Here is a 113,822-nt window from a genome sequence, read left to right as displayed (position 1 = left end):
GATGCCATTGCATTGGAAGATGCAGAGGTTTGCGTTATGCCCTTTGACCGGATTGAAGAGCTTTCGCGTGAGGTCACGGCCTTGCAAAGCCATGTCCACAAAATCATGAGCCGTGAGATCGTACGCGAGCACGGAGTGATGTTGTTGCTGGGCAGCATGCGGGCTGAGGAGCGTTTGGCAGCCTTTTTGCTCAATTTGGTACAGCGTCTGCACGCCCGTGGTTTTTCGCAGTCAGAACTGGTGTTGCGCATGACCCGCGAAGAGATTGGTAGCTATTTGGGCCTGAAGTTAGAGACCGTTAGTCGCACTTTCTCCAAGTTTGTGGAAGATGGCATCGTAGAAGTGCGTCAGCGCCATGTGCGCATTCTTAGCACCGATGCGCTCAAACGCATTGTCAATAACCAACAAGCTTGCCATTGAGCACTGCGCCGTATCTGAGGCAGGCTATTGGTTGGGTTTCTGTCATAGTTTGTGGCAAAAAAAGCGCCCCTCCCCTTGGAAAGCCCTTTTTTTCCCAGTAGCATCGCTCCAGCCAGTGGAGAAACTGGTTTTCGCTGGTTCACACTGCCCGTTATTCACAAGGAAACCCAACATGGCAACTCCCAAAAAAGCCCCGGCCAAGGCCGCTCCCGCTGCTGCCGCCAAACCCGAAAAGGTTGTAAAGGCCGGCAAGGCTGCAGCCGCTCCCGCTGCTGAAGCGGCTGCGCCTGCTGCCAAAAAGCGCACTCCCAACGCGGCTTTCATGAAGCCCCTGACCCCCAGCGCCGAACTGGCCGCTGTGGTGGGTGCGGCTCCCCTGCCCCGCACAGAGATCATCAGCAAGCTGTGGGCCTACATCAAAGAGCACAAGCTCCAAGACGAAGCCAACAAGCGCAACATCAACGCCGATGCCAAGCTCAAGAAGGTGTTTGGCAAGCCCCAAGTTTCGATGTTCGAAATGGCTGGTCTGATCGGCAAGCATGTGAAATAAGCGTTCGCACGCTTTGCACACCAGGTCGGCTTTGCCGGCCTTTTTTTTGCCTGAACTTTACTTATGAATGAGAATACTTGTTATTTGATTTAAGATTGACAGTTCGACGATGCACAGCCAATTTTTCTAGCCACTGCTTCGTACCTGTATCGGCACCAATGGTGGTGCCGATGGCAATGACCTATCTACGGAGGCCCAATTGGCAAAGAAACCCGCACCGCATTTGCAAAAAACAACCCCCATGCCCGAGTTGCAGCCCGCTGTGCTGTCGGGCCGTATGGCCGCAGGTTTTGACAAGCCTTTGCTCCCCCTGGGTGCCTTGATGTTGGCGACTTCGATGGGCAGCTGGGCGCAGACCAACGAGGCGCCCAGTGCCACCTTGCCTGCGGTGACAGTGCGTGAAGCGGTGCAAATCCAAAGCAAAGACACTTTGCAGGTCAAAAAGACCACCATTGGTAAAGGCCAGCAAGAACTGCGCGACATTCCGCAAAGCGTCACGGTGTTTACTGAGCGCCTGATGGACGACCGTAACCAAGACGACTTCCGTGAAGTGCTGCGCACCACTTCGGGGGTGACTTTTCAGGCAGGCGAAACCGGCGAAGAAGATGTGCGTTTGCGCGGCTTCTCTTTGGGCCAGGCAGGAGACATCTACATTGATGGCATGAAAGATGCCCCACTGTACGAGCGCGACACTTTCAACAACGACCGGGTAGAAGTGCTCAAAGGCTCTGCTTCCATGTTGTTTGGCAAGGGCTCGACGGGTGGCGTGGTTAACCAAGTCAACAAGGCGCCATTGTTGATGGATCAGCACGAAGCCAGTTACACCATTGGCACGGGCAATGAACACCGCGTGACGGGCGACTTTAACTTCAAGACGGGAGAAAACGCAGCCCTGCGCGTCAATGCCATGGTGCACAACGCCGACAACCACGGTGCTACGCAGAAAAAGCGTGGCATTGCGCCCACCTTCAGTTGGGGTATTGGCACCCGTGATGAGTTCTCAGTCGGGCTGTACTATTTGGACATTCAGGGGCGTCCTTCGTACAACCATCCTTGGTTTTTGGACAACGGCGTGATCGTCCCATCGTTGCCTGCCAAGAATTACTATGGCCTCAACAGTGATTATTTGAACACTTCGGCCAAGTATGTCACGCTGTCGCATATTCACCGTTTTGATGATCGTGGCGAGCTGAACACCCGTTTGCGCCACGGCACCTATGAACGCGATTTGTGGGCCAGTGTGATTCGCTTTGGCACGGGCACCACGCTAGAAAACATCAATAGCAGCACGGTGGTCTCTCGTACCCCTAAGGGTCGGGTGGGCAGTAGCGATTTGACGCAACTGCAAAGTGATTACACCAACACCTTCGACTGGCTGGGTAAGAAGCACGCACTGATTGCCGGGGTAGATGTTTACCACGATGACGCTGATCGCAACCAGAACTTTGCTGGAACTCCCAGTGGCTTGAACACGACGGTAGGCACACCCAACAATGGCGACTGGCGTGCAGACACCCGTGGCGTGCCAGCTTACAACAGCTTCACGGCGCGCAATGTGAGTTTGTACGCACAAGACACGATGAGCCTGACATCTGCGTTCAAGTTGGTGGCAGGTTTGCGTTATGACCACTTCAAGGCGTCGTACCACACCAGTACCGACTTGAGCCACGCCCGTTCCGATGATCTCTGGAGCCCACGCATTGGTGCTTTGTATCAGCCCAATGATCTGGCTTCGTACTATGTGTCGTATGGCACTTCGTACAACACGTCGGGCGACACTTACCAGTTTGGCAACCCGAATGCTGGCACAGAAAAAACAGCCAATACCCCCGCAGAGAAAAGCCGCAATTTTGAAATTGGTGGCAAGTTTGAACTGTTTGAAAAGCGTGCCAGCCTAGGGGTGGCCGCGTTCTACAGCGAGAAATACAACGAACGCAACACCGACCCTGATACCGCATCAACCCAGCAATTGTTGTCGGGCAAGCGCCATGCCACAGGGATGGAGTTCAACTTGGCCGGGCGTGTGACACCGCGTTGGGAAGTGTTTTATAACCACACTTGGATCCCCAGCGCCAAGATTGACGAAAGCAATGTGGTTTTGGCCGCCAACGGTGGGGGTGCCCAGGTCAAGGGCGACCGCCCTGGCCTGACGCCCAAGCACAGCGGCAGCTTCTGGACAACCTACGCCGTGACACCACAGTTGCGTGTGGGGGCTGGCTTGAACTACCGTGGCAAGCAAAATCCGGAAGGCTCGCGTGCAGTGGTGGCCGACAGCTTTGTCACGGCTGATGCGATGGTGGAATACAGCTTCAACGAGAAAACCTCGCTCAAGCTCAACATCACCAACTTGAGCGACGAGTTGTATGCCGATAGCCTGTACCGTGGGTTCTATGCGCCCGGTGCTGCCCGTGCGGTGCAACTGACGCTCAAGACCCGTTTCTAAGCGGTATCTTCTACACAACGCACTGTCTGCCCCGTATGTTTTTGCATCTGAAAAATATCCTGACTCCGCAAGAGGTTCAGACTGCTCGCACTTTGTTGGGCGATGATGCCCCTTGGCGAGACGGGCGCAGCAGTGCGGGGGGACAGGCGCTGGCGCACAAGCGCAACGAACAATTGGCCCAAGACAGCACCCAAGCGCAGCAATTGCGTGCCTTGGTGCTGGCCGCGTTGCAGCGCGATGCCTTGTTCTTTTCAGCGGCCCTGCCCAAGAAGATTTTTAACCCGCTGTTCAATCGTTACAGCGGCGACAGCAACTTTTATGGCAACCATGTGGATGGTGCTGTGTTGCGCTCGCATTACCCTGAGCAATGGGTGCGTAGCGACTTGTCGTGCACGATTTTTCTGGCTGAGCCACAAGAGTATGACGGTGGTGAATTGCTCATTCGTGAGGCCCAAGGAGAGCGGGCCATCAAATTGCCTGCGGGTGATATGGTGCTGTATCCCAGTTCTACCGTACACCAAGTGGCGCCGGTCACACGGGGTGCCCGCATTGCCAGTTTTTTCTGGATTGAGAGTATGGTGCGCTCGCTTGAGCAGCGCCAGTTGTTGTTTGACATGGACATGGACTTGCTGCGCTTGCGCGCTGCGGTGGGCGAAGGCGCGCCTGCTGTAGTGGGCCTGACGGGCACCTACCACAACCTGCTGCGCATGTGGGCTGATGTCTAACGCCCGATGATGCACACCTTGAAACGCCAATCGGTGCCTGCGGGCATTGTCAATTTGGCCGACCACGAGCAATTAGCCCAACAACGCCTTGACGATAACGCTTGGGCCTATTTTGGCGGTGGTGCCGGTGATGAAATCACCTTGCAAGCCAATCGCACAGCGTGGGATGCTTGGAGGCTGCAACCACGTGTGTTGCAGCGTGTGGCAGGTGGGCATACCCGGGTTGCCTTGTTAGGGCGCACGCTGGCCCATCCAATTATGTTGGCCCCAGTGGCTTTTCAGCGGCTGGCCCATGTGGATGGTGAAGTGGCTACCGCCTATGCTGCTGCCGCTTTGGGGGCAGGTATGGTGTTGAGCACCCAAGCCAGCACACCGCTGGAAACGGTGGCCGATGCTTTTCTGGCAGATCCGGGCCGTGGTGCTCTCTGGTTTCAACTGTATTTACAGCATGATCGGGGCTTTACCCGTGCTTTGGTGCAGCGGGCTGAGGCTGCCGGCTATGAAGCCTTGGTATTGACAGTGGATGCCCCCGTCAGTGGTATTCGTGACCGGGAGCGTCGGGCGGGGTTTCAGTTGCCCCCCGGCATTCGTGCTGTCAATTTGGATGGCTTAGCCCCGCGCCCAGCACGGCCCTTGCAGGGCGGACAAAGTGCTTTATTCCATGATCTCTTGCACGATGCCCCTACTTGGGAAGATGTGCAATGGCTGCAATCCATTACCCGTTTGCCGGTACTGCTCAAGGGTGTGCTCCATCCGGAGGATGCCCGACAAGCTGCGGCTATTGGTGTGGCGGGTCTGGTGGTTTCTAACCACGGTGGACGCACGCTAGACACCGCTATCACCACAGCCCAAGCCTTGCCTGCTGTAGTGCAGGCTGTAGAGGGGCGCTTGCCTGTGTTGGTCGATGGTGGCATTCGCCGAGGCACTGACGTGTTCAAGGCGCTGGCGCTGGGGGCCAGTGCGGTGCTGGTGGGGCGGCCGGCCATTCATGGGCTGACCAACGCGGGGGCAGCGGGGGTGGCCCATGTGCTGCGCCTGTTGCGTGATGAGTTGGAAGCCACGATGGCGCTGATGGGTTGCGCTACGTTGGCGGACGTGGCTGCTGTTTCTTTGCCTATGCCTCCTTTGGGCATTCGATGAAATCCCATCTTGATGGCATAGACTTTATTGAATGAGAAAAATTCTCATTTATAATCAGGCTGTCTTTTAACTGCCAGTCTTGATTTGGTGTTTTGCCATGATCGTTTGTGTCTGCCGCCGTGTCTCTGACCGTGAAATCGCCCGCCATGCCCATGCAGGGATGGGCTTTGACGACATCCAGTTCGAGCTGGGTGTGGCTACCCAATGTGGCCGCTGTGAGGGCTGTGCCCGAGAGGTGGTGGCGCAGTGCCATGCCAGTCGACCTGTGGCCGCTTTGCACAATATGTTGGCCGCCCCCCATTCCCATGGGGCTGGGGTGTGATGCGCCATGATGCTGTCCATCTTGGCAGGAAGTGCCCTGTTGGTAGTGGTTTCTGCTTGGTGGATATTTCACCGTTGAGCAGGTGCCACGGGGTTTGAGTTTCATATTGGCTTTGGGTGCTGGCCGTTATTGATGGTTCTATGTCTTCTTCTGATCGTTTTGCTTTTCCTGCCGTTTCTGCGCGCCATGCATTCATTGCTTCTGGCGTGGTGTTGGCCCATGCCGTCGGGTTATGGACTTTAGAGGCCGGGTTATTGCGCAAGGCGGTTCCACAAGACGTGGTGGTGCCTGCGGAAGTGGTGGCCGAGGTGATCGTTGCGGCACCTCCACCAGCACCTCCCCCCCCGGCACCGCCAGCACCAAAAACACCGCCCTTGCCCCGTCCGGCGGTTGTCAAAACACCAGTGCCTCGGCCTGCACCGGCACCTATGCCGTTGCCTGTGGCTCAAGCCCCTGCCACCCCCAATGCCCCTGTGGTGCAGGCCAGTGAGGCCGTGCCAACGCCTGCACCCGCAGCACCTGCACCAGTAGCGCCACCGGCCCCTCCAGCACCGCCTGCTCCACCGGCACCGCCCCGGATTGAATTGCCGTCAAGCCATGCCGCCTATCTGCAAAATCCGGCCCCAGCCTATCCTGCCATCAGCAAGCGCATGGGCGAGCAAGGCAAGGTTGTGCTGCGTGTGCTCATTGGTGCTGATGGTCTGCCACAGAAAGTGGAATTACAGCAATCGAGTGGCTATGACCGATTGGATCGCCAAGCCCAAGAGGCCGTGATGCGCTGGCGCTTTGTGCCAGGCAAGCGCAACGGCGTGCCCGAGACCATGTGGAATCTGGTGCCGATCAATTTTGTTCTCGAATAATCAAATCCATCGTCAGGAGTTTTCATGGAATCGCAATTTGGCTTGGCCCACGTCTGGATGCAGGGTGACTTTGTGACCCGTTTGGTCGCGGTACTGCTGCTGGGCATGTCGCTGGCATCGTGGATTGTCATCATCGTCAAGGCGCTGGACATCATGAAATTCAAGAAACACGCACGGGCTGCCTTGGGTTTTTGGCACAGTGAAGATTTTGCCGCCGGGTTGGAAAAGCTCGGTGCTGATCCAGCCAATCCTTTTCGCCAGTTGGCCATTGAGGGGCGCGAGGCCACTGCCCACCACCGCAATACCAAAGGCCAGTTGCACGACAGCTTGGATGTGAGTGATTGGGTCACGGGCTGCCTGCGCAACAGCATTGATGAGTTCACGGCCCGTCTGCAATCGGGGCTGGCTATTTTGGCCTCGGTGGGTTCTACGGCCCCTTTTATTGGTCTGTTTGGCACGGTTTGGGGCATCTACCATGCCTTGATTGCCATTGGTGCTTCGGGCCAATCTACGATTGACAAAGTGGCTGGCCCTATTGGTGAGGCGCTCATCATGACGGCACTGGGGTTGGCTGTAGCCATTCCAGCCGTGCTGGGCTACAACGCACTGGTGCGAGGAAACAAGTCCATCCTGAATCGTCTGAATAGCTTTGCCCATGACCTCCATGCTTATTGCGTGACGGGTGCGCGCGTTTCTGGCAACACCGAGGCAGCAGGCAATGTCCATGCCTTGAAGAAAGGAGCTTGAGCATGGCGTTTGGAACCCAGGACGACACCGATGAGGTGATGAACGAGATCAACATGACACCGTTGGTGGACGTCATGCTGGTGTTGCTTATCATTTTCATCATCACCGTGCCGGTGATGAAGCATTCGGTGAATGTAGATTTGCCCCGTGCCAGCAATCAGCCCGAACTCATCAAACCCGAAACGGTGCGCCTGAGCGTAGCGGCAGATGGCGCTTATTTTCTCAATGGCGCACCAGTAGAGGATGCGGAGCTGGAGGCGATGTTGAAAACCGAAGCCGCCAAAGAGCCGCAGCCTGACTTGCATATCCGGGGCGATAAAACCGTGCGTTATGAGCGTGTAGCCCAAGCGATGGCTAGCGCCCAACGGGCCGGGGTGCGCAAAATCGGCTTTGTCACAGATCCCCAGTAACCCTTGCTTTGGAGTATGAAGACCATGTACGCCGCCAGTCTGACCAGTGCTTCGCCTTATTTTGCTGTGGCCTTGGGCGCGACCCCCCAAGATTTGCCTACCTCTGCCGCTTTGGAGGGACATGGCGCAGCGCCACAGGATACCTTGGACAGCCGAGACTTATTGCAAGGCCGCAAGACGGTGACTATTGCACACAATGGCAGTGTGTACCGTTTGCAGGCCACCCGTTTGGGTAAATTGATTTTGACCAAGTAGGTTTCATCGTGGGGCGACTCCCGGGTTTGTTGCAAGCCCGTCAGGGTCGTTTTGGCCAGCCAACGGTTTTTTGCCGCGTAGCCAGGCTTTTTTTCCATGGGAACTTTGTGGGATGGGGTGAATCAACTGTATTGATTCTTGCCACGATTTGTGGGGGTATTGACTCTTGCAGGAAAGTCCCCACCTAGAATCCAGACGCCTGCGCTGTGCAGGTCACTCAGGAGCATATCGATGAACGACCGCGTTTCCACCCTCTACTCCTCTGCGGACTATGGCTACGGCATTTCGCAGGAGCAGCGCCACAAGGTGCTGCGCAATACTTATTGGTTGTTGGCCTTGAGCTTGGTGCCCACCGTGTTGGGTGCTTGGGTGGGGGTGGCTACTGGCATTACCTCCATGCTGGGCGGCATGATGGGCATGATTGTGTTCATGGCGGGTGCCTTCGGTTTTATGTTTGCCATCGAAAAAACCAAGCATTCCGCGATGGGCGTTCCCGTGTTGTTGGCTTTTACCTTCTTCATGGGCTTGATGTTGTCACGTCTGATTGGTTCGGTGCTGGGTTTCAAAAATGGCTCCGAACTGATCATGACTGCTTTTGCAGGCACTGCTGGGGTATTTGTCGTGATGGCTAGCTTGGCTAGCGTTATCAAGCGTGATTTGTCTGGTATGGGCAAATGGTTGATGGTGGGCACTTTGGTGTTGATGGCGGGTGCCGTTATCAACGTGTTTGTTGGTTCTAGTGCAGGCATGATGGCTATTTCGGTGGCCGCCATTGGCATTTTCAGTGCCTATATGCTGTATGACCTCAAGCAAATCATTGATGGTGGCGAAACCAACTACATCAGCGCCACCTTGGCACTGTATATGGACATCTTTAATGTATTCCAGAGCTTGTTGGCACTGCTGGGTATCTTTGGTGGTGAGCGCGAATAAAATTTTTCGAAAATTTCCACAAGTCAACCTTTGAGCATGCAATAGGGTTGCACATAGAAAAAGGGCCGGTGTTGAACCGGCCCTTTTTCTTTAGGCATGGGCACCATGCAGCACAGAGTGGTTTAGGTGTAATCTGTGTCCCCATGTTTTCCCTGAATCAGCTTGCCTGCTGAAAGAGACATCATGAGCATGGCAATGTTTTCGTGCATCAGAATGGTGTGCCGATTGCCTGTGTTGACCATTGCTTTGCGCAGTGCCTCACGCACTGCACCCACACCCGTGACATCAATCACGATATCAACCTCTGTACCCAAAGCAAGCAGCTCCATAAAGTCGGTGGTAACACGCACTCCATGTGCTTGTGCCAAGGCTATGCCGGGTTGCTGAGGGTTCAGATCAGCCACCCCCAGCACTTTGACAAAACTTGCACTCAGCAATTGTTGAAGTAATGGGGTGCCAGTTTCACCAGCGCCAATCACCACCACACGAAAATCAGCCATACCATCGCTCCTTTGTTATCCAGTGAGAGATCCATTGTTAGATCCAAGTTTCCATTCCTTCGTCGGCATGGGTCAATGCAATCATGCGGAACTCATCACCCAGCGCAATAAAGGCATCTACAACAACCGGGTCAAAATGGCTACCACTGCCTTCGACAATGATTTCTGTAGCCTTTGTGTGTGAATAGGCTGGTTTGTATACCCGGCGGCTGATCAGTGCATCATAGACATCGGCCACCGCCATAATACGGCCAGGCAGTGGAATTTCGGAGCCTTTGAGCCCTTGCGGATAGCCTTTGCCGTCCCAGCGTTCGTGGTGTCCCAAAATGATTTGACGGGCACATTGCAAAAATACGCTCTCGCTTTGGGTGCCTTCAGCTACTTCCAAAGCTTTGGCCCCATAGATGACATGCTGCTTCATCTCTTCAAATTCTTCGGGGGTCAGGCGTCCTGGCTTGAGCAAAACCACATCCCGGATTGCGACTTTGCCAATATCGTGCAGTGGTGCGCAGCGGTAGAGCATTTCGACACTGACAGGATCTAACAAATGTTGGTAAGGGCCGTGGTGGCTGAGATGCTGCGTGAGCGCACGCACATAATTTTGTGTGCGCTTGATATGTCCCCCAGTTTCGTTATCCCGAAACTCCGCCAGATTGGCCAAGGCTTCAATGGTGATTTGCTGTGTCAAGGCCAACTCGGCTGTGCGAGCGCGCACCAGTTCTTCTAGTTGTTGTTCGTAGCGTTTTAGTACCAAGTGGTTGCGCACCCTGGCTTTGACCAGTACGGGTTCAAATGGTTTGCGAATGTAGTCCACAGCACCCAATTCAAGCCCTAGGGTTTCATGCCCCACTTGGTCGAGCGCACTGATAAAGACAACCGGAATATGCGCCGTGGTGGGGTCATGCTTGAGTTGTCGACAGACTTCGTAACCGTCAATGCCGGGCATCATGATGTCCAGCAGAATGATGTCTGGTTGGGGCAGCTTGCGGGCGATCTCCAGCCCTTTTTCTCCAGAGATGGCTGCGTGGATGGTGTAGTCAGTGCGCAACAACTGACGCAATATCTCGATATTTTCGGGGGTATCATCCACTACTAGAACAATTTGCCGTTTCTCTGGCATGAGCGTACGCTCCCTCTCTTTATTGTGACTCCCGGTTGGGCGCAAGGTCGATCATCCATTCATCCAGCGTATCGCAGGCGCCTTGAAAATCGAACACTCTGGCTTTCTTTTCCAGTTCTTTGAAGTGCTGGTCAGACAGGCCATAGCGGGTTTGTAATTCTTCCATCAAATCAAGAGCCTCTGTATTGCCCGAGGACAATAGTTCGCGCAATGGCAAGAGCAAATGGTGCAATTGCTGGCGGTTGATCTGCGGTGTAGCTTCTGCCACTGCTGGTGGCGATGTCAGATCCGTCAGCCCTTCTATCACGGGTGTGAGCTGTGCAACCACTTCCTGCAAGAATTGTTCCACTTGTGTCAGGGGTTGCTGTTCACGGCAGGCCAGTTCCAGTTCTTTGGCTGCTTCAGACAATGCCTGCGCACCCACCGTGGCAGAGACGCTTTTGAGCGTATGCGCCAAGCGGTTGGCGGTGGGCCAGTCTTGGGTTTGCAGGGCGTTGTGAAATTGGGCTGAAAAGTCTTGTTGACCTTGCTGAAAGAGTACCAGCAGTTTTCTGTAGGTGGCACGGTTGCCATTGGACAGCCGCAGTCCAGCCTCCAAGTCGATACCCGTTAGGCGTGTGGGCAAGGCGTCTGTTGGAGGGGCGGTGGTGGGTGGGGGCGCGGCTGGCACTGGCATTGCCGATGGGAGGGGGCTACGCACATGGGGATGAATCCACTTGGCAATGGTGGTGAACATTTGCACCACATCCAGCGGTTTGCCAATTTGGTCATTGAGGCCGGCGGCCATCGCCTTGTCGCGGTCACCGGCCATGACATTGGCTGTCATGGCGATCACTGGCAGATCGGCCCATTCGGAGCGACGGATGGCCTGTGTGGCCGCATAACCATCCATGACTGGCATTTGCAGATCCATCAGCACACCATCAAATGCTTCTTTGGCGAGCCAGTCTAGGGCTTCTTGCCCGTTGTTGGCAATGCGTGTGGTGATCTGGGCTTCGGCCAGCAGGTCTACTGCCAATTCTTGGTTAAGTTCGTTGTCTTCTGCCAGCAGCAGATGGGCACCGTGCAGGCTCTCCATGAGCGCACGCAACTCCTCATTGCGCAACGTGCGGTGGGTGCGCACTGGCACTGCATGGCCATGCACTCGCAGCAGCGTTTCGAGCAAGGTGGAGGGCGTGACGGGCTTGGCCAAGACTTCTTCAATGCCGGTACGGTCGGGCAGGTCTTCTGGATCGCGTGCCGTGACTATCACCATCTTGGGCCATTGTTCTGGTGGCAATTGGTTGCGCAGCAGACGGACGCATTCCAAACCATCCATTTCTGGCATCATCCAATCCATCAACACCACGGCATAGGGTTGCCCCCTTTGTTGGGCTTGCACGATGTGGGTCAGGGCATTGGCACCGCTGTCTGCCACACTGGCCTCAAAATGTAGGGCCGTGACCATGCGGGCGAGGATTTCACGGGCACTTTCGTTGTCGTCTACCACCAGCACCCGTTGGCCTTGCAGTGGTGGTGTCAGTGGCAGCCGCTCGTCGGTGTGCTTGGCACAACCAATGGTGGGCCAAGTGAAATGGAAGGTGCTGCCTTGGCCCAAGGTGCTTTCGACCCAAATCTGTCCTCCCATCATCTCGACCAGATTTTTGGAAATGGCCAGACCCAGCCCAGTCCCGCCATAGCGGCGGGTGGTGGAGCTGTCTGCTTGGGTGAAGTTGTGAAACAGCCGTTCCTGCTGCTCTTGGCTGATACCAATGCCGGTGTCGCGGATCATGAAATGCAACACCAATGTGGTGCGCTCATCGGTGGTTGCGTGGGCTTGGTGCATGATCCGAACGCCTAGCACGATTTCACCATGCTCAGTGAACTTGACCGCGTTGTAACCAATGTTGGTCAGCACTTGGCCCAGACGCAATGGGTCACCTGTCAATTCACGCGGAAGGTGGGGCGGAATGTCGAACAACAGTTCAAGGCCTTTTTCTTCTGCCCGTAGGCCCACCATCCCGGAGAAATCCTCCAGCACGTCTTGCAAGTTAAAACAGACTTGCTCTAGTGTGAGTTTGCGTGCTTCGATCTTAGAGAAATCCAGAATGTCATTGATCAGGCCCAGCAGTGATTGGGCAGAGCGGTGTACCTTGACCAGGTAATTGCGCTGGCGGTCAGAGAGTTGGGTCTCTAGGGCCAGATGCACCATGCCCGTGATGACGTTCAGTGGAGTGCGGATCTCGTGGCTCATGTTGGCCAGAAAGTCTGATTTGGCACGGTTGGCCGCTTCGGCTTCGCTTTGTGCCTGCTGTAATTGTTGTTCGCTGCGCTTGCGGCTGGTGATGTCGAGCATTGCCCCCAGCATGCGCAATGGTTTGCCCTCGGCATCACACAGCACCTGGGCTACCTGTTGCACATGGCGCTCTTCGCCGGTGACGGCACGCAAGATGCGGTACTCAATTTGCCATGCAGCTCCCGGTGTTTCTTGGGCCGAGAGCAGTGCTTGCTCTACCATCGTCCGGTCTTGGGGATGCACTGCTTGTAAAAACTGGGCGGGAGTGCTGGCAACTTTTGCGGGGGTGTAACCCAAAATCCGGTAGAGCTCATCAGACCAGCGTTGGGTGCCATCGTGCAAGTCCCATACCCAGCTGCCCAAATGCGTCATTTCTTGGGCGCTTTCCAACATGATGCGGCTCTCTACCAGTTGGGCGGTAGTGCTGCTCAATTCGGCTGTGCGGCGTTGCACACGTACTTCGAGTTGGTTCTGAATGGCATGCAATTCGGCGGTGCGCTGCGCAAAACCACGGGCCAGCTCCTCCAATTCGTCGTCAGTGCCCAGTGGTGCATCCAGCGGTGTGTTCACATCCTTGCCGGTGATGCGTTGGTACAAAGTGAGTATGGGGGTGGTGATGGAGTTGCCCATCCAGGCAGCCAGTAGCAGGGCTCCAAGCAGCAAAAACACCCCAATCAGCAAAAAGCCCTCTACCACCGCCCAGACGGCTTGGCGGTGTACGGATTCGGGCAAACCAATTTCCAGACGGAGATTGAGTATCTTGAGCAAAGGCGTGGCTGCCGCCTCCGGCCCCAATATTTGATGGATATAGGTCTGGGTGGAGGTGTGGTTATGCACCAGCAATGTCTCTGTGCCCATGAGCAGGTGGTAGCAGGCTTGTGGATAGCCAGGGGATTGGTTCATGGTCAGGGCGGGCAGGTCAAACTCCACCACCACCGCACCTTGGACGGTTTTGTAGAACGTGATCGGCACCATGACCACCAGGCGCTTATTGGAAGGGCGCACAAAGAGCACCCGACGCCCCATGCTCAAGGCATTGCGTAGTTCTGGTGAGGCGTTGTACTCAATGTGTTCGGTGTGCCACTGGTAGACTGGCTGGGCATCAAAATCGACCAACGAAAACGCTACCACTTCTCGGCCTTGGGCAAAATTGCGGGCCAACTGTGGCAGATAGGTCTCGCGGCCTTGTTGATCCATCAGGCCATTGACCACCAACGGATTGTCGGCCAACCGTTCGGTGTTCTCTACCAGAGCGGTGATGCGGGCCTCCAGCAATACCAGCGAAGAGCGTGCCATGTCGCGCAAGCTATTTTGCATCTGGCGTCCGAGCTGTGCATCCATCATCAGGGCCACTGCTACGGTCAGGAGCAGCATGGTGGCAGACACCAACGCACAGACTTGCAAAATCACCCGCCGTTTGAGACTGCGGCGCATACCGAGCAGCCGCTCTACCCCAGCATTTTGGGTGTTGTGGGGTGCTTTCATGGCGACACCATCAGAATGGCCCCGTCTTCTGCAAAACGGGCCATGTGGTAGTTTTCTGCATCCAGCGCATCATGGCGTGTTGTGCTGAAGGCGGGGGCATAGCGGCGCACGGCCCCCTCCATGGGGGGCAATTTCTCGAGCGCCTGGCGCACTGCCAGCCGGTCGGTGCTGCCTGCCTGAGCAATGGCCCGTGCCAGTAAATGCACCAAATCATAGGTTTGTGCCACTGCCTGTGGGGCTGCGACTTCTCGCAGCGATGCCACTCCATAGCGGTTTTGGTATTTTTCGGCTAACCGTTGGCTTTGTGGACGGGGATTACCGATGAAGGTAAATGTCTGAAAAAACCGCATGTCGATTTTGCTCAGAGCCTCCCGATTGGCTGCCCAGAAATTGCCAGAACTGATGCCCCAATGTGAAATGACTGGCAGTGCAGACGAGCGTTGCGCCAAGGTTTGCACCACCTGTCCCCCTTCGGCCCCAGTCGCCACCAGCACCAATACATCGGCGCCAGACCGCTCGATGCGGCGCAGCACGTCGTTGAAGTCAGTTTGTCCACGGTTGAACGATTCCACCTGTACAAAATCATGGCCAGACTGTTGCAGGTATTCTTGCATCCGCTCTAGGTTAACGCGGCCCCACACCGTGTTTTCTCGCAGGATGGCAGGACGGCGATAACGCTGCTGCAATAAGTGGTTCATGATGAACGGCGCCGCCAGCCGATCGTCGGCAGAGAGCCTGAACACGGGGCCAGGGGGCTGATGGGGTGTGAACAGATCGCCGACCGATGCCCACGCCACCAGCAATGGCAACCCTGTGGTGCTTGCCGGCTCCTTTTCTGCCATAACCACCGCAGACTGCACCCCCCCCAACACAGCCACGACCTCGGGTTGTGCTGCAAAGGCATTGATATTGCTGACCCCCAAACTGGGCAAGCCCTTATGGTCGCGTGCTATCAATTGCAGTGGCCGACCTAGCACCCCACCGGCCGCATTGATTTCGTCAATAGCCAGATGAGCGCCGCGCCGAAAGCCCAGACCGGCTGTGGCTGAATACTGCGACAGGTCGGCATCTAGTCCGATGACAATGCGTTGTGCGGTGCCATACTTGCGGTCGAGCATTTCTTCGGTGCGTGACAGGATGTCTGAGCCGATCACATCTTCAAACAGGGCTGGTATGTTGGCCATAGTGGCCTTGAATTTGGCGCGCTCGGTGGGGCCGAGTTCATGCACTGTCACACCCGCTTGGCGAATGGTTTCTAGCAGGGCGGCCTCTCGGCGGTGGGTTTCTTGCCGCTCCCAGGGGGTCAGTTCTTTGGCGGTATTGACCAATAGCTGCTGCCATTGGGTTGGTAAGTTGTTGAAGCTGCGGGCGCTGATCATCACCACATAGCCCATATAGCCGTGGCTGCTGAGCGTCAGGTGCTTTTGCACCTGATGCAGTCCCATACTGACGATGGCTACCAGAGGGTTTTCTTGTCCATCCACCACCTTATCGGCCAAGGCTTGGCGTGTGGCATGAAAGTCAATTTGGATGGGGTTGGCACCAAGGTTCTTGAATTGCTCCATCAGCAACCGGCTTTTCATGGTGCGCATGTCGAGCCCCTGAAAATCAGTGGGAGCACGCAGGGGTGTGTTGGCCGTGAAATGCTTGAATCCGTTTTCCCAAAATGTCACACCCACCAGATCAATCGACTGTAGGCGCTGCAACAGCATTTGTCCTGGCTCACCATCGAGCATCTCATACAGGTCTTCACGGGTGGGGAAGTAGAACGGAAGGTCGGCATACTGCATGGCCGGAACCGATGTGCTGACTTTGGCTGTAGGGGTCAGAACAATGTCTAATTCGCCAGTGCGGGCCATTTCCAGCATTTGATCGTCGGTACCAAGCTGCTGTGCCGGAAAGACCTCGATTTTGACCTGGTGCTGGCTGCGTTCTGCCACCAATTCTGCCAAGCGCACCGCCGCTTGGTGCAACGCACTGTCTACAGGAATGTTGTGCCCTAACCGTAAGGTGTATGCGGGGCTATTTACTGTTGCGGGTGGTTCTTCAGAAGCTCGGTTTTGTGCCCACCATGCCACCAACCCCAGCAGAAAAAACAGGAAGAAACTGAGGGTGGCTACAAATTTTTTGGGGAACATATTCTGATTCCTTGGGGCATGTGCGGATATAACCACGCGCCACGGCACCAATATAAGCCATTCCCTTGTCTGTTGATGCTACAAGGCTCAACCTGGCCTGCGCTGTGCCGATAATGGAAAACATGTTCCAGAAAGTGTCCCCCATGCTGCTACGCCTTCCTGCCCTTTTTGCATTGCTGTTACTGACTGGCTGCGAGATTCCGGGCTTGGGGCCCAGCCCTGCTGTCCTGAAAAGTGAAGCCGAAGCCAAGGCCATAGGCAGTGCCTGTCGCCATGCCCTGCGTGGTCTGGAAGACTGTTACACCCTTAATCCCAAGTCGCCTAAGGCAGCGGTCTTTGCTGGTTGGAAAGACATGGATGCTTATATGCGCGACAACAAGATAGAGGGCACGCCTTCTGTGCTGGGCAAAGCAGAAAAGCCCGCCAAGCCACCCACAGAGACCATCATTGAGACAGCCCCGCGTGGTGGTGCCGAACGGCGCAGTTGAGTGGCGCGTTATGTGGTGTGGACGCGTTCAAACACGGCCATGCTTTCTACGTGGGCGGTGTGTGGGAACATATTGACCATCCCTGCCGCTACGCAACGATAACCGGCTTGGTGTACCAGCAAGCCCGCGTCGCGGGCCAAAGTGGCCGGATTGCAGCTCACATAAACGATTCGTTGTGGGGGATGCCAGTGTTGTGCTTCTGCGGGCAGGGGGCTGGCACCTTCGGCACCGAGCCGGGCTTGCTCAATGTCGGCCAAGGCTTTGGACAGCGCAAAGGCCCCTTCGCGTGGGGGGTCGATCAGCCATTTTTCTGCCACTCCGTCGGCTACCAGCATCTCTGGGGTCATCTCGAACAGGTTGCGTGCCACAAAGCCAGTAGGAGCCAGCGCCTGTCCAGTGGGTGCATGGCTTTGGTTGAGGGCGTAGTTGGAGCGGGAGCGGGCTACCAGGGCTTCGCTGCCCTCAATGCCCAGCACTTCACGCGCTTGGGTGGCCAGTGGCAGGGTAAAGTTGCCCAAGCCGCAAAACCAGTCAATCACCCGCTCGTGCTTTTGCACATCAAGCAAGCGCAACGCGCGCGATACCAGCACCCGGTTGATATGGGGGTTCACTTGCGTGAAGTCGGTAGGCTTGAAGGGCATGGTGATGCCAAACTCGGGCAGCGCGTACGAGAGTTCTGGGCCTCGCTCATCGAGCAAATGCACGGTGTCTGGCCCTTTGGGTTGTAGCCACCATTGCACGCGGTGCTCTGCGGCAAAGGCACGCAGCTTGTCTGTATCGCTGGCCGATAACGGTTCCAAATGGCGCAGCACCAAGGCGGTGACCTGATCACCACAGGCCAGCTCGATTTGTGGGCAGGTGTCGCGCGCCTCCATGGAGGCAATCAAGGCCCGCATGGGCATGAGCATGGCACTGACATGCGGCGGCAGGATGGGGCACACTTCCATGTCAGCCACATAGCGGCTCTTGCGCTCGTGAAAACCAACCAGTACGGTACCTTTCTTGAGTACATGCCGTACCGATAAGCGGGCACGGTAGCGGTAGCCCCAAGCTGGGCCTTCTATGGGGCGCAGCAAAGTCTCGGGCTTGACCTTGCCCAAATGCCAGAGGTTGTCTTCGAGTACCCGCTGTTTGACGGCCACTTGGGCACCGGCGTGTAAGTGCTGCATTTTGCAGCCGCCACAGGCTCCCGAGTGCAGGCCAAAATGTGGGCAACCAGGGCGTACACGCTGTGATGATTCTTTGTGAATCGCCGTAAGGCTGGCTTGTTCCCAGTTGTTCTTCTTACGATGGGTATTGGCCGTGACCCACTCAGAGGGCAAGGCACCATCAATAAAGATCACTTTGCCATCGGGCTTGCGGGCCACGCCTTGGGCGTCCAGATCCATGGAATGCACCTCCAGCCAATCGGCGGGGTACGCGGGTGGGGTTTCGTTCAAATCGCTCATGGTCTGAATTGTCTCAGGCCCACCAGTGCAGACAAAGGCCAGACGGTAGAAAATCCCCGGTCTATGACGTCGCACATGCCTGTAATTGTCCCTGAGTCGGCGCAGCCCGATCCTCTCGCCAACCGCCCTGCCCCACGCAATGTGGCAGATTTGTTTTGGTCTTTTACTTGGCTGGCCTTGCAGGGGTTTGGTGGTGTGGTGGCGGTGGTGCAGCGGGAATTGGTAGAAAAAAGGCGCTGGCTGACCCGAGAGGAGTTTGTCGAGGAGTGGGCTGTGGCTCAGGTCATGCCTGGCCCCAATGTGGTCAATTTGTCCATCATGATTGGGGATCGTTATTTTGGCTTGCGTGGTGCGGTGGCGGCTTTGCTGGGGATGCTGGCGCTGCCCTTGGTCTTGGTGTTGCTGGCCGCTTTGGCCTATGCACATTGGGCCACGCACCCTGCTGTGGCGGGTGCCTTGCGTGGTATGGGGGCGGTGGCAGCGGGCATGATCGGTGGTATGGGGTTGAAGCTCATGCCTGCTTTGCGCCAACACCCTTTGGGGCCAGTGTTCAGTGGCCTGATTGCGCTGACTGCCTTTGTGTTGGTGGCATGGTGGCGTATTCCTTTGCCGTGGGTGTTGCTGGTGTTGGGGTTGGTGGCTTGTGGTCTGACTTGGCGCAAGGTGGCCCCATGATCGTGTTGAATTTGCAGGTGTCAGATTGGCTGGGGTTGTTGCTGTATTTTTTGTCGATGTCTCTGTTGGCGGTGGGGGGGGCCATTTCTTTGGCCCCAGATATGCACCGTTTTTTGGTGGATCAACAAGGGTGGCTGACCGATTTGCAATTCAATGCCAGTATTGCCATTGCACAGGCGGCCCCTGGGCCTAATTTGTTGTTTATTGCTCTGCTGGGTTGGAATGTGGGCCTGAACGCTGCTGGCGCTGGCACTGGTAGTGCGGGCTGGGCACTGGGCTTACTGGGGGCTGGGTTGACCATGCTGGGTATTTTGCTCCCCAGTGCGACCTTGACTTGGTTGGCTACCCGTTGGGCACAGCGTAACCGCCAGCGGCGCAGCGTGCGTGCCTTCAAACAAGGCATGGCCCCTATCGTGATTGGTTTTATGATGGCCACGGCCTGGGTATTGGGCAGAGGCCAGGGGCAAGTCCAAGCCGACGCAGGTTTATGGATGCTCGGTTTGGTCTGTGCCCTGCTGGTGTGGCGCACCCGCCTGCATTTGCTCTGGCTGTTGGGTGCTGGGGCGCTCTTGGGGGCGTTGGGTTGGGTATAAAAATCAGCCGCCGCGCTGGCGCAGGGCTTCGTACAGACAAATACCGCTGGCTACCGACACGTTCAGGCTTTCTACCGCCCCTTTCATTGGAATGCTGACCAGTGCATCGCAGGTTTTGCGCGTTAGTTGGCGAATACCATCGCCTTCGGCACCCAACACCAATGCCACCGGGCCTTTCAAATCGGCTTGGTAGATGCTTTGTGGGGCATCACCACTGGTGCCAATAATCCAGATATTGCGCTCTTTGAGTTCATTGAGCGTGCGTGCTAAATTGGTCACCATGAAGTAGGGCACGGTTTCGGCAGCACCACTGGCTACTTTGGCGACAGTGGCATTGATGCCCGAGGCGTGGTCTTTGGGTGCAATGACGGCATGGGCCCCCGCGCCGTCGGCCACACGCAAACAAGCACCCAAATTGTGCGGATCGGTCACGCCATCGAGCACCAGCAGCAAGGGCGAGGCGATGCCGCTTTCTTCCAGATTCTCGAGCAGCTCGTCCAACGAAGTAATTTGGGCTACCGGCTCTACCCGTGCCGCCACCCCTTGGTGGCCGTGGCTGCCCGCCAACTTGGCAATGCGTACGCTGTCAGCTTCAATCAATCGGGCACCAGCTTCACGGGCACGGTCCAGAAACTGGCGCATCCGTGCATCGCGCCGTGTGGCCTCGTAGTAGATTTCGATAATGGATTGTGGTGCGGTTTTCAGGCGCACGCCCACGGCATGAAAGCCAAACAGAACTTTGGGGGAAGACATAGGCACAGATTATCCCGCGCTCAGCTAACCACTGGGTTTTTTGCCCCGTCAGTGCCTGATGGCCTCCTTGTTTTTGGGCGTAGTAAAGAACTAACCTATTTCTTTGATTTGTCCCGCATCCATCGTGATGCCTATTTCTTTGATTTGTCCCGCATCCATCGTGATGCAGCGTTCGCATCGGGCTGCCAGCGCCCGATCGTGGGTAACCAGCACCAGTGTGGTGCCTTGCTCGCGGTTCAAGTCCAGCATCAATTGCATGATGGTCTCTCCAGTGGCAAAGTCCAGGCTGCCTGTAGGCTCGTCGGCCAGCAACACGGCGGGCTGCACCACAAAAGCCCGTGCCAGCGCCACGCGTTGCTGTTCGCCACCACTGAGCACTTTGGGGTAATGTTGTAAGCGTTGGCCCAAGCCTACATGGTGCAGCATCTGCGCAGCGCGTTGGCGTGCATCACGTTGCCCAGCCAACTCCAGCGGTAGCATCACGTTTTCTAACGCGGTCAGGTTGCCCATCAGCTGGAAGCTCTGGAAAACGAAACCCATTTTTTGCGCTCGCAGCGCAGCACGGTCATCCTCATTCAAGGCAAAAATATCTTGGCCTTCCAACAGCACTGTGCCCGTGCTGGGCGTGTCTAAGCCCGCCAGAATAGACAGCAGAGTGCTTTTCCCGGAGCCAGAAGCGCCGACAATGGCCACGGTCTCTTTGGCGACCAGTTGAAAATCGATATCCCGCAAAATCTGCAAGCTGCCGCTGGCGTCCATCACCGATTTGGTGACATGCTGCACGGCGATGAGGGGAGGCGCAGAGGGAATGGCAGAGTCGGACATGGAAGGGCTTATCACAGTGAATCAGAAAGTGTATCGGCGCCACTTTATCCGGGCCCATATGGCCGTGATGCTGGGCGGGCTGTTTGGGATGGTGCAAGCACAAGCCAAACCAGCAACTATCTTGGTATTGGGGGACTCTTTAAGTGCCGAATATGGGCTGCCCAGGGGTATGGGCTGGGTGGCTTTGTTGGAGCGGCGACTGCAGTCTGAAAAGCTACCCTTCACGGTGGTCAATGCCAGTATCAGTGGCGATACAACTGCCGGTGGCCGTTCCCGTTTGTCGGCGCTGTTGGCGCAGCACCAGCCAGCGGTGGTGGTGATTGAACTGGGGGGCAACGACGCCTTGCGTGGCTTGCCTTTGTCAAGCACCCGAGAGCATTTGCAGGCCATGACACACGCTGCCCGTGCTACGGGCGCCAAGGTCTTGCTGGCGGGGATGCAGGTGCCACCCAACTATGGCCGCGATTATGCGCAACAGTTTGCAGCGATGTTTGCCACCGTGGCACAAGAAAATCAGGCTGCATTGGTGCCTTTTCTACTCCAAGGCATTGCCGATGGCACCGATCCGCTGGCCCTGTTCCAGTCTGACCGAATCCATCCCCGTGCAGAGGCACATCCCCGCATTCTGGACAACGTCTGGCCCACATTGCGCAAGCTGTTGCGTTAAGACAGGGCCCAAAAGCCACCAATTAGCTGGGTTGTTGTGTGCTGTTGTCGGCAACGGACGCCGCACTGCCCAACGCAACCTCTGTGGCGTTGTCTGGGGCCACGTAAGTGTCGCTGTGGCGCACGACCGTGCCATTGGCCTTGGCCCGCAGCTTGTCCTCTTTTTTCTTTTTCTTGGCCAGTTCGCGCTGGCGTTTTTCGTATCCGTAGTTGGGGGTTGCCAAGGTGGTGGTGCTTTCTATAAAGTGAAAATTTGAAAGCCCACTGTAACAGTTCCACCTCAGGCTGGTATGGCATAGAGTGTTACAGCGGCACAAAAGCCTGCTCTAGCGCCTGTGCCAAGTCTTGCTGCAAGTCTTGCACGCTTTCTAGGCCAATAGAAAAGCGCACCAATTTGCCGTGGCGTAGATGTGGCGTTGGCAAACTACGCATGGCCTGTAGCGCATAAGGCATGACCAAGCTGATGGGCCCACCCCAGCTATAACCAATTTTGAACAGGCGCAGGCTATCGCAAAAGGTATCGACCTGTTGTTGGCTGTAGCGCCCATCCACAATAATGCTGAACAAACCGGCTGCTGCACCATCGCCATGATGGGCTTGGCCGCACATTCTCTGCCAGTGATCATGGCCTGGAGCGCCGGGTAAAGCCGGGTGCAGCACTTGTACCACGGCAGGTTGTTGTTGCAGCCAGCGCGCCAAGTGGCGGGCTGCCAAGTCGTGGGCACGGTAGCGCAGGGCCATACTGGGCAAAGAGCGCAACAGCATTTCTGCATCGTTGCCGCCAATGCCCAAACCCAAGTGCATGTGCAGCAGTTTGATTTTCAGGTGCAGTGCCGGATCGCGGGTGATGATGCTGCCCATTAGCACATCACCGCCCCCACTGGGGTATTTGGTCAGGGCATGGGCCGAAATGTCGACCGCTAGTTGGCCATCCCCTTCAAGGTCGAATGGGGCAAAAGCCAGCCCAGCCCCCCAAGTATTGTCTAGTGCGGTGGTAATGCCCTGCGCTTGGCAGATGCGCAACAGTGCGGGCAGGTCTGGAAACTCCATCGTTACTGAACCAGGCGCTTCCAGCCAGACCAATTGGGTGGCAGGTGTGATTTTGGCTGCCAAATCGGCAGGATTTAAGGGGTCGTACAGTGCGTGTTTAATCCCCAATGGGGCCAGTGTGGCCGCTGCCATTGAGGCATTGGGGCCGTAGGCGTTGTCCGGAATCAACACCTGCTGGCCGCTGCGCAACAGAGCCAGCGACACCGTGGCAATGGCCGCCAATCCACTGGGCACCAGCACGCATTGCAATCCGCCTTCGAGCGTACACAACCGCTCCTCCAGCGTAAAGGTGGTGGGAGTGCCATGCAGGCCGTAGGTGTAACTGCTCTTGTCTTTCCACTCACGGGTGCGCATAGCGGCCACATTGGGAAAAATGACCGTAGACGCTTTGTGTACGGCAGGTGCGGGCGCCATGAAGCCATCGGGAGGGGTGTAGTCGTGGTGGATAAGGCGGGTGGACAGGTGGGGGGCGGTGTCTTGCATGATGGGGTTGATGGTATATCGCCATAGTTACCCTGCAAATTGCCTCTGAATGTATCCACATGCGGATGGATGCCGTTTTTTCTGTATATAATTCGGGTCTTTCCTCAATAGCTCAGTCGGTAGAGCGCCGGACTGTTAATCCGTAGGTCCCTGGTTCGAGCCCAGGTTGAGGAGCCAAAATTTTATTGCCCTGCACAGCGCGGGGTTTGTTTACCGATCATTCCTCAATAGCTCAGTCGGTAGAGCGCCGGACTGTTAATCCGTAGGTCCCTGGTTCGAGCCCAGGTTGAGGAGCCAAAATTTTATTGCCCTGCACAGCGCGGGGTTTGTTTACCGATCATTCCTCAATAGCTCAGTCGGTAGAGCGCCGGACTGTTAATCCGTAGGTCCCTGGTTCGAGCCCAGGTTGAGGAGCCAAACAAAAAAGCCCACCGCCTTGGTGGGCTTTTTTTTGCCTTGCTGTATAAAAATACCTAAGTCTGTCTGTGGCTTGGGTCAGCAGTCCCTGTAAAGTGGTTACAATCCCGGCTGCGGAAGGTTGGCAGAGTGGTCGATTGCACCGGTCTTGTTCAATCGAGCGCCAATGTGGAAACGCATTGGCTGTAAGGAGTCAAATTCGGAGAAGCCCCTGGCCTAGGTCGAGGTAACGCCGAGCGAAGCTGCTGCTTTTATTCAAAGCAGCAGAACGTGTAGAGACTTGACGGCTCCCACCTAACAGCCTTTGATAGGCCACGGTGAAGGCAAAGTCCAGACCCCAAACAAGGCATGTTCAGCATGTTCTTGGTGGTGAAAACCATAGCAGGTAAGGAAAACCGGCAGGGCTTTGCGGCCCTCCAGGGTTCGAATCCCTGACCTTCCGCCAATTTTCATGTCCATAGTGGCTGCTTTCAGAGCAAACTGTTCTTTTTCGGACAGGCCGGCAGCCAAATTTCCGGCGCGGACTCTCCAGAGTCACCCGCAGCCGGTAGAATCGCTTTTTTAACAGCGAACCGTTCCTCCATGTCTGCCTGGGTCTTGCCGGATTACATTGCCGATGTTTTGCCTTGTGAGGCCCGGCATATCGAGGAGCTTCGTCGTGGCTTGCTAGATACTGCGCACAGCTACGGTTATGAATTGGTCATGCCCCCCTTGTTGGAGCACCTAGAGTCTTTGCTCACAGGTACGGGCGAGGCACTGGATCTACAAACTTACAAGCTGGTAGACCAAATTTCTGGGCGCATGATGGGATTGCGGGCCGACACCACGCAGCAAGTGGCCCGTATGGATGCCCATTTGCTCAATCGTCCGGGTGTGACGCGCTTGTGCTATTGCGGCTCGGTGCTGCACACTTGGCCAGACCGTCCCCATGCCACCCGCGAACCATTGCAGTTTGGTGCCGAGATTTATGGTCATGCTGGTTTGCAGGCTGATCTGGAAGCGGTAGAGCTGGCGCTTAGTTGTTTGCAAGTGGCGGGTATTGATCAGGTCAGTGTCGACTTGGCAGATGTTCGCATTGTGCGTAGTTTGCTGGCGGGGGTGCCTGCCGATGCGGTGGTGTTGCGCCAAGTCCACGCTGCTCTGGCGGCCAAAGATGCCAGTGAGCTGCGCGCGTTGACCCAAGGCTTTCCTGCAGCCTCTCGCGATGGCTTACAGGTATTGTTGCAGTTGTATGGTGACAGTTCTGTGCTGGATGTGGCAGAAAAAGCCTTCCGTAACATTCCTGGCGTGCAAGAACCCTTGGCCCATCTGCGTGCAGTGATGGCCCATATCGGCACCGATCGGGTGACGTTTGATTTGGCAGACCTGCGCGGTTATGCCTATTACAGCGGTGTCCGCTTCTCTATGTATGCCCAAGGGGCCAGTGATGCACTGGTGCGTGGGGGGCGCTATGACGAGGTGGGTGCGGTATTTGGCCGCAACCGACCCGCCGCAGGCTTTAGCCTAGATATTAAGCAACTGGTGCAGGCTCTGCCAGAGTCTGCAACGCAGGGGGCCATTTGTGCTCCTTGGAGCAGTGACCCCCAGGTCAGCAGTGTGGTGGCCGACTTGCGCCGCCAGGGCGAAATCGTCGTTTGCGTCCTTCCGGGGCAAACGTATGAGGCGGATGCGTTCCGCTGTGACCGCGAACTGGTGTGCGTTGAAGGCCGCTGGATCGTGCAAGCCATTGAGTGAATTTGACAATTGATCGGGTTTGAGATGAAAACTACCAAAGGTCGTAATGTGGTCGTGGTCGGCACCCAATGGGGTGACGAGGGTAAAGGCAAACTGGTTGATTGGTTGACCGAAAGTGCCCAAGGCGTCGTGCGTTTTCAAGGTGGGCACAATGCAGGCCATACCCTGGTGATCAACGGCATTAAAACGGCATTGCACTTGATCCCTAGCGGCATCATGCGTCCCGGCGTTAAGTGCTATATCGGCAACGGCGTGGTGCTGTCTGCAGCCAAGCTGTTTGATGAAATCGCGGGTTTGGAAAAAGCTGGTGTAGAAGTGCGCTCACGCCTGCGTGTGAGCGAGGCTTGCCCGCTGATTTTGCCTTTCCATGTCGCACTCGATGTGGCTCGTGAAGCAGCCCGCGAGCAAGGCGGCACCGAGAAAATTGGCACCACCGGACGTGGTATTGGCCCGGCCTACGAAGACAAAATTGCCCGCCGCGCCTTGCGTGTGCAAGACCTTAAATACCCCGAGCGTTTTGCCAGCAAACTGCGGGAGTTGCTCAGTTTGCACAACCATGTGTTGCGCACCTTCTTGGGCTCAGAAAAGTTCGATTTTGGCCCCGGCTTGGCACCTTATATGCAAGATGGCCAAGTGCAATTTGAGGCAGTTTATGCTGAGGCCATGCACCACGCCGAACTGCTCAAGCCCATGATGGCGGATGTGTCGCGTGAACTCAACGATGCCCATGCCCAAGGCAGCAATTTGCTGTTTGAAGGCGCCCAAGGCACATTGTTGGACGTCGATCATGGCACTTACCCCTACGTGACCTCCAGCAACTGTGTCGCGGGCAATGCCGCCGCCGGTGCTGGCGTGGGGCCAGGGCTGTTGCACTATATCTTGGGCATCACCAAAGCCTATTGCACCCGTGTGGGTGGTGGCCCTTTCCCTACCGAGTTGGAATGGGAAAAGCCTGGTACCCCCGGCTACCACATGAGCACCGTGGGAGCCGAAAAAGGCGTGACCACAGGCCGCAGCCGCCGCTGTGGCTGGTTTGATGCAGCCTTGCTCAAGCGCAGTGCGCAAGTCAATGGATTGACTGGCCTGTGCATCACCAAGCTGGATGTGCTCGATGGCCTGACCGAGTTGCAACTGTGCGTGGGCTATCAACTCGATGGCGAACGTATTGATTTGCTGCCCATGGGTGCCGATGACATTGCCCGTTGCGAGCCCATTTACGAAATCCTGCCCGGCTGGAGTGAAACCACCGTAGGTGTGACGCAATACGATGCGCTGCCCGAGAATGCACGCCGTTATCTGCAACGCATTGAGGATGTGACTGGGGTGCCTATTGCCGTGATCTCTACCAGTCCAGACCGGGATCACACTATTTTGCTGCGCCATCCCTATTTGGCCGACTGAATGACCCAGCATTGCCAGCACCGAGCTGGCGGCGGGTGCCAATCAAACTTGAAGGAGGCGTCATGTTGACGGAAGATGGCAAGCATCTCTATGTGAGTTACGATGAGTACCACAACCTCATTGAGAAACTGGCACTTAAGGTACATCAGTCGGGATGGCAGTTTGACACCATCTTGTGTTTAGCCCGTGGCGGATTGCGTCCGGGCGATATGCTGAGTCGTATCTTTAATAAGCCGCTGGCGATCATGTCCACCAGTTCTTACCGTGCCGAGGCTGGCACGGTACAGGGCTATCTCGACATTGCACGTTTTATTACGACACCCCAAGGTGAAATTGCGGGCCGGGTCTTGCTGGTGGATGACTTGGCGGACTCGGGCAAAACGCTGAATGCAGTGATTCAAATGCTGCGCAGTAACTACCCACCCATCACCGACTTGCGCAGTGCTGTGATCTGGACTAAGGGTGTTTCTACCTTTACCCCAGATTATTCGGTGGAGTTTTTGCCCAGTAACCCTTGGATTCACCAGCCATTTGAGGTGTACGACAGTATGCCGCCACAAAAATTGTTGGAGAAATGGCGTCTGTAGCAGGCAAACGCCAGACCCAAGAGAATCAGGCCTGATGGAGCTTGTGGAGCAGTTGCTCAACCAGTTCCAGTGCGCTTTTAAAATTCAGCCGCTCCATTGCCGTGGCGAGTGCCGGCAGTTCCTCCATTTCTAGCCCCGCCGCTTTTTGTTGTAGCTCCTCATGCAGTTTGCGGGCGCGTAGTTGGCGTTTGCCCAAGGGCTCGCGCAGTGCCAGCAGCAGTGTGCGCAGGTCTTGGGTATCCACAGCGTTGTGTTGCGTCACGATAGGGGGCGTGGTGGTGCTAGGGTGTAGTTGGTCGGCCAACCCTTCTAGCGTGGCCAGTTCGGCCTGCAACGGTGCCTCTAATAGTGCCAGAAGGGGTTGAATTTCTGAGGTGCTGGGGCAGTCTTGCAGTGCTGCTTCGGCTTGGGCTACCTGATCCGCCAGCGTTTGTGCTCCCAGGGTTGCCAACAGCCCTTTCAGGGTGTGCAGGGTGCGTAGTGCGGCCTCACGATCACCGCTGTGCCAGCATTGGGCGGTACGGTGGAGAGCATCGCTTTGTTCTTGTGCACAATGGCGAGCCATCTTGGCATAGAGTGTGCGGTTGTTACCTACCCGCGCCAGCGCCTGAGCCAGATGGATGTTGGGTGGGCAGGGTGGTAGATTGCCAGCTGGTTCTGTGCTCAGTGCGGTGCTGGTGGTTTGGTCGGCATCCAAGCCACAATGGTGGCGCAAGGTGGCAATCAGGTGCTGGATGTCAAATGGCTTGCCGATATGGTCATTCATACCACAGGCCAGACAGGCATCGCGGTCACTGGCCATCGCATTGGCGGTCATTGCGATGATGGGCAGTGTCAGTTGCAGATCTTGGCGCAGAACGCGGGTGGTTTGGTAGCCATCCAAGCCTGGCATGTGAATGTCCATCAGGATGATGTCGCAGGCATCGGTTTGCCCTTGCAACAAGTCAATGGCAGCTTGGCCGTGGTTTGCCACCCGCACCTGTGCTCCAGCATGCAACAGCAATTCACGGGCGACCTGTTGGTTTAAGGGGTTGTCTTCTACCAACAAGATGCGCAAGTTTTTCAGTGGTTGATCATTGCCAGCAGTATCTGCTGGTGCCAGTGTGCGGGCAGAGCGGCCACTGGTGGCCTCTATCGCGGCATCGAACAAGGCAGATGGCGTAAATGGTTTGACTACATAGCCATCCAGCAGCTCCACTTGGGTGTTTTGGCGTTGTTCCAGCCACTCGCGGCTGTGGGCGCTGACCATCAGTACCTTGGCTGCATTGCCTACGGTGTCGATGGAGCGCAGTTGCTCTAGTGTAGACCAGCCATCCATGCCGGGCATCATCCAGTCCAACAAGACCAAGTCAAACGGGTCTGTCTGGGCCGCATGGGCGCGTTCAAGAGCTTGGCTGCCGCTGGCAACCGCTTCTGCCCGCCAGCCAAAAGATTGGGTTAGGCTCAATAGCACTTCGCGGGTTGTAGGGTGGTCGTCTACGATCAGTACGTGCAGGCCCGAAGTCCGTGCTGGTGGGTTGTCTTGCTGACGTATCTTGGCTTCCATCGCTTCGGTGGTGGCATCGCGTGAAAAATCGATACAAAAGCCAAAACAGCTGCCTTGGCCCAGAGTGCTTTGTACGGTCAGTCGTCCCCCCATCGCTTCTACCAGCGATTGGCAGATGGCTAAGCCTAAACCTGTGCCGCCGTAGCGGCGGCTGGTGGAGTTTTCAGCCTGGGTGAAGCTTTCGAAGATGGCCTGTTGACGCTCTGGTGCAATACCGATACCCGTATCGCGCACGGCAAATGCAATGCGGGCATGGTCTGCATCGGCAGCCAGTACCCGAAGTTGGAGCACGATTTCGCCTTGCTCCGTAAACTTGATGGCATTGCTGCTCAGGTTCAGCAGAATCTGTTGCAGTCGTGGCCCATCGCCACGCAACACGGTGGGCAGGTGCTGATCGATATCGAACACCATTTCAATGTTTTTTTGCTGCAAAGCAGCCGAGACAATGACTGAAAGGTTGCGCAGCACCTCGTCAATGCGGAAGGGTGCTTGTTCCAATACCAGCTTGCCTGCTTCGACTTTGGAGTAGTCCAGGATATCGTTGATGATACCCAGCAGCGAGCGGGCCGCTTCTTGGGCTTTTTGGGTGTAGTCGCGCTGACTGGCATCTAGCGGAGTGCGCAGAAGCAATTGCAACATACCCAACACGGCATTCATGGGGGTACGAATCTCGTGGCTCATATTGGCCACAAAGCTACTCTTGGCTTGGCTCGCAGCTTCGGCAGCTTCTTTGGCTTGGCGTAGGTTGGCTTCGTATTGCTTTTGCTCCGTGTGGTCAATAAAAGTGACCAGAAGGTTGTCACCAAACACAATGCCACCCACCTGTACGGTGCGTTCTTCACCGTGGGCGGTGTGGAATACAAATTCCTGCGGTGCAATCTCACTGCCTTCGCGCATGGCTTCTTGGACGGCAGCAGACCAAGCTTGATGGGCTTGGGCGCGGTACTGGGCATCGGGGTGTACCAGTGTGCGCAGGGCTTGTAAGGTGGGGGTTTCGGTGTCGTTGTAACCGAACAGCTCAGTAAAACGGCGATTGCGGAAGTAGATTTGGTCTTGGGCGTTGATTTGGCATAGTCCAACCGGCATATCGTGCATCAGGTGGCGCAGCAGGCGCTCAGCGCCTTGTAGCGCCACCCGTTTGGCTTTGGCCTCGGTGATATCGTGGATATATCCGTGCCACAGTATGCAGCCGTCATTGCAAAGTTGTGGCGTGGCCTGACCACTGACCCAGCGTTCGCCCAGTGTGGGATGCAAAGTGCGGTATTCGTCATGCCAAGGCGTGAGGTGCTGCCCAGATTGTTGAATGTTGGCTAGCACCCGTGCATGGTCGTCGGGATGGATGTGGTCAAACACCTTGCGGGCATCTTCCAGTACGCTCTCTGGTGGTATGCCATAAATGCCAACGATGCCTGCACTGGCATACGGAAAGCTGCTACTGCCATCTGCGCAGAGGTGATATTGGTAGAGAAAACCAGGCACGTTCTCGGCCAGCCGTTGCAGCCGTTCTTGTTGCTCGCGTTGTTCAGTGACATCGGTGCACGAGCCCACTGCACGCACAGGCTTGTTGGCTGCGTTGCGCTCAATGACACAGCCACGATCAAAAATCCATTTGTAGCTGCCATCCTTGCAGCGTAAACGGTGTGTGCTCTCGTAAAACGGGGTGTGTCCGTCTAAGTGTTGTTGCAGGTTGGCATAGACTTTATCCCTATCCTCAGGGTGCAGGCGCGAATCCCATTCACTCAATTGGTTGCCAACTTCATGGGCGGCATAACCGAGCATGGTCTTCCAGACGGTGGACAGAAAAACCTGGTTGGTTTGTGTGTTCCAGTCCCATACTCCCTGATTGGTGGCATTGAGCACGGCTTGCCAGCGCATTTCTAGGGAGGCGGTTTGTGCGTCCAGTTCGGCTTGGGCAGCCAAGCTGGCCGCCCAAGCCCGCCGTTGCCGGATTTGCAACAGCCATAAACCCGAAATGCTCGTCAGTGCCAACAGCCCAAACAGCATCAGCATGGAGGTGGCACGGGACTCCCAACCTGCATACAGTGCACTCAGGTCACGCCCCACGGCCACGACCAGTGGATGGTTCATGTGCAGTGGTGTTGGCTGTATGGTGTGCATCGCCAGCATCCGCAGCTCTCCGGTGGCATAGACTTGGCCTGTCAGCACGTTGCTGGGTTGGCCACTGCTCAGGTGGCGCGAGAAAAAAGAGCCAGGTTGGGCCAAATTCTTGCCCGCTTGATCAGGGTGTTCGGGCACCATCATGAATTGAACACCGCTGCCGTGGGCCAGTGCCGACCACATATCGGGGGCATAGAGCACCGAGTCGAGCAGCACCCGGAATTCTTCTGGATCTAGGGTGGCACTCACAAGGCCCTGAAATTCACCTTGAGGGCCGGGTACCATGCGCACCAAGTTGATGGCCCAAACCCCTAGGCTGGTGGTGAAAGGGGGGCTGACATAGAGGGTGTTGAGGTCTGGATTTTGGCGTACTGCCTGAAAATATGGACGCTGGCTAAAGTTTTGGCCCAAGACTTCTGGGCGGTTGGAGGCCTCGACCACGCCCTGTGCGTTCATGAGCAGCATGGTACGCACCCCCGTCATGGCATCGTTCAGAGAGCGCAGACGACGGTTGGCCTCAGCCAGACCTTCCGGAGAGGAGCGCCATGTTACGGCATCATCGCGCGCACCCAACAGGGCCAGGTTGATGGCTTCTAGCTGGCGCTCCATGTTTTGATGCACCACACGGGCTTGGGTACTCAGGCGCTCGTGCTCGCGGATGGCAATGTCGTTGCGCTCGTTCCAGAGTGACCAGCCAATGAAGCCCCCCAAGAGCAGCAAGCCCGCCACGAGAAACAACCATTCCTTGATGAACTGATTTTTGGTGGGTGGCACGGATGCTGCGATCATGGTAATGAGGGCGTTTGCAGGAGAAAGTCTGGCGGCGTGGGCAGGGCACCTGTGGCCCTGCCGCCTAACCACAGGGGCTTTTAGGCCAGTTAGGCCAGTTCTGCACTGTCGCGGCTGATACCGGCAGTTTGGCTAAAGCCACCATCAACGTAGGTGATTTCTGCGGTAACGCCACCGGCCAAGTCCGACAGCAGAAAGGCTGCGACATTGCCTACATCTTCGATAGTGATATTGCGTCGCAGTGGTGAGGCATTGGCTACAGTGCCCAATAGCTTGCCAAAATCCTTGATGCCGCTTGCCGCCAATGTCTTGATGGGGCCAGCACTGATACCATTAACCCGCATGCCTCGTGGCCCCAACGATTCAGCCAAGAAGCGCACGCTGGCCTCCAAGCTGGCTTTGGCTAGCCCCATGGTGTTGTAGTTGGGAATGGCGCGCAGTGCCCCCAAGTAGGACAGTGTCAGCAGCGCAGACTTGTCATTCAGGTAAGGCAGGGCCGCTTTGGCCATGGCTGGAAAGCTATAGGCACTGATGTCGTGGGCAATGCGAAAATTTTCGCGGTTGAGACCATCCAAAAAGTCTCCGGCAATAGCCTCGCGTGGGGCAAAGCCAATGCTGTGGACAAAACCGTCAAACTTACCCCAGGCAGCACCCAGGTCAGCAAAAAGTTGGTCGATTTGTGCGTCATCGGCCACATCGCAATCCAAGACGAGGTTAGACCCAAATTCGGCGGCAAACTCCGTAATCCGGCCTTTGAAGCGTTCACCTACATAGCTAAAGGCCAGTTCGGCACCTTGAGCATGGCAAGCCTTGGCAATGCCATAGGCAATGGAGCGGTTGGACAATACGCCAGTGATGAGCAGCTTTTTACCCGTCAAAAAACCCATGATGGTTCTCCTGTGAAAAGAAGGAAGTGAGTGTTGGAGGAAAGTAGAAGAAGGCCGCAGCCAAGGTGTGCGGGCCATGCAGTAAAAGGGCGCGCAAAAGCAACCCTGACAACGTGGTGCAGAATTGTCTCATGCGCTGTTTGTTTCTTTCTCTGCTCTGTGTGACCTTCCCCGCTTGGTCGGCGCATGGTTATGCGCTCTGGGGCAGTCCCCAATACCCAGCGGGTTTTAGCCACTTTAACTATGTGAATCCACAAGCGCCCAAAGGCGGCGAGTTGCGCTTGGTGAGTAATTCACGGGCATCCACATTTGACAAATACAACCCTTTTACCATCAAGGGCAGTGCGCCAGCCTATTTGTCACAGTTGTTGTTTGACTCTTTGCTGGCTGGTTCACTCGATGAAACTGCGACTGCCTATGGTCTGCTGGCCGAAGATGTGCATGTGGCTCCTGATGGCCTGAGTGCTACTTTTCGTTTGCGGTCCGAAGCGCGGTTTCACCACGGCAAGCCGGTGCTGGCGCTGGATGTGAAGCACAGCTTTGATACCCTTACTGGCCCACACACCTCGCCCGCTTACAAAACCATGCTGATGGACGTGTTGGGGGTAGATGTGTTGGACGAGCGCACAGTGCGTTATCGCTTCAAAAAGCCCAACCGAGAGTTGCCCTTGACGGTAGGCGGACTGCCGGTGTTTAGCCGTGATTGGGGGCTCGACAATGGCAAGCCCACACCGTTTGACCAAGTCGTGACGCAAGAGCCGCTGGGCAGTGGCCCGTACAAAATTGGCCCAGTGCGCTTTGGCAAAGACATCACCTACGTGCGCGATCCCCACTATTGGGCCAAAGATTTGAACGTGCGCCGGGGCACTGCCAACTTTGACCGTATTACCGTCAAAATCTACAAAGACGCTACCGCACGGCTAGAAGCATTGAAGGCGGGCGAGTTCGACTTGATGCGCTTTTTCAGTGCCGGAGATTGGGCCCGGCGCGTCAATGGCAAACGCTTTGCAACCGGAGAACTGGTGAAGGGCGAGTTTCGCCACCAGCTGCCCTCGGGTTTTCAGAGTTATGTGCTCAATACGCGCCGTCCGTTGTTGCAAGATGTCCGCGTGCGTGAGGCACTGGGGCTGGCGGTCGATTTCGAGTGGATGAACCGGCAGATGTTTTATAGCTCCTATGCCCGTGTCAATGGCTTGTTTGGCAATACCGCTTGCGCTACCGAGGGTCAGCCCTCAGTGGCCGAGCTGGCCTTGATGGCACCTTGGCGTGCGCAGTTGCCTGCCGCTGCTTTTGGCCCGATGACACTGCCACCGCGCACCGACGCACCACAGTCTTTGCGTGGTAACTTGCGTCGTGCCCAACAACTGCTCCAAGATGCAGGATGGCAAGTGCGCGATGGCGCCTTGCGCAACGCCCAAGGGCAGGCACTGGTGCTCGAATACATGGACAGTAACGAAGGGGGAATGCGCACAGTAGCGCCGTGGATGCGCAATTTAGAAAAATTGGGGATTACGCTGCGTTTTCGCTCAGTAGATTTTGCGCTGTACCAACAGCGGTTGCAAAAATTTGACTTTGACATCACCAGCATTGCCTATGGGGGCACGCACAATCCAGGTCAGGAATTTGCCGATCTGTTTGGCAGTCAAGCCGCTGACACCGAGGATTCGGGCAACTTTGCTGGCATCAAGAACCCAGCGGTAGATGCTTTTATTGCCGCCATGACAGCGGCCAAAACCGAAGCTGAATTGTTGCCTGCCTGCCATGCACTAGAGCGGGCTATTGCCCACAGCCATGTTCTGATTCCGCAGTGGACGGCCCCCACCCACCGCATGGCCTACAACGCTTGGCGGCTGGATCGCCCTGCCACCGTGCCTCCCTACACCAGTGGCGAGGGGTGGGTGATGGACACTTGGTGGGCCAAACCTGCGCCCACACAGAAGAGGCCTTAAACCGTGTTTGCCTATATCCTGAAACGTATTTTGCTGATGCTGCCCACCTTGTTGGGTGTGCTGCTGCTTACTTTTGTGGTGCTGCAATTTGTGCCGGGTGGCCCGGTGGAGCAGTATTTGGCCGAGGCAAAAGCTGGAGCCAGTGGTGGTGGCGCTGAAGGTGGGGGCTTATCGTACCGGGGGGCGCAGGGCGTTGATCCCAAGCGTTTAGAGCAAATCAAGGCACTGTATGGGTTTGACAAACCAGCACATGAACGATTTGTGCAAATGCTGGGCCAGTTTGCACGCTTTGATTTAGGACGCAGCTTCTTTCAAAATAAAGAGGTTTGGCAGTTAATTCTAGAAAAGTTGCCTGTTTCTATCAGTTTGGGGTTGTGGACTTTTTTTATCAGCTATCTGGTGGCCGTGCCATTGGGTGTTGCCAAGGCTGTGCGAGCCGGTTCGCGTTTCGATTTTGTCACCAGTTTGTTGATTTTGATTGGCTATGCCATTCCGGGTTTTGTGCTTGGGGTGGCACTGTTGGTGGTTTTTGGTGGGCAGTTACAATGGTTCCCGCTGCGTGGGCTCACCTCTGCCCACTGGGAAGAATTGTCTTGGGGGGCGCGTATCGTTGATTATATTTGGCATATTACTTTGCCTATTACTGCAATGGTGCTAGGAAGTTTTGCTGTCACAGCCATGCTAACCAAAAATGCTTTCTTGGAAGAAATTCGAAAGCAGTATGTGCTTACGGCACGCGCCAAAGGGTTATCAGAACGACAAGTATTGTATAAACATGTCTTTCGCAATGCATTGATTCCGATTGTGACTGGGTTTCCAGCAGCATTTATTGGGGCTTTTTTTACCGGATCTTTGTTGATAGAAACACTGTTCTCACTCGACGGATTAGGATTGTTAAGTTTTGAAAGTGTCATCCGACGTGATTATCCAGTGGTGCTTGGAACTTTATATCTGTTCACGCTGATTGGATTGGTAACCAAGTTGATCAGTGATCTCTGTTATGTTTGGGTAGATCCGCGTGTCAAGTTTGATTAATTCTGAAGTGCATTCGGTGTCTTTGTCCCCATCGCGGCGGGCTTGGCGTCGTTTTCAGCGCCAGCGCCTGGGCTATTGGAGCCTGATCATTTTTTGCACGTTGGTGTTGATGAGCCTATGTGCTGAGATCATTAGCAATGATCGGCCTTTGCTTGTGCGTTACCAAGGCCAGACCTACTGGCCAATGCTGCAAGACTATCCAGAAACCACCTTTGGTGGTGATTTTGCTACGCCCACTGATTATTTAGATCCTTTCATCAAAGAACGCATTACCCAAGGTGATAACTGGGCCATTTATACCATCAATCCCTATGGCCCCAATACTCTGAATTATTTTGCTGAGAGCCCCAATCCTGCAGCGCCGTCAAACTTCAATTGGTTAGGCACTGATGACCGAGGGCGCGATTTATTGGCACAATTGCTCTACGGATTTCGTGTGAGTGTATTGTTTGCACTGGCTTTGACTTTGACGGGAGTCGTGTTAGGAGTCGTGGCAGGGGCGATTCAAGGGTTCTTTGGAGGAAAAACAGATTTGATTGCCCAGCGTTTGATTGAGATTTGGGGCTCCATGCCGGAATTGTATCTGCTGATTATTTTCAGTGCTGTGCTATCGCCCAGTGTGGGTTTGCTGTTGCTGTTGTTAAGTTTATTTGGTTGGATGGGGTTGTCGGATTATGTGCGAGCGGAGTTTTTGCGTAATCGACAGCTTGATTATGTGAAGGCGGCCAGGGCACTGGGGGTTAGTAACTGGCAAATTATCTGGCGGCACATTTTGCCTAATAGTTTGACGCCGGTGGTTACATTTTTGCCATTTCGCATGAGTGCGGCTATTTTGGCGCTGACCTCACTAGACTTTCTGGGTCTGGGGGTACCACCCGGCACCCCTTCGCTTGGAGAACTACTTAGCCAAGGCAAAAATAATATTGATGCTTGGTGGATTTCGTTGTCTACCTTTGCTGTGCTGGTGGTTACTTTGCTGTTGCTCACCTTCATGGGGGATGCTTTGCGCGATGCGCTAGATCCACGCAAAGCCGATTGAGCTTGTTGCATTGAATGTTACTTACATGATTTTTAGATATGAAAGAAAATAACATTCAAAACCAAGAAAAATTCCATCAGAAAAACGAGGCGTCAGCAGTCTTGTTAGACGTGCGTGATCTGTCGGTGCGATTTGACCAAAAAACGGTGGTTGATCGGGTCTGTTTTAGCATTGGTGCGGGAGAAAAGTTGGCACTGGTGGGCGAATCTGGATCTGGCAAAACCATCACCGCATTGAGCTTGCTGCAATTGGCCGGAGAGGCCACCATGAGTGGTCAAGCCTTGTTTCAGGGGCAAAACTTGCTCACGCTACCTGCACCTGCTATCCGTGCTGTGCGTGGAGGCCAAATTGCCATGGTGTTTCAAGAACCCATGACCGCGCTGAACCCGTTAATTCCTATCGGCCAACAAGTTGCCGAAGTATTGGAGTTGAAGCAGGCACTCAGCCGTGCGCAGGCTTGGCATGCTGCGGTAGAAATGTTGGCACATACTGGTATCCCAGAGCCAGATCGACGAGCCAATGCGTTTGCCCACCAACTCAGTGGCGGCCAGCGCCAGCGGGCCATGATTGCAATGGCTTTGGCCAGCAAGCCCTTGCTGTTGTTGGCTGACGAACCCACCACGGCGCTGGACGTCACATTGCGTGGTCAGATGCTTGATTTGCTGTCAGATTTACAGCGTCAAACCGGCATGGCCGTCCTCTTGATCACCCATGACTTGAATTTGGTGCGCCGATTTGCAGATCGGGTAGCAGTGATGGAACATGGCGTGTTGGTGGAGCAGGGGGAAGTAGCCTCGGTGTTTGCAGCACCTGAACACAGCTATACCCGTCGTTTGATGGCAAGTCAGCCCCGCCGTGATGTCGTGGAGGCCCACGCCACGACGACACACACACCACCTGTACTAAAAACCCAGAATTTGCGGGTCGCCTATTCTGTACCCTTGCCAGGGTTGCGAGGCTGGTTCCAAAGTGGCGAATTCATTGCAGTGCAGAGTGTGACCCAGCAATTGTTACCCGGCCAGACACTGGGCGTGGTCGGAGAGTCTGGTTCGGGCAAATCAACCTTGGCACAGGCTATCTTGGGTCTGTTACCGTACCAGGGGGCTCTGGAGTTAGCGGGCCAAACATGGCAATTGCCCGCCAACCACAATACCCCTGCCAACCAACGGCTGCGCCAACAGGTACAAGTGGTGTTTCAAGACCCGTTCTCCTCTTTGTCTCCTCGGTTGACGGTGGAGGAGATTGTCGGTGAGGGTTTGCGGGTACATGCCCCCACGCTGACCGCGGCACAGCGGCGCGCCCAAGTGCAGCAAATGCTGGCTGAAGTGGGGTTGGATGAATATCAGTTTCCTGGGCTATTGGCACGGTACCCACACGAGTTCTCTGGCGGCCAGCGCCAACGGCTGGCCATTGCTCGGGCGCTGATCGTGCAACCCCGCATTTTGGTGCTAGATGAACCTACCAGTGCCCTGGATGTCACTATCCAGCAACAAGTGCTCAGCCTGCTGCAACGCTTGCAGCGCGAAAAAGGCCTGAGTTATTTGCTCATCACGCATGACATAGCCGTGATCCGTGCCATGGCACACCAGATCATTGTGATGAAAGATGGTGCCGTGTTAGAAAGTGGCCCACTAGAGCAGGTACTGAACCGGCCCCAACACGCCTACACCCAGCAATTGATTGCAGCGGCAGAGGTGCTGGAAGTGCCACCCACCACCTCTGCCACACAGACAGACCTTATCTCTCCACACCTGAAAGCGTCACCACATGAAGCTCTATAACTTTTTTCGCAGTGGCACATCCCACCGTTTGCGTATTGCGCTGCAGCTCAAGGGACTGCAAGCACAATATATTCCGGTAGATCTGCGGGCGGAACAACATTTGCAAGATGAGTTCAAGGCCATTAATCCACAAATGCTGGTGCCAGCACTGGCTACTGAAGACGGTCAGGTGCTGATCCAATCGCCCGCCATCATCGAGTGGCTAGAAGAGACCCATCCTACCCCAGCTTTGTTGCCTACCAATGCCAACGAGCGTGCCCATGTGCGGGCTTTGGCCGCCATCGTAGGCTGCGATATCCACCCTATCAATAACCGCCGCATCCTAGAATACTTGCGCAAGCAGTTTGGGGCCAATGAAGACACCATTAATACTTGGTGTGGCACTTGGATCAGTGCGGGCTTTGATGCCTACGAGGCTTTGTTGGCACAAGATCAGCGCCGAGGCCGTTTCAGCTTTGGCCATACACCCACTATGGCGGATGTCTATCTGGTGCCCCAGGTAGAGAGCGCCCGCCGCTTCAAGGTCGACCTATCGCGCTGGCCGCTGATTGCCGCCATTGACAAAGCTTGTGCCGAGTTAGACGCCTTCCAACAGGCGGCGCCTGCCCGACAACCCGATGCGGGCTGAGGCATGGTGCCAAGCTACACGCAGTAGATTGTGGGCAAAGCAACAAGCAAGGCATGGAAATTGCATTTCAGATGAAAGAGTTCTCGGTCAGAATTCCTCCTTTTGAGAGTTCCATCTTCCATTTGTATGCGCCGCGCCAGCCTGCTGTCTACTGAAACCGTCAATCGCTCGCGTGTCTTGGATACGCTGGTCAACAATCTCGAAGGGATGGCCTATCGTTGTCTGAACGATGCACATTGGACGATGGTTTTTGTCAGCCGTGGCTGTGAAGCACTGACTGGCTACGCCCCTGTGCAGTTGCTTCGCAACCATGCGATCTCTTGGGAGCAGATTACCCATCCCGAAGATCGGGATCGGGTGCGCCAAGTGATTCAGCAGGCCGTAGAAGGGGGACAGCGTTTTTCTGCCCAGTACCGTATCACTACCCTGTCAGGAGAGCTGAGGCATGTTTCTGAGCGGGGCATTGGTGTCTTGGATGAACAAGGCGTTTTGGTGGTGGAAGGCTTCATTGAAGACATCACTGAGCGCCAAGCCACGCTGGATGCCCTCAAGCACGCCGAATTGCGCTATCGCCATATTTTTGAGCATGCCAGCGAAGGCATTTTCCAAACCACCCGCGATGGGCACTATCTGGCAGCCAACCCGGCACTGGCGCATATCTATGGTTACGATTCGCCCAATGCGTTGATGGCCGACCTCTCCGACATTGATCGGCGTTTGTATGTCAAGCCAGGGCGGTATGTCAAGCCAGGGCGTCGTGAGGTTTTTCACCGCCTGATGCAGGCGCAAGGGCAGGTACTGAACTTTGAGTCCGAAGTTTATCGGCGCGATGGCACCCGCATCTGGATTTCTGAAAACGCCCATGTGGTGCTCGGCCCCAAAGGCGAGTTCATCTGTTACGAAGGAACGGTGCAAGATATTTCCGAGCGCCGCCACTACCAAGAGCAACTTGAGCGCCAGGCCAACCACGATTTGCTCACCGGATTGCCCAACCGAGTGCTCCTCGGAGACCGCATTGATCAGGGCATTGCCCGTGCCACTCGCTTGGGTTACTACTTGGCACTGGTGTTTATTGATCTAGACAATTTCAAGTTTATCAACGACAGCCTAGGCCATGCGGCAGGTGACGAGCTGCTCAAAGAGGTGGCCGCTCGGTTGGCCAGTTGTCTGCGCAGCCCCGACACCGTGGCCCGACTGGGTGGGGACGAGTTTGTGCTCGTTATAAATGACCACTACCGTACCAACAGTGTGATTTCGTTGTTAGAGCGTATTTTGCAGGAGATAGGTCGCCCCATCATGCTGTCGGGGCGTGAGTTCCATGTGGGAGCCAGTTTGGGCGTCGCTATGTATCCCAATGATGGCGATGATGCACAAATCCTGCTCAAACATGCCGATGTGGCTATGTATGCTGCCAAAGACCGAGGCCGGAACAATTTCCAATTCTTCACCAGAGAACTCAATCGCGTTGCCGATGAGCGCCTGAATTTAGAAGCGGCCATGCGTGCTGCACTGGAGAGTCAGAGCTTTGTTGTCCACTACCAACCCAAAGTAGATCATCGGCGGCGTATTGTGGGAGTGGAAGCCTTGGCCCGTTGGGTTCATCCGCAATTGGGTGCGGTAGCACCAGACCGTTTTATTCCAGTGGCGGAAGAGACGGGCCTGATCCTGCCACTGACACGAATCATTTTGCGTCAGGCTTTTGCCGCTGCTCGGCGTTGGAATCTTCAACGCGAGAAACCTTTGTGCATTGCGGTCAATCTGTCGCCTCAATTGTTCTTGAGTGACGATATCGTCGCTCAGGTGGCTGGTTTGCTGCGTGAGGCAGATTTACCGCCCTGTCAGGTAGAGCTGGAAATCACAGAATCGGTCTTTATGGGAGACAGTGAGCGGGCCGTGGCAGTGCTCAGTGATTTCAAGGCGCTGGGGGTAAGTTTGGCAATGGATGACTTTGGCACAGGCTACTCTTCCTTGAGTTATCTGCGCCGTTTTCCTTTGGACATTATCAAGATTGATCGCTCGCTCGTGACGGGCATTGAACACGAGGAAGAAGTGGCGATGATTGCCCGTGCTGCCATTTCTTTGGGCAAGAGCCTGCGCAAAACAGTGGTGGCTGAAGGGGTAGAGAACCAGGCACAGTTTGATTTTCTACGCTATCAGGGCTGCGACGAGTTTCAGGGCTACTTGCTCTCGCGCCCAGTGAACGAAGAAGATTTTGGGCGCTTGCTGGCGCAGGCGGGCGGCATCATACCGCCTGTGCCCATGTAGCCTAGCGGTTATTCGATGTCAATGCAGTGGATGCCAAACTGACCACCACCACGGCGGTCGGCAAAATAACGCAGCAGGGTTTCGCGCACAGTGCGAAACGACAACTCGTCCCAAGGGATTTCTTCCTCAGTAAACAGACGTGCTTCCATGGTTTCTTCACCTGGGGCAAAGGCATCGCTGAGCAGCGTGGCATGGTAGAACAAATGGACTTGACCCACGCGACGCACATTGAGCAGACTGAACAGGGTGCCAATCTCAAACTCGGCGCCAGCCTCTTCTTGGGTTTCGCGGGCGGCCCCTTGGGCCGTAGTTTCATCAAGTTCCATAAAGCCTGCGGGCAATGTCCATTTGCCTTTGCGTGGCTCAATATTGCGCTTGCACAACAGCACGCGGTCTCCTAGCACCGGCACTGTGCCCACCACATTGAGCGGGTTTTCGTAATGTACGGTTTGACAGGTGGTGCAGATGGCCCGTTCTCGGGTGTCACCATCGTCTGGGAGGCGGTAGATCACGGGGGCGCCGCATTGACGGCAGTGCCGAATTGGAGGATGAAAGCTCATAGCGTCAGACTCAAACCACATGCAGGCGCAGTGTGCCCAGCCCATCAATGCCCCCTTCGAGCGTATCACCGCGCACCACCGCACCCACTCCTTCAGGGGTGCCGGTATAAATCAGATCGCCGGGTTGCAACTCCCATGCCGCAGAGAGATGTTCAATGGTTTCGGCAATATTCCAAATCAAACGCGAAACTTGGCTGCGCTGGCGGTCAGTGCCATTGACCTGCAACCAGATGGCTGCCCGCTCTATCTCACTGGCCTGATCCACAGGGGTGATGGGGCCAATGGGGGCGCTATGCTCAAACGCCTTGCCAATGCACCAAGGACGGCCTTGTTTTTTCATGTCGTTTTGCAGATCGCGGCGGGTCATGTCCAGTCCCACGGCATAACCAAAGATGTGCTTTGGTGCATCACTGGCGGCAATATGGCTGCCCCCTTTGCCAATAGCCACTACCAGTTCTATCTCGTGGTGCAGATTGCCCGTTAGGCTGGGATAGGGCAAATGGCCTGTACTGCCTGCGTCTACCACTACCAAAGCATCTGCGGGTTTCAGAAAAAAGAACGGTGGTTCACGGCCCGTAAAGCCCATCTCTTTGGCATGTTCCTCGTAATTGCGTCCGACACAGTAAATGCGATGTACCGGAAAACGATCATGGCTGCCCTGCACGGGCACACTGGTGACTGGGGCAGGAGGAAAGACATAGCTCATGGCAACAGAGATGGAGTGAAAGAGGGGGATGTGTTGGGTTGGTAGAGTGTGCCATGCTTGGTCGGTACACTGGCACTATGCCATCTTCTTCTGCTCTTTCTGCCTTTCATCCTGATTGGATATGCCCTGACTGGCCCGCACCTGCCCATGTGCAGGCACTGTGTACCAGCCGTGCTGGGGGGGTGAGTGCAGCACCTTACGATAGCCTGAACTTAGGCGATCATGTGGGGGATTTGCCAGAAGATGTGCACACCAATCGCAAGCGGTTGCAAACGGCATTGCAAGCCCATTTGCCAGCAGCGCAGGCGGTGTTCTTGCGCCAAGTGCATGGTACGCACACCGTTGATTTGGATGCCGGGCTATCCGATGGCATCTGTGCGGATGCCTGTGTGGCCACCATGCCCGCAAAAGTATGCACCATCATGGTGGCCGATTGCCTGCCGGTGCTATTGACCGATTTGCAAGGCCGTGCTGTAGCAGCAGCCCATGCAGGGTGGCGGGGGCTGGCCGATGGGGTGCTTGAATCAGTGTTTGATGCCTTTTGCACCCGTTTGCTGCATGAGACCACGCCTGCCAACCGATGGGCGCTGGCGCAATCCACCTTGGCTTGGTTGGGGCCGTGCATTGGGCCATTGGCCTTTGAAGTAGGGGAGGAGGTGCGAGCAGCCTTTTGTGCCCATGACAGCAGGGCCGCCTTGCATTTTCAGCCCCAGACAGACAGGCCAGGGAAGTATCTGGCTGATTTAGCCGCGTTGGCCCGCCAGCGTCTGCAAGCCTTGGGGATTCGGCAAATCAGTGGCAACGACAGCACCAGCACTTGGTGTACGGTGGGCAACCCATCAAGGTTCTTTTCTCATCGCCGTGATGCCATCGCCCTCGGCGGTAGCGGGCGCATGGCTGTGTGCGTTTGGCGCCACGGTGGTGTCTGATGCAGCAGCCCGTGCCGCAGCTTCCTGTGCCCGCTCGGCTATTTCTTTGGCATGGATGGCCCGGCGTCGCCCCGGTGTGCCTAGGATGTAAACCACAATCGACAAAGGCAGCAAACCATACAGCACAAAAGTGATGATGGCCCCCAATACCGAGCCCGTGCTACTGGTGGCTTCGGCCACGGCCATCATGACGGTGACATAAAGCCATGCGATAACTACAAGATACATCTGTGCTCCAAGACAGAAACAGTGAAAAGGGGCGTTACCATAACCATGTGGTCAGCAACAATCGGGGCGAAAGTCGCTGCGTGCGAGTGATCCGCAATTTCAGGAGAAAAAATGAGTTCTGAATCATCCTGGGGACAGAATACCCAGCAATTTCAGCAGATTTTCGGCGACAACCTGGCACAGGTGCTGCGATCCCTGCAGCAAATCGGTTCTGTAGGTACCCCTGGGCCAGCAGTACCCTTAAAAATCGCTCCAGAAAAACTCCAGCAACTGCAACAGCAGTACCTTGAAGAGGCACGGGCTTTGTGGAACCAGGGTTTGCAAGCCCCAACCGAGGCCGTAGGCCAAGATCGTCGCTTTAGTGGCGAAAGTTGGAAAGCCAACCCGATGGCGGCATTCTCAGCAGCCATGTACCTGCTCAATGCACGCACCCTGATGGAGCTGGCCGAAGCCGTAGAGGCCGATGAGAAAACCCACAACCGCGTGCGCTTTGCGGTGGAGCAATGGGTGGCCGCAATGGCCCCCAGCAACTACTTGGCCTTGAATGCAGAGGCACAACAAAAAGCCGTGGAAACCAAAGGGGAGAGTCTGACCAAAGGTATCCAGAACCTGCTCAACGATCTGCGCCAAGGCCATGTCTCCATGACAGATGAGAGCCAGTTCGAGGTGGGGCGCAATGTAGCCACCACAGAGGGTGCCGTGGTGTTTGAGAACGAGCTGTTCCAGCTCATCGAATACAAACCGCTCACCGCCCATGTGTACGAACGGCCTTTTTTGCTGGTGCCCCCGTGCATCAACAAGTTTTACATTCTAGATTTGCAGCCGGCCAATTCCTTGGTGCGCTACGCAGTAGAGCAGGGCCACCATACCTTCTTGGTCAGCTGGCGCAACCCCGATGCCGAACTGGCGCAAAAAACCTGGAATGATTACGTTGAAGACGGTGCTATTGAAGCGATCAGCACTGTGCAGCAAATCACAGGGGCAGAGCAAATCAACGCCTTGGGCTTTTGCGTAGGCGGCACTATTTTGAGCACCGCCTTGGCTGTGTTGGCCGCACGCGGGCGCGATCCAGTGGCCAGCCTGACCTTGCTGACCACCTTTTTGGATTTCAGTGACACGGGGATTCTGGACGTGTTCATTGACGAAAATTTCGTCAAATTCCGCGAAATGCAAATGGGCAAGGGCGGTCTGCTCAAAGGGCAGGAGTTGGCATCTACCTTCAGCTTTTTGCGTCCCAATGACTTGGTATGGAACTACGTTGTAGGCAATTACCTGAAAGGTGAAACCCCTCCGGCCTTTGATCTGCTCTACTGGAACAGTGACAGCACAAACTTGCCAGGGCCGTTCTTTGCGTGGTATCTGCGCAATACATACCTAGAGAACAACCTCAAAAAACCCGGCATGCTGACTGTGTGCGGAGAGAAGGTGGATTTGGGGGCAATTGATATCCCGGTGTACCTTTATGGCTCCCGTGAAGACCATATTGTGCCTATCGGGGCAGCTTATGCCAGCACGCAAATCCTCTCTGGCCCCAAACGCTTTGTCATGGGGGCATCTGGGCACATTGCTGGTGTGATCAACCCGCCAGCCAAGAAAAAACGCAGCTATTGGACGCGAGAAGACGATCAATTGCCCACCGCATTTGACGATTGGCTCCAAGGCGCACAAGAACATCCTGGCAGTTGGTGGACCGATTGGAGCACCTGGCTGCAAGGGCACGCGGGAGCGCAGATTGCAGCCCCCAAAGGCTACGGCAAGGGGTCTAAGTTCAAGGTCATTGAACCTGCCCCAGGCCGCTATGTAAAGCAAAAAGCCTGATCCTAGGCTCCTTTCCTCTCTGACAACAAGGACAAAACCATGGAAGACATCGTTATCGTTTCCGCTGCCCGTACTGCGGTGGGCAAGTTTGGTGGCTCGCTGGCCAAGGTGGCTGCTACCGAGTTGGGCAGCATCGTTATCAAGGAAGCTCTGGCCCGCGCCAAGGTTGTACCCGATCAGGTGGGTGAAGTCATCATGGGTCAGGTGCTGACCGCTGGTTTGGGTCAGAACCCTGCCCGTCAAGCACTGATGAAGGCGGGTGTTGCCAAGGAAACCCCAGCCCTGACCATCAATGCTGTATGTGGCTCTGGCTTGAAGTCGGTGATTTTGGCCGCCCAAGCCATTGCCCATGGTGACAGTGACATCATCGTCGCTGGTGGCCAAGAAAACATGAGCGCCAGCCCCCATGTGCTCAACGGCTCGCGCGATGGTCAGCGCATGGGCGACTGGAAGATGCAGGACTCGATGATTGTCGATGGCCTGTGGGACGTCTACAACCAGTACCACATGGGCATCACTGCTGAGAATGTGGCTAAGCAGTACGGTATCACCCGCGAAATGCAAGATGCCCTGGCCTTGGCCAGCCAGCAAAAAGCCGCCGCCGCACAAGATGCAGGCAAGTTCGCTGATGAAATCGTGGGCGTGAGCATTCCTCAGCGCAAAGGCGATCCCTTGGTCTTTAATGTGGATGAGTACCTGAACCGCAAGACCAGTGCCGAAGTGCTCGCTGGTTTGCGCCCTGCTTTCGACAAAGCAGGCACTGTGACCGCTGGCAATGCCTCCGGTATCAATGATGGTGCCTCTGCCGTGGTGGTGATGAGTGCCAAACGGGCTGCGGCATTGGGCCTGACACCCTTGGCACGCATTGCCGCATATGGCACCAGCGGGCTAGACCCGGCCATCATGGGTATGGGCCCAGTTTATGCCACCCGTAAGGCACTCGAGCGTGCGGGTTGGAGCGCCGCCGATGTGGACTTGTTCGAGTTGAATGAGGCTTTTGCTGCCCAAGCTGCTGCCGTGAACAAGGAACTGGGCATTGACCCAACCAAGGTCAATGTGAACGGTGGTGCTATCGCGATTGGCCATCCTATTGGCGCGTCCGGCAACCGCATCTTGGTGACGCTGTTGCACGAAATGCAGCGTAGCAATGCCAAGAAGGGTATTGCTTCGCTGTGTATTGGCGGTGGTATGGGCGTAGCCCTGGCACTAGAACGCTAATGCTGGCGCATGGGCCTGCTTAACAGGCCCATTCCATTGCCAAGCCGCGACCTGTTCGCGGCTTTTTTGTTCTGTTGCAATTTTTGCCCTCGAATCCCTGTAATGTCTGCCACAGGAGCGTACACTGGACTTTGTATGAATCAGACTGTCTTTGCACAACCGTTTGTGCCAGTGGGTTGCGCAGCTTGTCAGGACAAAAGCTTGCTGCCTTTCGATTTCACGATGGCCTTTCAACCCATCATGGATTTGGAGTTGGAGCGGCCTTTTGCGTATGAGGCACTGGTGCGTGGCATGAATGGAGAATCGGCGGCCACTGTGTTGTCGTGGGTCGATGACACCAATCGCTACCGTTTCGATCAAGCTTGTCGTGTCAAGGCCATCCAATTGGCGGCCAGTTTAGGTGTGGCCCGATTGCCTGATTGCCGCTTGAGTATCAACTTTTTACCCAATGCGGTTTATCGTGCAGAAACATGCATTCGTGCCACCATGCAGGCTGCTGCCGAGTTCAATTTTCCGCATGATCGCTTGATGTTCGAAGTCACTGAGGGGGAGCCACTGAGCAATGGTGCCCACCTGAAGTCTATTTTTGATGAGTACCGTCGTCAGGGGCTGATCACGGCCATCGATGATTTTGGTGCTGGGTATGCGGGTTTGAACATGTTGGTGCATTTTCAGCCCCATGTCTTAAAACTAGACATGGAACTGATTCGCAATATTGATCAAGACCCTGTGCGGCAAGCCATTGTGTGTGGCATTGCTGGGGTTTGTGCCCGCTTGCAGATTGATATGGTGGCCGAAGGCATAGAAACAGCCCAAGAATCGGAGTACCTTTGTTCTGTGGGGGTGCGTTACCAGCAGGGGTATTGGTTTGCCCGACCAGGGTGGGAAACCTTGCCGTTGGCCGCTATTCCTGTTTGAGGTGCAAAAAATATCCCATTACAGTGTTTTCCTTCACTGCACCGTCGTAAATATTCGGTAGAGTGGAGGCGAGACCCCTGTTCACTATTATTCACAAGGAGCATGAAAACATGAGTCAAAAAGTAGCATACGTCACTGGTGGCATGGGTGGCATCGGAACCGCGATCTGTCAGCGTCTGCACAAAGACGGTTTCAAAGTGATCGCAGGCTGCGGCCCTACCCGTGACCATGCCAAATGGCTGGCCGAGCAAAAAGAACTGGGTTTTACCTTTTACGCCTCGGTGGGCAATGTAGGTGACTGGGATTCCACAGTGGAAGCCTTTACCAAGGCCAAGGCTGAACATGGCAGCATTGATGTGTTGGTCAATAACGCTGGTATTACCCGTGACCGCATGTTCTTGAAGATGACCCGCGAAGACTGGGATGCGGTGATCGAAACCAACCTGAACAGCATGTTCAACGTCACCAAACAAGTGGTGGCTGACATGGTAGAAAAGGGCTGGGGCCGTATCATCAATATTTCGTCGGTCAACGGTGAAAAGGGCCAGTCTGGTCAGACCAACTACTCGGCAGCCAAAGCCGGTATGCATGGTTTCTCGATGGCCTTGGCCCAAGAAATGGCTACCAAGGGCGTGACCGTGAACACCGTCAGCCCCGGTTATATCGGCACGGACATGGTCAAGGCCATTCGTCCCGATGTGCTAGAAAAGATTGTGGCTACTGTGCCCGTCAAGCGTCTGGGTGAACCTAGCGAGATTGCCTCTATTATTGCTTGGCTGGCCTCGGAAGAAGGCGGCTACGCTACAGGTGCAGAGTTCTCGGTCAACGGTGGTTTGCACATGAGCTGATAGGCCTTAGGCACTTGGCTACAAAAAACCCCGCAACGCGGGGTTTTTTTATGGGCAGCTTTTGCAGGAGGCTCAACCACCCTGCCACACCAGATCCGTACTTCAGAGACGGCTGGGAGCACGCTTGCGATCGCGTTCGTCTTCAGGCCAAACGGTCAAAACAGTGAAGGAGGTCATGGTGTTTACTCTGCAAAAGTGTCTGTGATGCGTATTCAACGTTGTGGTTGTCTCGGGCGTTGACAACATCCATCAAAAAAATTGCCATTGAATACCACCTCTTTTCGTCTGTTCAGGCCTGTGCTTCCATCTGCTCAGACAATTCCAACCAGCGTTCTTCTAAACGCTCTATTTCATCGTTGCAGTTTTTAAGGCAGCGACCTGCTTCAGCAATGTCTGTGGGGGCCAGAGGCTGGCTAAGACGTGCTTCTAGCGCAGTGCGCTCGGTGCCTAACGCAGCCATGCGCTGCTCTACCTGTTCCAATTCACGTTTGAAAGGACGCAGCTTCTGGGCAAGTTGTTGTCGAGCCTGGGCTTCTTGTTTGCGTTGTTCGCGTGGATCGGTGGCTTTTTTATTGTCGGGATCTGTATTGGTGGTGGCAATGGTGGGAATGTGCTCTTGCTTCGCCAGTTCACGTTGGCGCTTGGCCTCATCCAAGAGATAACGCTGGTAATCGTCCAAGTCGCCATCGAACGGCCCTACCGCGCCTCGGCCGACCATCCAGAATTCATCACACACCGACCGTAACAAAGCCCGGTCATGGCTGACCAACATGACAGTGCCTTCAAATTCATTGAGTGCTATCGACAATGCCTCGCGTGTGGCCAAATCCAAATGATTGGTGGGCTCATCGAGCAGCAGCAAATTGGGACGTTGCCAAACAATCATTGCCAGCACCAATCGGGCTTTTTCACCGCCGCTCATGCTGCCTACGCTCTGCTTCACCATATCACCGGTGAAGTTGAAGGTGCCCAGAAAATTGCGCAGGTCTTGTTCGCGGCTGGATTCTTGGCTTTGGGCTCCTAGCTCCTTTGCCAGCCGGATCATGTGTTCTAGTGGATTCTCATGAGAGCGCAGCACATCCAGCTCTTGCTGGGCGAAGTAACCTATGGACAGACCTTTGCCCTCCGTCACCGTGCCTGTGAGAGGCCGCATGGTGCGAGCAATGGTTTTTACCAAGGTGGACTTACCCTGCCCGTTGGCCCCCAAGATACCGATACGTTGGCCTGCCAGCACACTGCGGTTGACATGGTGCAGGATGGTGGTTGCCAGTTCATCCTCGGTGCGATAGCCAAACGAGGCATCGGTGATGGCCAGCATGGGGTTGGGTAGATTGAGTGGCTCCTTAAATTCAAAGGTGAAGTCGGCTTCTGCCAGCACGGGCGCAATTTTTTCCATGCGTTCCAGTGCTTTTACTCGGCTTTGGGCCTGTTTGGCTTTGGTGGCTTTGGCCTTGAAACGGGTGATAAATTTTTGTAAATGCGCAATTTTTTCTTGTTGGCGAGAGTAGCTGGCCTGTTGCAACTCCAGTTGCTGGGCACGCAATTCTTCAAACTTGCTGTAATTGCCACCATAGCGTGTGAGTTGCGCACTGTCGATGTGCAGCGTGACATTGGTGACAGCATCCAAAAATTCGCGGTCATGGCTGATGACGATCATGGTGCCTTCATACCGCTTGAGCCACGCTTCTAGCCAGACCAAGGCATCTAGATCCAAGTGATTGGTTGGCTCATCCAGCAGTAGCAAATCGGAAGGGCACATCAGGGCTCGGGCCAGTTGCAGACGCATCCGCCAGCCCCCAGAAAAGCTATTGACGGGATGGTTTAATTCTGAAACCTTGAAGCCCAAACCCAAAATCAATGCTTGTGCGCGTGATACAGCATCATGGGCACCTGCATCGTGTAGATCGGTGTAGGCATGGGCAATTGCCATGCCATCACCCGATATTTCAGCCTCGGCCAGCTTGGATTGGGCTTCGGCCAGACGGGTATCGCCAGCAACGACAAAAGCGGTGGCCGATTCTTCTGTTTCTGGCATATTTTGTGCCACCTGGGCCATGCGCCAGTGTGGTGGAATACTAAAATCTCCTCCATCTTCGTGCAAAGAACCGTTGAGCAGTGCAAATAGGCTGGATTTTCCTGCACCATTACGGCCCACTAAACCGACATGCTCTCCGGGATTGATAGTAGCATGAACACCGTTTAGTAGAACTTTGGTACTGCGACGTAGAGTGACGTTTTTAAAGAGAATCATAAAGTTTTATGTTTTGATCAGAAAATAGACAATTGATAGTGTTGTATCAATGTGATTCCTGTAACATAGACTGAGTATAAGATGTAAATACCAAAGAGTTTTTTTGAAACATAATGGCTAAGAACTGACGATTTGTCAGTAGTTGGAATCCAAAGAGCACAGCAGGCAACGAAAATAGGCAATATAAAATAACGACCTTGAATACCTTGTATTGTATCTGCTGGATAACTTGTCCATGTGATCGCAAGTGCTGCAAATGTAATTATTATGGATGATAGAGATATAATAATCAAAAGAACTCTTGCCTTGAAGAATTCAAATCTTGTATTCTTTGATAAATACAAAGAAATGAAAAACAATGCTACCAACCCAAGGGTCAGAAATTTCAGGTGTTGGCTATCAATAGGGGCGTCAAGCCATCCCAGCTTCCCAATGAATGATTGGAAATAAAAGTTTTGAAGATCTTGATTGCTCAAGGTTCGATAAAGCAGATGAATAAATTCAATGGGTTGATTGATATAAATGCGTACTATTTCTATAGTTGAGTAGGATCTATTTATTCTCGTGTCAATTGTAGATGTGACAGCAAAAATAATCCACCCAAGACTGAAAATTGTATTTTCTATTGAAAGCAATAGGGTTTTCTTTGAATGATGGTGCCATGCCAAATAAAATTGTAATGCCAGCATGGGAAGCATGTGTATTCGCGTGGTCGATATGATAAAAATAGATATCGCCAAAATAACTTGTCGTTGGGATGATGGTTGTGCAGATTTTAATTCTGCCAAAAATATGCTGATAGCATACAAAGTAAGTCCCATCGTGAGGCCATCAATGGTTGGAGATATCCATTGAAATAATGCCATAGGCGTAAATAAAATACCTACGGCGATGGGTGGCAGTGTGAGTAATTGCGCTGATAAAATAATGAGTGTGATGCAGATGGTTGCAACTGTGATGCGCACTAAATCATAACTAGCCATCAATGACAACCCCATGTTTTTTCCTAGCCATAGAGCGGCAGCATGTGGTATATAAATAACAGGAAAATAGTATCCAGTTCCTGAAGCTGGTGAGAATAATTGCTGATCTGACCAATAAGTTTTTTGGCCCATTGAGCGTAAATCTTCAAATGAGTTTAAGTTTTGCAATTTCAATGGTTCTGCCAGTCGTGCTGGAGCTGGATTTTCCGGAAAATTAAGGTGCAGCGATTGTAAAATAAATAAAAATAAATTTTTATCTATTTCTCCTCCTGATCCGCCTGCTTCAATGGGTATATTTTTGGGCGCGGGTTCTAACAGAATTTTTCCATGTACCAACATGTCTGCACGCGCAATGTGAACATTTTCATCTGGAGACATAAATGGTGGCACGAGTCGCATCAACACCAAAGCTGGAATCATCAATAGAAAAAATAAAGAACATAATTTTATGTAATTATTTTTTGCTTTTAATGACATGTTGCTTGGCTTATTATTGATGAGTAGAAAGCTAAATGGCAATTAATTAATTGCCTGAGATTTATTGAAAAATGATCAAATATCAGGGGCTATTGGTTTTTATATCAAACCAATTCCAGCCCCGATAGTTTATTATTTTTTTAAGTGCAGGATGTGTGTGTAAAGCTGTGATTGTTTCTGGAGCAGCAACCAGTTGCGCACCAGTTTTTTCAAAATTAAAGTTTTTCACATCTATTGTTACATGCACCGCATCAAGCTGAGTAGATTTTATATGATGACCATCATTGTTAGGCACATCGCCTAGCGAGAAGGAAAGGTGTTGGTATCGATTGATGGTTTTTTGAATAATTTCTGGTTCAGAAGAAAGTTGTTCCCAAAATTTGAATTGCGGATAATAAAAAACACCACCAACCACAGGAACCCCAGCAGCCAATAAAGCCATTGATTCGGTAGCTCCCGGATTTATGATTAAAACTCTTTTCAATGATTTTTTATCTTCTGAAGAGTATTGAGTAATATTTTGAATTTCTGGGTTTAGTGATATTTGATTGGGTGCTACTGACAACGGATTGAAGTTCCATGTTGCGATAAGATAGATGATGACATTCAGTGCAATTGCCTCTGATATTCTTCTTTGCAATATGCAGTAAGATATAAATAATGAGGCAAATATTATTGCAATAAATAAAATTGGCGATAATGTTGAATAAAAAGATGCAGGTGTAGCCAATAGGCTAATAATTATTGGAGTGACGCTAAAGACCGCTAATCCTATGAGTGCAATAGAATTGTAGATATTAAAATTTGAGCCAGAGATTTCTGTGTCTCTTGACGGAATCAATGCTAATCCAATAATGCAAGCCAATCCGAGTGCCAAGTCTAGCCTTAGAGAAGGAACCATATGCCAAAAGATTAATTTTGCAAACCAGGAGGAAACACCAGTGCAGTAAAAAATTAACAAGAATGAGGTGAAAACTATCCAGCCTAACCAAATTTTATGATGGTTATTTTTTTTGAATAGATAATAAGAAGCTAAAGCAAAAAGAGGAATAAGCGGAAATGTGTAGGAACTAAATTCACTTTCATTCCAAGCACTGTTTCTCAATTCTGTAAGGGTTTCTAAATTTGTATAGCCTCGAAAGATAAGGTGCCAAGGCAATTCACCACCTTGTAATGCTGCGCGTTGTCCTGGGTAAACTGTGGCACGCATTAATGATATTGTATCGTGCGCATCTAACCACCAAGCCAGTAGTATTCCGCTACAGATAAGTATTGCTATGCTAATGCCTGCAAAAACATGTTTATTGAAGTATAAAGTTTTTCGATACTGAAAGATATATGCTATTAAAAATATAGCATAAAAGGATGCAATAGTAATTTGCCATGGTGGGTATAAAACTAATGCAAAGCCTGTCGCCAATAATCCAAGAAAAACACTATGGATATATATGTAAGAATTAGAATTAGTCTTGAGTATTTTTATAAATAGAAAGGTTGCTGCCGTAGGAAAAAAAACGACATAAAGCGGCCAATGTGACCAGCCTGCGGCATAAGGTGCCAAGCAAAATAAAATCGAAAGACCAAGATTACGACCAGATCTTTCTGGAGCAACCGTATTTAATAAAAACCATAGGGCCAGAAGACAACTTATGACAGGAAAAAACCAATACCAACTCAATGCTTGGCGTAGTGGTAAGAAAAAGAAGCCCCACGTAGCAGGACGTCCCAACGCAGATACATGCCAAACAGGAACGCCTGTCATTCCTACAATCAGCATGTTTTGACCTTCAATCCCAAGATTTTTATTCACAATTGGGAAGGAAGGATGATGGTTAACTTGTGCCAGTGCATTGGCGGTCACAACCATCCATTCGTCTGAACGTATAGGCCGCGGCGCAAAAAGCAGATTTTTTGTGCCATCATGAGCTGAAATAAATGGGTGTTCAGATCTTTTGCTATCTCCTATCAAAAGTTGCACAGAAGATCCGCTGATTCCAAAGGCAACTAACAAAAGAAAAAAGGCAATGGAGTAGAAAATGATCGATTTTTTCTTTTTATTAACCCATGTGTTTAAATTTTCAAAAACATTGAATTTTGTATAAAAAAGAAAAATAACTATAGAAATGAGAAAAATAGCAAGAATGAACCAGTGTCGCTTGGGTATCTCTGGGCTAGAAATAAGAATGGAGTCTGATTTCCCAGCAATAATTGGTAAATTAAATGCTGATGTTGATGGAAATGTTGCCGTAACTTTAACTTGATGATGCGCTGAAAATAAATTGATGGGTGCTCGGGCAACGATATTAAAACCTGCATGGCTTGCTTTTGTTGTACCAAAATATTTTGGTAAATCATCGCGTACTACAGAAGTAGATGAAATAATTTCTACTTGTTGGTCATCAATTGTGATTTGAAACTTATCAGGGACTTGTTCTGTACTAGAGTCAAAACTCCAACCTGTAATATGTACAGAATGGTTTGCAAGTTGGTGTTCAATGGTTTCAATGTAACCATAAATTCCAGCCGGAATTTTTTCTTCTGCTTGGGCTAAAGTAATTGGAATGAAGATTGCAAAGAAAATTGCAATTAATAAATTCCAGAAGGTTGATCGATCATTCAACATGCTCGTCGCCACTCTTGAAGTCAGCGAGATGCCATGACTGTGACTGCAATTCCAGAAACAATCAGTGCTGTTCCTACAAAATACATTGGAGCAAAACGTTCCCCAAAGAAAAAGCGACTAGCCAAAGGAACGATAATAAATGCTAATGCCATGAAAGGGTATACTTTGCCTAACTCTGCTTTGCGCAAAATAAGTACCCAACCTATGGATGTAATTCCATAAAGAGCCATTGTTGAGAAGAATATAGCCAATGTTTTAATGTCAAAAAAACTCCCTGATTCATTAATGGCGCTTGCGCTGAATTTAAAAAGAATCTGCCCAGCAGCAATTCCTATCACACATAAAATGGTTAGCAGATAGATGTACATGGTATTTTTATAATTTAATTTTTCGATGCAATACTTTATGTATGGGTCGAGTCGGAGTAGATTCCACATCATGGCCAATAAAAGCCAGTAAAAGCTGTAGCCCTGTGATAATGGGCAGAGCTGCCAGCATCACGGTGCCCGCAGATGAGTATGATTGTAGTGATGTAGATTGAATCCAATGGCTGATACCAAACCATGCACCAAAAAGCAACATTAAAATTCCGGCAGGCAATTCAATTGAAGCCAGTGACATATCCCTTAAATAATAATTATAGAAAATACGCTTGCTAAAGTTAATAGTATGCTTGGCTAAAAACTCAGGAAGAATTTTGCCAATTTTCAGGTTGCTTTCCTCATCTGCGTAATGTGCATCCATAGGGACGTCTACCACCACAGCTTTGAGCGTATTCAGCCGGAACAGCATATCTGTTTCAAAAAAATACCTGCGGCTAATTTTGGAGAAGGGGAGGTGGCTGGCAATTTTGGCGTGAATGGCCGTATATCCATTGGTGGGATCAAAAATATTCCAATACCCAGAGGATATTTTGGTTAGAAATGACAGACCTGCATTGCCAAGCAATCGCAGTCGTGGCATTTGATGAATTTCTTCTAAATCAAAAAAACGATTGCCTTTGGTGTAGTCAGCCTCACCATTAACAATGGGGGAGATGAATGCTGGCAAAAGCTTGGGGTCCATCTGACCGTCACCATCAATTTTGACAATGATGTCATATCCATCATGGATAGCGGCTTGATATCCTGCCATGACCGCCCCGCCTACACCTTGATTTTGTGCATTAAATAGAACGGTTACCCGTGGGTCTTGGCAATGTTGTTGGATAAAAAATCCGGATTTTTCTGGGCAGCAGTCATCGACCGCAAAAATGCCATCTACTTCATGGCCGATGCGTGCGATCACATCAAGAACGTGGTTTGTTACACGATAGCAAGGAATGACAACGGCAACACGAAAGGGCGGTGAACTCATAAATTGGATAAAGCTTGACGGGTGAGTAACAATACTTGGTCTTCTCCAGCACTGGTCTCTAACCAGAATACAGGCAGTTGCGGGAATGCTGCCTCAAAAAAGGCGCGCTCATTGCCAATTTCTAGCACCAGAACCGCGTTTTCCGTCATGTGAGAGGGAGCATCACGCAGCAACTGGCGGATAAAATCCATACCATCCTCACCCCCGGCCAATGCCAGCACCGGCTCAGCCTGATATTCTTTGGGCAGGCGGGCCATGCTGTCGCTATTGACATACGGAGGGTTACACAAAATCAAATCCCAGGGGCCGGGCAATTGCGCCAGTCCGTCAGAGAGTTGCAACGAAATACGCTCTTGCAGCCCATGTCGATGGACATTGATCTGTGCCACTGCCAAGGCATCAGGAGAGATATCGGCACCTGTGACGGCAATGTCGGGCCATGCCATAGCGGCCAATATCGCCAAGCTGCCATTGCCTGTACATAAATCGAGTACCGCATGGGTCTGTTCGCCCAGCCAGTCGTCAAAACCGCCATTGGCGATCAACTCCGCAATGAAGCTGCGCGGCACAATGGCCCGCTCGTCAATATAAAACGGTACGCCTTGTAGCCAAGCCTCTTGGGTGAGGTAAGCGGCGGGTTTACGACTGCGGATGCGTTCGGCAAACAGGGCTGCCACCAGTGCTTGCTGTTCAGCCGTGACAGGTTGATGCTGCACGGCATTGGGTTCGTTGCCATCCAAGGGGGTGTCTAGTGGCAAGCCCAGACGCCACAACACCAGCCAAGCGGCTTCATCTTGGGCATTGGTCGTGCCATGCCCAAACGACACCCCGGCAGTTTGCAAACTGTGGGCGCCAGAGGCCACTAAGGCACCAATGGTGCTTCCTGCAACAGGGGGCAGGGCCAAAACTTGCGCGCTCATGCGAGCGCCGCCACTGCTTGCGCTTGCAGGTTGTGGAGGGTGCGGCAATAGATGTTTTTTAACGGTTCAATGTCAGCCAAGGCGATGTGTTCGTCAATTTTGTGGATACTGGCATTGGGCGGGCCCAATTCAATGACCTGAGGGCAAATGGTGGCAATGAAGCGGCCATCGCTGGTACCACCGGTGGTGGACAGTTCAGTGGCCAGCCCGGTTTCTGTGTGGATGGCTTGTTGGACGGCCTGCACCAGTTCGCCAGGGGTGGTGAGAAAAGGTTGTCCACCGAGTGTCCATTGCAATTCGTATTCGAGGTCATGGCGATCGAGTACGGCATGGACACGCTTTTTGAGGCCTTCGGCAGTGGACTCTGTGCAGAAGCGGAAATTAAAGTCGATGACCACTGCGCCAGGAATGATGTTGCTGGCTCCCGTGCCACCGTGGATGTTGCTCATTTGCCAGCTGGTAGGCTGAAAAAAAGCATTGCCTTCGTCCCAACGCATGGCGGCCAGTTCGGTCAGGGCGGGCACGGCTTCGTGGATGGGGTTGCGGGCCAGATGTGGATAGGCAATATGGCCTTGGATGCCACGCACAGTGAGTTTGCCGCTGAGGGTGCCCCGACGGCCATTTTTGATCATGTCGCCAGTGCGCTTGACGGAAGTGGGCTCGCCAACGATGCAATAGTCCAACCGTTCGCTTCGGGTTTTGAGCTGCTCTACGACAACTTTGGTGCCATCGATCGAGGGGCCTTCTTCGTCGCTAGTGAGCAAAAAAGCCAGGTGGATCAGTGGCTCTGGGGTGGCGGCCAAAAACTCCTCCACGGCGACGACAAAAGCGGCGATGGATGTTTTCATGTCGCTGGCACCCCGTCCATAGAGTTTGCCATCGCGCTGCGTGGGGATGAATGGATCGCTCTTCCATTGCGTTAGCGGGCCAGTGGGCACAACGTCGGTATGGCCGGCAAAAACCACGGTTTTGGCATGGGGCGTTGTTGCGGCCCGTTTGGCCCACAGGTTTTGCACGCGAAAATTGGCGGGGCCGCTGTCCATAGCTTCGCAGACAAAGCCCAGAGGGGTTAGGCGTTCGGTCAAGAGTTGCAGACAACCTGCATCTTCGGGGGTGACAGATGGGCGCGAAATCAGCGCCTCGGCCAGAGACAAGGTCAGGGACATGGATAAAGTTCAGAAGGATGCAGCCACGGTCACTTAAGTGCCCGGTGTGACATCCAGGGTGATTTCGGTGAATGAGGGAACATCATCTTCCCCCTTGGCTTCTTGGGCGGCCTTGTTGGCCTGGGCGGCTTTGGCAGCCAGAGAAAAGTCGTTTTGCAAACGCCACATCAGGTTGGTAGGAGAGTCGGCATAGGCCAGACCTTCCTTACGGTCGATGCGGCCTTCCATAATCAGGCGGGCCAAATCTTCTTCAAAGGTTTGCGAGCCTTCGGCCATTGATTTTTCCATGGCCTCTTTGACGCCAGAAAAATCGGCCTTTTCGATCAGTTCCGAGACCAATTTGGTGTTGAGCATGACTTCGACGGCAGGCACACGAGCGCCAGCAGCAGTGCGCACCAACCGTTGCGTGACCACCGCCTTGAGTGCCGAGGATAAATCGCTGAGCATGGTGGCGCGCACCTCGACCGGATAAAAACTCAAAATCCGGTTGAGTGCATGGTAGCTGTTGTTGCCGTGTAGCGTAGCCAGGCACAGGTGGCCGGACTGGGCGTAGGCAATGGCCGCCGACATAGATTCACGATCTCGGATTTCGCCGATCAGAATCACATCCGGGGCTTGGCGCAGGGCGTTTTTCAGTGCAATCTGCATGGATTGCGTGTCGCTGCCTACTTCACGCTGGTTGACGATGGATTTCTTGTTGCGGAACTGAAATTCCACAGGGTCTTCAATCGTCAGAATGTGGCCAGTTTGCAAACTGTTGCGTTTGTCAATCATGGCGGCCAGCGTGGTGCTTTTGCCAGAGCCTGTGGCCCCGACGACCAGCACCAGCCCGCGCTTTTCCATGATCAAGTCGCCCAGCACGGGTGGCAAGTTCAGATCTTGCAGGTTGGGTACTTCTTGGGCAATAAAACGCACTACTACGGCATAGCTGCCACGTTGGCGCATGGCACTGACCCGAAAACGCCCCACCCCCGAGATGGGCACGCCCATGTTCAGTTCGCCGGTCTCTTGCAACTCTTCAATGCGCTCAGGTGCCACCACTTCCGACAGCAGATTGCGCGGTGCGTCAGGCGGCAAAATCTGGTTGTTGATGGGGATGCACTCGCCATTGATTTTGATCAGTGCCGGTGCATTGGCTGAGAGATAGACATCGGAAGCCTTCTTCTCGGCCATCAGGCGCAAGATGCGCTCCATCGTGCTCATGTGCAGTCCCCAAAAGGTAGTGGTGTGGGTGTGCAGGCGGCTGCGGCGGCGGTATCAGTCGCGCAGCAGGTCGTTCAGGCTGGTTTTGGCGCGGGTTTGGGCATCGACACGCTTGACGATGATGGCTGCATACAGGCTGTAGCGGCCATCGTCTTTGGGCAAGCTGCCAGAAATAACCACAGAACCAGCAGGCACGCGACCATAACTGATCTCTCCGGTGGCGCGGTCGTAGATGGGGGTGCTTTGGCCGATATAGACGCCCATGCTGATGACGGAGTTTTCTTCGACGATCACGCCCTCGACCACTTCGGAGCGAGCGCCAATAAAGCAGTTGTCTTCAATGATGGTGGGGTTGGCTTGCAGTGGCTCCAATACGCCACCCAGACCAACACCACCGGACAGGTGAACGTTTTTGCCGACTTGGGCACAAGAGCCTACGGTGGCCCAAGTATCGACCATAGTGCCCTCATCGACATAAGCACCGATGTTGACGTAGGAGGGCATCAGAATGGCGCCTTTGGCAATGAAACTGCCACGGCGGGCCACAGCCGGGGGCACTACGCGCACGCCGGTAGCGGCGATGTCGGCTTCGCTCATACCTTCGTATTTGGTGGGCACTTTGTCAAAAAAGTTGAGCGCGCCCGATTGCATGAGTACGTTGTCTTTGAGGCGGAAGGACAGCAGCACTGCCTTCTTAATCCACTGGTGTACTGTCCATTGGCCTACGCCTTCGCGTGTGGCGACGCGCAATTGACCGTCGTTGAGTTGGGCAATGACATGTTCGACGGCATCGCGTACCTCGGCTGGTGCTACCGCTGGCGACAAGTTGGCGCGGTTGTCCCAAGCGGCTTCGATGATGCTTTGCAGTTGTTGGCTCATGGTAAAAATCAGGGGTTGGATTGGATAAATTGCACGATGCGTTGGGCGGCTTCTAGGCATTCGGCGGTTTCGGCCACCAAGGCCATACGGATACGCCCTTGACCGGGGTTGAAGCCTTGGGCCTCGCGGGCCAAGTAGCTGCCGGGCAAAACCGTGACATTGTATTGAGCCAGCAGCTCTCGGGCGAAGTCGGTGTCGCTGCCATTCCAGCGATGTGGCACAGCAGCCCAGAGGTAAAAACCAGCATCGGGCAGGGCTACATCCATCACACTGGCCAGTAATGGTGTGACTTGGGCAAACTTGGCGCGGTATTGGGCGCGGTTGTCAATGACGTGTTGTTCGTCGTTCCAAGCGGCGATGCTGGCGGTTTGCACTACTGGACTCATGGCGCTGCCGTGGTAGGTGCGGTAGAGCAAGAATTGTTGCAGGATGGCGGCATCACCCGCAACAAAGCCGCTGCGCAGGCCGGGTACGTTGCTGCGCTTGGACAGACTGGTAAAGGCCACCAAACGTTCAAAGCCGGTACGGCCCAATTGGATGGCTGCTTCTAAACCGCCCAATGGCGGTTCGTCACGGAAATATATCTCGCTGTAGCATTCGTCTGAGGCAATGACAAAGCCGTAGCGATCGCTCAGGGCGAACAGCTTGCGCCATTCGTCCAGTGGCATCACGGCTCCGGTGGGGTTGCCAGGGGAGCAAACGTAAAGCAGTTGGGTGCGTTGCCAAACCTCTGGGGGTACGCTGTCCCAATCGACGGCAAAGTTGCGCGCTGGGTTGCTGGGCGCATAGTAAGGAGTGGCCCCTGCCAACAGGGCTGCGCCTTCGTAGATTTGGTAGAACGGATTGGGGCAGACGACCGTGGCACCTTCGCGCGTGGGGTCAATCACGGTTTGGGCAAAGGCAAACAGTGCTTCGCGCGTACCATTGACTGACAGTACCTGTGTGCTCGGATCAACCTCGACACCATAGCGGCGTTGTAGCCAGTTGGCACAGGCCTGGCGCAGGGCGGGGGTGCCAGTGGTGGCAGGGTAGCCTGATAAGCCGGTGCCCAACGCTGCCGTGAGGGCTTGCTTGACCAGCTCAGGGGCGGCATGTTTGGGTTCACCAATCCCTAAGCTGATGGCGCGATAGGCTGGGTTGGGGGTGATGGGGGAAAAGAGTTCGCGCAACCGCTCGAAGGGGTAGGGCTGCAAACGCGAGAGCAAGGGATTCATACCCTTGATTATCGGGGATGTCAGTGGTGCGCAAGCAACTGTCATGACCATGCCGGCTTGCTTGGCTGTGGCTCTCGGGCGCCACGGTCAAGGTGGCATCGCTTAAAAATACCTATTGGAGACAAGCCCCATGTCTGGATTTTCACTGTTGCACCCAGGGGTGTGGCTGATGCGGCGTTTGCGTCTGCCCGGAAAAATGCTGTTGTTGGGCGGCACTTTTGTGTTGGGCTGGTTGGTGCTGGGCTTAGGGGTGATGTGGGGAGGTAGCAGCATCACCCTCGGTGCCATTGCTCTCTTGACGCTGCTGTGGCTCTTGTATGCTCTTTTTGCCTTTCATGCCAGTTTGGCAGCAGATTTGCGTGGCTTGGCCCAAGCGATGGAGCAGGCGATTGCTGGAAATCTGTGCGTGCAGGTGCCCGTGCATGGCCGCGATGAGTTGGCGGGGCTGGCGCGTTTGTTTGATCGGTTGCTGCTGACGCTGTCGTCGATGGTGGCCGATATTCGCAGCAATGCGGCGCTGGTGGCAACAGCGGGTCAAGCATTGGCCGCCGATAACCGTGCCTTAGAAGCACGCACGGAACAACAGGCGGCCAATTTGGCACAAACGGCAGCCAGTGTGGAGCAAATGTCGGCCTCGGTGCAAAGCAGTGCCCAAGCGGCGCGCATGGCCGATGAGCATGCCAGCGAGGTGAGCCATGCCACTGGCAAGGGCACAGAGGGTATGGCATTGGCGGTGCGGTCGGTACAAACCATTGAACAAGATGCACGCCGGATGAACGAAATCATTGGCGTGATTGATGGTATTGCGTTTCAGACCAATATTTTGGCGCTCAATGCCGCTGTAGAAGCAGCCCGCGCTGGAGAAGCTGGGCGTGGCTTTGCGGTGGTGGCTTCTGAGGTGCGGATGCTGGCTGGGCGCTCCAGTGCTGCTGCGCGTGAAATTCGCAGCCTGATCCAAACGACCGTGCAGCAGGTGGTAGCCAGTGCCGACACTATTCGTGCCGCTGGAACGGGCATTGGCCTGATGGCAGAGGGCATCCAAGGGGTGGCGGCGGGGATGTCTGATATTTCAGCCTCCACGGCGCAACAAAGCACCGGGCTGCAAGAAATAAGCCAGGCGGTGCGCCAACTCGACCAGATCACACAAGAAAATGCCCAAATGGTAGCGTTGGCGGTGCAACAGGCCAATACCTTAGAAGATCGAGCCAGCACCCTGACGGAGGCGGTGGCCCGGTTCCGCTTGCAACAGGGTACGGCCGATGAGGCCGTGGCCTTAGTGCAACGGGCATTGACTTTGCGTCAGCGGCTATCGGGAGATGCTTTTTTGCGCACCCTGAGCGATCCTACCCAGCCTTACCATGACCGGGATATGTATGTCTTTGTCTTGGATTCCGATGGCGTCTACCATGCTTTTGGCGGCAACCCGCAGCGGGTGGGCACCAGGGTGCAGGATGTGCCCGGTATTGCTGGGGATGCCTTGGTGTATGACATTGTGGCGCAGGGCGATCGTGGGCCGGGTTGGGTGGAGTACGATTTTCGCAACCCAGTGACGGGTGCTGTACAGGCCAAAATGTCGTATGTTCAACGCGTGGACGACAACCGATATTTGGGCTGTGGTGTTTACAAAGGTTTGGTGCAACGCTGAGCGTGCTGGCTCACTGCGGCTGGAGCGGTGTGTATCTTTGGTGCTTTACCAGCGCAGCAGCAGGGCATCGACGGCCTCTGTGTAATCGGCAGCGGCGCGGCTTTTGGGCGCGTAGTAACGTAGCGGTTGCCCAGCCGCAAAGGCTTCAGCCACCCGAATATCATTTCGGATTCCAGGCAACATGCGGTTGCGGCCAAATTGTTGCCCTAGCCCTTCTTGTACCTGGCGGTGCAAATTGATGCGGGTGTCTAACATCACCGGCAGGAAGCCCAATACACGCAAATCCTCATTGCTGCCGCGGCTGGCTATTTTGAACAATACCCGTGCCAATTGCCGTACACCCTCACCAGCCAGAAAATGGGGTACGAAAGGAATCAATACCCTATCGGCAGCGCACAGGGCGTTGAGCAGCAAAGCATCCAAGGATGGTGGGGTGTCTAGCACAATGGTGTCGTAAGCCTGTGCCAGCCCTGTGTGGTGCAGGGCGTTGCGCAACAGCAATTCACCCACTTGCCCAGAGCCATGTTCAAACAACGGATCTCCGGGGATCAAATCTAACCCCGCCCACCCGGTGTGCAGTACGGCATCTTGCAAGGAATGGCGCCCAGCCATAAAACCATGCAGGGTTGGGGTGTCTCGGCCTATGCTGAGACCAACACCATAGGCGCAATGGGCTTGGGTATCCATGTCGATCAACAGCACACGCTGCCCCCTGGCATGGAGCTCTGCGGCGATGTTGACGGCGCTGGAGGACTTGCCGGTGCCGCCCTTGCGGTTGCTCACAATCAGGGTGCGTGCCATATCTGTTGCTGGTGTCAGAAGAGTTCGATTTTGGGGCGCTCGTCTGCTGCCCCAGCTTGGGCGGTGGTGGCGCCGGTGATTGCTTGGTGGGTGTCGCGCTGGCTTTGCATGACGTAGTTTTGTATCTGTGCCTCTAGCCGCTCTTTGAGCGTGGTCATGGTTTCTTGATCCCAAGGATGATCCAGCAATTGATCGGCAAGGTTTTGTAAATGCTGATCAAGCTCGGCCATCGCTGATTGCACATGTTCGACCCGCTGGCGCATCACATCATGGAATTGCATCTGCCCCATCGCATCGGTCAGGGAGCCAGAGAGTACCTGTTGGCCTTGGGCCACTCCGGCAATGATTTCTTCCATGTGCTGTTCAGCTTTGGCAAACCGATCCTGCATTTCTTCGATATCTGCCAAGACCCGGCGCATGTTGCCAGTGGAGGCGTGGCGCTGGCTGGTATCCAGGGCTTGGGCCAACTCGCTGTCGATGCCATCGGTGGCTCCGGAAATTTTGCTGGCAATTTCTTTGGCTGCCGCGGCGGTGCGAGTGGAAAGGGCACGAATTTCTGCAGCCACCACTGCAAAGCCTTTGCCACTGGGGCCAGCCCGGGCTGCTTCAATGGCCGCATTGATGGCAAGAAAGTTGGTTTGTTGCGCTACGCTTGCAATCACATTGACCAAGTCGGACAGTTTCTTGACTTCTTGCAGGCGCCGGATGCGTACCACATTGCTGTTTTCATCGGCTTCCATTTTGTCGACAAACATCTTCAAGATGGCACCCAGTTGTCGGTCGATCAGCACCTTGTCACGGAAGATTTGCGTGACTTCAACCCCTTTTTCTTGGGAAGCTGTGATACGGTTGACTTGTGCTGTGGAGTTGCTATGCATCTGGTGGAGTGTGCTGATCAGACCAACCACCCCTTCCTCGGTTTGTTGCAGGGCACCTTGGAGCTGTTCACGCATGACCCCCAGATAGGGCACCACCTGTCGCAGTTCATCTACCGCCACATCGACGGGCATGTGCTCTTGGTGCTGGTGGTGGGTGGGACGGCGTTTTTGGAGTCGCAACAGCAGGTAGTACAAGAGGGAACTGATGAGTGCGGTTCCCCCGGCAGATACCCATGCCAAGACCCAAGGGCTAGGCTGCCAAGGCAGCCACAGCACTACACAGGCGACAGCGGTAGCCGTGAGCGCAGAGACCAGCAGAAGACGCCAGAAGTCGGTGGATGGACGAGTTCCCATAGTGCCCCCCTTCCTGCCAGTGCTCAGGCACCAGGCAGCACCTTCTTGACGATCTTGACCAGATCGGGGCCAGACACTGGTTTGACCAGCCAACCCGTAGCACCAAGCCGTTTGCTCTCATCGCGTTTTTTGGGATCGCTCTCAGTCGTCAGGGTCAGGATGGGGGTAAAGCGCAGGCCAGGCAGCCCTTTGACTTGGCGAATCAGCTCCATGCCATCCATGCGTGGCATGTTGATGTCGGTGATGATCAAGTCGGGTTTGAAGCCGCCTTTGAGTTTGGTCAATGCTTGGAGGCCATCGCTGGCAGTCTCGACCTTGAAGCCATTGAGTTCCAGATTGGACTTGAGACTCATGGTCATGGTCAGGGAGTCGTCAACGATAAAAATAGTTTTAGGCATGAAAACAAGGTGCTTCAGGCACCACTTGGAACAAGAATAGATTGCAGAAACTGTGTCAGCACCGGATCGGTGGGCCAGGCATCGATACGGGTGTTGGCCGCCAGCAGGACTTGTAGATTGGCAGGGTGCAGGTGTTCGCAGCCAGAGAGGTCGGCGGTGGCAGCCGGTTTTTTCTGTAGCCATTCGAGCAGGGTTTCGGCTTCTTCAACGCCAATCACCCCCTGCAACAGCACTTGCTTTTTGCGAAATTCAAACGGCATCAGAGCATCTCCTTGACGTTGAGCACCATGAGTACCGAACCATCACCCATCAAGGCCGAACCGGCATACAGACCGATGTTGGACAGCACGCCCTCCAAGGGTTTGAGGATGATGTCGGCAGTTTCGCAGAAATCATCCACCAGCACTGCATATTCATCGCTGTCATTGGTGAGCGGAGGGGGGGCCAGACTCAGCAATCGGTTGAGCGATTTGAGTGGCACAACCCGCCCGCGCAACACGGTGACCATCCCCTGTTTGATCTGGCGGGTGTTGCTACGTGGTACGCGCACGGTTTCGACCACCACATCCATCGGAATGCCAAAAACTTGGCCGTCGGCCTCGATGGTCATGACATTGGTGACGGCCATTGACAATGGCAGAGACAACCGGACGCGGGTGCCTTGGCCCAGCCAGCTCTCTAGTGCAATGCTACCGTTAACCCGGTCGATGGCGGTGCGAACCACATCCATGCCCACACCCCGGCCCGATAGTTCTGAAACCGATTCAGCGGTGGAAAAACCGGGCAAGAAAGTCAGGTTGATGGCCTCTTGGTCGCTGATGCGCTCGAGTGTGGTTTCATCGATCAGGCCTTTCTCGTAGGCTTTGCGCTTGATGAGTTGTGGGTCAATGCCTTTGCCATCGTCACTTACCTCGATCACGACCCGGTCGGCTTCTTGGCGCGCACTGATGCGCAGGGTGCCTTGGGCAGGTTTACCCGCGGCCAAACGCACCTCGGGCTGCTCGATGCCGTGGTCCATGCTGTTGCGCACCATGTGAACCAGTGGATCGCCCATGGCTTCAATGATGTTTTTGTCGGCGGCGGTGTCTTGGCCCTCCATCACCAGCTCTATTTCTTTGCCAAGGCGCCGTGCCGTGTCACGCACCAATCGGGGAAAACGCTGGAATACAAAAGACACGGGCAACATGCGCACCTGCATGATGGCGTCTTGCATTTCTTCGGAAATGCGATTGATCACTGCATATTGGGCTTTGATCTCGCGCGACAGTTCGCGCATGCCGTATTGCGTTTCGGCACGGTTAGCCAGATAGGGAATGGCGTTTTTAGCCACCACCATTTCGCCGATCAGGTTCATCAGCCGATCAATTTTGACTTGATCGACCTTCAGGCTCTTGGCGCTGAGGTGGTCATCGCTGCGGCGGCCCATTTTCATATCACCATCGCCGCTCTCAGGGGGCGGGGCGGTGTTGCCAGGTGCTGTGTCTGGGGCTGCGGGGGGGCGGGTAGATGCCAGCTCTACCGGCGGGCCTGGCGGTGCGGGGGTGGCGACCAACGTTGCTTCTGTGGCAGGCATTGCCACTGATGCCACCGGCTCCAAGGGCGCTGGAAAAGCGTCTTCTAGCCAAATAGCCAGTGGTGCCGAGGTGGTTTGTTGCAGTGCGTCTTGTAGGGCTGCTTGCAACTGAGGCAGCTCTGCACTGCGCCCGGCAGCCCGCAAGCAAGGAGCCAATGAGGCAAAGACCCCCTTGAGCCGACCAGCTAGCCAGGGATCGTTGTCGGGCAGGGCCAATACTTCGCGTTGCACGGCCAGCAACTCGTGCAGGGTGTGCTGGTTGATATCCAGAGGGGCAGGGGTTGCTGCAACTGGGGCAACGGGGGGTGGGGCCACCGTTGGCACGCCGCACAGGATGGGGTTCCAGTCGGGTGCTTGCTGTTCGCGCAGCGACACCACCAACGTTTCGATTGTGTGCGGATCGGGGTTGGGGCTTTGCAACAGTATCTGCATCCATCGCAGCGCGGAGGCCAGCCACAAGTTGCTGTTGGACAGCTCCAGCATTAACCGAACGGTGCGTTCCAATCCGGCCAAGTCATGTCGGCGTACAAAGTCTAGTGCATCGGTCACAAAGTCTTCATACACTGGGCCACCGTTGAGCTCTCCGCTAGGCAGCACCAAGGCGAGTGCGGGCAGGGGCAGAATCTCGATCTGCTCAGGCACATAGCGGAAATGGGTTTCAATCTCACTGCGCAGTGCCACGGTCAGCACGGCAAAGTCGAGCTGGCAGTTGTAGGCGTCGAGCGTGATCAGCGGGGGCCAAGATTGTCGGGCGCTGATGCCGCCCCACAGCAAGCCCGGTGTCAATCGGGCTTGGTGCAAAGGGTCTTCACCTTGAAAGAAGCAACCTGCATCAGGGCCATAACGCACCCACAGCAGGGGTTCGCCAGCTTGGGCACGTTGCCATGCTTGTTGGCGCACTTCTTCAGGTACACGCAGCAGCTCTGCGGGGCTGGGCAGGGTGGGGGCTGCTGGTTTGGTGGCAGGGCTGGAGACCGTGTGGCTGTTATCGCTGTCTGGTGGTGGCAACACGATCAGCGCACGCAGTGCCGCAGCGAGTTGTGCTGCTTGCGTGGCGGTGGCAGGGTCGGAGGGATGTTCTTTTTCGATCTCATCGCATAGCCGCCCGACAAAATCCATGGCGTCCAGCAACCGATCGGCCAAATCGGGAGAGTAGGCCACCTGACCGTGGCGCACGGCGTCCATCAGATCTTCGCCAGCGTGCAGCACCCGGGTCATCTCTGGGAAGTCAAACAGGCCACTGTTGCCCTTGAGGGTATGCACTAACCGAAAGAGCTGGGTCATCAGTTCCGCATCATCGGGGGCATGCTCCAACTGCATCAGCTTATCGCCAATGCCTTCGAGGGCATCGCGGGCCTCGGGCAAAAACTGTTCCAGCAGGCTGTTCATTCTTCGGCCTCCCCTAGCAACAGGGCAATGGGTGCCACCAATTGCTCGGGGCGAGTGGGTTTGACCAGATAGAGGTTGGCCCCAGCGGCATAGGCACGTTTGCGGTCTTCGGCGCTGGCTTGGGTTGAGATCATGATGGCAGGCATTTGTGCGATGTCTTGGCGGCGCAGTTCCCGCAGGAAGCCATAGCCATCAAGCTTGGGCATGTTGACATCGACCAGATACAGGTCAAATGGTGTCAGCAGTACCTTTTCTAAGGCTTCCAGGCCATTGATGGCCTCTTCCACCTCGTAGCCTGCCGCCTCCAGAATGCCCCGGTGGTACATACGTACAGTAGCGGCATCGTCAATGATCAAAATGCGTTTCACGGCTTACTCCATCGGTTTCTGGTAGACGATGGCCTCAGGAAATTTACGTACACGGTAAAGCGAGGAGATGCGGCTCATCGATTCAGAATGGCCCAGACAGATAAAACCACCCGGCCTGAGCGCGTCATAAAAGGTTTCTGCGGCGGCCTTGCGTGAAACATCGTCAAAATAGATCAGCAGGTTGCGGCAAAAGACGATGTCAAAGTCGCGGTAGGGGCGGGTGTCGGCACGGTTAGATAGGTTGACCCGCGTGAACTCCACCGCCGAGCGCACATCATCACAGAGCTGGTAGTTGTGGCCGCTGCGCCGAAAATACTTTTGCAAGTAGGTGATGGGCATTTGTGCCACCGATCGCTCTGAAAACAACCCAGCTCGGGCCAAGTTCAGAATGTCGGTATCGATGTCAGAGGCGATGATCTCTACATCGTGGTGTTCCAATCCGGCCCAGCGTTCGAGTAGACAGATGGCAATCGAATAGGGCTCCTCGCCTGAGGATGAAGGAATGACCTAGATGCGCAGTGGCCCATCATGCTGCTTGCGTGTCAATAAATCAGGCAGTATGGAGTTGACGAGGCAACGAAACTGGTACTCCTCGCGAAAGAAATAGGTTTCGTTGACGGTCATCAGGTTGGTGAGGTTTTGTAGTTCTTCGCCCGATGCCTGAAAACGCAGCATCGTAAAGTAATGGCGAAATGAGGCGTTGCCAGTGGCGGCCATGCGCTCTAGCAGGCGCTTATCCACAAAATAGCGTTTGCTCAGATCAAACTGGATGCCAGTCTTGCGGTAGAAGAATTCACGAAACTTTCCAAAATCTTCATCACTGAGGGTGGGCGTGGTCATGGGGCCTCACTCTTGCAGAATGCGCTTGATAGCCAGATCCGCGGCAAACTGGATATAGGGCTCTGCGGCAAAGCGGGTTTTGAGCTGGCGCAGGGGCTCTAGTGCGGCGCTGGAGCCCACCTCGCCAAGCAAATCCACAGCGGTGGCGCAAACGTTGACGTGGGGATCGTGGGTAATGACGGTGATGAGCCAGTTTTCTACCTCAGGGTGGCGCAGCGATTCGAGCACATTGACGGCAAAGATGCGCATGTCACTGTTGTCGTCGCTGAGCAGTTGACGCATGATGGGCGCCACGGCTTGGGGCAGTTGTTTGAGCGCCTCAATCGACTCGTTGCGCAGGGCCGCGTCTTGGCTGCGCAGGCATTGCACCAGCCCTGCAACGGCGGTGGCGTCTCCCACACGCACCAGGGTGGTAAGCATTACTTCGCGCACCGAATGATCGGTTTCTTGTAGCAGCCCGGCCACGATAGCGCCGCTGCTGCTAGGACAGTCCAGCAGATCGCGCGCAGCCCACCGCCGAGCCTCTGGACGCGGGTCGTTTAACTGGGCCAGCAACAATGGACAATCGCGTTCGGGCCGCTCTGGCAGATGCAGTTGTGCGGGAGCAATAGCCGGTGTTGGCGGTTTAATGAGGGCCATGGTCTGTCCTTGTGGAGCGGGTAGCCCAAGCGTTGAGCTGGTTGGCGATTTTGTCCAGTGGCAGCACGATAGAGGCACCGCCTTGTTGTATCAGGGCGGCGGGCATGCCAAAAACCACAGCAGTGCTGTCGGATTCGGCAATGGTGCGCCCACCATGTTGGTAAATTTGGCTGAAGGCCTGCGCACCATCATCGCCCATGCCTGTCAGCAGCACTGCAATCAGGTGCTTGGCGTTCACATGTTGCAAGGCACTGCGCCCCAGCATTTCTACCGATGGGTGCCATAAATATTCAGCAGAGGCGGGCTTAGGCAACACCATCAGGGTGCCCGCCCGGCGGGCCAGCACCATGTCAGCAGAACCCTTGGCAATGTAGATGCGTCCGGTGGACACAGGCATGGGGCTGGTGACTTCTACCACTTCTAGCGGACAGACAGTATTGAGGCGGTGGGCAAACGGCCCGGTGAAGGTGGCAGGCATGTGTTGTGCTACCAGTACCGGCCAAGGAAAGTCGGCGGGCAAGGCAGGCAGCAACTCTTCCAAGGCACGGGGGCCGCCGGTAGAGACACCGATCAACAGCAGGTCTTCGCAGATCAGTCCAGATTGGTGGGCCAAGGCGCTGGCTCGGCGCTGGTGTTCGTCGCGCAGGCGTTGGCTCAAACCTTGCACCGCCCCGCCGCTGCGGCGGCGAGCGGTGGCCGCAGTGGGGCGGGATTTGGCTGCGGCGCGTACCTTAGCCACCAAATCGGCCTGTATTTCTTGGATGGACAGCGAGATCGTGCCATCCGGTTTGGCCACATAGTCTATGGCCCCTAAGTTCATCGCTTCCAGCGTGACCAAGGCACCTTTTTCGGTCAGTGATGAGACCATGATGACCGGCACGGGGCGCTCGGCCATCATGAGTGACAGCGCCGTGATGCCGTCCATCTCTGGCATATTGATGTCCAGCGTGACCACATCGGGTAAAAAGCTGCGGTTTTGCTCCACGGCTTCGGCTCCGTTGTGGGCTTGGCGGATCTCGAAATCACCCTCTGCTTGGAATAGCGCCGGGAGTTGACGGCGCATGAGCGCGGAGTCATCCACAATCAACAGTTTGATCATCTATCGTCATCTCTCCCCTGGAGTGCTAGGTAGCGATAGTGGCCATAGAGGACAGTTCGGCGGCGGCGAGCAGGTGGTTGGGGTCGAGCAATTGCAGCATCCGCTTTTGCTTTTCTAGGTTGGCCATGCGTGCTAACAGCGTTGCCTGTTCCTGAGACAGATGGGGCGCTGGCTCAATGGCTTGGCGGGGTACTTTGAGCACTTCAGCCACGGCATCGACAATAAAGCCAGTGCGTACATTCTGGATCAAAAACACCATGATGCGCTGCCCATCGTTGCGCGCTACTGTGGGCAGCCCCAAACGGCGGCGCAGGTCAATCACTGGCAGTACGGCACCACGCAGATTGATGACCCCTTCTACCGCAGCAGGAGCTTTGGGCACATGGGTCAGGACTTCGGGCACCCGCACAATTTCTTGCACGCTGTCAATGGGTACGCCAAACTCTTCGGTGCCCAGTCGGAACACCACCACCTGTTCATCGTCGCCAGATTGGCTGTGGTTGGTGTCGCTGGTGCGCAAAGTAGGGTCATGGCTGTTCACGGTGCTCAGAGCCTCCTTGATGGCCGAATGGCGAAAAAGGTTGTCGGTAGAAATGATGGATACCAAGCGTTTGCCATCGCTAAGGCGGCAGATGTCGGTAATGTCGGCCATATCACTGTCGCGGGCCAGCAAACTCGGCATGGATTCCACATTGCGCCGAGGTACACGCAGCACCTCGTTGACGTTGTCCACCACAATGCCCACGGAAGCCCCTCGGATAGAGACGACCACAATGCGACTTTGCTCGTTGGCCGATTGGTTGGCCAAACCAAACATGCGTCGCAACGAAACCAGTGGCAGCAGGCGTTGGCGCAGCGTCATGACCCCCAACACATGGGACTGGGAATGAGGTACCTGCACGATTTGCTCGGGCACCTGCACAATTTCTTGCACATCTTCAATGGCAATCGCGTATTCCTGCCCTGCAACGGCAAAACTGACCAAATGCAGCTCTTCTTCGCTGGCGCGGCTTTGTTCGTCGCTATTGGCAGAGGCCAACAGCCCGCCTTGGCGGTTGCCTCCCAGGTGGGCAAACTCTTGGGCAATCAGTTTCTGGAAGTTGAGCACCATCACCATAGCGTGCCCCCCCACATCTTTGATCAGACCCGAGAGCAGTTCGGTATTGACCGTGCCTTGGATGCCTGCCACGTCTTCAATTTGGTTGGCATCGACACCCACCACGCTGGCTACGCGATCGACGACAAAGCCCATCGGTTGCCCTAAGTTGATGACCACGGCCCGCGAGGTGTCGTCGGCTGTGCGGTCGGCAAAACCCAACGCCCGGCGCAACGAGACAATGGGCAGCACCTTACCCCGCAGGTTGGCTAAACCTTCCAGAGTGGGTGGAGACAGGGGAACACGCACCACATCAGGCACGCGAATGATTTCTTGTACCGGTGCCATTTCGACAGCAAACACCTCATCCCCGGTCATGAAGGTGACGTATTGGCGGGTATCTGAGGACTGGAGGATGGTATGGCTCTCTGCCGATGCGCAGGAGGTATCGGGGTCGGCGTAGGTTTCGCTGCTCATGTGTCGCCCCAATGTCAGGCGCTTTGCAGCTCATCGGCCAGCGAGGCCACTTCTTCAATGGCAGCCGCTAGCTCTTCTGCTCCTTGGGCCTGTTGACGGGCAGCGGCGGCAGCTTCGTCTGCAGCCTTGGAAGCCTCTTGGGCCGCCGAGGCGATTTGATCAACACCACGCTTGACCTGAACGATGGCCGAGCCGATTTCGTTGGCGGCATTCAGGATTTCGGTGGTGCTGCGTTCCAGTTCGGCGGTGTCGTTTTCGATGGATACCAGACTGGTCGAGGTGGCTTTGGCCTTTTCCACTTCGGTGATCGTGGCGGCGATGATTTCGTCCAAATCGCGCCCGACCACGCCAATTTGGTCTTGCACGGCTTTGACCAAGTCTTTGATGCGGTCGGCATTTTCGGCGGAGTCTTGGGCCAGATTGCGGATATCGGTAGCGACGACAACAAAGCCCTTGCCAAATTCACCGGCGCGGGCCGCCTCAATCGAGCCATTGACCGCCAACATGTTGGTTTGGATGGATACGGTGGCGATGGCATCAACGATTTTGTCGATACGCCGCGACACCAGCTCCAGCTCTTTGACCTGCTTGATACTGACCCGTGAGGCTTCTGCCGAGGCCTGAATATTGGCAATCAGGCTGTTGACCATCGATTGGTTGGTGGCTAACAGCTTGCGCATGGCGGCCACTTTGTTGGCATTGGCGGTGCTGCGTTCTGTAGCCAATTGGGCGCTGCGTTCAATTTGGTTCACGGCGGTAGCGGAGGCTTCGGCGCCGGCCGATTGCACGTCGGCACCTTTGCGAATCTGTTCAATCGCCGCCATGATCTGCCCACCCGAGCGGCTGATTTCTTGCACAGCAGTGGAAAGCTCTTCAGCGGCCGAGGCAACCTCTTCGGCACTCTTGGCTACATCGGTAGACCGCTTGAGTTCTTCAGCCAATTCAGACAGGCCAGCGGCAGCTTGTTCGCTCTCGTTGAGGGCTTGGGTTTGTTCGGCCACGGTTTTGGCCGCTTCTTCGCTAGCGGCAGTCTGTTGCTCTGCAGCAGCAGCGATGTCTTCTGAGCCCTTGACCGCTTGGCGCGTGGCCGTGGCAGCCTGTGCCGCACCGCTGGCGATGTCGGTGATGCCTTGCACCAGCTCGGCCATGGTGTGACGAACTTCGTCCAGCTGCTGGGTGATGGTCTTGCCCTTTTCGACTTCGCCCTCTACGGTTTTGGCCGATTGGCCAATGCCATCAGCAATCACCTTGACTTCCTGCTGAATTTGGCCGACCAGCCCCTGAATTTGCTTGGCGCTTTTTTCTGAGGTTTCGGCCAAGGTGCGCACTTCATCGGCCACCACGGCAAAGCCCTTGCCATGCTGGCCTGCCCGAGCAGCTTCGATAGCGGCATTGAGGGCCAACAGGTTGGTCTGGTCGGCAATCCGGGCCACGGCCTTGACGATATCGCCAATGTTGGCAGCCTGTTTTTCCAGTTCAGCCACCTGGGTGACGGATGCCCCTTGGCGCTGGGCCGAAATGCTGACATTGTTGGTCAGAGGTGGTGCAGGGCGCACCAGGAGGGGAAAAACGGTGTTGGTGTGCCATGCATGGCCTTATCCCTGCTGGGCAGGCGTATGACCACTGCCCAGCAGTTGCTTGATCAGTTGCAATAACTCCACCGGCCCAAACGGTTTATTGAGATAGGCTTTGGCACCGGCGGCCAGTCCGGCATCGCGGTCGGTGGCGCTGTCTAGCGCGGTGATCATCACTACGGGTATATGGCGCAACAGGCGATCGGCTTGCAGGATGCGATTGACTTCCAGCCCATCCATACCCGGCATCATGATGTCTAGCAAGATCAAATCGGGCTGGTGTTGGCGTACCAGTCGCAGACCTTCCTCGCCTTGGCAGGCCTCTATGACGGTGTGACCATCAAACTCCAGGGTCATGCGAATCAACCGCCGGATGTCGGCTTGGTCTTCTATGGTAAGAATGGTGTTCGGCATATCCTGCAACAACTGTTTGACCTTGGCTATGCAACAAGGCGGGGTGATTGTTTGCGTATTCTGTACGAATTCATCCCCATGAAAACACAAGAATGACGAAAAGTGCCGTACATGTGCCCATGATCAGAGGCGGGGTTCAGGGTGTGTGATGGCGTGCATGTTGGCAGTGGCACCGTGATGCCACTTGGCGCAGTTGAATACCGTCCAGCGGTGGGCACGCCTGTCGAAATCGGCGTCCTTGGGGACGGGGAAGATGTCCAATGAACGGCAATAGTGGGGTCACTATCCTGCGCTACCATCGCCAGTCACCAATGGGCCTGCCGGGCCGACATCAGAGATGCTGCACATCGCTTCCCCTACAAATACCGAGAAACACTCACCGTGGCGCATGAGCGTGGCGCCCATGCTGGACTGGACGGATAGACATTGCCGGTTTTTTCACCGTTTGCTGACCAAGAACACGCTGCTGTATACCGAGATGGTCAACGCGGGGGCTATTGTTCATGGAGGCACGGAGCGCCATTTGCGTTTTAATGCCGAGGAGCACCCGGTGGCGCTGCAACTAGGGGGCAGTGATCGTGCTTTGTTGGCACAAAGCGCCCAACTGGGTGCCCAATGGGGCTATGACGAGATCAATCTGAACTGCGGTTGCCCAAGTGAGCGTGTACAGCGGGGGGCGTTTGGTGCCTGTCTGATGCAAGAGCCTACCTTGGTGGCCGATTGCGTCAAGGCCATGCTGGATGTGGTGGACGTGCCGGTCACTGTAAAGCACCGCATTGGGATTGATCAGAACGAGGAGTACGGCTTTGTCCGCGACTTTGTGGGTACGGTGGCAGGGGCTGGCTGCCGGGTTTTTATCGTTCATGCACGCAATGCCTGGCTCAAAGGCTTGTCACCCAAAGAAAACCGCGAGGTGCCTCCGCTGCGTTATGGTGTTGCTGCCAAACTAAAACAGGATTTTCCCCACTTGACGATCGCTATCAATGGCGGTTTCACTACCGATGCCGCTGTGCAGGAGCAGTTGGCCTTGGTTGATGGCGTGATGGTGGGTCGTGAGGCCTACCACAACCCTTGGTGGCTAGTTCGATGGGATGAAGTCTTTTATGGCGCCACCCCACAGCATCTGTCACGCGAGGCGGTGGAGGCCACGATGGTGGACTACATGGCCCGCGAGGCAGCCCAACACGGCACCCATTGGTATGCGATTGCTCGCCACATGCTGGGGCTGCGTCACGGTTTGCGTGGAGCCAGGCATTGGCGGCAGGTGTGGAGCAATCACCGCCTCAAGGATCTGCCTGCCCATGAAGTGATGGCTCTGGCCCATCAGCCGCCTGCGGTGTTGGGCTGAATTAGTGTCTTGGGTGCAACGCTGTTTCTCGCTGTTTCATTTTAATCATTAGTCTGCTATCCATTAACAAAATCTATCAGCTTGCCATATTGCAGTGCAGCATTTATATTGCAGTGCAACAAAACAGGACGCCACCATGCTCTACCAGATCTATGAAAACCAACGCTCTTTAATGGAGCCGTTCTCCGACTTTGCGCAAGCTTCGTCTAAGTTGTTTAGCAATCCCGGTTCTCCCCTGAGCCAGTTGCCTGTGGCGCAACGGGTGGCCGCCGCCTATGATTTGTTCTACCGCTTGGGTAAGGACTACGAAAAACCAGCCTTTGACATCAAAACCGTGAAGGTCGAAGGCGTGGAGGTGGCTATCCATGAGCGTGTGGCGCTAGACAAGCCGTTTTGTGAGTTGCGCCGTTTCAAGCGGTTTTCTGATGATCCGGCCACACTGAACAAGCTGAAAAAGCAGCCAGTGGTGCTGATCGTAGCCCCCCTGTCTGGTCATTACGCTACGCTGCTGCGCGACACAGTGCGCACCATGCTGCAAGACCACAAGGTTTTTATCACCGATTGGAAGAACGCTCGTTTGGTGCCCCTGTCGCAGGGCGAGTTTCACTTGGACGATTATGTGAACTATGTGCAGGAATTTATCCAGCACTTGCAAGCCAACTATGGCAATTGCCACATCATCAGTGTGTGTCAACCCACAGTGCCGGTGCTGGCCGCCGTGTCGCTCATGGCCAGCCGAGGCGAGAAGACACCTCTGTCCATGACCATGATGGGTGGGCCTATTGATGCCCGCCACTCGCCCACTGCGGTGAACGATTTGGCTGCCAAGCGCAGCTATGAATGGTTTGAGAACAACGTCATCTACCGGGTGCCTGACAGCTTTCCGGGGGCGGGCCGCCGCGTCTATCCTGGCTTTTTGCAATACACCGGCTTTGTGGCCATGAACCCCGACCGCCACATGGTCAGCCATTACGATTATTTCAAAGACCTGATCAAGGGGGATGGGGCCAGTGCTGAAGCGCACCGCAAGTTCTACGATGAGTACAACGCGGTGCTGGATATGGATGCGCACTACTACTTGGAGACGATTCGTACCGTGTTCCAAGAATATAAGTTGGTCAATGGCACCTGGGATGTGCGCTCCAACAGTGGTGCCTTGGAGCGTGTGCGGCCCCAAGACATTCATCACACCCGTCTGCTGACAGTGGAAGGGGAGTTGGATGATATTTCTGGCACGGGTCAGACCCGTGCGGCCCATGATCTGTGTAGCGGTATTGCGGCCACCAACAAAGAGCATTTCGAGGCCAAAGGGGCAGGCCACTATGGTATTTTTAGTGGTCGGCGCTGGCGTGAAATGGTGTATCCGCAGGTGCGGGCCTTTATCTACCACAGCCAAGGTGATGTGGCTTCCACGTCTGTGCCCAGTGCGCCCGTGACCACAGCAGCCGAGGCGGCACCAGCGCCTGCCAATGTGCCTACAGGGGCTGCCGAACACATGCACCAAGCAGACCCAGAAAATAGCTTGCAAATGGCGGTCACTGCCAGCCCCCGCAAGGCACCAGCAAAATACAACCGCCGTACGCGCAAGGGTTGAGCCGGGGTGTCTGCAGCGGATGAAAATTGGCAGGTGCTGGCGCTGCACATAGAGGCAGCATTGCCCCAGACGCAATGCACCCGCTGCGGCTATCCCGACTGTGCGGGCTATGCCCGTGCCATTGCCCAAGGGCAGGCGGCCATTAACCAATGCCCACCTGGGGGCGAGGAGGGTGTGCGGCGGCTCGCTGCCTTGACGGGGCAGCCGCCCCTGTCACTCAACCCTGAGCATGGGAGTGAAGGCCCACGCAGCGTGGCTGTGATTGATGAGGCTTGGTGCATTGGTTGCACCTTGTGCCTTGCGCCTTGTCCTACCGATGCAATCTTGGGTGCCAACAAGCAGTTGCACACCGTCATGGGTGAGCATTGCACCGGCTGTGGTTTGTGTGTTCCGGTTTGCCCTGTTGATTGCATTCAGTTGCAGACAGTGAGTGGAACGGCCACCGGTTGGCAAGCTTGGTCAACCGCTCAAGCACAACAGGCACAGGCCCGTTATCGGCAACATCAGCAGCGTTGGGGTGGGGGGGCGGCTCCTACACCAGAAGCCTCTGCGTTGCCAAAAACGGCTGTTTTGCCAGCAGCCAATCCACCATTGGATAAAAAAGCAGCCATTGCTGCTGCTTTGGCTAAGGCACGCGCTCGTCGTACAGGCTGAGTAGCAATCCGCATTGACCTCGGCTGGATTTCGTGTTTTAAAGATCCGCAGGAAGAACTGACAAGAAAACGTCACAGCCAACGGGCATAGTGGCGCCACACCCTGCACTTTGGGTGTGTTGATTTTCTGAATGGTCTTTCAATGCAATTCTTTTCACACACTTCTGAGATGTCACGCAGCAGCTTGGGGCGCCGTCTGCTGTCGGCTTTCCTGTTGGTGTTGTTGTTGGGCCTGGTGGGGGCCATGATGGGGATTTGGTCGTTGAGCCGCATCAACGACGCTACCAAAGGCATGGTGCAGCACAGCATGGCTGCTGAACGCTTAGTGGCAGACGCCTATCGCGCCCAGGCCATCAATTCTGAGCGGTATAAGGCCGTGGCCTTGAGTTCGGAGCCAGAGGTGGGAGAGATACTGGGGAGCGATATTGCCAAAACCCAGGAAAATTATGATCGCCTCATGGCCGAGCTGGACCAACAGCTGCAACAACCTGCCGAGCGCGAATTGTTGGCACGCATTCAGGCCGCAGCCAAGGACTTTATGCTGGCGCGCACAGAACTGGTGGCCGCCCGCGACTCGGGTCTGACAGCCCGCATCCATTTGGTTTATAGCAACCGTTTCTTGCCCGCCACCAACACGTTGCAGACCTCTCTGGGGGCTTTGACCCAGTGGCAGCGCAATGCCATTGATGCGCGTGACCGCGAGATTGCCCAGTGGAGCGACCGGGCCAGATTGGCGTTGTTGGGTTTTAGTGCCCTGGCTTTGGTGTTGGGTGGTGGTTTGGCTTGGTGGTTGATGCGCAGTATTACCCGACCCATCGCCACGGCCAGTGCCACGGCCAACCGGGTGGCTAACTTGGATCTGCGCCATGAAATTCAAGGCCATGAGCGTGATGAGGCAGGGCGTATGTTGATGTCGCTGGCCGTGATGCAGGAGGCCTTGCGCACCTTGGTGGCACAGGTGCGGGCATCGGCACACAGTATTCGCACTGCGACCAGTGAGATCGCGATGGGAAATGCGGATTTGTCGGCACGCACCGAAGAGACCGCGTCCAAATTGCAAGAGACAGCGGCTTCGTTGGAGCATATTACTGGGCGGGTGGTGGCATCGGCAGCCGCTGCCCGTCGGGCAGAGAGCCTCGCCAGCACGGCAGCGGCAGTGGCACAAGAGGGCGGCACTGCTATGGGTCAGGTGCAAAGCACGATGCGGGGCATTGAGCAATCTTCAGACAGGATTGTGGACATCATTGATGTGATTGATGGCATTGCCTTTCAGACCAATATTTTGGCGCTCAATGCCGCCATTGAGGCAGCGCGTGCCGGAGAGCAGGGGCGCGGGTTTGCAGTGGTGGCCAGTGAGGTGCGGATGCTGGCTATCCGCTCGGCAGAGGCTGCGCAGCAGATCAAATCCCTGATTCAAGATTCGGTGGCCCAAGTGCAGGCAGGAGCCAAGATGGTCAATGATGCGGGCGACACCATTGCGCGCACGGTCTCATCTATTCGGCAGGCTTCTTATGCCATGACAGAAATCAGTGCAGCCACTTTGGCACAAAAAGAAGGGATTGGTCAGATCAATGTGGCGGTGGCCCGGATTGATCAGGTGACACAGCAAAACTCGGCTTTGGTGGAGGAGTCGGCTGCTGCTTCTGAGAGTTTGCAACAACAGGCCCAAGAGTTGGCCCGCTTGATCAGCCGGTTTGTCTTGCCAGAAGCAACGCCAGAGCCCGAAGTGCTCCAGTGTGCCACGCCTCTGGAGCTGGGCATGTCGCCCCGCTGAGGGGGGCTTCCCATGTGGCCGCCTATGGGGGCGCGGGTTGCAATGGCATTGATTTTGCTTGAATGGGGGCTGGTTCTTACTCCTTTTCAAAATGTCCTGGCAAGCCCGACTCGATCTTCAGTACCACCGCCATCTTTCAGGACAGACGCTATTGCGCCACCAGCACACTGGGCCATTGCGCATCTTTAAGAGCCTGTATCCAGAAGGTGCTGGTATTTGCCACAACGTGATCGTGCACCCCCCCGGTGGCTTGGTGCAAGGCGATAGCCTAGAGATTGAAGTGGCAGTGGCGCAAGGTGCCCATGCCTTGATTTCTACGCCGGGTGCCACACGCTTTTACCGCAGCACCAGTGGTGAGTTGGCACGGCAGCAGGTGCGTTTGCAACTGGAGGCCGGGAGCCGACTAGAGTGGCTGCCATTGGAGACAATTGCTTACGATGGCTGCCAAGCACAGAACCAAGTGCAAGTGGAGTTGGCACCGGGGGCAGAATTGCTGGCTTGGGATGTGGTCAGTTTGGGCCTACCCGCCGCTGCGCTGCCATTTGCCAGCGGTTGCCTGACCCAACATTGGGAATGGCCTGGCATCTGGCTGGAGCGGGCCTGTATTGCTGCCGAGGACAAGCGCCTGTTGTGCAGCCCATTGGGTTTGGCAGGTCAGACGGCCTTGGGCACCTTGGTGCTGGCTTGTGGCACACCCTTGACACGGCTACGACGTGAGGCGCTGTTGGAGGCCTGCCGTGGCCTGATAGAGGCCCATCCGTTGGCATCACGTTGTGGCGCCACTTGCCCCAATGATTACATGCTGGTGGTACGGGCACTGGCCTCGCAGGTGGAGCCATTGATGCAGTTGTGGCAATCCCTGTGGGCGTTGCTGCGGCGAGAAGCTTGGTTACTGGCAGACCAACCGCCCCGCATCTGGAGCGTGTAGCGGGCAAGATACGCCCGCTTGTACGCCATCTGGCGTACAGACGAAAACAGGGGCCGTTCCTACCATCACTACATCTGCTCCACACAAGGCCACCACAGGGTGGCAGTGCAGCAGAAACCGTAGTCCCCATTACCCTTTAGGAACGGAAAACCGCCATGACCAGCTCCTCCTCGCGTCGTCTGACCCTCAAGACCCTGTCGGCTGCCGCCGCTGTAGCCTCTATCGGCCTGTTGGGTCTGCCTGCCCAGGCGGCAGACACCATCAAGGTGGGTGTGCTGCACAGCCTGTCGGGCACGATGGCTATTTCTGAAACGGTACTCAAAGACACCGTGCTGATGGCGATTGATGAAATCAATGCCAAAGGTGGCGTGCTGGGAAAGAAGCTCGAACCCGTGGTGGTCGACCCAGCCTCTAACTGGCCGCTGTTTGCCGAAAAAGCCAAACAACTGATTGACCAAGACAAGGTGGCGGTGGTGTTTGGCTGTTGGACTTCGGTCAGCCGCAAGTCGGTGTTGCCGGTGTTCGAAGAAAAGAATTCGCTGCTGTTTTACCCCGTGCAGTATGAGGGCGAGGAGTTGAGCAAGAACGTGTTCTACACCGGTGCAGCCCCCAACCAACAGGCTATTCCGGCAGTGGAGTATCTGATGAGCAAAGACGGTGGTGAAGCCAAACGTTTTGTGCTGTTGGGCACGGATTATGTGTACCCCCGCACCACCAACAAGATTTTGCGTGCTTTCCTGAAGTCCAAGGGTGTGGCCGAGGCCGACATCATGGAGGAGTACACCCCTTTTGGTCATTCAGATTACCAGACCATCATTGCCAAGATCAAAAAGTTCTCCGCAGAGGGTAAGAAAACGGCAGTGATTTCTACCATCAATGGTGACTCCAATGTGCCCTTCTATAAAGAGTTGGGCAATGCAGGCTTAAAGGCCAAGGACGTGCCTGTGGTGGCCTTCTCCGTGGGTGAAGAGGAGTTGCGCGGTGTAGATACCAAACCATTGGTGGGCCATCTTGCTGCGTGGAATTACTTCATGAGTGTGAAGAGCCCAGCCAACACCGATTTTGTGAAGAAATGGAGTGACTACGCCAAGGCCAAGAGCATTCCAGGCCACAAAGACAAGCCGTTGACCAACGACCCGATGGAGGCCACCTATATCGGCATCAACATGTGGGCGCAGGCCGTGGCCAAGGCCGGCTCTACCGATACCGACAAAGTGATTGCAGCGATGGCAGGCCAGACCTTCCAAGCCCCCGGTGGTTTTGTCTCCACGATGGACAAAGAGAACCACCATCTGCACAAGCCGGTGTTTATTGGTGAAGTGAAGGCCGATGGGCAGTTCAAGGTGGTGTGGAAGACCAAAGGCCCGGTAGTGGCCGATCCGTGGAGTGACTACATCGCCGAAAACAAGGGTAAGGCCAACGTACCCGCCAAGAAGTAAGGCCGTGGGCCGGGTGCCCCCGTGGCACCTGTGGATGGAACGGGCCGCCCTTTGCGGCCCGCAGTTTTATCGGGAAGTCAAAGATGCGACACACCATGATGAGCGTACTGCGGCGCACCGTGCTAGGGCTGGGCCTGGCCTGTGGTGCCCTGCTGCCACTATCGGCTTCGGCACTGACCGCCGATCAGGCCTTGCAATTGGTTGAAGGCGAGGCTGATGAGCGTGTAGCCCAACTATTGCAACTGGCCGCTAGCGACGATCCGCGCGCCCATGCACTGATTCGGGCCTTGTCGGAGGAGAGCGTGCAGGTGCAGGAAGGCCGCGTGCTGATCGTGCAGGGCACGCAGGCGTTAGACGCGGTGAGTGGCGTGGCTGTGCCATTGGGCGATTTGGCAGAGGAAGCGGTGGTCAACAACCGTTTGCGCGGTGCCTTGGACAGCGCACTGGCGGGCATGGATCTGTTGGAAGGCGACAGCACACGCCAAGCACAAGCGGCAGCCATTTTGCAGCGCGGCGCTTTTGATGACCCTAATCCGGCACAACTGCTGTTGGTCGAGCGTGCGCTCTCGGCTGAATTTGCCAACAAGCTCGACCCTGCCGCGCGGGAGTCGTTGCTGCTGGCACAGGCTGCACTGCATTTGGCCAGTGCCGACCCAACCCAGCGCATAGCTGCGGCACAAAAGCTGGCCCACACAGGCCAACCGATTGTGAAGGCGCTGTTAGCACAGCGCCTGAGTGCCGAGGCCAACCCCACCGTGAAAGCTGCGCTGAGCCAAGCCCTGCGCACGGTAGAGAACCAACTGGACACAGCCGCAGCATTGGGGCAGATGTTTACTGGCATCAGCCTAGGTTCCATCTTGCTGCTGGCGGCACTGGGGTTGGCGATTACTTATGGCCTGATGGGGGTCATTAACATGGCGCATGGCGAACTCATCATGATTGGTGCCTATGCCACCTATCTGGTGCAGGTGGCTTTTCGCCAGTATTTGCCCAATGCCTTTGACTGGTATTTGTTGGCAGCGTTGCCGCTCTCGTTTCTGGCTGCAGCCTTGGTGGGTGCGGCGATGGAGCGCAGTGTGATCCGTTTTTTATATGGTCGTCCACTGGAAACGTTGCTGGCCACTTGGGGCATTAGTCTGGTGTTGATGCAGGGGGTGCGTAGCCTCTTTGGCGCCCAAAACGTGGGGGTAGAAAACCCAGCGTGGATGAGCGGCGGCATCACGCTATTGGGCAGCCTGACCCTGCCCTGGAACCGCATCGTCATTGTGGCTTTTGCCTTAGCGGTGCTGCTGGCGGTGGCACTGTTGATTGGCAAAACGCGCTTGGGCCTGTTTGTGCGTGCTGTCACACAGAACCGCCCTATTGCCTCTTGCATGGGGGTCAATACGGCGCGCATCGATACCTATGCCTTTGCACTGGGCTCTGGTATTGCGGGGCTGGCGGGCTGTGCCTTGAGCCAAGTAGGCAATGTGGGGCCAGACTTGGGCCAGAACTACATCGTCGATTCTTTCATGGTGGTGGTGTTGGGAGGCGTAGGGCAGTTGGCAGGCACGGTGTATGCCGCGCTGGGGCTGGGCCTGTTAAACAAGCTGCTGGAAGGCTGGGTGGGGGCTGTGCTGGCAAAGATTGCTGTGCTGGTGTTCATCATTGTCTTTATCCAAAAGCGTCCGCAAGGCATTTTTGCCCTCAAGGGCCGTCAAGCCTGAAACCGGAGGTCTTATGAAAACCACCCTTTCCCTTTCTGTGACGGCCAGCCCGTCAGCCATCGCATTGCCTGCCAAAGGCCCATTGATGGCCCGCAGCGGTTGGCGTGCCCTGTGGCTGGTCTTGTTGGTGATTTGTGCGGTCGCTCCGGCGCTCAATCTGTGGGTGCCAGCGGGCAGCGTTTTTCACTTGAGCGACTATATGGTCGGCTTGCTCGGCAAGATGATGTGCTATGCCATTTGTGCGTTGGCGATGGACTTGATCTGGGGCTATACCGGCATCTTGAGTTTGGGCCACGGCTTGTTTTTTGCCTTGGGCGGCTATGTGATGGGCATGTACCTGATGCGCCAAATTGGCCGTGAGGGCAGCTACCAAAGTGATTTGCCCGATTTCATGGTGTTTTTGGACTGGAAGGAGCTGCCTTGGCACTGGGCTTTGAGCGACAGTTTTGCCGCCACTGTGTTGCTGGTGCTGTTGGTGCCGGGGCTGGTCGCCTTTGTCTTTGGCTACTTTGCCTTTCGCTCGCGCATCAAAGGGGTGTATTTCTCCATCATTACGCAGGCACTGACTTTTGCTGCCATGCTGCTGTTCTTTCGCAATGAGACCGGCTTGGGCGGCAACAACGGCTTTACCGATTTCAAACGCATTCTGGGCCAGCCCTTGGCTACGCAAGAGATGCGCATGACGCTGTTTGTGCTGACGGGCCTGACGCTGGTGGGCTGCTACTTGTTGGCGCGTTGGCTGGTGCAAAGCAAGTTTGGCCGCGTGTTGCAAGCCATCCGAGATGCTGAAAGTCGGGTGATGTTCTGTGGCTACGACCCACTGCCCTACAAGCTGACCATTTGGGTGATTTCTGCCGTGATGTGTGGCGTGGCGGGGGCGCTTTATGTGCCCCAGGTGGGCATTATCAACCCCGGCGAAATGAGTGCGGCCAACAGCATTGAGATTGCTGTATGGGCGGCAGTGGGTGGGCGGGCATCACTGATTGGCCCGATTGTGGGTGCTTTCTTGGTCAATGGAGCCAAGAGCTGGCTGACGGTGACTTTTCCAGAGTTTTGGTTGTATTGCCTTGGGGCATTGTTCATTGTCGTAACGCTGTACCTGCCGCAGGGCGTGGTGGGCTTGGTGCAAAAACTGCGTTGGAAGAAAACCCAAGGAGGCAAAGCATGACCCCCGATTTGATGGATCAAGGCGCCGAACGTTATGCGCGCGCTCAAGCCAGAATAGCGCAACAACAAGGAAAAACCGCCTCAGGAGGCAGGGCGGCGGGATTTTCGCGCCCGGTGGTGCCTGGTGAAGTAGACGTGACCCACGGGCGCATTCTGTATTTGGAAGATGTGCATGTCAGTTTTGATGGCTTCAAGGCCATCAATGGCCTGAACTTGGACATTGCCCCTGGTGAGCTGCGCTGCATCATCGGCCCCAACGGTGCAGGCAAGACCACGATGATGGACATCATCACCGGCAAAACCCGGCCTGATATGGGCACGGTGTTTTTTGGCTCCACCATCGATCTGCTGCGCTACAAAGAGCCAGAGATTGCCGCTTTGGGTATAGGGCGCAAGTTTCAAAAACCAACGGTGTTTGAAGAACTGAGCGTCTTTCAAAACTTAGAACTGGCCTTGGCTACACACAAGGGCGTGTGGCCAAGCATGAAGTTTGGCCTCAATGGCGAACAAAAAGACCGGCTGGCCGAAGTGCTAGAAACCATCCACTTGCAAGATGCTGTGCTGCGCCGCTCGGGTGATTTGAGCCACGGCCAAAAGCAATGGCTAGAAATTGGCATGTTGCTGATGCAAGAACCCAAATTGCTGCTGCTCGATGAGCCGGTGGCAGGCATGACCGATGAAGAAACGATGCGCACTGCCGAGCTGTTTTTGCGTCTCAAGGGCAAGCATTCGTTGATGGTGGTGGAGCACGACATGAGCTTTATCCGCGCCATCAGCGAAAAGGTAACGGTGCTGTGCGATGGCTCTGTGCTGGCCGAAGGCACCCTAGACCAGGTGCAGGCCGATGAGCGCGTGATTGAGGTCTATCTGGGCCGCTGAAGGAACACAACATGCTACAGATCGAACAATTGCACCAGTATTACGGCGGCTCACATATTTTGCGCGGCGTTGATTTGCAAGCCAAGGCTGGTGAAATCACCGTGGTGCTGGGGCGCAATGGTGTTGGCAAGACCACCTTGCTCAAATCATTGATGGGACTGGTGCCAGTGCGTTCGGGCAAAGTGGTTTTTAATGGTCAATCGATCGAAAAAACCACCCCCTACGAACGGGCCAGAGCAGGTATTGGCTTTGTGCCCCAAGGGCGTGAAATTTTTGGCCGGCTGACGGTACACGAAAACCTGCTGATGGGGTTGGCTACCCAAAAAGCTGGCACGCCTATTCCTACGCAGCTTTATGAGCTGTTTCCGGTGCTCAAACAGATGTTGGGGCGGCGCGGGGGTGACCTCTCCGGCGGGCAACAACAGCAACTGGCGATTGCCCGCGCTCTGGCCCCGGCACCCAAACTGTTGGTGTTGGACGAACCCACCGAAGGCATCCAGCCCAACATCATCAAAGACATTGGTCGGGTGCTCAAGCAACTGGCCCAGCAAGGGCTGAACGGCCAGCCGATGGCTATTGTGCTGGTAGAGCAGTATTACGATTTTGCTGAAGAACTGGCCGACCGCTATCTGGTGATGGAGCGTGGCGAGGTAATTGCCAGTGGGCCGGGTGCCGAAATGCCGGATAAGGGCATTCGGCAACTGGTGGCTATTTGAACCCCCCATCTTCAGTGTGCGCCGGGGTGTTGCACAGAGCGCACCCGGTTGACGGCCATGGCGGCAGCAGCGGTGCGGGTCTCTACCCCTAGTTTGGCATGAATGCGCTCAAGGTGCTTTTTGACTGTGGCCGGGCTGGCGCCCAAAATCTCTGCAATGTCGCGGTTGATTTTTCCTTGCGCTACCCAGTGCAGCACCTCTGCTTCGCGCTGGGTCAGGCCAAAACTGCTGGCTAGCAGCTCCACCGTGCTGGCCTCGGAGGTTTCTTCCATCACAATCAGCCACTCGCCCTCGGGGCTATCGTCTGATCGTTCAGACTCGCCCAAAGCGCGGTGCAGCCGGAAGGTGAGCGCGCTGGCCTCTTGTGTGAGGGTCAGGCGGGGAGGCTCGAGCTGGCGCTGGGCTTCGGACAGGTGGCGGCGCAACCAGTGCAACACATCGGCAGGGGTGGCAGGCGCTTCGGTGCCACAGTAGCGTAGCAACAGCTGCCGCGCCAGTGGCGTTTGCCACATTAGGCGGCCATCACGCGCGCGCACGGTGATGGTGGCATAGCCAAAGGCATCTAATGCGCTACGTGCCTGCTGTCGTTCCAAGGCACCTTGTCGGGCCTGACGGGCCGATTGCAGATGTACGCCCATGCGGGCCATCACTTCCAGCGGTTTAACCGGCTTGGTCACATAGTCACAGCCGCCTACACCCAGTGCCTTGACCAGATGCTCCGTCTCGGTCAAGCCGGTCATGAACAAAATGGGGATAGCTGCCAGCATGGGGTCGGCCTTGAGGCGTTGTGCCACCTCAAAGCCATCCATGCCTGGCATCAGGGCGTCTAGCAAGATCACATCGGGCCGGGCTTGCGCTGCACGCTCCAGTGCCGAGGCACCATCCAGTGCCACAAGCACGGTGTAGCCGGCATCGTCCAAGGCATCGTGCAGTGGGGCGATGTTGTCGGGCATATCGTCCACCAGTAGCACCACGGCGCCATCGGTGGGGAGATTGGGTAGGGTCATGAGGAGGCTCCGGTGGCAGGCACAGACTGCAACTTTTGCACAATGGCATCAAAGCGAAATTCGCGCGCCTGCGCATACAGTGGTGCAGCCCAAGCTGCACATTCGGGGTATTGGGCTTGCAGGGCATCGAGCCGTTTGACAAAGCCACGGTAGTAGCCCAACTGGGCCAGTTCTATCAAGCTGTCGATGGCCGGTGCCGGAAGATTTGGGGTGGGGGCCATGCTACTGATCATTGGCACCTTGGTGGGGGCAGGCGTGGGCGGTGCAAACTGCCATTGCAAAGGCAGTTTGCCTTGTAACCATTGCAGTACATCGCGGTGGCGCACGGGTTTGACCAAGAAATCTTCGGGTGGCAGGCCAATGGTGTTGTCCAGCCCTTTGTCAAAAGCGTTGGCCGATACCACCGCCAATATCGGGGGCGGCTCCAAAGCCATGGCCTGAATATGCCGCAGGGTCTCCCAACCATCTATGCCGGGCATGGCCAAATCCATAAACACCACATCGGGGCGCAAGCCCGCCCGCAATTGTTGTAAGGCGTCTTCACCTTGGGTTGCCAGGCTGACAACAAAGCCCAGCGGCTCCAACCAACGGGCCAGCAATTGGCGGTCTGCCTCTTCGTTGTCTACGACCAGCAGTTGGCGGCGGTGGCCCGCATAGCCCACAGGCATTTGGTGGGTGGGCAGGGTGGCAGAGGCGGGCGCTTGGTGCAACTCGGGCAAAAACAGCCGTAGCAAAAAGCGTGTGCCCACGCCAGGTTGGCTGTGGGCGCTGAGTTCCCCCCCCATCAGTTCAGTCAGCATTTTGGCAATGGTCAGGCCCAAACCTGAGCCAGGCGTTTGTGCTGTGGCCGCACTGGCAGCACGGGCAAAAGGCTCGAATATCTGCGCCAGTTCTGCTGCCGTCATGCCGGGGCCGGTGTCGCTGATCTCGATATGGGCCATCTGCCGGGCGTAGCGCAGCGCCAGCCGTACTTCACCTTGGGCCGTAAACTTGACGGCATTGCCCAACAGGTTAATCAAAATCTGGCGCAGGCGCTTTTCGTCAGCCCGCACAGCGGTAGGCCATTGGGACGGCCCCTCAAAAACAAAGCGCAGCCCTTTGTCGCTGGCTTGCAACTCAAACAGATGGGCCATTTCTTGCATGAGCGCACGCAAATCCAGTGGGACTGGTTGCAAGGCCACTTTGCCCGACTCAATCCGGGCCACGTCTAACGTGCCCTCAATCAGCGACAGCAGATGCTCACCACCACGCAAAATCACACGGATCGCATGGGCATGTTGCGTCCCTAGTGCGCCGTCTTGTTGTAGCAATTGTGCATAGCCCAGAATGCTGTTGAGTGGTGTGCGCAGCTCATGGCTGATATTGCTGATGTAGCGTGTCTTGGCCTGATTGGCTTGATCGGCCAGAGCGCGGGCCTTTTCTGCCTGCTGTTTGGCTTGTTGCAATTGTTGGTCGGTGCGCCGGTGCGAGTCGATCTCGCGCAGCAGCAGCCCCGTTTGGCGGTTGGATTCTTGCTGCGCCACCTCGCGGCTCTTGTGCGCTAGCACCAGCCACCACGCTACGATGGCAAACACCAGCAGCAGCACCACATACACTTTGGCATAACCCATGCGCAGTGCTTGGCCCACTGTGGCCTGCACATCTGGTGGGGCAGACAATTGGCCCAGACTCTGCCACTCTTGCCGGTACACCAGCCCCAGCACCGCTGCCAGCACCAACCCTGTCACCAATAACAGCAAAATGAAATGGGCCAGCCCGCCATCCAGATAGGGCCACAGTTTGCGCGGAGTGAGGCTGCGCAGCACTTGGCTCCATTGGGCCGATAGCCGTGCCTGCGGTTTGCAGTGGTCAGCACAGCGGGCATCCAGCGTGCAGCACAGTGAGCAAATTTGTCCCCGGTAGGCTGGGCAATGGGCGGTGTCTGGGGCTTCATAGTCGCCCCCACACACTACACAACGGCGCAGCTCGGTCGCACTGGTAGGTGCTTGGGGCTGGCGGGCCAGATAGTAGCGCCCGCGCGTAGCCCAAGCAATCAGCGGGGAGGTAATCAAGGCCGTGACCATTGCCACCAACGCCGAAAATGCCTGCAACAAGCTGCCAAAAACCCCCAGATGTGCCATGATGGACAGCACCGAAGCCAACACCATCGCGCCCACCCCCACGGGATTGATGTCAAACAGATAGGCACGGCGAAACTCGATGCCCGCTGGCGACCAGCCCAGCGGTTTGTTGATCACCAGATCGGCCACCACGGCCATGATCCAAGCAATCGCCAGATTGGCATATAGCCCCAAAACATCACCCAGTGCCTGAAACAAGTTCATTTCCATCAGGAGCAGGGCAATGGCGGTGTTAAACACCACCCAAACCACCCGCCCCGGATGGCTGTGCGTTAGGCGCGAGAAAAAATTACTCCAAGCCAACGACCCGGCATAGGCATTGGTCACATTGATTTTGAGTTGTGACACCACCACAAACAGTGCCGTCACCCACACCGCCCAGCCATAGGGCAAAAAGGTTTCGAAGGCGGCCAGATACATCTGATTGGGATCTACCGCCTGCTGCGCTGGCACCATTTGCGACAGCACCAGCCAAGCCAACAGGGCGCCACCCAGCATTTTGAGCATACCCATCAACACCCACCCCGGCCCTCCCACCAGCACAGCCAGCCACCACTGCCGTGTTGACTTTGGCTCTGGGGCAGGCATAAAGCGCAGGTAATCAGCCTGCTCCCCCATTTGGGTCATAAGTGCCATGCCCACCGTCAGAGCTGCACCAAAGAGGTGCCACTGGAAAGTGCCTCCTTGACCAGATGTGCCAGCATAGTGCGTGAGCTGGGACAACACCTGCGGCTCTAACAACAGCACAGCACCATAGGGAAGCACCATCAACGCCAGCCAGAGGGGCTGCGTCCACACTTGAAAGCGGCTGATGGCAGCAATGCCATGTGTGACCAGCGGAATCACGGCCAAAGCGCAAATCAGGTAGCCCCAGACTGGCGCAATACCCAAAGTCAACTCCAGTGCATAGGCCATCACGGCGGCTTCTAGTGCAAAGAAGATGAACGTAAAAGAGGCGTAGATCAGCGAAGTCAGGGTCGAGCCGATATAGCCAAAACCAGCCCCGCGCGTCAGCAAGTCCATATCTACCCCGTAGCGGGCAGCGTAGATGCTGATGGGCCAGCCAGCCAGAAAAATAATCAGCCCCGTGGCCAAAATAGCCCAGAAGGCATTGTCAAAACCATATTTCAGCAGCAGTGTGGCCCCCACGGCCTCCAGCACCAAAAAAGACGCTACACCAAAGGCCGTATTGGCAACCCGCCACGGCGACCATTGTCGGGCCCGTTGGGGGGCATAGCGCAGAGCATAGTCTTCCAGGGTTTCGCTGGCTACCCAACGGTTGTAGTCGCGCCGCACCTTGACAATGCGTTGCACGGCTTGGTTGCCTGGGACAGAAGGTTGGGAAAAATCGGGGTCGTGCACACGCCATCTGAGGCAGTTTTCATGCCATTGCCATCGTCCTGATAGGTAGGCATGGCTTTTGCTGATCCTTTGCTATGGATCTGACACCCCGCGAAAAAGACAAGCTGCTGATCTTTACCGCAGCATTGCTGGCTGAGCGCCGCCGCGCGCGTGGCCTCAAACTCAACTACCCCGAGGCGGTGGCACTCATCAGTGCTGCTGTGATGGAGGGCGCCCGCGATGGCAAAACCGTGGCCGAGCTGATGAGCGCAGGCCGCGAAGTGCTCACGCGTGATGATGTGATGGACGGCATCCCCGAGCTGATTGCCGACATTCAAGTCGAGGCCACCTTTCCTGATGGCACCAAGCTGGTCACCGTCCACCAGCCTATCGCCTGAACCCCCTTACAGGAGATTTTTTCCATGACACAGACACAGCCTACCTCTCCTATGCGCGCTCTGCGCACTGTGGCCCCGGCCCTGCTGGCCCTTGGCTCTAGTGCGGCACTGGCCCATGCTGGTGTGGATGCCGGAGAGCACCACGGTTTTCTCAGTGGTTTGCTGCACCCTATGAGCGGGTTAGACCACTTGGGCGCTATGTTGGCCGTGGGCTTATGGAGCGCCACCACAACAGCCCGGCCTGGGGTAGCACCGCTATCGTTTGCTTTGACGCTGTTGGCCGGTGCCCTGTTGGCACAGTCGGGCTTGAGTTGGGCAGGGGTCGAGCCAATGATTGTGGCCTCCTTGCTGGTGGTGGGGCTGTTACTGGCTGCACAAACCCGGTTGCCACTCGCAGTAGGTGGGGCACTAGTGGGGGCTTTTGCGTTGTTTCACGGCATGGCACATGGTCAGGAGTTGAATGGTGGCCCTGCTCTGTTGGGCATGGTGGTAGGCACAGCCCTGCTGCATGGCGTGGGCTTGGCGGCAGGGTTGGTGTTGCGCCAGCGTCACCGTTGGGTATCTCGTGCTGCTGGAGTGGCAGTGGCTGCCAGTGGTGTGGTGTTGGGCTGGCCTTTGCTCATGGCCTGAGTGGCACAGGAGTTATTGATGATTCCAGGCGAATACCTGATTGCCGAAGGCGAGCATCTGCTCAACCCTGGCCGCCCTACACATACGTTGGTGGTGCGCAACACAGCAGACCGGCCCATTCAGGTCGGCTCTCACTACCATTTTGCCGAAACCAATGGCGCGTTGGATTTTGACCGCACCGCAGCCCAAGGTATGCGCTTGAACATTGCGTCTGGCACCGCGGTGCGTTTTGAGCCAGGCCAGCAACGCACGGTCGAGTTGGTGGCCTACGCTGGTGATCGCATCGTGATCGGTTTTCGTGGCCTGACCAATGGAGCCTTGTCATGAGCAGCACAATTTCCCGCCGTGCTTACGCTGAAATGTTTGGCCCCACCGTGGGCGACCGGGTGCGACTGGCCGATACAGATTTGCTCATTGAAGTTGAGCGCGACTACACCCTGCAAGCGGGTGGCGGCCTGCGTGATGCCCAAGGTCAACCCTTGGGCTATGGCGAAGAAGTCAAATTTGGCGGCGGCAAAACCGTGCGCGACGGCATGGGCCAGGGCCAGCGCAGCCGTGCCCAAGGGGCTGTCGATTTGGTCATTACCAATGCACTGATTGTCGATCACTGGGGTATCGTCAAAGCCGATATTGGTGTAAAGAGTGGCCGTATTTGCGCTATTGGCAAGGCAGGCAACCCCGACATTCAACCCGGTGTAGACATCATCATTGGCCCCGGCACAGAGGCATTGGCCGGTGAGGGCATGATCGTAACGGCAGGCGGGCACGACAGCCATATCCACTTTATCTGCCCTCAGCAGATTGAAGAAGCGTTGATGTCCGGCATCACCACCATGACAGGTGGTGGCACTGGCCCAGCCACCGGCACCAACGCCACCACTTGCACCCCCGGCCCTTGGTACATGGAGCGCATGTTGCAGGCGGCGGAGGCCTTTCCGATGAACATCGGCTTCTTGGGCAAGGGCAATGCCAGCCAGCCACAAGGCCTGCTAGAGCAGATTGAGGCCGGTGCCATTGGTCTGAAGCTGCATGAAGATTGGGGCACCACGCCTGCCGCCATCGACAACTGCCTGAGCGTTGCCGAAGCCACCGACACCCAAGTAGCTATCCACACCGATACCCTGAACGAATCGGGCTTTGTTGAAGACACCCTGGCCGCCTTCAAGGGCCGCACCATCCATACCTTTCACTGCGAAGGTGCAGGCGGCGGTCATGCCCCCGACATCCTGAAAGTAGTGGGCGAGGCCAATGTATTGCCCTCCTCCACCAACCCGACCCGCCCCTACACCGTCAACACCCTCGACGAGCATGTCGATATGCTGATGGTCTGTCACCACCTTGACCCAGCCATCCCTGAAGACTTGGCTTTTGCCGAGAGCCGGATTCGGCGTGAGACCATCGCTGCCGAAGACATCCTGCACGACTTGGGCGCCATCAGCATTTTCAGCTCTGACAGCCAAGCCATGGGCCGCATTGGCGAAACCATTACCCGTTGCTGGCAAACCGCCCACAAGATGAAGCAACAACGTGGCTGGCTGGCCCCCACGCCGGGCCGCTCTGACCAGGCAGAGGCCCACAGCCGCAACGACAACTTTCGCGTCAAGCGTTATATTGCCAAATACACCATCAACCCAGCCATCGCCCACGGCATAGCCCACGAGATTGGTTCGGTAGAAGTGGGCAAATGGGCCGATCTGGTGCTGTGGAAGCCCGCTTTCTTCGGTGTCAAACCTGCGCTGATTCTCAAGGGTGGCATGATCGCGGCAGCACAGATGGGCGACCCCAACGCCTCTATTCCAACGCCACAACCCGTGCATTACCGGCCCATGTTTGGAGCCTATGGCGGAGCCATCGCCCAAACCTCTTTGACCTTTGTTTCACAGGCGGGTTTGGCCGCAGGCATTGGCGAACGATTTGGCCTGCAAAAACGGCTGGTAGCTGCCAAAGGATGCCGTGTGGCGAACAAGTCCTCAATGGTGCTCAACGATTACGCCCCGCAGATGGATATCGATGCCCAAACCTACGCCGTACGTGCAGACGGTCTGCTCCTGACCTGTGAGCCAGCCCAAACCTTGCCCATGGCACAACGCTATTTTCTGTTCTAAGATGCTGCAAGCCTCCAAACGCATTCCCCAAGGTCAGGGGTTGGCCTCGGTATTGATTCGCCGTGCCGCCACCGTCACGTTGGACTGGGATTTGCGCCAAAAAAGCCGTTTTGACTGTACCGACAGCCAAGACCGGCATGTAGGTGTTTTTCTGCCACGCGGCACACTTTTGCGCGGTGGCGATGTGTTGTTGACCGTTGAAGGCGACCTGCTGCTCGTGGTTGCAGCACCGCAGTCGGTGCTGCGCATCACGCATTGTCCTGAACATGGCAGCCCCTTTGATCTGTTGCGCGCTGCCTACCATCTTGGCAACCGCCATGTGCCGATAGAACTTCAGCCCGACCACCTCAAAATTGAGCCAGACCATGTGCTGGCAGACATGTTGTGCCAAATGCACCTGACGGTGGCTGAAGCCTATGAAGCTTTTGAGCCAGAGGCCGGCGCTTATGGAGAACATGCCACGATGGGGCATTCACACCACAGTGGCAGCCATGCGCATCACCACCCCCACGTTACAGCAGAGCACCACCATGACCCTGTGCATTGAAGCAGGCAGGCAGGCCGCACCTGTATCTGCACCTTCCCAGCCCTTGGCCGGCACAGTCACGCCAGCTCTACTGCCCCTGTTGTGGTTGGCTTCGCCAGCTTTGCCGATAGGTGGATTTTCGTACTCTGAAGGACTGGAGGCAGCTGTAGAGGCCGGACTGGTGCATGACGAAGCCAGCACGGCCCAATGGCTCACCGACCAACTTCACTTGGGCCAGTCGCGTTCTGATTTGGCTGTATTGGCCCAAGCGGTACATGCTTGGCGTTTGCGCGACTGGCCCACTTTGCTGCGTTTAGACCAATGGGTGCGCAACACCCGAGAGACAGCAGAGCTGCGTTTACAAAGCGAGCAAATGGGCCGCTCGTTAATAGAGTGGCTTAAATCGCTGCAACGGCCTGAGTTTTTGTTGGCGCTGTTACCTACAGCCCTACAGGCACCCAGTTACCCTGTGGCCTATGCGTTGGCATTGGCAGTGCATTTGCCACCAGAGCAACCACCGGCCTCTGGCCTGTATGCCTATGCCTTTGGTTGGGCAGAAAACATGGTGCAAGCGGCCATCAAGGCCGTGCCATTGGGCCAAAGCGCAGGCCAGCGTATTTTGGCGCGGCTCAGTCGGCAAATTCCAGCGGCAGTGACCCATGCCATGTCCCTGCCCGAAGAGGATCGGCAGGCGTTTAGTCCCATGTTGGCCATTTTGTCGGCCCGGCATGAAACCCAATATTCCCGTCTATTTCGTTCATGAGCCTGCACCATATTCCTCACCGTACTAAAAAACTTCCACCCTTGCGCGTGGGCATTGGTGGCCCCGTTGGCTCTGGCAAAACCACATTGCTAGAAATGCTGTGCAAGGCGATGCGCCAACGCTATGACCTGATTGCCATTACTAACGATATCTACACCAAAGAAGATCAGCGCCTGCTAACCCTCAGTGGTGCATTACCACCTGAACGCATCATGGGGGTAGAGACAGGGGGGTGCCCACATACCGCTATCCGCGAGGATGCCTCCATCAACCTAGAAGCCATTGACAGGATGCTGGGCCAGTTTCCACAGGCGGATATTGTTTTTATCGAGTCTGGTGGCGACAATCTGGCAGCCACATTCAGCCCTGAACTGTCGGACTTGACCATTTATGTGATTGACGTGGCCGCGGGCGAGAAAATCCCCCGAAAGGGTGGCCCTGGCATCACCAAGAGCGATCTGTTTGTGATCAATAAAACCGATCTGGCGCCCCATGTGGGTGCCAATCTGGAGGTGATGCGACAAGATACTGCCCGCATGCGTCCAGATGCTCAACGCCGCCCATGGGTGATGACCAATCTCAAAACGCTGGATGGCTTAGAGCAAGTGGTGCAATTTATTGAACAACGTGGCATGTTGACGGCCTGATCGCGTTTGAATGGGCAGACCATCACCAGAGAGAGCACTCTGGGGCCGCCAATGCTAAAATGTGCTCTGGCGCCACCGTTATTTTGAGTTATTTTTCCATCCGGCAGTCGGTGCCTAAAACTCTCCGCCATTCACATAGCGTCAAAACCTGTCTATAGCTGGCGGTGCCGTTTTCGACTGCCAGACTCCACGGCTTGCTTTTCAAACAGCCGTCTCTGTGCCATGTCCCAAGGAAAACCGATTCCCATTACCACGCCCCTGAGCCATTTCACCGACCGCCTGCCCGTGATTGCGCAATTCATTGCCCGCGAAGGCCATGCCCACATTCCCCTGCAACAACAAGAGGATGGGCATCCCATAGGTTATTGGTGTAGCAATTGGCGCTTTCGGATCGAGACAGCCATCGACACCATCCCCCATGAGCAATTGGAAGCCTTGCGCCGCATTGGTTTTCTCGAGCCAGCAGGCCCAGTGCCCCCTGCACCATCCGATACACCCGTTACAAACGATGAAGACTGCATCGGTATCCCCGCCGAATGGATGCAGTCGCCACAGAAGCCACAGGAGCCTACGTGGCTGCTGCCCGTTGGTAGCTTGCGCCCTACCAGCCCTCTGCCTGCCAACCCTATGCCTCTACAGCCCAAAATCGAGGTCAAAAAGAAGCGCCAGCTGCAAATCTATCGTTGAGAAGGCGTGCTGGCGCGGCATAAGCACGCCAGCTTCAATCTAGAATGCCCTTTTTCCGGAAGGGATTTATTCATGGTGAAACGCATTCCAGTGGCCTTGGCCACCGCATTGCTTGCAGTGTGTGCCTTGCAGCCAGTGGCTGCACAGCCATCCAGGGCACGGGCCACCGCCGATGTGGATCTAAGTGCCCGTTTGAAAGAAGTGCAAGCCAATCCGGCGTTAGAAGAAAACCTGTTCAAACTGGGCCGCAAAGTGGCTGCCGTCTGCGTCCACTGCCACGGCGATGGTGGTAACAGCCTGAATCCCGACATTCCGAATCTGGCAGGACAAAATCCTGCTTACCTGTTGGAGCAATTGCGCCTGTTTGCCACGGGGCAGCGGCGCAATGAGTTCATGGAGGGCATGATCAAATCCATGAACAGCGACGAAAAAGTGGGCATGGTACTGTTTTATTCGGCGCAAACCGTCAACCACAAACCCAGCACCACACCTGCACTGGCGGATAAAGGCAAGGTGGTGTACCAGAAGCAGTGTTTGGCCTGCCACGGTGCCAATGGTTTGGGTAATGAGCAAATCGCCCGCATTGCGGGGCAGCAGCCGGGTTATTTGCGCAAAATGCTAGACCGCTACCGCACGGCCCAATCGGGGCCATTGGCCAAATCCATCATGACCCCCACCATGCGCAGCATGAGCGATGCAGACATTCAGGCCGTGGTGGCCTTTGTCACGGCCATGCCCTAAGGTGTAGCGGCCTCTAGGCCTTGGGCAAAATGCGTTTGCATGGCTTGGGCCGCAGCAGCGGCATCGCGGGCCGTGAGCGCCGTCAAAATAGCCCGGTGTTCGCGCAAAGAGTCCGCCATCCGGCCCTGCTTGAACAGCGAGTTGTGCCGGTTGAGCTTCATCACTTTGCGCAAATCCGTCACCACTTGGCTGCGCCAGCGGTTGTCTGCCAGCTCCAGCAATTGCATGTGAAATTGCTCGTTCAGGGCAAAAAAGCGTTCGCGTTCATGCACGGCACTTTCGAGTTCGGCGTGTAGCTCTTGCAGTGCCTGTAACTGTGCTGCGCTGGCCTGTGCCGCCACGACCCCCGCAGCATCGCTTTCCAGCAGACTGAGCAGGTGGTAGACATCGCGCAGGTCTTTTTCAGACATTTCGGTCACGTAAGCGCCACGGCGCACCTTCATCGTGACCAGCCCTTCGGCAGCCAAGACTTTCAATGCTTCGCGCAGCGGCGTGCGGCTGATGCCAAATTCTTCGGCAATCTTGAGTTCATCAATCCAGCAGCCGGGTTCCAACTCGCGGCGGAAAATGCGCTGGCGCAGTTGTTCGGCCACTTCTTCGTACAGTGCACGGGGGGTCAGGGTGACGGCAGACATGGGCGCAATGGTACCGAAAAAAACTATAAATTAATAATTACGGATGCGGTACACTCGCCACCGTCGTGCGGGCCTGCGAAGCATTGCGAGCGAGCCAGCCACTCTCTTAGCGACCGGAGACCATGCCCATGAGCAGCCCTAACGAAAATTCTTTCAAAACAGCCTCTCTTGAGGACTGGCAACGTGCCGCCGCCAAATCGGCCCCCGGTGGCAATGTCGATGCCCTGAACTGGACGACCCCTGACGGTATCGTCGTCAAGCCACTCTATACCGCCGAAGACACGGCTGATTTGCGCCACACCAACACCCTGCCCGGTTTTGAGCCCTATCTGCGCGGCCCGCAAGCCACCATGTATGCGGTGCGCCCTTGGACAATTCGCCAATACGCCGGTTTTTCTACCGCTGAAGAATCCAATGCTTTTTACCGCAAGGCGCTGGCCGCTGGCGGCCAAGGCGTGTCGGTGGCGTTTGACTTGGCAACCCACCGGGGTTACGACTCTGACCATCCCCGCGTCACGGGCGATGTGGGCAAGGCCGGTGTCGCCATTGACTCGGTAGAAGACATGAAAATTTTGTTCAACGAGATTCCGTTGGACAAAGTGTCGGTGTCCATGACCATGAACGGTGCGGTGCTGCCGGTGCTGGCGGGTTATGTGGTGGCGGCAGAAGAACAAGGCGTGAGCCAAGACAAGCTCTCTGGAACTATTCAGAACGACATTCTGAAAGAGTTCATGGTGCGCAACACCTATATCTACCCGCCCAAGCCATCGATGAAAATCATTGGCGACATCATCGAGTACACGGCGCAGAACATGCCCAAGTTCAACTCGATTTCGATTTCGGGCTACCACATGCAAGAAGCTGGCGCTAATCAGGCGCTGGAGTTGGCCTTTACACTGGCCGATGGCAAAGAATACGTCAAAACCGCCATTGCCAAGGGTATGGACGTGGACGCTTTTGCCGGTCGTCTGTCGTTCTTCTGGGCGATTGGCATGAACTTCTACTTGGAAGTCGCCAAGATGCGTGCTGCCCGCCTGTTGTGGTGCCGCATCATGAAGGGTTTTGATGCCAAAAACCCCAAGAGCCTGATGCTGCGCACACACTGCCAAACCTCGGGGTGGAGCCTGACCGAGCAAGACCCGTACAACAACGTGGTGCGTACCACCATTGAGGCCATGGCGGCTGTGTTTGGTGGCACACAAAGCCTGCACACCAACGCATTGGACGAAGCTATCGCCCTGCCCACCGAGTTCTCGGCCCGTATTGCCCGCAATACCCAGCTCATCATCCAAGAAGAAACCCACATCACCAACGTGATTGACCCTTGGGCTGGCAGCTACATGATGGAAAAGCTGACCCAAGACATGATGGACGCGGCTTGGAAAATCATTGAAGAAGTCGAAGCAATGGGCGGTATGACCCAAGCGGTCGATTCGGGCTGGGCCAAGCTGAAAATTGAAGCCGCTGCGGCTGAAAAGCAAGCGCGTATTGACTCCGGCAAAGACGTGATCGTCGGCGTGAACAAATACAAGCTGGCGAAAGAAGACCCGGTCGATATCCTGCAAATTGACAACGTCAAGGTGCGCGAGGGCCAAGTGCAGCGCCTGAACCAGATCAAGGCCAGCCGCGACAATGCTGCCGTGCAAGCCGCTTTGGATGCCCTGACCGCTGCCGCCGAATCCGGCCAAGGCAATTTGCTCGATTTAAGCATCAAGGCTATCCGTCTGCGCGCTACCGTGGGTGAAGTGTCGGATGCGTTGGAAAAAGTGTATGGCCGCCATCGTGCCGACACACAAAAGGTGACGGGTGTGTACGCTGCTGCTTACGATTCTGCCGAGGGTTGGGACAAGCTGAAAGAAGAAATCAACGCCTTTGCCGAGGCCCAAGGCCGCCGTCCGCGCGTCATGATTGCCAAGCTGGGCCAAGACGGCCACGACCGGGGCGCTAAAGTGGTAGCCACCGCCTTTGCCGATTTGGGCTTTGACGTGGACATGGGGCCGCTGTTCCAAACCCCCGAAGAATGTGCGCGCCAAGCAATTGAAAACGACGTGCATGCCGTGGGTGTCAGTACCTTGGCTGCTGGGCACAAAACGTTGGTGCCTGCCATCATCCAAGCCCTGAAAGACCAAGGCGCAGACGACATCATCGTGTTTGTGGGTGGCGTGATTCCGGTACAAGACTACGAGCACCTGTACGAAGCCGGTGTGAAGGGCATTTACGGCCCCGGTACCCCGATTCCGGCCAGCGCAAAAGACGTGCTGGAACAAATCCGCAAGGCCCAAGCGGCGTGAGCATGGCCGTGCTGGCGCTGCAAGAAGCCCTGTTGCACGGCAATGCAGTGCAACAGCGGCGGGCGATGGCCAAGGCCATCACCCTGCTGGAGTCCACCCGGGCTGACCACCGCGCACAGGGCGATGAGCTGCTGACGGCCCTGTTGCCACACACCGGCAAAGCCTTGCGCTTGGGCATCAGCGGTGTGCCGGGGGTGGGCAAATCCACCTTTATCGAAACGCTGGGCCTGTATCTGATCGGCCAAGGACATCGGGTGGCAGTGCTGGCGATTGACCCGTCCAGTAGCGTCTCGGGTGGCTCCATTTTGGGTGACAAAACCCGCATGGAGCAGCTTTCGGTGCAAGAGCGGGCCTATATCCGCCCCAGCCCCAGCAGTGGCACGTTGGGCGGCGTGGCCGAAAAAACCCGCGAAGCCATGCTGGTCTGCGAAGCGGCTGGCTACGACATTGTGATTGTAGAAACCGTGGGTGTGGGCCAATCTGAAACCGCAGTCGCCAACATGACCGATATGTTTGTGCTGCTGCAATTGCCCAATGCCGGTGATGATTTGCAGGCGATTAAAAAAGGCGTGATGGAATTGGCCGATTTGGTCGTCATCAACAAGGCCGACATCGACAAAAACGCAGCCACGCGCGCCGAAGCGCAAATCACCTCCAGCCTGCGTTTGCTGGGCCAGCATGGCAACCCAGAACATGCCCACCACAATGAGGCGCTCTGGCATCCCAAGGTGGTGCAAATCAGCGCCCTGTTGGGCCAAGGTGTGGATGGCTTTTGGGCAGCGGTGTCGGAGTTCCGGCAACTGCAAACCACCAATGGCCGTTTGGCCGTCCGGCGCGAAAAACAAGCCCTGAGCTGGATGTGGGAACGCATTGATGCCGGGCTGAAGCTGGCTTTTCGTCAGCACCCGCAAGTACAGGCACTGCTACCGCACACGCTGGCGGATGTGGCGGCGGGCCGTTTGGCCCCCTCCACCGCTGCAAGAAATCTGCTTCTGGCCCATAGCCGCTAAACACCAGAAGCGCCCTTACCTCTCCCCCCTACACAACCAAAGGAACGACATGCACGAAATCCTAGAAAAACTGGAGCACAAGCGCGAACTCGCCCGCTTGGGCGGCGGTCAGCGCCGTATTGACGCACAACACGCCAAAGGCAAACTCACCGCCCGCGAGCGCATCGAGTTGCTGCTGGACGAAGGTACGTTTGAAGAATGGGATATGTTTGTCGAGCACCGTTGTGCCGACTTTGGCATGGCCGAGAACAAAATCCCCGGCGATGGTGTGGTCACTGGCTACGGCATGATCAATGGCCGTTTGGTGTTTGTGTTCAGCCAAGACTTCACTGTGTTTGGTGGTGCGCTGTCCGAAGCCCATGCAGAAAAAATCTGCAAGGTGATGGATCAAGCCATGAAGGTGGGCGCTCCGGTGATCGGCCTGAACGATTCGGGCGGTGCGCGTATTCAAGAAGGCGTAGCCAGCTTGGGCGGTTATGCCGATGTGTTCCAGCGCAACGTGTTGGCCTCGGGCGTGATTCCACAAATCAGCATGATCATGGGCCCCTGCGCTGGTGGCGCGGTCTATTCGCCCGCCATGACCGACTTTATCTGCATGGTCAAGGACAGCAGCTACATGTTCGTGACTGGCCCCGAAGTGGTCAAAACCGTGACGCACGAAGACGTAACGGCCGAAGAACTCGGCGGCGCGATTGCCCACAGCACCAAGAGCGGTGTGGCCGATTTGGCCTTTGAGAACGATGTCGAAGCATTGCTAATGCTGCGCCGCCTCTACAACTACCTGCCGCTGAACAACCGCGAAAAGCCCCCGGTGCGCCCCAGCAACGATCCGGCAGACCGCGCCGATATGTCGTTGGATACGCTGGTACCAGACAATCCAAACAAGCCCTACGACATGAAGGAGCTGATTGTCAAAACGGTGGACGATGGCGATTTCTTTGAGTTGCAGCCCGACTACGCCAAAAATATCGTGATTGGTTTTGGCCGCATGGAAGGCCAAACTGTGGGCATCGTAGCTAACCAGCCGCTGGTGCTGGCCGGTTGCTTGGACATCAAGAGCAGCATCAAGGCGGCCCGTTTTGTGCGCTTCTGCGATGCCTTCAACATCCCCGTGATTACCTTTGTCGATGTGCCCGGCTTTATGCCCGGTACCGCGCAAGAATACGGCGGCATCATCAAGCACGGCGCTAAGCTGCTGTACGCCTATGCGGAATGCACCGTGCCCAAGATCACCATCATCACGCGCAAAGCCTACGGCGGCGCTTATGACGTGATGAGCTCCAAGCACCTGCGCGGCGACGTGAACCTGTCGTGGCCCAATGCCGAAATTGCCGTGATGGGCGCTAAGGGTGCGGTAGAAATCATCTTCCGCGAAGACAAAAACGACCCGGTCAAGCTCGCTGCCCGCGAAGCCGAATACAAAGAACGCTTTGCCAACCCCTTCGTGGCCGGTGCGCGTGGCTTTATCGACGATGTGATTTTGCCGCACGAAACCCGCAAGCGCATTTGCCGCAGTTTGGTCATGCTGCGCGATAAGAAGCTCGACAACCCCTGGCGCAAGCACGGGAACATTCCGCTGTAAGTCTGCGCCATCCAGGAGAACGAGAACATGTTTACCAAAATTCTGATTGCCAACCGTGGCGAAATCGCCTGCCGCGTCATCGCTACCGCCCGCAAAATGGGCATTAAAACGGTCGCCGTGTATTCCGATGCCGACCGCGAAGCGCGCCACGTCAAGCTGGCCGACGAAGCCATCAACATTGGTGCTGCCCCCAGCCGCGAAAGCTACTTGCTGGCCGACAAAATCATTGCCGCTGCCAAGCAAACCGGCGCACAGGCCATCCACCCCGGCTATGGCTTCTTGAGTGAGAACGAAGCCTTCGCCCAGCGTTGCGAAGACGAAGGCATTGCCTTTATCGGCCCCAAGGCGCACTCGATTGCCGCTATGGGCGACAAAATCGCTTCCAAGAAGCTGGCCAATGCCGCCAAGGTCAACACCATTCCCGGCTACAACGATGCCATCTCTGGCCCCGAGCAAGCCGTGGAAATTGCCAAGGGCATTGGCTACCCTGTCATGATCAAGGCATCGGCCGGTGGTGGTGGCAAGGGTTTGCGCGTCGCTTTTAACGACAAGGAAGCCTTTGAAGGCTTTGCCAGCTGCCAAAACGAAGCCCGCAACAGCTTTGGCGATGACCGCATCTTTATCGAAAAATTCGTGCAAGAGCCGCGCCACATCGAAATCCAGATTTTGGGCGACAGCCACGGCAACGTCATTTACCTGAATGAGCGTGAATGCTCGATTCAGCGCCGCCACCAAAAGGTGATTGAAGAGGCGCCTAGCCCCTTCATCTCGGATGCCACGCGCAAAGCGATGGGCGAGCAAGCGGTGCAATTGGCCAAGGCCGTGAAGTACCAATCGGCTGGCACGGTCGAATTTGTGGTGGGCAAAGACCAAGACTTCTACTTCTTGGAAATGAACACCCGCTTGCAGGTAGAGCACCCGGTGACCGAGTGCATCACCGGCTTGGATTTGGTCGAGCTGATGATTCGCGTCGCCGCCGGTGAGTCCTTGCCCCTGACGCAAGAAGAAGTGAAGCGTGACGGCTGGGCAATTGAGTGCCGTATCAACGCCGAAGACCCCTTCCGCAACTTCCTGCCTTCGACTGGCCGTCTGGTGCGCTTCCAGCCGCCCGAAGAAAGCATGTTCCAGTCCGACACCAGCAAAAAGCATGGTGTGCGTGTGGATACCGGTGTGTACGAGGGTGGTGAAATCCCGATGTACTACGACTCGATGATTGCCAAACTCATCGTGCACGGTACTGATCGCAACGATGCCATCGCCAAAATGCGTGCTGCGCTGAATGGCTTTGTCATTCGCGGCATCAGCAGCAACATTCCGTTCCAAGCGGCACTGTTGGCCCATCCCAAGTTTGTCACCGGCCAATTCAACACCGGTTTTATCGCCGAGCACTACAGCCAAGGCTTCCATGCAGCCGATGTGCCGCACGAAGACCCGCTGTTCTTGGTGGCTTTGGCCGCTTACATGAATCGCCGTTACCGCGCTCGCGCCTCGGGCATCAGCGGTCAGTTGGCTGGGCACGAAGTCAAAGTGGGCGAGAAATTCACTGTGGCCGTGTTGGGTGTGGGTGGCCACAACGAATACCACCAAGTCTCGGTGAGTGATTTTGAAGTAGCAGGCCACGCCCGCTCCAGCGCCGTGCTGGTAGATGGCAAAACCTACCAAATCAGCAGCACCGCTACGCTGGGCCAAATTCGCGTGCAGGGCCAATGCAATGGCATGGGCTTTACTGCCCAAGTCGAGCGCGGCACGGCCAAAAACCCGCTGGCCCTGCGTATCAGCCACAACGGCACGCAAATCGAAGCGATGGTGTTGTCGCCCCGTGGGGCTGAGCTGCATGCGCTCATGCCCTACAAGGCACCGCCAGATTTGTCCAAGTTCTTGCTCTCGCCCATGCCCGGCCTGCTGGTGGATGTGGCGGTGCAGCCCGGCCAAACCGTGCAAGCGGGTGAAAAGCTGGCCGTGATTGAGGCCATGAAGATGGAGAATGTGCTGTTTGCGGCCCAAGATGGCGTGGTTGGCAAAATTGTGGCCGCCAAGGGCGAATCGCTCAGCGTGGACCAAGTGATTATTGAATTTGCCTAAAACGCAGCTTCAAACCACTCCAAGGGGCCTTGTGCCCCTTTTTTATCGCAAAATCGGAGGCATTCTTATGAGCACCACTCCCCGTCCGTTCAAAGTGCTGGGCATCCAGCAAGTCGCCATTGGTGGCACCGACAAGCAACGCATGAAAACCCTGTGGGTCGATATGCTGGGCTTAGAGCAAACCGGCACTTTCCAAAGTGAGCGTGAAAACGTGGATGAAGACATCCTCGCCATGGGCCAAGGCGCATTCAAGGTCGAAGTAGACATCATGCAGCCACTGGACATCGAGAAAAAACCCGCCGTCCACACCACGCCGCTCAACCACATTGGCCTGTGGATTGACAACCTGCCCGTGGCTGTGGAATGGCTCACCGCCCAAGGGGTGCGCTTTGCCCCCGGTGGTATCCGCAAAGGCGCTGCGGGTTACGACATCACCTTTTTGCACCCCAAGAGCAACGAGCAGTTCCCTATTGCCGGTGAAGGCGTGCTGATTGAGTTGGTGCAAGCCCCCCCCGAAGTGATTGCGGCCTTGGGTTGATGCTGCCCCTGCGCCACCTGCTGATTTACAAAGCCGCGGGCTGGAGCGGCTTTTTTGTCATGGGCGTAGAGCTGTTGGGCGGGCGCTTGCTGGCCCCGTTTTTTGGCAACAGCATCTTTGTCTGGGGTGGCGTGATTGCCGTGTTCATGGCCTGCCTGTCGGTGGGCTATTTGCTGGGCGGGCGCTTATCGTTACAGCAGCCCTCTTTGACCAAACTGGGACTGTTGCTGCTGGGCGAGGCCGTACTGGCCCTGCCCATTATTGTGCTGGGCGATACCGTGCTAGAGGCTTTATCCGAGGCCATCCCTGACCCACGCTATGGCTCTTTATTCGGCTCGTTGTTGCTGTTTGGTGCGCCCACGGTGTTCTCGGGCATGATTTCGCCTTATGCCGTGCGCTTGCTGATTGTGGCACTCGACAGCTCTGGCTTGTCAGCCGGGCGTTTGTATTTTGTCTCGACCTTGGGGTCTGCGGCAGGCACACTGATCACATCGTTCTATTTGGTGCTTTACCTAGAAATCCACACCATCTTGCTGTGCTTGATGGCTGTTTCAGCCAGTATAGGGCTGGCCTTGATGGTGCTAGACCGGCTGCCGTTGGCTAAACTGCCCCGATGATGCTGCGCCACCATCAGCTCGCCACCATCCCTGTGCTGGCATCGGCCTTGTTGGCTACACCAGCCTATGCCATGCAGGAAGACAAGTTTCAACTGCTACACACCATTTACCAAGAAAAATCCCTGTACCGCAACATTTTGGTGGTGGAAAGCGAAGACGGTAGCTACCGCTGCATGAAGTTTGGCCGCCTGCATGCGCGGCAAACTTGTATCCACCTCATGCAACCGCAACGCTTGGTACTCAATTACACCAAGGGCTTATTGGCGGCACTGTACATGGCCCCCGCTCCGCGCAAGGTACTGATTATTGGGCTGGGTGGCGGTGTTTTGCCGATGGCGCTGCACACGCTCGATGCACAGTTAGAAATTGACACCGTGGAGTTAGACCCGGCGGTGGTCAAAGTGGCACGCTCGCATTTTCGCTACCAAGAAAATGCCCATGTGCGCACCCATGTGCAAGATGCCCGCGTATTTGTGCGCCAGCAGCAGCGGCGCGCAGCACAATACGATGTGGTGCTGGTCGATGCGTTTGACCGCGATTACATTCCAGAGCATCTGCTTACGCGCGAGTTTTTGCAGCAGTTGCATAGCCTGCTCACCCCCAACGGTGTGCTGGCGGCCAACACTTTTGCCGCCGGTGCGCTGGCTCGCCATGAGGCCGCTACTTACCAAGCCGTTTTTGGGCAACTCTACCAAGTGGAGTTGCATGGCGGCAACCGTATTTTGTTTGCCCGCCGCGATGGTCTGCCTCCGTTGTCGGCAGTGCAACACCATGCACAGGCATGGGAACAGCGGCTGGCCCTGTTCGGCCTGTCTTCTGCCGATTTGCTGCCTCGCTTTAGCCTTCAGCCCCAAGCTGTGGGGGTCAAGGTGCTCACAGACCAGTATTCACCCTCCAACTTGCTGCTGCCATAGATACAGATGCACTCCACCCCAACCACCGGGCTATCAAGCATTTTGACCCCACTGTATCCATTGCTTTTTGTCGCTTTGTGGAGCACTGGGTTTATTGGAGCCAAGTTTGGGCTGCCAGATGCAGAGCCTTTAACCTTTCTGTGTTGGCGCTATCTGTGTGTGCTGGTGCTGATGGGTATGGCCGCTTGGCTGATGCGTGCGCCTTGGCCGCGCACCGCAAGGCAATGGCTGCATATTGGTGTCTCTGGGTTGTTGGTGCATGGGGTCTACCTCAGTGGTGTGTTTGTGGCTATCAGCCATGGCTTGCCTGCCGGGGTAACGGCCTTGGTGGTGGGCTTGCAACCTTTATTGACCGCTTTGGGGGCAGGGGTGTTCTTGGGCGAACGTGTCCGCACAACCCAATGGATGGGTTTGGGACTAGGGTTTGTTGGCGTCGGTTTGGTGGTAGCGCACAAGGTGGTGGCCGATACCAGTGGCACCGCTTTGCTGACGATGTTGTTGCCCGCTGTTTTTGCCTTGCTGGGCATTACCGCTGGCACCTTGTACCAAAAGCGGTTTTGTCCAGCCTTTGATTTGCGCAGTGGTTCGGTGATTCAGTTTTTACCTTGTCTGCTCCTGACCGCACTGGTAGCCTATCAAACAGAAACCATGACCGTGCATTGGAGCAGTGACTTTGTTTTTGCCTTGGGCTGGTTGGTTCTGGTGCTGTCTGTTGGGGCTATTAGTTTGCTCAACACGCTTATCCGTCGGGGCAGTGCTGTCAATGTAGCCAGCTTGTTTTACCTCACGCCCCCCACTACTGCATTGATGGCATGGGCGTTGTTTGGCGAGACCTTGACCGGCTTGGCGCTGATAGGTATGGGCCTGACCGCCTTGGGGGTCTGGTTGGCTCGTAAGTGAAATCTGCGATATTGTCTGGAAGATGAACCATAAAACCAGCCCACACAGCCCACCGTTGTTGACCGAGCAAGAGCTGGGCGCCCTACTGCAACGCAAAGCAGCTATCCAAGCCAACCTCAAAACAGGCTCAACAGTGGCAGGGGCGTGCAGCACGTCTTCGCCCGCAGCGGCTTGTCCAGGTTGCGGCTGCGGTCAGGGGGCCGAACACCCATCCGCAGGAATAAACCGCCTGTTCAAGCCCATACTGGCCGCTGTGGTCATAGCAGTGGTGGCCGCCTTGGTGTTTTGGCAAACATAAAGCGATAGCCCCCAGTGCTATCTCGGTTCAGGGTTTGTTGAGAGGGCAGGTATTGATGCCCAGCAGGGTGTAAGCAGGGCAAAAACGAAACACCCCTGTCAGCAGCGGCACCACACCGATCCAGCCCCACCAGCCCACAGTACCTGTGGCGGCCAAAGCGATCAGCACCAACCCGACAGCAATACGCAAAATACGGTCAATTCCACCAATATTGGTTTTCATGTTTTTTCCTGGGTGTTTTTAGTCAAACGAGGGTTGTTCTGGTTTGGCAATGGGTTTGGCAGCAGCAGTCCAAGCATCAAAGCCACCAGCAATGGATTGCACATTCAAATAGCCCATCTCTTGCATGGCCCGAGCCGCCAAGGCCGCTCGGCCACTGGTCTTGCAATACAGCACGATCTTGAGGTCTCGGGGTTCCATCGCTGGGGTGCTGCTCAATCGAAACTCCAACAAGCCCCGCGGCACCAGAATGGCTCCAGGCAAGTGACCTGCGGCAAACTCATCGGCCTCGCGCACATCCAGCAGCAGGTCGGCATCGCGGATGGCTTGTTCTGCATCGTCGAGCGATACCTCGCGGATGCCGCTTTTGGCTTGGACGACCAAATCATGGGCTGTTTTCATCAGGGTGTCCTTGTGTAAGAGAGAGATTCCGGCGGAATAAGGGCACGGGTACGGTGTGTTCTCAAAGGCGTTGGACTGCGCGGCCCAGTTGCAAAGCGACCGTGCTAACACCACCGCCGTTGATGGCTTGGGCGTATCCGGTTTGCTGTAACCATTGCACGGCCATGCCCGAACGGGCACCAGACAGGCAATAGACCAGCAAGGGCCGGTTCTTGTCAGGTAAGGTATGGGCTGCTTCTTGGGTCAGTCGGTCTAGGGGTACATTGATGGCCCCAGCAACATGGCCTGCCGCGAACTCGCCGGGCGAGCGCACATCCACCAACAGACAATTTTCTACATCGATCCGATTTTGCACAGCGGTTTCCTTCTGGCACTCAGCAGCCGGGTTGCACACCAAATTTGCGCAATAGGGTTTCCATCAGGCACCAGCGGGTCACGGCACTCTGCAACAAATTGGCACCCACAAAAGCCGTAAAGGCCAGCCACCATTGGCTCATGAAGATGGGGCTGCCCGGAACACCCAGTGCCAACGATAAAAGAATGAACATGCCTGCTACCAAGCGCACGATTTGCCAAGAGGTCATGACCTTGCTCCTTCATATCAAAAACCGAATAACTTAATGATTATTTAACTAATCATCTAATTAGTCAAATGGAGTAACATTCGTTCCATCCAGCAGCATGGATGTGTCGATGTGGCCTCACTGTCTGTTCTTTCCTTTTCCATGAAGAATCTCCCTCCAGAAGCCCTGCAACAAGTAGCCAGTTACTTCCATGTGTTGGCGGAGCCAACGCGTCTGCGCATCCTGAATTTTTTGCGTCAGGAAGAGCACAACGTTGGTGAGTTAGCGCAGTTGTGTGGCTACACCGCCGCTAATATTTCGCGGCATTTGTCATTGATGATGCAGCAGGGGTTGGTCGCCCGTGAGAGTCGGGGCACCTGTGTCTACTACCGCATTGCCGATCCTTCGGTGTATGCCCTGTGCGATTTGGTCTGCGACAGCATCGCCCGCCAGTTTGAGCGTGCCAGCGAAAACCGCCAGGCGCTGCTCAGTCGCACAGCAGCCTGAGTTGCACCCTCCCTACACCGCGCCTTGTGTCAGGTAGGAAACACCAAAGTAAAACGTGTGATGCCGTGGGCAGAACTCACGCTGGTGTGGCCTCCGTGTGCCTCCACGATGGCTTTGGTGATGGCCAAACCCAACCCAGCACCCTCAGAAGTGGGATGTGTGCGTGCGGGGTCAGCGCGGTAAAAACGCTCAAACAGGCGTGGCAACGCGGATGGATCAATGTCTTGACCTGTATTTTCAACAGAGACTTGGGTGCCAGTGGGCAAAGTGACCACGGTCAGCCTGACGTTACCGCCTGCCGGGGTATGGCGCAGCGCATTCGATAGCAGGTTGCTCAGCGCCCGGCGGAACATCAGTCTATCCCCCTCAATGCTGCCATTGCCTTGCAAGGTGAGCTGAATGTCTTTGTCCTCCGCTACGGCCTCGTAAAAGTCCAGCAGAGTCTGCGCTTCATCGGCAGCCATGAAGCGTTCTTTGTGGGGCAGATCCACACCACGCTCTGTCTTAGTGAGCAGCAACATGTCCGACACCATGCGGGCCAGGCGTTGCATTTCTTCGGCGTTGGAGGCCAGTATGTCGCGATACGCTACGTTGTCTCTGGGGGCAGCCAAAGTCACTTGTGTTTGGGTGAGCAAATTGCTGATGGGGGTGCGTAGCTCGTGGGCCAGATCTGAAGAAAACTCCGATAGCCGTCGGAAATCGTCTTGCAGCCGCTCTAGCATCTGGTTGAGGGTCTGGGCCAGATCGGCCATTTCAATGGGCACGGCCTGCACCGGCATACATGCTTGCAGGCGTTGAGCGGTGACTGCTGCTGCGTGGGTTTTGATGGCCCGTAGCGGAGCCAAACCGTAGTAAATAGCCAGCCAACCCAGCAGACCACTTACCAGTATGGCCACCAGCGCATACAACCCCAGTGTTTGCAGCAGGTCATCCAAAAAATGCTGGTGATGGACGGTGTCCATAGCCAAGGTAATCTCTAATTGGGTGATGGGTTGGTACTGCGTCTGGGCTTTGAACTGTTGGGTGCGAAATTGCCTGTGCTGGTGGTGCCACCACCCAAGCAGGGCATGCAGAGATGCTTCTTGTTCGGGAGGCAACAAGCGGTCTGTTGGTGGAAAGCCATCGGTCTGAAACAGTGACTTTCCTTCTGCGCTGACGACACGTACAAACAGCCCATGATGGTGGTTGAGTGTTTCAGACAGGCGCTGGTGTATGTCTTGGGCAGAATGGGCGCTGGTCAGAATATCTTCGATAAGGTGCTGCTTGTCTTGCAGAGAGCTGCGATCGAGTTCAATAAAGTGACGGTCTGCCGCCAGCATAAAGAGCCCGCCTAATCCCAGCACTACGCTGGCAGCAACCAAAGTAAAAAACAAGGTCAGGCGGCCACTCAGAGACAGACGGTGCAGCATTCAAGGCTCTTGTGGCATTTCTAGTACATAGCCCATGCCACGCACGGTTTGGATCAACTTGACGGGCTGCCCATCGTCAATTTTTAGCCGCAATCGACGCATTGCTACTTCGATCACATTGGTGTCGGAATCGAAGTTCATGTCCCACACCTGCGATGCGATCAGCGAACGCGGCAAAATCTCGCCTTGGCGCCGCATCAGCAACTCCAACAAGCCAAATTCTTTGGCCGTCAGATCAATGCGCCGTCCACCTCGGGTGATACGGCGGCGCAGCAAATCGAGTTCCAAATCGGCCACACGCAAGGTGTCGCTGTTCATGCCATTGCCACGTCCGCGCCGCAGTATGGTTCGCACGCGGGCCAACAATTCGGCAAAAGAGAAGGGTTTGACCAGATAGTCGTCAGCCCCCAACTCTAGCCCCTTGACGCGGTCTTCTACCTGATCGCGTGCGGTCAAAAACAGCACAGGCATTTCCAACCCACGCTGTCGCAGCGATGCCAACACCTGCCAGCCGTTCAGTGTGGGCAGCATCACATCCAAAATGACCAGATCGTATTCACCGTGCAGGGCCAAGTGCAGCCCATCGCTGCCGTTTGGTGCCAGATCGGCCACAAACCCAGCCTCATTCAGGCCTTGGCACAGGTATTCACCGGTTTTGGGTTCATCTTCAATAATCAATATTTTCACCGGCCCGCTCCACGTATCGTTGCCTATCAGTCTGCCAGCAAATGGCCCGTCTGCCCGCAAGATGACATGAATGTCATTTTCGGCTCATGTTTTTGACAGAGAGGCGGCGGCAAAATCTTGCCATCCGTGTCAATGCCTTGAGAGGAGCCCACAGTGAGCCCCCCCCCTTCGCCCCTGTTCAAATGCTTGCTTCTGTGGTCTGGTTGGCTGATCGCTGGGGCTGCGCTGGCGGCACCGCCAGAGAAAGGCAGCGCCAATTCAGCACCCATCACATTGCAATACACCTCGGCCATTGCCAGTTATCGGCCATATACGGATCAGGCCGTGCAATCTTGGTACAACGCCAACGACCGCGTAGGCCAGATCGGTGGCTGGCGCGCGTATGCCAAGGAAGCAGCAATGGGGGCTGCTGCGCCAGTCCCTGTCGATCCCCATGCCGGTCATCATGGGGAGGCCCAGCGATGAATTGGTCGAGCACCGCCCACTGGGGAAAATGGGTTTGGGCATTTGTTGCTGTGGGAGGCTTGTCTGGTTGCGCCAGTGTCAGCCTTGAACAAAACCTTGGCCGTATCCAAGCTAATGTGGCAGGGTTGACTGAAGGCCAACTGGTCTTGGCCCAAAGCAGCCAAGAGCATCAACAGTATGCCCAACGGGCCAACCAACTGCTGAGCCGCCCC

The 113,822-nt window shown here is 55.7% G+C and carries 106 protein-coding genes, 3 tRNA genes and 1 pseudogene (2 of these 110 only partly in view); 64 read left to right on the top strand and 46 right to left on the bottom strand.

Translation table 11 applies throughout. The features are described 5' to 3' along the window. The 11 genes from fnr to ACYVB2_RS06990 all read left to right on the top strand — a co-directional run. Window positions 1-420, top strand: the 3' portion of a protein-coding gene (gene fnr / locus ACYVB2_RS07040) for a fumarate/nitrate reduction transcriptional regulator Fnr (protein ID WP_382430131.1). Its footprint begins 303 nt before the window's first position; 420 of the gene's 723 nt are visible here — the last part of the coding sequence; the start codon falls outside the window, past its left edge; it ends in the stop codon at window positions 418-420. A 172-nt stretch (window positions 421-592) separates the two neighbouring features. After that, window positions 593-970, top strand: coding sequence for an SWIB/MDM2 domain-containing protein (locus ACYVB2_RS07035; RefSeq protein ID WP_460535860.1), 378 nt, complete (start codon window positions 593-595; stop codon window positions 968-970). Between the two features lie 277 nt (window positions 971-1,247). Beyond that, on the top strand, window positions 1,248-3,413 hold the full coding sequence (locus ACYVB2_RS07030) for a TonB-dependent receptor (RefSeq protein ID WP_382430506.1): 2,166 nt from the start codon (window positions 1,248-1,250) through the stop codon (window positions 3,411-3,413). 35 nt (window positions 3,414-3,448) lie between these two features. Beyond that, complete coding sequence (locus tag ACYVB2_RS07025; protein ID WP_382430135.1) at window positions 3,449-4,138, top strand: Fe2+-dependent dioxygenase; 690 nt, start codon at window positions 3,449-3,451, stop codon at window positions 4,136-4,138. 9 nt (window positions 4,139-4,147) lie between these two features. Next, on the top strand, window positions 4,148-5,278 hold the full coding sequence (locus tag ACYVB2_RS07020) for an alpha-hydroxy acid oxidase (RefSeq protein WP_460535857.1): 1,131 nt from the start codon (window positions 4,148-4,150) through the stop codon (window positions 5,276-5,278). A 97-nt stretch (window positions 5,279-5,375) separates the two neighbouring features. Then, complete coding sequence (locus ACYVB2_RS07015) at window positions 5,376-5,600, top strand: (2Fe-2S)-binding protein (RefSeq protein ID WP_382430139.1); 225 nt, start codon at window positions 5,376-5,378, stop codon at window positions 5,598-5,600. Window positions 5,601-5,740: 140 nt separating this feature from the next. After that, window positions 5,741-6,460, top strand: a complete 720-nt coding sequence (locus tag ACYVB2_RS07010) for an energy transducer TonB (protein ID WP_382430141.1) — start codon at window positions 5,741-5,743, stop codon at window positions 6,458-6,460. 24 nt (window positions 6,461-6,484) lie between these two features. Continuing rightward, a complete protein-coding gene (locus ACYVB2_RS07005; protein ID WP_382430143.1) occupies window positions 6,485-7,207 on the top strand; it encodes a MotA/TolQ/ExbB proton channel family protein in 723 nt (240 codons plus the stop codon). A 2-nt stretch (window positions 7,208-7,209) separates the two neighbouring features. Further along, window positions 7,210-7,617 (top strand): ExbD/TolR family protein, encoded by a 408-nt coding sequence (locus tag ACYVB2_RS07000; RefSeq protein WP_382430145.1) that lies wholly within the window; start codon window positions 7,210-7,212, stop codon window positions 7,615-7,617. 24 nt (window positions 7,618-7,641) lie between these two features. After that, on the top strand, window positions 7,642-7,872 hold the full coding sequence (hemP, locus tag ACYVB2_RS06995) for a hemin uptake protein HemP (protein ID WP_382430147.1): 231 nt from the start codon (window positions 7,642-7,644) through the stop codon (window positions 7,870-7,872). Window positions 7,873-8,103: 231 nt separating this feature from the next. Beyond that, entirely contained in the window at window positions 8,104-8,805 is a 702-nt protein-coding gene (locus ACYVB2_RS06990) for a Bax inhibitor-1/YccA family protein (RefSeq protein ID WP_382430149.1), read from the top strand. Between the two features lie 122 nt (window positions 8,806-8,927). Here ACYVB2_RS06990 and ACYVB2_RS06985 read toward each other — a convergent pair whose 3' ends face one another. Genes ACYVB2_RS06985 through ACYVB2_RS06970 form a run of 4 tightly spaced genes read right to left on the bottom strand, consistent with a single transcriptional unit; the run spans window position 8,928 to window position 16,323 of the window. Continuing rightward, window positions 8,928-9,305 carry a Gfo/Idh/MocA family oxidoreductase gene (locus ACYVB2_RS06985; protein ID WP_382430151.1) on the bottom strand — a complete coding sequence of 126 codons (378 nt, stop codon included), beginning with the start codon at window positions 9,303-9,305 and terminating at the stop codon, window positions 8,928-8,930. Between the two features lie 37 nt (window positions 9,306-9,342). Continuing rightward, a complete protein-coding gene (locus ACYVB2_RS06980) occupies window positions 9,343-10,425 on the bottom strand; it encodes a response regulator (protein ID WP_382430153.1) in 1,083 nt (360 codons plus the stop codon). Window positions 10,426-10,444: 19 nt separating this feature from the next. After that, complete coding sequence (locus ACYVB2_RS06975) at window positions 10,445-14,185, bottom strand: hybrid sensor histidine kinase/response regulator (RefSeq protein ID WP_382430155.1); 3,741 nt, start codon at window positions 14,183-14,185, stop codon at window positions 10,445-10,447. Then, window positions 14,182-16,323: a DctP family TRAP transporter solute-binding subunit gene (locus tag ACYVB2_RS06970; protein ID WP_382430157.1), complete on the bottom strand. Its 2,142-nt coding sequence runs from the start codon at window positions 16,321-16,323 to the stop codon at window positions 14,182-14,184. The genes ACYVB2_RS06975 and ACYVB2_RS06970 overlap by 4 nt, the downstream gene beginning before the upstream one ends. 122 nt (window positions 16,324-16,445) lie before the next feature. Between ACYVB2_RS06970 and ACYVB2_RS06965 the strand changes: the two genes are divergently transcribed. Then, a complete protein-coding gene (locus ACYVB2_RS06965) occupies window positions 16,446-16,811 on the top strand; it encodes a hypothetical protein (RefSeq protein WP_382430159.1) in 366 nt (121 codons plus the stop codon). A gap of 8 nt (window positions 16,812-16,819) precedes the next feature. Here ACYVB2_RS06965 and rlmD read toward each other — a convergent pair whose 3' ends face one another. Continuing rightward, window positions 16,820-18,259 (bottom strand): 23S rRNA (uracil(1939)-C(5))-methyltransferase RlmD, encoded by a 1,440-nt coding sequence (rlmD, locus tag ACYVB2_RS06960; RefSeq protein WP_382430161.1) that lies wholly within the window; start codon window positions 18,257-18,259, stop codon window positions 16,820-16,822. 75 nt (window positions 18,260-18,334) lie between these two features. Between rlmD and ACYVB2_RS06955 the strand changes: the two genes are divergently transcribed. After that, window positions 18,335-18,934, top strand: coding sequence for a chromate transporter (locus tag ACYVB2_RS06955; protein ID WP_382430163.1), 600 nt, complete (start codon window positions 18,335-18,337; stop codon window positions 18,932-18,934). After that, complete coding sequence (locus tag ACYVB2_RS06950) at window positions 18,931-19,527, top strand: chromate transporter (protein WP_382430165.1); 597 nt, start codon at window positions 18,931-18,933, stop codon at window positions 19,525-19,527. Before ACYVB2_RS06955 ends, ACYVB2_RS06950 begins: the two co-directional genes overlap by 4 nt. Window positions 19,528-19,530: 3 nt before the next feature. On the opposite strand, the gene rlmB is transcribed toward ACYVB2_RS06950, so the two are convergent. Together rlmB and ACYVB2_RS06940 are read right to left on the bottom strand one after the other, a co-directional pair. Then, on the bottom strand, window positions 19,531-20,280 hold the full coding sequence (gene rlmB, locus ACYVB2_RS06945; protein WP_382430167.1) for a 23S rRNA (guanosine(2251)-2'-O)-methyltransferase RlmB: 750 nt from the start codon (window positions 20,278-20,280) through the stop codon (window positions 19,531-19,533). A 90-nt stretch (window positions 20,281-20,370) separates the two neighbouring features. After that, complete coding sequence (locus tag ACYVB2_RS06940) at window positions 20,371-21,105, bottom strand: ABC transporter ATP-binding protein (RefSeq protein ID WP_382430169.1); 735 nt, start codon at window positions 21,103-21,105, stop codon at window positions 20,371-20,373. A gap of 58 nt (window positions 21,106-21,163) precedes the next feature. Between ACYVB2_RS06940 and ACYVB2_RS06935 the strand changes: the two genes are divergently transcribed. Then, window positions 21,164-21,772, top strand: a complete 609-nt coding sequence (locus tag ACYVB2_RS06935) for an arylesterase (RefSeq protein ID WP_382430508.1) — start codon at window positions 21,164-21,166, stop codon at window positions 21,770-21,772. Between the two features lie 22 nt (window positions 21,773-21,794). Here the strand turns inward: ACYVB2_RS06935 and ACYVB2_RS06930 are convergent, their stop codons facing one another. After that, entirely contained in the window at window positions 21,795-21,995 is a 201-nt protein-coding gene (locus tag ACYVB2_RS06930) for a hypothetical protein (RefSeq protein ID WP_382430171.1), read from the bottom strand. A 79-nt stretch (window positions 21,996-22,074) separates the two neighbouring features. Next, window positions 22,075-23,304 carry a PLP-dependent transferase gene (locus tag ACYVB2_RS06925; protein WP_382430173.1) on the bottom strand — a complete coding sequence of 410 codons (1,230 nt, stop codon included), beginning with the start codon at window positions 23,302-23,304 and terminating at the stop codon, window positions 22,075-22,077. Window positions 23,305-23,405: 101 nt separating this feature from the next. On the opposite strand from ACYVB2_RS06925, the gene ACYVB2_RS06920 reads away from it, so the two are divergent. From ACYVB2_RS06920 to ACYVB2_RS06895, 6 genes are all read left to right on the top strand, one after another. Continuing rightward, window positions 23,406-23,481 (top strand) — tRNA-Asn (locus ACYVB2_RS06920). Window positions 23,482-23,525: 44 nt separating this feature from the next. Further along, window positions 23,526-23,601: transfer RNA gene (locus ACYVB2_RS06915), tRNA-Asn, on the top strand. Window positions 23,602-23,645: 44 nt separating this feature from the next. After that, window positions 23,646-23,721, top strand: a tRNA-Asn gene (locus tag ACYVB2_RS06910). Window positions 23,722-24,303: 582 nt separating this feature from the next. Beyond that, window positions 24,304-25,455, top strand: coding sequence for an ATP phosphoribosyltransferase regulatory subunit (locus tag ACYVB2_RS06905; protein ID WP_382430175.1), 1,152 nt, complete (start codon window positions 24,304-24,306; stop codon window positions 25,453-25,455). Between the two features lie 24 nt (window positions 25,456-25,479). Beyond that, complete coding sequence (locus ACYVB2_RS06900; protein WP_382430177.1) at window positions 25,480-26,856, top strand: adenylosuccinate synthase; 1,377 nt, start codon at window positions 25,480-25,482, stop codon at window positions 26,854-26,856. Window positions 26,857-26,918: 62 nt separating this feature from the next. Further along, complete coding sequence (locus ACYVB2_RS06895; RefSeq protein ID WP_382430179.1) at window positions 26,919-27,443, top strand: phosphoribosyltransferase; 525 nt, start codon at window positions 26,919-26,921, stop codon at window positions 27,441-27,443. A 25-nt stretch (window positions 27,444-27,468) separates the two neighbouring features. Here ACYVB2_RS06895 and ACYVB2_RS06890 read toward each other — a convergent pair whose 3' ends face one another. After that, window positions 27,469-31,896 (bottom strand): response regulator, encoded by a 4,428-nt coding sequence (locus tag ACYVB2_RS06890; RefSeq protein ID WP_382430181.1) that lies wholly within the window; start codon window positions 31,894-31,896, stop codon window positions 27,469-27,471. 89 nt (window positions 31,897-31,985) lie between these two features. Then, a complete protein-coding gene (gene fabI / locus ACYVB2_RS06885) occupies window positions 31,986-32,783 on the bottom strand; it encodes an enoyl-ACP reductase FabI (RefSeq protein ID WP_382430183.1) in 798 nt (265 codons plus the stop codon). 131 nt (window positions 32,784-32,914) lie between these two features. On the opposite strand from fabI, the gene ACYVB2_RS06880 reads away from it, so the two are divergent. The 6 genes from ACYVB2_RS06880 (at window position 32,915) to ACYVB2_RS06855 (ending at window position 41,480) form a co-directional block, all read left to right on the top strand. Further along, window positions 32,915-34,732, top strand: a complete 1,818-nt coding sequence (locus ACYVB2_RS06880; protein WP_382430185.1) for an extracellular solute-binding protein — start codon at window positions 32,915-32,917, stop codon at window positions 34,730-34,732. Between the two features lie 3 nt (window positions 34,733-34,735). Continuing rightward, window positions 34,736-35,767 carry a microcin C ABC transporter permease YejB gene (locus tag ACYVB2_RS06875; protein ID WP_382430187.1) on the top strand — a complete coding sequence of 344 codons (1,032 nt, stop codon included), beginning with the start codon at window positions 34,736-34,738 and terminating at the stop codon, window positions 35,765-35,767. Between the two features lie 7 nt (window positions 35,768-35,774). Next, window positions 35,775-36,806 (top strand): ABC transporter permease, encoded by a 1,032-nt coding sequence (locus ACYVB2_RS06870; RefSeq protein WP_382430510.1) that lies wholly within the window; start codon window positions 35,775-35,777, stop codon window positions 36,804-36,806. A gap of 38 nt (window positions 36,807-36,844) precedes the next feature. Next, window positions 36,845-38,587, top strand: coding sequence for an ABC transporter ATP-binding protein (locus tag ACYVB2_RS06865; protein ID WP_382430189.1), 1,743 nt, complete (start codon window positions 36,845-36,847; stop codon window positions 38,585-38,587). Next, entirely contained in the window at window positions 38,574-39,215 is a 642-nt protein-coding gene (maiA, locus tag ACYVB2_RS06860) for a maleylacetoacetate isomerase (RefSeq protein ID WP_382430191.1), read from the top strand. Before ACYVB2_RS06865 ends, maiA begins: the two co-directional genes overlap by 14 nt. 126 nt (window positions 39,216-39,341) lie before the next feature. Then, window positions 39,342-41,480 carry a putative bifunctional diguanylate cyclase/phosphodiesterase gene (locus tag ACYVB2_RS06855; RefSeq protein ID WP_382430193.1) on the top strand — a complete coding sequence of 713 codons (2,139 nt, stop codon included), beginning with the start codon at window positions 39,342-39,344 and terminating at the stop codon, window positions 41,478-41,480. Window positions 41,481-41,488: 8 nt separating this feature from the next. Here ACYVB2_RS06855 and ACYVB2_RS06850 read toward each other — a convergent pair whose 3' ends face one another. Both ACYVB2_RS06850 and ACYVB2_RS06845 read right to left on the bottom strand, forming a co-directional pair. Then, entirely contained in the window at window positions 41,489-42,040 is a 552-nt protein-coding gene (locus tag ACYVB2_RS06850) for an NUDIX hydrolase (protein ID WP_382430195.1), read from the bottom strand. A gap of 10 nt (window positions 42,041-42,050) precedes the next feature. Next, window positions 42,051-42,746 (bottom strand): fumarylacetoacetate hydrolase family protein, encoded by a 696-nt coding sequence (locus ACYVB2_RS06845; protein WP_382430197.1) that lies wholly within the window; start codon window positions 42,744-42,746, stop codon window positions 42,051-42,053. A 77-nt stretch (window positions 42,747-42,823) separates the two neighbouring features. Between ACYVB2_RS06845 and pgeF the strand changes: the two genes are divergently transcribed. Further along, entirely contained in the window at window positions 42,824-43,675 is an 852-nt protein-coding gene (gene pgeF, locus ACYVB2_RS06840; RefSeq protein ID WP_382430199.1) for a peptidoglycan editing factor PgeF, read from the top strand. Here pgeF and ACYVB2_RS06835 read toward each other — a convergent pair. Next, a complete protein-coding gene (locus ACYVB2_RS06835) occupies window positions 43,586-43,903 on the bottom strand; it encodes a hypothetical protein (protein ID WP_382430201.1) in 318 nt (105 codons plus the stop codon). The two genes, pgeF and ACYVB2_RS06835, sit on opposite strands and share 90 nt — an antisense overlap. Before the next feature lie 111 nt (window positions 43,904-44,014). Here ACYVB2_RS06835 and ACYVB2_RS06830 point away from each other — a divergent pair, with 111 nt between their 5' ends. From ACYVB2_RS06830 to phbB, 4 genes are all read left to right on the top strand, one after another. After that, complete coding sequence (locus ACYVB2_RS06830; protein WP_382430203.1) at window positions 44,015-45,721, top strand: PHA/PHB synthase family protein; 1,707 nt, start codon at window positions 44,015-44,017, stop codon at window positions 45,719-45,721. Window positions 45,722-45,760: 39 nt separating this feature from the next. Further along, window positions 45,761-46,939 (top strand): acetyl-CoA C-acetyltransferase, encoded by a 1,179-nt coding sequence (locus ACYVB2_RS06825; RefSeq protein WP_382430205.1) that lies wholly within the window; start codon window positions 45,761-45,763, stop codon window positions 46,937-46,939. Window positions 46,940-47,074: 135 nt separating this feature from the next. Then, window positions 47,075-47,857, top strand: a complete 783-nt coding sequence (locus ACYVB2_RS06820) for an EAL domain-containing protein (protein WP_382430207.1) — start codon at window positions 47,075-47,077, stop codon at window positions 47,855-47,857. Between the two features lie 110 nt (window positions 47,858-47,967). Beyond that, window positions 47,968-48,705: an acetoacetyl-CoA reductase gene (gene phbB, locus ACYVB2_RS06815; RefSeq protein WP_460535828.1), complete on the top strand. Its 738-nt coding sequence runs from the start codon at window positions 47,968-47,970 to the stop codon at window positions 48,703-48,705. Between the two features lie 289 nt (window positions 48,706-48,994). Here phbB and ACYVB2_RS06810 read toward each other — a convergent pair whose 3' ends face one another. The 10 genes from ACYVB2_RS06810 to dapC all read right to left on the bottom strand — a co-directional run bounded on the left by ACYVB2_RS06810 (window position 48,995) and on the right by dapC (window position 61,777). Continuing rightward, a complete protein-coding gene (locus ACYVB2_RS06810; RefSeq protein ID WP_382430211.1) occupies window positions 48,995-50,956 on the bottom strand; it encodes an ATP-binding cassette domain-containing protein in 1,962 nt (653 codons plus the stop codon). Between the two features lie 17 nt (window positions 50,957-50,973). Beyond that, window positions 50,974-52,359 (bottom strand): DUF2142 domain-containing protein, encoded by a 1,386-nt coding sequence (locus tag ACYVB2_RS06805; protein ID WP_382430213.1) that lies wholly within the window; start codon window positions 52,357-52,359, stop codon window positions 50,974-50,976. Window positions 52,360-52,498: 139 nt separating this feature from the next. Then, window positions 52,499-55,039, bottom strand: coding sequence for a DUF7657 domain-containing protein (locus tag ACYVB2_RS06800; protein ID WP_460535823.1), 2,541 nt, complete (start codon window positions 55,037-55,039; stop codon window positions 52,499-52,501). A gap of 20 nt (window positions 55,040-55,059) precedes the next feature. Beyond that, window positions 55,060-55,407, bottom strand: coding sequence for a DMT family transporter (locus tag ACYVB2_RS06795; protein WP_382430219.1), 348 nt, complete (start codon window positions 55,405-55,407; stop codon window positions 55,060-55,062). 7 nt (window positions 55,408-55,414) lie between these two features. Beyond that, window positions 55,415-56,395 carry a glycosyltransferase family 2 protein gene (locus ACYVB2_RS06790; protein ID WP_382430221.1) on the bottom strand — a complete coding sequence of 327 codons (981 nt, stop codon included), beginning with the start codon at window positions 56,393-56,395 and terminating at the stop codon, window positions 55,415-55,417. Further along, on the bottom strand, window positions 56,392-57,315 hold the full coding sequence (gene prmB, locus ACYVB2_RS06785) for a 50S ribosomal protein L3 N(5)-glutamine methyltransferase (protein WP_382430223.1): 924 nt from the start codon (window positions 57,313-57,315) through the stop codon (window positions 56,392-56,394). Before prmB ends, ACYVB2_RS06790 begins: the two co-directional genes overlap by 4 nt. Then, a complete protein-coding gene (gene dapE / locus ACYVB2_RS06780) occupies window positions 57,312-58,481 on the bottom strand; it encodes a succinyl-diaminopimelate desuccinylase (RefSeq protein ID WP_382430225.1) in 1,170 nt (389 codons plus the stop codon). The genes prmB and dapE overlap by 4 nt, the downstream gene beginning before the upstream one ends. Window positions 58,482-58,514: 33 nt before the next feature. Then, window positions 58,515-59,684, bottom strand: a complete 1,170-nt coding sequence (locus ACYVB2_RS06775) for a PilT/PilU family type 4a pilus ATPase (RefSeq protein ID WP_382430227.1) — start codon at window positions 59,682-59,684, stop codon at window positions 58,515-58,517. A gap of 54 nt (window positions 59,685-59,738) precedes the next feature. Continuing rightward, complete coding sequence (dapD, locus tag ACYVB2_RS06770) at window positions 59,739-60,563, bottom strand: 2,3,4,5-tetrahydropyridine-2,6-dicarboxylate N-succinyltransferase (RefSeq protein ID WP_382430229.1); 825 nt, start codon at window positions 60,561-60,563, stop codon at window positions 59,739-59,741. Between the two features lie 8 nt (window positions 60,564-60,571). Then, on the bottom strand, window positions 60,572-61,777 hold the full coding sequence (gene dapC, locus ACYVB2_RS06765; protein ID WP_382430231.1) for a succinyldiaminopimelate transaminase: 1,206 nt from the start codon (window positions 61,775-61,777) through the stop codon (window positions 60,572-60,574). A gap of 130 nt (window positions 61,778-61,907) precedes the next feature. Here dapC and ACYVB2_RS06760 point away from each other — a divergent pair, with 130 nt between their 5' ends. Next, window positions 61,908-63,422 carry a methyl-accepting chemotaxis protein gene (locus tag ACYVB2_RS06760; RefSeq protein WP_382430233.1) on the top strand — a complete coding sequence of 505 codons (1,515 nt, stop codon included), beginning with the start codon at window positions 61,908-61,910 and terminating at the stop codon, window positions 63,420-63,422. 45 nt (window positions 63,423-63,467) lie between these two features. Here the strand turns inward: ACYVB2_RS06760 and ACYVB2_RS06755 are convergent, their stop codons facing one another. From ACYVB2_RS06755 to ACYVB2_RS06695, 13 genes and pseudogenes are all read right to left on the bottom strand, one after another. Continuing rightward, entirely contained in the window at window positions 63,468-64,223 is a 756-nt protein-coding gene (locus tag ACYVB2_RS06755) for a ParA family protein (protein ID WP_382430235.1), read from the bottom strand. A 14-nt stretch (window positions 64,224-64,237) separates the two neighbouring features. Beyond that, entirely contained in the window at window positions 64,238-65,455 is a 1,218-nt protein-coding gene (locus ACYVB2_RS06750) for a methyl-accepting chemotaxis protein (protein ID WP_382430237.1), read from the bottom strand. A gap of 23 nt (window positions 65,456-65,478) precedes the next feature. Further along, complete coding sequence (locus ACYVB2_RS06745) at window positions 65,479-65,853, bottom strand: response regulator (protein ID WP_382430239.1); 375 nt, start codon at window positions 65,851-65,853, stop codon at window positions 65,479-65,481. Window positions 65,854-65,867: 14 nt separating this feature from the next. Beyond that, window positions 65,868-66,113 (bottom strand): hypothetical protein, encoded by a 246-nt coding sequence (locus tag ACYVB2_RS06740; protein ID WP_382430241.1) that lies wholly within the window; start codon window positions 66,111-66,113, stop codon window positions 65,868-65,870. Continuing rightward, window positions 66,113-68,815: a chemotaxis protein CheA gene (locus ACYVB2_RS06735; RefSeq protein WP_382430243.1), complete on the bottom strand. Its 2,703-nt coding sequence runs from the start codon at window positions 68,813-68,815 to the stop codon at window positions 66,113-66,115. The genes ACYVB2_RS06740 and ACYVB2_RS06735 overlap by 1 nt, the downstream gene beginning before the upstream one ends. Beyond that, window positions 68,812-69,183, bottom strand: coding sequence for a response regulator (locus ACYVB2_RS06730; protein WP_382430245.1), 372 nt, complete (start codon window positions 69,181-69,183; stop codon window positions 68,812-68,814). Before ACYVB2_RS06730 ends, ACYVB2_RS06735 begins: the two co-directional genes overlap by 4 nt. Before the next feature lie 3 nt (window positions 69,184-69,186). Beyond that, complete coding sequence (locus ACYVB2_RS06725; protein WP_382430512.1) at window positions 69,187-69,687, bottom strand: CheR family methyltransferase; 501 nt, start codon at window positions 69,685-69,687, stop codon at window positions 69,187-69,189. 3 nt (window positions 69,688-69,690) lie between these two features. Continuing rightward, window positions 69,691-70,023, bottom strand: a complete 333-nt coding sequence (locus ACYVB2_RS06720) for a protein-glutamate O-methyltransferase CheR (RefSeq protein ID WP_382430247.1) — start codon at window positions 70,021-70,023, stop codon at window positions 69,691-69,693. A 6-nt stretch (window positions 70,024-70,029) separates the two neighbouring features. Continuing rightward, window positions 70,030-70,662 carry a HEAT repeat domain-containing protein gene (locus ACYVB2_RS06715; RefSeq protein ID WP_382430249.1) on the bottom strand — a complete coding sequence of 211 codons (633 nt, stop codon included), beginning with the start codon at window positions 70,660-70,662 and terminating at the stop codon, window positions 70,030-70,032. Next, window positions 70,649-71,761, bottom strand: coding sequence for a chemotaxis-specific protein-glutamate methyltransferase CheB (gene cheB, locus ACYVB2_RS06710; protein ID WP_382430251.1), 1,113 nt, complete (start codon window positions 71,759-71,761; stop codon window positions 70,649-70,651). The genes ACYVB2_RS06715 and cheB overlap by 14 nt, the downstream gene beginning before the upstream one ends. Before the next feature lie 25 nt (window positions 71,762-71,786). After that, entirely contained in the window at window positions 71,787-73,334 is a 1,548-nt protein-coding gene (locus ACYVB2_RS06705; RefSeq protein ID WP_382430253.1) for a chemotaxis protein CheW, read from the bottom strand. Between the two features lie 14 nt (window positions 73,335-73,348). Further along, a pseudogene (locus ACYVB2_RS06700) lies at window positions 73,349-74,863 on the bottom strand (methyl-accepting chemotaxis protein); the annotation flags it as partial. A 66-nt stretch (window positions 74,864-74,929) separates the two neighbouring features. Beyond that, a complete protein-coding gene (locus ACYVB2_RS06695; protein WP_382430255.1) occupies window positions 74,930-75,322 on the bottom strand; it encodes a response regulator transcription factor in 393 nt (130 codons plus the stop codon). Between the two features lie 337 nt (window positions 75,323-75,659). Between ACYVB2_RS06695 and dusA the strand changes: the two genes are divergently transcribed. The 10 genes from dusA to urtE all read left to right on the top strand — a co-directional run bounded on the left by dusA (window position 75,660) and on the right by urtE (window position 87,526). Beyond that, the gene (gene dusA / locus ACYVB2_RS06690; protein ID WP_382430257.1) at window positions 75,660-76,670 is read left to right on the top strand and encodes a tRNA dihydrouridine(20/20a) synthase DusA; all 1,011 of its coding nucleotides are present in this window, start codon (window positions 75,660-75,662) and stop codon (window positions 76,668-76,670) included. 136 nt (window positions 76,671-76,806) lie between these two features. Then, window positions 76,807-78,264, top strand: a complete 1,458-nt coding sequence (locus ACYVB2_RS06685; RefSeq protein ID WP_382430259.1) for a polyhydroxyalkanoate depolymerase — start codon at window positions 76,807-76,809, stop codon at window positions 78,262-78,264. 6 nt (window positions 78,265-78,270) lie between these two features. Beyond that, window positions 78,271-78,918 (top strand): RnfABCDGE type electron transport complex subunit B, encoded by a 648-nt coding sequence (locus ACYVB2_RS06680; RefSeq protein WP_382430261.1) that lies wholly within the window; start codon window positions 78,271-78,273, stop codon window positions 78,916-78,918. A 168-nt stretch (window positions 78,919-79,086) separates the two neighbouring features. Then, window positions 79,087-80,691, top strand: a complete 1,605-nt coding sequence (locus ACYVB2_RS06675) for a methyl-accepting chemotaxis protein (RefSeq protein ID WP_382430262.1) — start codon at window positions 79,087-79,089, stop codon at window positions 80,689-80,691. Between the two features lie 91 nt (window positions 80,692-80,782). Continuing rightward, a complete protein-coding gene (locus ACYVB2_RS06670; RefSeq protein ID WP_382430264.1) occupies window positions 80,783-81,619 on the top strand; it encodes an urease accessory protein UreD in 837 nt (278 codons plus the stop codon). Window positions 81,620-81,774: 155 nt separating this feature from the next. Continuing rightward, a complete protein-coding gene (gene urtA / locus ACYVB2_RS06665) occupies window positions 81,775-83,058 on the top strand; it encodes an urea ABC transporter substrate-binding protein (protein ID WP_382430266.1) in 1,284 nt (427 codons plus the stop codon). Between the two features lie 95 nt (window positions 83,059-83,153). Further along, complete coding sequence (gene urtB / locus ACYVB2_RS06660) at window positions 83,154-84,764, top strand: urea ABC transporter permease subunit UrtB (protein WP_382430268.1); 1,611 nt, start codon at window positions 83,154-83,156, stop codon at window positions 84,762-84,764. A 13-nt stretch (window positions 84,765-84,777) separates the two neighbouring features. Next, window positions 84,778-85,932 carry an urea ABC transporter permease subunit UrtC gene (gene urtC / locus ACYVB2_RS06655; RefSeq protein ID WP_382430270.1) on the top strand — a complete coding sequence of 385 codons (1,155 nt, stop codon included), beginning with the start codon at window positions 84,778-84,780 and terminating at the stop codon, window positions 85,930-85,932. Further along, window positions 85,929-86,810: an urea ABC transporter ATP-binding protein UrtD gene (gene urtD, locus ACYVB2_RS06650; RefSeq protein WP_382430272.1), complete on the top strand. Its 882-nt coding sequence runs from the start codon at window positions 85,929-85,931 to the stop codon at window positions 86,808-86,810. Before urtC ends, urtD begins: the two co-directional genes overlap by 4 nt. Before the next feature lie 11 nt (window positions 86,811-86,821). Next, window positions 86,822-87,526 (top strand): urea ABC transporter ATP-binding subunit UrtE, encoded by a 705-nt coding sequence (gene urtE, locus ACYVB2_RS06645; RefSeq protein WP_382430274.1) that lies wholly within the window; start codon window positions 86,822-86,824, stop codon window positions 87,524-87,526. An 11-nt stretch (window positions 87,527-87,537) separates the two neighbouring features. Here urtE and ACYVB2_RS06640 read toward each other — a convergent pair whose 3' ends face one another. Continuing rightward, on the bottom strand, window positions 87,538-88,533 hold the full coding sequence (locus tag ACYVB2_RS06640) for a response regulator (protein ID WP_382430276.1): 996 nt from the start codon (window positions 88,531-88,533) through the stop codon (window positions 87,538-87,540). Next, entirely contained in the window at window positions 88,530-91,958 is a 3,429-nt protein-coding gene (locus ACYVB2_RS06635; RefSeq protein ID WP_382430514.1) for a hybrid sensor histidine kinase/response regulator, read from the bottom strand. The genes ACYVB2_RS06640 and ACYVB2_RS06635 overlap by 4 nt, the downstream gene beginning before the upstream one ends. A gap of 131 nt (window positions 91,959-92,089) precedes the next feature. Between ACYVB2_RS06635 and ACYVB2_RS06630 the strand changes: the two genes are divergently transcribed. The 9 genes from ACYVB2_RS06630 to ACYVB2_RS06590 all read left to right on the top strand — a co-directional run bounded on the left by ACYVB2_RS06630 (window position 92,090) and on the right by ACYVB2_RS06590 (window position 98,491). Then, window positions 92,090-92,392 (top strand): urease subunit gamma, encoded by a 303-nt coding sequence (locus tag ACYVB2_RS06630; protein WP_382430278.1) that lies wholly within the window; start codon window positions 92,090-92,092, stop codon window positions 92,390-92,392. A gap of 24 nt (window positions 92,393-92,416) precedes the next feature. Continuing rightward, window positions 92,417-93,022, top strand: a complete 606-nt coding sequence (locus tag ACYVB2_RS06625) for a HupE/UreJ family protein (RefSeq protein WP_382430280.1) — start codon at window positions 92,417-92,419, stop codon at window positions 93,020-93,022. Window positions 93,023-93,040: 18 nt separating this feature from the next. After that, a complete protein-coding gene (locus tag ACYVB2_RS06620; protein ID WP_382430282.1) occupies window positions 93,041-93,349 on the top strand; it encodes an urease subunit beta in 309 nt (102 codons plus the stop codon). Then, a complete protein-coding gene (ureC, locus tag ACYVB2_RS06615) occupies window positions 93,346-95,127 on the top strand; it encodes an urease subunit alpha (RefSeq protein WP_382430284.1) in 1,782 nt (593 codons plus the stop codon). The genes ACYVB2_RS06620 and ureC overlap by 4 nt, the downstream gene beginning before the upstream one ends. Before the next feature lies 1 nt (window position 95,128). Further along, window positions 95,129-95,674 carry an urease accessory protein UreE gene (gene ureE, locus ACYVB2_RS06610; RefSeq protein WP_382430286.1) on the top strand — a complete coding sequence of 182 codons (546 nt, stop codon included), beginning with the start codon at window positions 95,129-95,131 and terminating at the stop codon, window positions 95,672-95,674. After that, on the top strand, window positions 95,658-96,416 hold the full coding sequence (locus tag ACYVB2_RS06605; RefSeq protein WP_382430516.1) for an urease accessory protein UreF: 759 nt from the start codon (window positions 95,658-95,660) through the stop codon (window positions 96,414-96,416). Before ureE ends, ACYVB2_RS06605 begins: the two co-directional genes overlap by 17 nt. Beyond that, window positions 96,413-97,063: an urease accessory protein UreG gene (gene ureG / locus ACYVB2_RS06600; protein WP_382430288.1), complete on the top strand. Its 651-nt coding sequence runs from the start codon at window positions 96,413-96,415 to the stop codon at window positions 97,061-97,063. Before ACYVB2_RS06605 ends, ureG begins: the two co-directional genes overlap by 4 nt. Window positions 97,064-97,285: 222 nt before the next feature. After that, window positions 97,286-97,750, top strand: coding sequence for a Helicase associated domain protein (locus ACYVB2_RS06595; RefSeq protein WP_382430290.1), 465 nt, complete (start codon window positions 97,286-97,288; stop codon window positions 97,748-97,750). Window positions 97,751-97,822: 72 nt separating this feature from the next. Next, the gene (locus tag ACYVB2_RS06590) at window positions 97,823-98,491 is read left to right on the top strand and encodes a c-type cytochrome (RefSeq protein WP_382430292.1); all 669 of its coding nucleotides are present in this window, start codon (window positions 97,823-97,825) and stop codon (window positions 98,489-98,491) included. Here ACYVB2_RS06590 and ACYVB2_RS06585 read toward each other — a convergent pair. Then, a complete protein-coding gene (locus tag ACYVB2_RS06585; RefSeq protein WP_382430294.1) occupies window positions 98,488-99,126 on the bottom strand; it encodes a GntR family transcriptional regulator in 639 nt (212 codons plus the stop codon). The two genes, ACYVB2_RS06590 and ACYVB2_RS06585, sit on opposite strands and share 4 nt — an antisense overlap. A 128-nt stretch (window positions 99,127-99,254) precedes the next feature. Here ACYVB2_RS06585 and scpA point away from each other — a divergent pair, with 128 nt between their 5' ends. The 9 genes from scpA (at window position 99,255) to ACYVB2_RS06540 (ending at window position 109,358) form a co-directional block, all read left to right on the top strand. Then, window positions 99,255-101,417 (top strand): methylmalonyl-CoA mutase, encoded by a 2,163-nt coding sequence (gene scpA / locus ACYVB2_RS06580; protein ID WP_382430296.1) that lies wholly within the window; start codon window positions 99,255-99,257, stop codon window positions 101,415-101,417. A gap of 2 nt (window positions 101,418-101,419) precedes the next feature. Next, on the top strand, window positions 101,420-102,427 hold the full coding sequence (meaB, locus tag ACYVB2_RS06575) for a methylmalonyl Co-A mutase-associated GTPase MeaB (RefSeq protein ID WP_382430518.1): 1,008 nt from the start codon (window positions 101,420-101,422) through the stop codon (window positions 102,425-102,427). A 49-nt stretch (window positions 102,428-102,476) separates the two neighbouring features. Further along, entirely contained in the window at window positions 102,477-104,009 is a 1,533-nt protein-coding gene (locus ACYVB2_RS06570) for an acyl-CoA carboxylase subunit beta (RefSeq protein ID WP_382430298.1), read from the top strand. Window positions 104,010-104,036: 27 nt separating this feature from the next. Next, a complete protein-coding gene (locus ACYVB2_RS06565) occupies window positions 104,037-106,091 on the top strand; it encodes an acetyl-CoA carboxylase biotin carboxylase subunit (protein ID WP_382430300.1) in 2,055 nt (684 codons plus the stop codon). A gap of 67 nt (window positions 106,092-106,158) precedes the next feature. Continuing rightward, window positions 106,159-106,629 (top strand): VOC family protein, encoded by a 471-nt coding sequence (locus ACYVB2_RS06560; RefSeq protein WP_382430302.1) that lies wholly within the window; start codon window positions 106,159-106,161, stop codon window positions 106,627-106,629. After that, window positions 106,629-107,246: a fused MFS/spermidine synthase gene (locus ACYVB2_RS06555; protein WP_382430304.1), complete on the top strand. Its 618-nt coding sequence runs from the start codon at window positions 106,629-106,631 to the stop codon at window positions 107,244-107,246. The genes ACYVB2_RS06560 and ACYVB2_RS06555 overlap by 1 nt, the downstream gene beginning before the upstream one ends. Next, complete coding sequence (locus ACYVB2_RS06550) at window positions 107,243-108,160, top strand: spermidine synthase (RefSeq protein ID WP_382430306.1); 918 nt, start codon at window positions 107,243-107,245, stop codon at window positions 108,158-108,160. Before ACYVB2_RS06555 ends, ACYVB2_RS06550 begins: the two co-directional genes overlap by 4 nt. A 6-nt stretch (window positions 108,161-108,166) precedes the next feature. Continuing rightward, entirely contained in the window at window positions 108,167-109,060 is an 894-nt protein-coding gene (locus ACYVB2_RS06545) for a DMT family transporter (RefSeq protein ID WP_382430308.1), read from the top strand. A gap of 22 nt (window positions 109,061-109,082) precedes the next feature. Further along, window positions 109,083-109,358, top strand: coding sequence for a hypothetical protein (locus tag ACYVB2_RS06540; RefSeq protein WP_382430310.1), 276 nt, complete (start codon window positions 109,083-109,085; stop codon window positions 109,356-109,358). A gap of 27 nt (window positions 109,359-109,385) precedes the next feature. Here ACYVB2_RS06540 and ACYVB2_RS06535 read toward each other — a convergent pair whose 3' ends face one another. From ACYVB2_RS06535 to ACYVB2_RS06520, 4 genes are all read right to left on the bottom strand, one after another. After that, entirely contained in the window at window positions 109,386-109,580 is a 195-nt protein-coding gene (locus ACYVB2_RS06535) for a YgaP family membrane protein (protein ID WP_382430312.1), read from the bottom strand. 18 nt (window positions 109,581-109,598) lie between these two features. Next, window positions 109,599-109,979 (bottom strand): rhodanese-like domain-containing protein, encoded by a 381-nt coding sequence (locus tag ACYVB2_RS06530; protein WP_382430314.1) that lies wholly within the window; start codon window positions 109,977-109,979, stop codon window positions 109,599-109,601. 61 nt (window positions 109,980-110,040) lie between these two features. Then, entirely contained in the window at window positions 110,041-110,334 is a 294-nt protein-coding gene (locus ACYVB2_RS06525; RefSeq protein WP_382430316.1) for a rhodanese-like domain-containing protein, read from the bottom strand. Between the two features lie 19 nt (window positions 110,335-110,353). Continuing rightward, entirely contained in the window at window positions 110,354-110,563 is a 210-nt protein-coding gene (locus ACYVB2_RS06520; RefSeq protein ID WP_382430318.1) for a YgaP family membrane protein, read from the bottom strand. Window positions 110,564-110,704: 141 nt separating this feature from the next. Between ACYVB2_RS06520 and ACYVB2_RS06515 the strand changes: the two genes are divergently transcribed. Next, window positions 110,705-111,049 carry an ArsR/SmtB family transcription factor gene (locus ACYVB2_RS06515; RefSeq protein WP_382430320.1) on the top strand — a complete coding sequence of 115 codons (345 nt, stop codon included), beginning with the start codon at window positions 110,705-110,707 and terminating at the stop codon, window positions 111,047-111,049. A 29-nt stretch (window positions 111,050-111,078) separates the two neighbouring features. Here the strand turns inward: ACYVB2_RS06515 and ACYVB2_RS06510 are convergent, their stop codons facing one another. Next, on the bottom strand, window positions 111,079-112,458 hold the full coding sequence (locus ACYVB2_RS06510; protein ID WP_382430322.1) for a heavy metal sensor histidine kinase: 1,380 nt from the start codon (window positions 112,456-112,458) through the stop codon (window positions 111,079-111,081). Next, window positions 112,459-113,145, bottom strand: coding sequence for a heavy metal response regulator transcription factor (locus ACYVB2_RS06505; RefSeq protein ID WP_382430324.1), 687 nt, complete (start codon window positions 113,143-113,145; stop codon window positions 112,459-112,461). 153 nt (window positions 113,146-113,298) lie between these two features. Here ACYVB2_RS06505 and ACYVB2_RS06500 point away from each other — a divergent pair, with 153 nt between their 5' ends. Together ACYVB2_RS06500 and ACYVB2_RS06495 are read left to right on the top strand one after the other, a co-directional pair. Then, the gene (locus tag ACYVB2_RS06500; RefSeq protein ID WP_382430326.1) at window positions 113,299-113,610 is read left to right on the top strand and encodes a hypothetical protein; all 312 of its coding nucleotides are present in this window, start codon (window positions 113,299-113,301) and stop codon (window positions 113,608-113,610) included. Continuing rightward, window positions 113,607-113,822: the start of a TolC family protein gene (locus ACYVB2_RS06495; RefSeq protein WP_382430328.1), read on the top strand. 1,218 nt of this gene lie beyond the right edge of the window; only the first 216 of its 1,434 coding nucleotides appear in the window; the start codon lies at window positions 113,607-113,609; its stop codon lies beyond the right edge, outside the window. Before ACYVB2_RS06500 ends, ACYVB2_RS06495 begins: the two co-directional genes overlap by 4 nt.

This window comes from Giesbergeria giesbergeri (genome assembly GCF_054779375.1).
The sequence above is the reverse complement of the archived record's forward strand: the minus strand, read 5'-3'. Positions and strand labels throughout refer to the sequence as shown.

What these genes read in the sequence shown, in the direction of transcription:
- ACYVB2_RS07035 (WP_460535860.1), top strand. Translation starts at nt 593, where the DNA reads ATGGCAACTCCCAAAAAAGCCCCGGCCAAGGCCGCTCCCGCTGCTGCC.
- ACYVB2_RS07030 (WP_382430506.1), top strand. Translation starts at nt 1,248, where the DNA reads ATGGCCGCAGGTTTTGACAAGCCTTTGCTCCCCCTGGGTGCCTTGATG.
- ACYVB2_RS07025 (WP_382430135.1), top strand. Translation starts at nt 3,449, where the DNA reads ATGTTTTTGCATCTGAAAAATATCCTGACTCCGCAAGAGGTTCAGACT.
- ACYVB2_RS07020 (WP_460535857.1), top strand. Translation starts at nt 4,148, where the DNA reads ATGCACACCTTGAAACGCCAATCGGTGCCTGCGGGCATTGTCAATTTG.
- ACYVB2_RS07015 (WP_382430139.1), top strand. Translation starts at nt 5,376, where the DNA reads ATGATCGTTTGTGTCTGCCGCCGTGTCTCTGACCGTGAAATCGCCCGC.
- ACYVB2_RS07010 (WP_382430141.1), top strand. Translation starts at nt 5,741, where the DNA reads ATGTCTTCTTCTGATCGTTTTGCTTTTCCTGCCGTTTCTGCGCGCCAT.
- ACYVB2_RS07005 (WP_382430143.1), top strand. Translation starts at nt 6,485, where the DNA reads ATGGAATCGCAATTTGGCTTGGCCCACGTCTGGATGCAGGGTGACTTT.
- ACYVB2_RS07000 (WP_382430145.1), top strand. Translation starts at nt 7,210, where the DNA reads ATGGCGTTTGGAACCCAGGACGACACCGATGAGGTGATGAACGAGATC.
- hemP (WP_382430147.1), top strand. Translation starts at nt 7,642, where the DNA reads ATGTACGCCGCCAGTCTGACCAGTGCTTCGCCTTATTTTGCTGTGGCC.
- ACYVB2_RS06990 (WP_382430149.1), top strand. Translation starts at nt 8,104, where the DNA reads ATGAACGACCGCGTTTCCACCCTCTACTCCTCTGCGGACTATGGCTAC.
- ACYVB2_RS06985 (WP_382430151.1), bottom strand. Translation starts at nt 9,305, where the DNA reads ATGGCTGATTTTCGTGTGGTGGTGATTGGCGCTGGTGAAACTGGCACC.
- ACYVB2_RS06980 (WP_382430153.1), bottom strand. Translation starts at nt 10,425, where the DNA reads ATGCCAGAGAAACGGCAAATTGTTCTAGTAGTGGATGATACCCCCGAA.
- ACYVB2_RS06975 (WP_382430155.1), bottom strand. Translation starts at nt 14,185, where the DNA reads ATGAAAGCACCCCACAACACCCAAAATGCTGGGGTAGAGCGGCTGCTC.
- ACYVB2_RS06970 (WP_382430157.1), bottom strand. Translation starts at nt 16,323, where the DNA reads ATGTTCCCCAAAAAATTTGTAGCCACCCTCAGTTTCTTCCTGTTTTTT.
- ACYVB2_RS06965 (WP_382430159.1), top strand. Translation starts at nt 16,446, where the DNA reads ATGTTCCAGAAAGTGTCCCCCATGCTGCTACGCCTTCCTGCCCTTTTT.
- rlmD (WP_382430161.1), bottom strand. Translation starts at nt 18,259, where the DNA reads ATGAGCGATTTGAACGAAACCCCACCCGCGTACCCCGCCGATTGGCTG.
- ACYVB2_RS06955 (WP_382430163.1), top strand. Translation starts at nt 18,335, where the DNA reads ATGCCTGTAATTGTCCCTGAGTCGGCGCAGCCCGATCCTCTCGCCAAC.
- ACYVB2_RS06950 (WP_382430165.1), top strand. Translation starts at nt 18,931, where the DNA reads ATGATCGTGTTGAATTTGCAGGTGTCAGATTGGCTGGGGTTGTTGCTG.
- rlmB (WP_382430167.1), bottom strand. Translation starts at nt 20,280, where the DNA reads ATGTCTTCCCCCAAAGTTCTGTTTGGCTTTCATGCCGTGGGCGTGCGC.
- ACYVB2_RS06940 (WP_382430169.1), bottom strand. Translation starts at nt 21,105, where the DNA reads ATGTCCGACTCTGCCATTCCCTCTGCGCCTCCCCTCATCGCCGTGCAG.
- ACYVB2_RS06935 (WP_382430508.1), top strand. Translation starts at nt 21,164, where the DNA reads ATGGCCGTGATGCTGGGCGGGCTGTTTGGGATGGTGCAAGCACAAGCC.
- ACYVB2_RS06925 (WP_382430173.1), bottom strand. Translation starts at nt 23,304, where the DNA reads ATGCAAGACACCGCCCCCCACCTGTCCACCCGCCTTATCCACCACGAC.
- ACYVB2_RS06905 (WP_382430175.1), top strand. Translation starts at nt 24,304, where the DNA reads ATGTCTGCCTGGGTCTTGCCGGATTACATTGCCGATGTTTTGCCTTGT.
- ACYVB2_RS06900 (WP_382430177.1), top strand. Translation starts at nt 25,480, where the DNA reads ATGAAAACTACCAAAGGTCGTAATGTGGTCGTGGTCGGCACCCAATGG.
- ACYVB2_RS06895 (WP_382430179.1), top strand. Translation starts at nt 26,919, where the DNA reads ATGTTGACGGAAGATGGCAAGCATCTCTATGTGAGTTACGATGAGTAC.
- ACYVB2_RS06890 (WP_382430181.1), bottom strand. Translation starts at nt 31,896, where the DNA reads ATGATCGCAGCATCCGTGCCACCCACCAAAAATCAGTTCATCAAGGAA.
- fabI (WP_382430183.1), bottom strand. Translation starts at nt 32,783, where the DNA reads ATGGGTTTTTTGACGGGTAAAAAGCTGCTCATCACTGGCGTATTGTCC.
- ACYVB2_RS06880 (WP_382430185.1), top strand. Translation starts at nt 32,915, where the DNA reads ATGCGCTGTTTGTTTCTTTCTCTGCTCTGTGTGACCTTCCCCGCTTGG.
- ACYVB2_RS06865 (WP_382430189.1), top strand. Translation starts at nt 36,845, where the DNA reads ATGAAAGAAAATAACATTCAAAACCAAGAAAAATTCCATCAGAAAAAC.
- maiA (WP_382430191.1), top strand. Translation starts at nt 38,574, where the DNA reads ATGAAGCTCTATAACTTTTTTCGCAGTGGCACATCCCACCGTTTGCGT.
- ACYVB2_RS06855 (WP_382430193.1), top strand. Translation starts at nt 39,342, where the DNA reads ATGCGCCGCGCCAGCCTGCTGTCTACTGAAACCGTCAATCGCTCGCGT.
- ACYVB2_RS06850 (WP_382430195.1), bottom strand. Translation starts at nt 42,040, where the DNA reads ATGAGCTTTCATCCTCCAATTCGGCACTGCCGTCAATGCGGCGCCCCC.
- ACYVB2_RS06845 (WP_382430197.1), bottom strand. Translation starts at nt 42,746, where the DNA reads ATGAGCTATGTCTTTCCTCCTGCCCCAGTCACCAGTGTGCCCGTGCAG.
- pgeF (WP_382430199.1), top strand. Translation starts at nt 42,824, where the DNA reads ATGCCATCTTCTTCTGCTCTTTCTGCCTTTCATCCTGATTGGATATGC.
- ACYVB2_RS06835 (WP_382430201.1), bottom strand. Translation starts at nt 43,903, where the DNA reads ATGTATCTTGTAGTTATCGCATGGCTTTATGTCACCGTCATGATGGCC.
- ACYVB2_RS06830 (WP_382430203.1), top strand. Translation starts at nt 44,015, where the DNA reads ATGAGTTCTGAATCATCCTGGGGACAGAATACCCAGCAATTTCAGCAG.
- ACYVB2_RS06825 (WP_382430205.1), top strand. Translation starts at nt 45,761, where the DNA reads ATGGAAGACATCGTTATCGTTTCCGCTGCCCGTACTGCGGTGGGCAAG.
- ACYVB2_RS06820 (WP_382430207.1), top strand. Translation starts at nt 47,075, where the DNA reads ATGAATCAGACTGTCTTTGCACAACCGTTTGTGCCAGTGGGTTGCGCA.
- phbB (WP_460535828.1), top strand. Translation starts at nt 47,968, where the DNA reads ATGAGTCAAAAAGTAGCATACGTCACTGGTGGCATGGGTGGCATCGGA.
- ACYVB2_RS06810 (WP_382430211.1), bottom strand. Translation starts at nt 50,956, where the DNA reads ATGATTCTCTTTAAAAACGTCACTCTACGTCGCAGTACCAAAGTTCTA.
- ACYVB2_RS06805 (WP_382430213.1), bottom strand. Translation starts at nt 52,359, where the DNA reads ATGATTCCAGCTTTGGTGTTGATGCGACTCGTGCCACCATTTATGTCT.
- ACYVB2_RS06800 (WP_460535823.1), bottom strand. Translation starts at nt 55,039, where the DNA reads ATGTTGAATGATCGATCAACCTTCTGGAATTTATTAATTGCAATTTTC.
- ACYVB2_RS06795 (WP_382430219.1), bottom strand. Translation starts at nt 55,407, where the DNA reads ATGTACATCTATCTGCTAACCATTTTATGTGTGATAGGAATTGCTGCT.
- ACYVB2_RS06790 (WP_382430221.1), bottom strand. Translation starts at nt 56,395, where the DNA reads ATGAGTTCACCGCCCTTTCGTGTTGCCGTTGTCATTCCTTGCTATCGT.
- prmB (WP_382430223.1), bottom strand. Translation starts at nt 57,315, where the DNA reads ATGAGCGCGCAAGTTTTGGCCCTGCCCCCTGTTGCAGGAAGCACCATT.
- dapE (WP_382430225.1), bottom strand. Translation starts at nt 58,481, where the DNA reads ATGTCCCTGACCTTGTCTCTGGCCGAGGCGCTGATTTCGCGCCCATCT.
- ACYVB2_RS06775 (WP_382430227.1), bottom strand. Translation starts at nt 59,684, where the DNA reads ATGAGCACGATGGAGCGCATCTTGCGCCTGATGGCCGAGAAGAAGGCT.
- dapD (WP_382430229.1), bottom strand. Translation starts at nt 60,563, where the DNA reads ATGAGCCAACAACTGCAAAGCATCATCGAAGCCGCTTGGGACAACCGC.
- dapC (WP_382430231.1), bottom strand. Translation starts at nt 61,777, where the DNA reads ATGAATCCCTTGCTCTCGCGTTTGCAGCCCTACCCCTTCGAGCGGTTG.
- ACYVB2_RS06760 (WP_382430233.1), top strand. Translation starts at nt 61,908, where the DNA reads ATGTCTGGATTTTCACTGTTGCACCCAGGGGTGTGGCTGATGCGGCGT.
- ACYVB2_RS06755 (WP_382430235.1), bottom strand. Translation starts at nt 64,223, where the DNA reads ATGGCACGCACCCTGATTGTGAGCAACCGCAAGGGCGGCACCGGCAAG.
- ACYVB2_RS06750 (WP_382430237.1), bottom strand. Translation starts at nt 65,455, where the DNA reads ATGGGAACTCGTCCATCCACCGACTTCTGGCGTCTTCTGCTGGTCTCT.
- ACYVB2_RS06745 (WP_382430239.1), bottom strand. Translation starts at nt 65,853, where the DNA reads ATGCCTAAAACTATTTTTATCGTTGACGACTCCCTGACCATGACCATG.
- ACYVB2_RS06740 (WP_382430241.1), bottom strand. Translation starts at nt 66,113, where the DNA reads ATGCCGTTTGAATTTCGCAAAAAGCAAGTGCTGTTGCAGGGGGTGATT.
- ACYVB2_RS06735 (WP_382430243.1), bottom strand. Translation starts at nt 68,815, where the DNA reads ATGAACAGCCTGCTGGAACAGTTTTTGCCCGAGGCCCGCGATGCCCTC.
- ACYVB2_RS06720 (WP_382430247.1), bottom strand. Translation starts at nt 70,023, where the DNA reads ATGACCACGCCCACCCTCAGTGATGAAGATTTTGGAAAGTTTCGTGAA.
- ACYVB2_RS06715 (WP_382430249.1), bottom strand. Translation starts at nt 70,662, where the DNA reads ATGGCCCTCATTAAACCGCCAACACCGGCTATTGCTCCCGCACAACTG.
- cheB (WP_382430251.1), bottom strand. Translation starts at nt 71,761, where the DNA reads ATGATCAAACTGTTGATTGTGGATGACTCCGCGCTCATGCGCCGTCAA.
- ACYVB2_RS06705 (WP_382430253.1), bottom strand. Translation starts at nt 73,334, where the DNA reads ATGAGCAGCGAAACCTACGCCGACCCCGATACCTCCTGCGCATCGGCA.
- ACYVB2_RS06695 (WP_382430255.1), bottom strand. Translation starts at nt 75,322, where the DNA reads ATGCCGAACACCATTCTTACCATAGAAGACCAAGCCGACATCCGGCGG.
- dusA (WP_382430257.1), top strand. Translation starts at nt 75,660, where the DNA reads ATGCTGCACATCGCTTCCCCTACAAATACCGAGAAACACTCACCGTGG.
- ACYVB2_RS06685 (WP_382430259.1), top strand. Translation starts at nt 76,807, where the DNA reads ATGCTCTACCAGATCTATGAAAACCAACGCTCTTTAATGGAGCCGTTC.
- ACYVB2_RS06675 (WP_382430262.1), top strand. Translation starts at nt 79,087, where the DNA reads ATGTCACGCAGCAGCTTGGGGCGCCGTCTGCTGTCGGCTTTCCTGTTG.
- ACYVB2_RS06670 (WP_382430264.1), top strand. Translation starts at nt 80,783, where the DNA reads ATGTCCTGGCAAGCCCGACTCGATCTTCAGTACCACCGCCATCTTTCA.
- urtA (WP_382430266.1), top strand. Translation starts at nt 81,775, where the DNA reads ATGACCAGCTCCTCCTCGCGTCGTCTGACCCTCAAGACCCTGTCGGCT.
- urtB (WP_382430268.1), top strand. Translation starts at nt 83,154, where the DNA reads ATGATGAGCGTACTGCGGCGCACCGTGCTAGGGCTGGGCCTGGCCTGT.
- urtC (WP_382430270.1), top strand. Translation starts at nt 84,778, where the DNA reads ATGAAAACCACCCTTTCCCTTTCTGTGACGGCCAGCCCGTCAGCCATC.
- urtD (WP_382430272.1), top strand. Translation starts at nt 85,929, where the DNA reads ATGACCCCCGATTTGATGGATCAAGGCGCCGAACGTTATGCGCGCGCT.
- urtE (WP_382430274.1), top strand. Translation starts at nt 86,822, where the DNA reads ATGCTACAGATCGAACAATTGCACCAGTATTACGGCGGCTCACATATT.
- ACYVB2_RS06640 (WP_382430276.1), bottom strand. Translation starts at nt 88,533, where the DNA reads ATGACCCTACCCAATCTCCCCACCGATGGCGCCGTGGTGCTACTGGTG.
- ACYVB2_RS06630 (WP_382430278.1), top strand. Translation starts at nt 92,090, where the DNA reads ATGGATCTGACACCCCGCGAAAAAGACAAGCTGCTGATCTTTACCGCA.
- ACYVB2_RS06625 (WP_382430280.1), top strand. Translation starts at nt 92,417, where the DNA reads ATGACACAGACACAGCCTACCTCTCCTATGCGCGCTCTGCGCACTGTG.
- ACYVB2_RS06620 (WP_382430282.1), top strand. Translation starts at nt 93,041, where the DNA reads ATGATTCCAGGCGAATACCTGATTGCCGAAGGCGAGCATCTGCTCAAC.
- ureC (WP_382430284.1), top strand. Translation starts at nt 93,346, where the DNA reads ATGAGCAGCACAATTTCCCGCCGTGCTTACGCTGAAATGTTTGGCCCC.
- ureE (WP_382430286.1), top strand. Translation starts at nt 95,129, where the DNA reads ATGCTGCAAGCCTCCAAACGCATTCCCCAAGGTCAGGGGTTGGCCTCG.
- ACYVB2_RS06605 (WP_382430516.1), top strand. Translation starts at nt 95,658, where the DNA reads ATGACCCTGTGCATTGAAGCAGGCAGGCAGGCCGCACCTGTATCTGCA.
- ureG (WP_382430288.1), top strand. Translation starts at nt 96,413, where the DNA reads ATGAGCCTGCACCATATTCCTCACCGTACTAAAAAACTTCCACCCTTG.
- ACYVB2_RS06595 (WP_382430290.1), top strand. Translation starts at nt 97,286, where the DNA reads ATGTCCCAAGGAAAACCGATTCCCATTACCACGCCCCTGAGCCATTTC.
- ACYVB2_RS06590 (WP_382430292.1), top strand. Translation starts at nt 97,823, where the DNA reads ATGGTGAAACGCATTCCAGTGGCCTTGGCCACCGCATTGCTTGCAGTG.
- ACYVB2_RS06585 (WP_382430294.1), bottom strand. Translation starts at nt 99,126, where the DNA reads ATGTCTGCCGTCACCCTGACCCCCCGTGCACTGTACGAAGAAGTGGCC.
- scpA (WP_382430296.1), top strand. Translation starts at nt 99,255, where the DNA reads ATGAGCAGCCCTAACGAAAATTCTTTCAAAACAGCCTCTCTTGAGGAC.
- meaB (WP_382430518.1), top strand. Translation starts at nt 101,420, where the DNA reads ATGGCCGTGCTGGCGCTGCAAGAAGCCCTGTTGCACGGCAATGCAGTG.
- ACYVB2_RS06570 (WP_382430298.1), top strand. Translation starts at nt 102,477, where the DNA reads ATGCACGAAATCCTAGAAAAACTGGAGCACAAGCGCGAACTCGCCCGC.
- ACYVB2_RS06565 (WP_382430300.1), top strand. Translation starts at nt 104,037, where the DNA reads ATGTTTACCAAAATTCTGATTGCCAACCGTGGCGAAATCGCCTGCCGC.
- ACYVB2_RS06560 (WP_382430302.1), top strand. Translation starts at nt 106,159, where the DNA reads ATGAGCACCACTCCCCGTCCGTTCAAAGTGCTGGGCATCCAGCAAGTC.
- ACYVB2_RS06555 (WP_382430304.1), top strand. Translation starts at nt 106,629, where the DNA reads ATGCTGCCCCTGCGCCACCTGCTGATTTACAAAGCCGCGGGCTGGAGC.
- ACYVB2_RS06550 (WP_382430306.1), top strand. Translation starts at nt 107,243, where the DNA reads ATGATGCTGCGCCACCATCAGCTCGCCACCATCCCTGTGCTGGCATCG.
- ACYVB2_RS06545 (WP_382430308.1), top strand. Translation starts at nt 108,167, where the DNA reads ATGCACTCCACCCCAACCACCGGGCTATCAAGCATTTTGACCCCACTG.
- ACYVB2_RS06540 (WP_382430310.1), top strand. Translation starts at nt 109,083, where the DNA reads ATGAACCATAAAACCAGCCCACACAGCCCACCGTTGTTGACCGAGCAA.
- ACYVB2_RS06535 (WP_382430312.1), bottom strand. Translation starts at nt 109,580, where the DNA reads ATGAAAACCAATATTGGTGGAATTGACCGTATTTTGCGTATTGCTGTC.
- ACYVB2_RS06530 (WP_382430314.1), bottom strand. Translation starts at nt 109,979, where the DNA reads ATGAAAACAGCCCATGATTTGGTCGTCCAAGCCAAAAGCGGCATCCGC.
- ACYVB2_RS06520 (WP_382430318.1), bottom strand. Translation starts at nt 110,563, where the DNA reads ATGACCTCTTGGCAAATCGTGCGCTTGGTAGCAGGCATGTTCATTCTT.
- ACYVB2_RS06515 (WP_382430320.1), top strand. Translation starts at nt 110,705, where the DNA reads ATGAAGAATCTCCCTCCAGAAGCCCTGCAACAAGTAGCCAGTTACTTC.
- ACYVB2_RS06510 (WP_382430322.1), bottom strand. Translation starts at nt 112,458, where the DNA reads ATGCTGCACCGTCTGTCTCTGAGTGGCCGCCTGACCTTGTTTTTTACT.